The sequence below is a fragment of the Labrenzia sp. THAF187b genome (assembly GCF_009363375.1).
In the GTDB taxonomy this organism is placed as follows: domain Bacteria; phylum Pseudomonadota; class Alphaproteobacteria; order Rhizobiales; family Stappiaceae; genus Roseibium; species Roseibium algicola.
The window spans coordinates 684,570-799,319 of record NZ_CP045344.1; the positions used below are offsets into that span (position 1 = coordinate 684,570).

107 protein-coding genes, 1 tRNA gene and 1 other RNA gene (2 of these 109 running past the window's edge) are annotated in these 114,750 nt (G+C 60.1%); 44 read left to right on the forward strand and 65 right to left on the reverse strand.

Annotation, left to right across the window (positions count from 1 at the left end; translation table 11 throughout):
* From FIV03_RS03195 to FIV03_RS03210, 4 genes are all read right to left on the reverse strand, one after another.
* Positions 1-377, reverse strand: partial view of a glycosyltransferase family 2 protein gene (locus tag FIV03_RS03195; protein WP_152508652.1) — the 5' end (the start) only. The gene continues 412 nt to the left of window position 1, outside the view; only the first 377 of its 789 coding nucleotides appear in the window; it begins with the start codon at positions 375-377; the stop codon falls past the left edge of the window.
* 10 nt (positions 378-387) lie between these two features.
* On the reverse strand, positions 388-921 hold the full coding sequence (locus FIV03_RS03200) for a GtrA family protein (RefSeq protein WP_152508653.1): 534 nt from the start codon (positions 919-921) through the stop codon (positions 388-390).
* Positions 922-1,303: 382 nt separating this feature from the next.
* A tRNA-Ala gene (locus FIV03_RS03205) sits at positions 1,304-1,379 on the reverse strand.
* Positions 1,380-1,530: 151 nt separating this feature from the next.
* Positions 1,531-1,926: a TIGR02300 family protein gene (locus tag FIV03_RS03210; RefSeq protein ID WP_152508654.1), complete on the reverse strand. Its 396-nt coding sequence runs from the start codon at positions 1,924-1,926 to the stop codon at positions 1,531-1,533.
* A 324-nt stretch (positions 1,927-2,250) separates the two neighbouring features.
* On the opposite strand from FIV03_RS03210, the gene aroA reads away from it, so the two are divergent.
* From aroA to FIV03_RS03230, 4 genes are all read left to right on the forward strand, one after another.
* Positions 2,251-3,606, forward strand: coding sequence for a 3-phosphoshikimate 1-carboxyvinyltransferase (gene aroA, locus FIV03_RS03215; protein WP_173013757.1), 1,356 nt, complete (start codon positions 2,251-2,253; stop codon positions 3,604-3,606).
* Positions 3,603-4,229 carry a (d)CMP kinase gene (gene cmk, locus FIV03_RS03220; protein WP_152508655.1) on the forward strand — a complete coding sequence of 209 codons (627 nt, stop codon included), beginning with the start codon at positions 3,603-3,605 and terminating at the stop codon, positions 4,227-4,229. Before aroA ends, cmk begins: the two co-directional genes overlap by 4 nt.
* A 272-nt stretch (positions 4,230-4,501) precedes the next feature.
* Complete coding sequence (gene rpsA, locus FIV03_RS03225; protein WP_031268654.1) at positions 4,502-6,199, forward strand: 30S ribosomal protein S1; 1,698 nt, start codon at positions 4,502-4,504, stop codon at positions 6,197-6,199.
* 183 nt (positions 6,200-6,382) lie between these two features.
* Entirely contained in the window at positions 6,383-6,679 is a 297-nt protein-coding gene (locus tag FIV03_RS03230; RefSeq protein ID WP_152508656.1) for a hypothetical protein, read from the forward strand.
* Between the two features lie 66 nt (positions 6,680-6,745).
* Here FIV03_RS03230 and FIV03_RS03235 read toward each other — a convergent pair whose 3' ends face one another.
* Complete coding sequence (locus FIV03_RS03235) at positions 6,746-8,677, reverse strand: FAD-binding monooxygenase (RefSeq protein WP_152508657.1); 1,932 nt, start codon at positions 8,675-8,677, stop codon at positions 6,746-6,748.
* Positions 8,678-8,945: 268 nt separating this feature from the next.
* Between FIV03_RS03235 and FIV03_RS03240 the strand changes: the two genes are divergently transcribed.
* Positions 8,946-9,425: a MarR family transcriptional regulator gene (locus FIV03_RS03240; protein ID WP_152508658.1), complete on the forward strand. Its 480-nt coding sequence runs from the start codon at positions 8,946-8,948 to the stop codon at positions 9,423-9,425.
* Positions 9,426-9,468: 43 nt separating this feature from the next.
* Here the strand turns inward: FIV03_RS03240 and FIV03_RS03245 are convergent, their stop codons facing one another.
* Positions 9,469-9,963 carry a nucleoside deaminase gene (locus FIV03_RS03245; protein ID WP_022998954.1) on the reverse strand — a complete coding sequence of 165 codons (495 nt, stop codon included), beginning with the start codon at positions 9,961-9,963 and terminating at the stop codon, positions 9,469-9,471.
* 427 nt (positions 9,964-10,390) lie between these two features.
* Between FIV03_RS03245 and FIV03_RS03250 the strand changes: the two genes are divergently transcribed.
* The 6 genes from FIV03_RS03250 to FIV03_RS03275 all read left to right on the forward strand — a co-directional run bounded on the left by FIV03_RS03250 (position 10,391) and on the right by FIV03_RS03275 (position 16,164).
* Positions 10,391-11,353, forward strand: coding sequence for an ABC transporter substrate-binding protein (locus FIV03_RS03250; protein WP_228932819.1), 963 nt, complete (start codon positions 10,391-10,393; stop codon positions 11,351-11,353).
* 7 nt (positions 11,354-11,360) lie between these two features.
* Entirely contained in the window at positions 11,361-12,140 is a 780-nt protein-coding gene (locus FIV03_RS03255) for an ABC transporter ATP-binding protein (RefSeq protein ID WP_152508659.1), read from the forward strand.
* Between the two features lie 98 nt (positions 12,141-12,238).
* Positions 12,239-12,991: an ABC transporter permease gene (locus FIV03_RS03260; protein WP_209010000.1), complete on the forward strand. Its 753-nt coding sequence runs from the start codon at positions 12,239-12,241 to the stop codon at positions 12,989-12,991.
* Positions 12,988-14,391 (forward strand): amidohydrolase family protein, encoded by a 1,404-nt coding sequence (locus FIV03_RS03265; protein WP_152508661.1) that lies wholly within the window; start codon positions 12,988-12,990, stop codon positions 14,389-14,391. Before FIV03_RS03260 ends, FIV03_RS03265 begins: the two co-directional genes overlap by 4 nt.
* A 110-nt stretch (positions 14,392-14,501) precedes the next feature.
* Positions 14,502-15,500, forward strand: coding sequence for a 2-oxoglutarate and iron-dependent oxygenase domain-containing protein (locus FIV03_RS03270; protein ID WP_152508662.1), 999 nt, complete (start codon positions 14,502-14,504; stop codon positions 15,498-15,500).
* Between the two features lie 235 nt (positions 15,501-15,735).
* Entirely contained in the window at positions 15,736-16,164 is a 429-nt protein-coding gene (locus FIV03_RS03275) for a peptidylprolyl isomerase (RefSeq protein ID WP_022998960.1), read from the forward strand.
* 166 nt (positions 16,165-16,330) lie between these two features.
* On the opposite strand, the gene FIV03_RS03280 is transcribed toward FIV03_RS03275, so the two are convergent.
* Genes FIV03_RS03280 through FIV03_RS03290 form a run of 3 tightly spaced genes read right to left on the reverse strand, consistent with a single transcriptional unit; the run spans position 16,331 to position 19,202 of the window.
* Entirely contained in the window at positions 16,331-17,377 is a 1,047-nt protein-coding gene (locus FIV03_RS03280; RefSeq protein WP_152508663.1) for a DctP family TRAP transporter solute-binding subunit, read from the reverse strand.
* A 35-nt stretch (positions 17,378-17,412) separates the two neighbouring features.
* Positions 17,413-18,696 (reverse strand): TRAP transporter large permease, encoded by a 1,284-nt coding sequence (locus tag FIV03_RS03285; RefSeq protein ID WP_022998962.1) that lies wholly within the window; start codon positions 18,694-18,696, stop codon positions 17,413-17,415.
* Complete coding sequence (locus FIV03_RS03290) at positions 18,693-19,202, reverse strand: TRAP transporter small permease subunit (RefSeq protein ID WP_022998963.1); 510 nt, start codon at positions 19,200-19,202, stop codon at positions 18,693-18,695. Before FIV03_RS03290 ends, FIV03_RS03285 begins: the two co-directional genes overlap by 4 nt.
* Positions 19,203-19,371: 169 nt before the next feature.
* Between FIV03_RS03290 and FIV03_RS03295 the strand changes: the two genes are divergently transcribed.
* From FIV03_RS03295 to FIV03_RS03315, 5 genes are all read left to right on the forward strand, one after another.
* Entirely contained in the window at positions 19,372-20,295 is a 924-nt protein-coding gene (locus FIV03_RS03295; RefSeq protein ID WP_152508664.1) for a MurR/RpiR family transcriptional regulator, read from the forward strand.
* Positions 20,296-20,441: 146 nt separating this feature from the next.
* Positions 20,442-21,428 carry a signal peptide peptidase SppA gene (gene sppA / locus FIV03_RS03300; protein ID WP_152508665.1) on the forward strand — a complete coding sequence of 329 codons (987 nt, stop codon included), beginning with the start codon at positions 20,442-20,444 and terminating at the stop codon, positions 21,426-21,428.
* 15 nt (positions 21,429-21,443) lie between these two features.
* Complete coding sequence (gene ihfB, locus FIV03_RS03305; protein WP_006940254.1) at positions 21,444-21,743, forward strand: integration host factor subunit beta; 300 nt, start codon at positions 21,444-21,446, stop codon at positions 21,741-21,743.
* A gap of 64 nt (positions 21,744-21,807) precedes the next feature.
* Positions 21,808-22,173 carry a lipopolysaccharide assembly protein LapA domain-containing protein gene (locus tag FIV03_RS03310; RefSeq protein WP_022998966.1) on the forward strand — a complete coding sequence of 122 codons (366 nt, stop codon included), beginning with the start codon at positions 21,808-21,810 and terminating at the stop codon, positions 22,171-22,173.
* Positions 22,174-22,188: 15 nt separating this feature from the next.
* Positions 22,189-23,097 (forward strand): ornithine cyclodeaminase, encoded by a 909-nt coding sequence (locus tag FIV03_RS03315; protein ID WP_152508666.1) that lies wholly within the window; start codon positions 22,189-22,191, stop codon positions 23,095-23,097.
* Between the two features lie 419 nt (positions 23,098-23,516).
* Here the strand turns inward: FIV03_RS03315 and FIV03_RS03320 are convergent, their stop codons facing one another.
* The 15 genes from FIV03_RS03320 to FIV03_RS03390 all read right to left on the reverse strand — a co-directional run bounded on the left by FIV03_RS03320 (position 23,517) and on the right by FIV03_RS03390 (position 44,265).
* On the reverse strand, positions 23,517-24,137 hold the full coding sequence (locus FIV03_RS03320; protein WP_152511804.1) for a trimeric intracellular cation channel family protein: 621 nt from the start codon (positions 24,135-24,137) through the stop codon (positions 23,517-23,519).
* Between the two features lie 311 nt (positions 24,138-24,448).
* Positions 24,449-25,072, reverse strand: coding sequence for a nucleotide exchange factor GrpE (grpE, locus tag FIV03_RS03325; RefSeq protein WP_152508667.1), 624 nt, complete (start codon positions 25,070-25,072; stop codon positions 24,449-24,451).
* A 145-nt stretch (positions 25,073-25,217) separates the two neighbouring features.
* Positions 25,218-25,538, reverse strand: a complete 321-nt coding sequence (gene trxA, locus FIV03_RS03330; RefSeq protein WP_152508668.1) for a thioredoxin — start codon at positions 25,536-25,538, stop codon at positions 25,218-25,220.
* An 85-nt stretch (positions 25,539-25,623) separates the two neighbouring features.
* On the reverse strand, positions 25,624-29,130 hold the full coding sequence (gene addA / locus FIV03_RS03335; RefSeq protein ID WP_209009846.1) for a double-strand break repair helicase AddA: 3,507 nt from the start codon (positions 29,128-29,130) through the stop codon (positions 25,624-25,626).
* Positions 29,127-32,273, reverse strand: a complete 3,147-nt coding sequence (gene addB, locus FIV03_RS03340; RefSeq protein WP_152508669.1) for a double-strand break repair protein AddB — start codon at positions 32,271-32,273, stop codon at positions 29,127-29,129. Before addB ends, addA begins: the two co-directional genes overlap by 4 nt.
* Before the next feature lie 2 nt (positions 32,274-32,275).
* Positions 32,276-33,010: a nucleotidyltransferase family protein gene (locus FIV03_RS03345; RefSeq protein WP_152508670.1), complete on the reverse strand. Its 735-nt coding sequence runs from the start codon at positions 33,008-33,010 to the stop codon at positions 32,276-32,278.
* A gap of 39 nt (positions 33,011-33,049) precedes the next feature.
* Complete coding sequence (gene tsaE, locus FIV03_RS03350) at positions 33,050-34,576, reverse strand: tRNA (adenosine(37)-N6)-threonylcarbamoyltransferase complex ATPase subunit type 1 TsaE (protein ID WP_152508671.1); 1,527 nt, start codon at positions 34,574-34,576, stop codon at positions 33,050-33,052.
* Positions 34,577-34,584: 8 nt separating this feature from the next.
* On the reverse strand, positions 34,585-37,029 hold the full coding sequence (locus tag FIV03_RS03355; protein ID WP_022998976.1) for a PAS domain-containing sensor histidine kinase: 2,445 nt from the start codon (positions 37,027-37,029) through the stop codon (positions 34,585-34,587).
* A gap of 312 nt (positions 37,030-37,341) precedes the next feature.
* Positions 37,342-38,730: an adenosylhomocysteinase gene (gene ahcY, locus FIV03_RS03360; protein WP_152508672.1), complete on the reverse strand. Its 1,389-nt coding sequence runs from the start codon at positions 38,728-38,730 to the stop codon at positions 37,342-37,344.
* Positions 38,731-38,935: 205 nt separating this feature from the next.
* Positions 38,936-40,243, reverse strand: a complete 1,308-nt coding sequence (locus tag FIV03_RS03365; protein ID WP_152508673.1) for a cyclopropane-fatty-acyl-phospholipid synthase family protein — start codon at positions 40,241-40,243, stop codon at positions 38,936-38,938.
* A gap of 105 nt (positions 40,244-40,348) precedes the next feature.
* Positions 40,349-40,633, reverse strand: a complete 285-nt coding sequence (locus FIV03_RS03370) for an HPr family phosphocarrier protein (protein ID WP_022998979.1) — start codon at positions 40,631-40,633, stop codon at positions 40,349-40,351.
* Positions 40,634-40,640: 7 nt separating this feature from the next.
* Positions 40,641-41,045, reverse strand: a complete 405-nt coding sequence (locus tag FIV03_RS03375; RefSeq protein ID WP_022998980.1) for a PTS sugar transporter subunit IIA — start codon at positions 41,043-41,045, stop codon at positions 40,641-40,643.
* 136 nt (positions 41,046-41,181) lie between these two features.
* Positions 41,182-41,649 carry an aldolase gene (locus FIV03_RS03380; protein ID WP_152508674.1) on the reverse strand — a complete coding sequence of 156 codons (468 nt, stop codon included), beginning with the start codon at positions 41,647-41,649 and terminating at the stop codon, positions 41,182-41,184.
* Positions 41,646-43,463, reverse strand: coding sequence for a sensor histidine kinase (locus tag FIV03_RS03385; protein ID WP_152508675.1), 1,818 nt, complete (start codon positions 43,461-43,463; stop codon positions 41,646-41,648). Before FIV03_RS03385 ends, FIV03_RS03380 begins: the two co-directional genes overlap by 4 nt.
* A gap of 103 nt (positions 43,464-43,566) precedes the next feature.
* A complete protein-coding gene (locus FIV03_RS03390; RefSeq protein WP_031268674.1) occupies positions 43,567-44,265 on the reverse strand; it encodes a response regulator transcription factor in 699 nt (232 codons plus the stop codon).
* A 501-nt stretch (positions 44,266-44,766) separates the two neighbouring features.
* On the opposite strand from FIV03_RS03390, the gene FIV03_RS03395 reads away from it, so the two are divergent.
* The 7 genes from FIV03_RS03395 (at position 44,767) to FIV03_RS03425 (ending at position 54,182) form a co-directional block, all read left to right on the forward strand.
* Positions 44,767-46,377, forward strand: coding sequence for a phosphoenolpyruvate carboxykinase (locus FIV03_RS03395; protein WP_152508676.1), 1,611 nt, complete (start codon positions 44,767-44,769; stop codon positions 46,375-46,377).
* A gap of 244 nt (positions 46,378-46,621) precedes the next feature.
* A complete protein-coding gene (locus FIV03_RS03400) occupies positions 46,622-46,957 on the forward strand; it encodes an XdhC family protein (protein ID WP_022998985.1) in 336 nt (111 codons plus the stop codon).
* Between the two features lie 17 nt (positions 46,958-46,974).
* Positions 46,975-47,601, forward strand: coding sequence for a LysE family translocator (locus FIV03_RS03405; protein WP_062490784.1), 627 nt, complete (start codon positions 46,975-46,977; stop codon positions 47,599-47,601).
* 3 nt (positions 47,602-47,604) lie between these two features.
* Positions 47,605-48,300: an XdhC family protein gene (locus FIV03_RS03410; RefSeq protein ID WP_152508677.1), complete on the forward strand. Its 696-nt coding sequence runs from the start codon at positions 47,605-47,607 to the stop codon at positions 48,298-48,300.
* Positions 48,297-49,913: a molybdopterin-binding/glycosyltransferase family 2 protein gene (locus FIV03_RS03415; protein WP_152508678.1), complete on the forward strand. Its 1,617-nt coding sequence runs from the start codon at positions 48,297-48,299 to the stop codon at positions 49,911-49,913. Before FIV03_RS03410 ends, FIV03_RS03415 begins: the two co-directional genes overlap by 4 nt.
* Positions 49,914-50,204: 291 nt before the next feature.
* A complete protein-coding gene (locus tag FIV03_RS03420; RefSeq protein ID WP_022998990.1) occupies positions 50,205-50,411 on the forward strand; it encodes a hypothetical protein in 207 nt (68 codons plus the stop codon).
* 396 nt (positions 50,412-50,807) lie between these two features.
* A complete protein-coding gene (locus FIV03_RS03425) occupies positions 50,808-54,182 on the forward strand; it encodes a PAS-domain containing protein (RefSeq protein WP_152508679.1) in 3,375 nt (1,124 codons plus the stop codon).
* 157 nt (positions 54,183-54,339) lie between these two features.
* On the opposite strand, the gene FIV03_RS03430 is transcribed toward FIV03_RS03425, so the two are convergent.
* The 6 genes from FIV03_RS03430 to FIV03_RS03455 all read right to left on the reverse strand — a co-directional run bounded on the left by FIV03_RS03430 (position 54,340) and on the right by FIV03_RS03455 (position 61,964).
* A complete protein-coding gene (locus FIV03_RS03430) occupies positions 54,340-54,750 on the reverse strand; it encodes a F0F1 ATP synthase subunit epsilon (RefSeq protein WP_022998993.1) in 411 nt (136 codons plus the stop codon).
* A 93-nt stretch (positions 54,751-54,843) separates the two neighbouring features.
* Entirely contained in the window at positions 54,844-56,277 is a 1,434-nt protein-coding gene (gene atpD, locus FIV03_RS03435; protein ID WP_173013971.1) for a F0F1 ATP synthase subunit beta, read from the reverse strand.
* Between the two features lie 16 nt (positions 56,278-56,293).
* Complete coding sequence (locus FIV03_RS03440; RefSeq protein WP_062490793.1) at positions 56,294-57,178, reverse strand: F0F1 ATP synthase subunit gamma; 885 nt, start codon at positions 57,176-57,178, stop codon at positions 56,294-56,296.
* 31 nt (positions 57,179-57,209) lie between these two features.
* Positions 57,210-58,739: a F0F1 ATP synthase subunit alpha gene (atpA, locus tag FIV03_RS03445; RefSeq protein ID WP_022998996.1), complete on the reverse strand. Its 1,530-nt coding sequence runs from the start codon at positions 58,737-58,739 to the stop codon at positions 57,210-57,212.
* A complete protein-coding gene (locus FIV03_RS03450) occupies positions 58,739-59,299 on the reverse strand; it encodes a F0F1 ATP synthase subunit delta (protein WP_022998997.1) in 561 nt (186 codons plus the stop codon). The genes atpA and FIV03_RS03450 overlap by 1 nt, the downstream gene beginning before the upstream one ends.
* A 469-nt stretch (positions 59,300-59,768) precedes the next feature.
* Complete coding sequence (locus FIV03_RS03455; protein WP_152508680.1) at positions 59,769-61,964, reverse strand: primosomal protein N'; 2,196 nt, start codon at positions 61,962-61,964, stop codon at positions 59,769-59,771.
* Positions 61,965-62,241: 277 nt separating this feature from the next.
* On the opposite strand from FIV03_RS03455, the gene fsa reads away from it, so the two are divergent.
* The gene (fsa, locus tag FIV03_RS03460; RefSeq protein ID WP_152508681.1) at positions 62,242-62,895 is read left to right on the forward strand and encodes a fructose-6-phosphate aldolase; all 654 of its coding nucleotides are present in this window, start codon (positions 62,242-62,244) and stop codon (positions 62,893-62,895) included.
* A gap of 260 nt (positions 62,896-63,155) precedes the next feature.
* A complete protein-coding gene (locus FIV03_RS03465; RefSeq protein ID WP_152511806.1) occupies positions 63,156-64,115 on the forward strand; it encodes a tyrosine recombinase XerC in 960 nt (319 codons plus the stop codon).
* On the opposite strand, the gene FIV03_RS03470 is transcribed toward FIV03_RS03465, so the two are convergent.
* Positions 64,112-64,621, reverse strand: coding sequence for a GNAT family N-acetyltransferase (locus FIV03_RS03470; RefSeq protein WP_152508682.1), 510 nt, complete (start codon positions 64,619-64,621; stop codon positions 64,112-64,114). The genes FIV03_RS03465 and FIV03_RS03470 overlap by 4 nt on opposite strands.
* Positions 64,622-64,745: 124 nt before the next feature.
* Between FIV03_RS03470 and FIV03_RS03475 the strand changes: the two genes are divergently transcribed.
* The 3 genes from FIV03_RS03475 (at position 64,746) to FIV03_RS03485 (ending at position 66,630) form a co-directional block, all read left to right on the forward strand.
* Positions 64,746-65,150 carry a serine/threonine protein kinase gene (locus tag FIV03_RS03475; RefSeq protein WP_152508683.1) on the forward strand — a complete coding sequence of 135 codons (405 nt, stop codon included), beginning with the start codon at positions 64,746-64,748 and terminating at the stop codon, positions 65,148-65,150.
* Between the two features lie 119 nt (positions 65,151-65,269).
* Complete coding sequence (locus tag FIV03_RS03480) at positions 65,270-65,503, forward strand: hypothetical protein (RefSeq protein WP_139314047.1); 234 nt, start codon at positions 65,270-65,272, stop codon at positions 65,501-65,503.
* Between the two features lie 173 nt (positions 65,504-65,676).
* A complete protein-coding gene (locus FIV03_RS03485; protein WP_152508684.1) occupies positions 65,677-66,630 on the forward strand; it encodes a metallophosphoesterase in 954 nt (317 codons plus the stop codon).
* Between the two features lie 22 nt (positions 66,631-66,652).
* Here FIV03_RS03485 and FIV03_RS03490 read toward each other — a convergent pair whose 3' ends face one another.
* The gene (locus FIV03_RS03490) at positions 66,653-67,291 is read right to left on the reverse strand and encodes a cation transporter (RefSeq protein WP_031268677.1); all 639 of its coding nucleotides are present in this window, start codon (positions 67,289-67,291) and stop codon (positions 66,653-66,655) included.
* An 84-nt stretch (positions 67,292-67,375) separates the two neighbouring features.
* Between FIV03_RS03490 and FIV03_RS03495 the strand changes: the two genes are divergently transcribed.
* The gene (locus FIV03_RS03495; protein ID WP_022999007.1) at positions 67,376-67,795 is read left to right on the forward strand and encodes a helix-turn-helix domain-containing protein; all 420 of its coding nucleotides are present in this window, start codon (positions 67,376-67,378) and stop codon (positions 67,793-67,795) included.
* A gap of 152 nt (positions 67,796-67,947) precedes the next feature.
* Here the strand turns inward: FIV03_RS03495 and FIV03_RS03500 are convergent, their stop codons facing one another.
* From FIV03_RS03500 to zapE, 11 genes are all read right to left on the reverse strand, one after another.
* Complete coding sequence (locus tag FIV03_RS03500) at positions 67,948-68,247, reverse strand: hypothetical protein (protein WP_152508685.1); 300 nt, start codon at positions 68,245-68,247, stop codon at positions 67,948-67,950.
* Between the two features lie 407 nt (positions 68,248-68,654).
* Positions 68,655-70,058, reverse strand: coding sequence for a dihydrolipoyl dehydrogenase (gene lpdA / locus FIV03_RS03505; protein WP_152508686.1), 1,404 nt, complete (start codon positions 70,056-70,058; stop codon positions 68,655-68,657).
* 42 nt (positions 70,059-70,100) lie between these two features.
* Positions 70,101-70,859, reverse strand: a complete 759-nt coding sequence (locus FIV03_RS03510) for an SDR family oxidoreductase (protein WP_022999010.1) — start codon at positions 70,857-70,859, stop codon at positions 70,101-70,103.
* Between the two features lie 22 nt (positions 70,860-70,881).
* Entirely contained in the window at positions 70,882-72,300 is a 1,419-nt protein-coding gene (locus tag FIV03_RS03515) for a caspase family protein (protein WP_152508687.1), read from the reverse strand.
* A 47-nt stretch (positions 72,301-72,347) separates the two neighbouring features.
* Positions 72,348-72,962 carry a LysE family translocator gene (locus FIV03_RS03520; protein ID WP_022999012.1) on the reverse strand — a complete coding sequence of 205 codons (615 nt, stop codon included), beginning with the start codon at positions 72,960-72,962 and terminating at the stop codon, positions 72,348-72,350.
* Between the two features lie 136 nt (positions 72,963-73,098).
* Positions 73,099-74,625: a 2-oxoglutarate dehydrogenase complex dihydrolipoyllysine-residue succinyltransferase gene (gene odhB, locus FIV03_RS03525; RefSeq protein ID WP_055657191.1), complete on the reverse strand. Its 1,527-nt coding sequence runs from the start codon at positions 74,623-74,625 to the stop codon at positions 73,099-73,101.
* Positions 74,626-74,689: 64 nt separating this feature from the next.
* A complete protein-coding gene (locus FIV03_RS03530) occupies positions 74,690-77,677 on the reverse strand; it encodes a 2-oxoglutarate dehydrogenase E1 component (RefSeq protein ID WP_152508688.1) in 2,988 nt (995 codons plus the stop codon).
* A gap of 206 nt (positions 77,678-77,883) precedes the next feature.
* Positions 77,884-78,792, reverse strand: a complete 909-nt coding sequence (sucD, locus tag FIV03_RS03535) for a succinate--CoA ligase subunit alpha (RefSeq protein ID WP_022999015.1) — start codon at positions 78,790-78,792, stop codon at positions 77,884-77,886.
* 333 nt (positions 78,793-79,125) lie between these two features.
* Entirely contained in the window at positions 79,126-80,319 is a 1,194-nt protein-coding gene (gene sucC, locus FIV03_RS03540) for an ADP-forming succinate--CoA ligase subunit beta (RefSeq protein WP_022999017.1), read from the reverse strand.
* 75 nt (positions 80,320-80,394) lie between these two features.
* A complete protein-coding gene (gene mdh / locus FIV03_RS03545; RefSeq protein WP_022999018.1) occupies positions 80,395-81,357 on the reverse strand; it encodes a malate dehydrogenase in 963 nt (320 codons plus the stop codon).
* Between the two features lie 173 nt (positions 81,358-81,530).
* Positions 81,531-82,688 carry a cell division protein ZapE gene (gene zapE, locus FIV03_RS03550; protein ID WP_031268680.1) on the reverse strand — a complete coding sequence of 386 codons (1,158 nt, stop codon included), beginning with the start codon at positions 82,686-82,688 and terminating at the stop codon, positions 81,531-81,533.
* Positions 82,689-82,860: 172 nt separating this feature from the next.
* Here zapE and FIV03_RS03555 point away from each other — a divergent pair, with 172 nt between their 5' ends.
* Positions 82,861-83,418, forward strand: coding sequence for a GrpB family protein (locus FIV03_RS03555; RefSeq protein WP_152508689.1), 558 nt, complete (start codon positions 82,861-82,863; stop codon positions 83,416-83,418).
* Between the two features lie 303 nt (positions 83,419-83,721).
* Here the strand turns inward: FIV03_RS03555 and FIV03_RS03560 are convergent, their stop codons facing one another.
* The 3 genes from FIV03_RS03560 to FIV03_RS03570 all read right to left on the reverse strand — a co-directional run bounded on the left by FIV03_RS03560 (position 83,722) and on the right by FIV03_RS03570 (position 85,656).
* A complete protein-coding gene (locus FIV03_RS03560) occupies positions 83,722-84,504 on the reverse strand; it encodes a hypothetical protein (RefSeq protein ID WP_022999021.1) in 783 nt (260 codons plus the stop codon).
* Positions 84,505-84,578: 74 nt separating this feature from the next.
* Positions 84,579-85,100 carry a protease inhibitor Inh/omp19 family protein gene (locus tag FIV03_RS03565; RefSeq protein WP_022999022.1) on the reverse strand — a complete coding sequence of 174 codons (522 nt, stop codon included), beginning with the start codon at positions 85,098-85,100 and terminating at the stop codon, positions 84,579-84,581.
* Between the two features lie 100 nt (positions 85,101-85,200).
* On the reverse strand, positions 85,201-85,656 hold the full coding sequence (locus FIV03_RS03570) for a hypothetical protein (RefSeq protein ID WP_208984382.1): 456 nt from the start codon (positions 85,654-85,656) through the stop codon (positions 85,201-85,203).
* A gap of 234 nt (positions 85,657-85,890) precedes the next feature.
* On the opposite strand from FIV03_RS03570, the gene FIV03_RS03575 reads away from it, so the two are divergent.
* From FIV03_RS03575 to recQ, 3 genes are all read left to right on the forward strand, one after another.
* Positions 85,891-86,268 carry an MAPEG family protein gene (locus FIV03_RS03575; protein ID WP_022999024.1) on the forward strand — a complete coding sequence of 126 codons (378 nt, stop codon included), beginning with the start codon at positions 85,891-85,893 and terminating at the stop codon, positions 86,266-86,268.
* A 117-nt stretch (positions 86,269-86,385) separates the two neighbouring features.
* Complete coding sequence (locus FIV03_RS03580; protein WP_022999025.1) at positions 86,386-87,279, forward strand: 1-acyl-sn-glycerol-3-phosphate acyltransferase; 894 nt, start codon at positions 86,386-86,388, stop codon at positions 87,277-87,279.
* A 155-nt stretch (positions 87,280-87,434) separates the two neighbouring features.
* Positions 87,435-89,324, forward strand: a complete 1,890-nt coding sequence (gene recQ / locus FIV03_RS03585; protein ID WP_022999026.1) for a DNA helicase RecQ — start codon at positions 87,435-87,437, stop codon at positions 89,322-89,324.
* Positions 89,325-89,353: 29 nt separating this feature from the next.
* Here recQ and FIV03_RS03590 read toward each other — a convergent pair whose 3' ends face one another.
* The 5 genes from FIV03_RS03590 to creD form a co-directional block, all read right to left on the reverse strand.
* On the reverse strand, positions 89,354-89,875 hold the full coding sequence (locus FIV03_RS03590) for a hypothetical protein (protein ID WP_022999027.1): 522 nt from the start codon (positions 89,873-89,875) through the stop codon (positions 89,354-89,356).
* A 137-nt stretch (positions 89,876-90,012) separates the two neighbouring features.
* A complete protein-coding gene (gene msrA / locus FIV03_RS03595) occupies positions 90,013-90,609 on the reverse strand; it encodes a peptide-methionine (S)-S-oxide reductase MsrA (protein ID WP_152511807.1) in 597 nt (198 codons plus the stop codon).
* Between the two features lie 353 nt (positions 90,610-90,962).
* Positions 90,963-91,340, reverse strand: coding sequence for a VOC family protein (locus FIV03_RS03600; protein ID WP_152508690.1), 378 nt, complete (start codon positions 91,338-91,340; stop codon positions 90,963-90,965).
* A gap of 34 nt (positions 91,341-91,374) precedes the next feature.
* Positions 91,375-91,758 carry a VOC family protein gene (locus FIV03_RS03605; RefSeq protein WP_173013972.1) on the reverse strand — a complete coding sequence of 128 codons (384 nt, stop codon included), beginning with the start codon at positions 91,756-91,758 and terminating at the stop codon, positions 91,375-91,377.
* A 178-nt stretch (positions 91,759-91,936) separates the two neighbouring features.
* Positions 91,937-93,403 carry a cell envelope integrity protein CreD gene (gene creD, locus FIV03_RS03610; RefSeq protein WP_152508692.1) on the reverse strand — a complete coding sequence of 489 codons (1,467 nt, stop codon included), beginning with the start codon at positions 93,401-93,403 and terminating at the stop codon, positions 91,937-91,939.
* A 249-nt stretch (positions 93,404-93,652) separates the two neighbouring features.
* Here creD and FIV03_RS03615 point away from each other — a divergent pair, with 249 nt between their 5' ends.
* The gene (locus FIV03_RS03615) at positions 93,653-94,843 is read left to right on the forward strand and encodes an S-adenosylhomocysteine hydrolase (protein ID WP_152508693.1); all 1,191 of its coding nucleotides are present in this window, start codon (positions 93,653-93,655) and stop codon (positions 94,841-94,843) included.
* Positions 94,804-95,628, forward strand: coding sequence for a methyltransferase domain-containing protein (locus tag FIV03_RS03620; protein ID WP_209009847.1), 825 nt, complete (start codon positions 94,804-94,806; stop codon positions 95,626-95,628). The genes FIV03_RS03615 and FIV03_RS03620 overlap by 40 nt, the downstream gene beginning before the upstream one ends.
* A gap of 335 nt (positions 95,629-95,963) precedes the next feature.
* Here FIV03_RS03620 and FIV03_RS03625 read toward each other — a convergent pair whose 3' ends face one another.
* The 7 genes from FIV03_RS03625 to FIV03_RS03655 all read right to left on the reverse strand — a co-directional run bounded on the left by FIV03_RS03625 (position 95,964) and on the right by FIV03_RS03655 (position 102,312).
* On the reverse strand, positions 95,964-96,746 hold the full coding sequence (locus FIV03_RS03625) for a succinate dehydrogenase iron-sulfur subunit (protein WP_031268685.1): 783 nt from the start codon (positions 96,744-96,746) through the stop codon (positions 95,964-95,966).
* Between the two features lie 59 nt (positions 96,747-96,805).
* Complete coding sequence (locus FIV03_RS03630; RefSeq protein WP_031268686.1) at positions 96,806-97,651, reverse strand: FkbM family methyltransferase; 846 nt, start codon at positions 97,649-97,651, stop codon at positions 96,806-96,808.
* A 12-nt stretch (positions 97,652-97,663) separates the two neighbouring features.
* Positions 97,664-99,490, reverse strand: a complete 1,827-nt coding sequence (sdhA, locus tag FIV03_RS03635; protein WP_152508694.1) for a succinate dehydrogenase flavoprotein subunit — start codon at positions 99,488-99,490, stop codon at positions 97,664-97,666.
* Positions 99,491-99,495: 5 nt separating this feature from the next.
* The gene (sdhD, locus tag FIV03_RS03640) at positions 99,496-99,879 is read right to left on the reverse strand and encodes a succinate dehydrogenase, hydrophobic membrane anchor protein (RefSeq protein WP_022999038.1); all 384 of its coding nucleotides are present in this window, start codon (positions 99,877-99,879) and stop codon (positions 99,496-99,498) included.
* Positions 99,880-99,889: 10 nt separating this feature from the next.
* Positions 99,890-100,288 carry a succinate dehydrogenase, cytochrome b556 subunit gene (sdhC, locus tag FIV03_RS03645; RefSeq protein WP_055657171.1) on the reverse strand — a complete coding sequence of 133 codons (399 nt, stop codon included), beginning with the start codon at positions 100,286-100,288 and terminating at the stop codon, positions 99,890-99,892.
* Positions 100,289-100,565: 277 nt separating this feature from the next.
* Entirely contained in the window at positions 100,566-101,501 is a 936-nt protein-coding gene (locus tag FIV03_RS03650; protein ID WP_152508695.1) for a glutaminase, read from the reverse strand.
* Positions 101,502-101,631: 130 nt separating this feature from the next.
* Complete coding sequence (locus FIV03_RS03655; protein ID WP_022999041.1) at positions 101,632-102,312, reverse strand: sulfate transporter family protein; 681 nt, start codon at positions 102,310-102,312, stop codon at positions 101,632-101,634.
* Positions 102,313-102,495: 183 nt separating this feature from the next.
* Here FIV03_RS03655 and FIV03_RS03660 point away from each other — a divergent pair, with 183 nt between their 5' ends.
* Positions 102,496-103,242, forward strand: coding sequence for a class I SAM-dependent methyltransferase (locus FIV03_RS03660; RefSeq protein ID WP_152508696.1), 747 nt, complete (start codon positions 102,496-102,498; stop codon positions 103,240-103,242).
* A 48-nt stretch (positions 103,243-103,290) separates the two neighbouring features.
* Here FIV03_RS03660 and recR read toward each other — a convergent pair whose 3' ends face one another.
* The 3 genes from recR to FIV03_RS03675 all read right to left on the reverse strand — a co-directional run bounded on the left by recR (position 103,291) and on the right by FIV03_RS03675 (position 106,320).
* The gene (gene recR / locus FIV03_RS03665) at positions 103,291-103,899 is read right to left on the reverse strand and encodes a recombination mediator RecR (RefSeq protein ID WP_152508697.1); all 609 of its coding nucleotides are present in this window, start codon (positions 103,897-103,899) and stop codon (positions 103,291-103,293) included.
* Between the two features lie 151 nt (positions 103,900-104,050).
* Complete coding sequence (locus tag FIV03_RS03670; RefSeq protein WP_006935456.1) at positions 104,051-104,371, reverse strand: YbaB/EbfC family nucleoid-associated protein; 321 nt, start codon at positions 104,369-104,371, stop codon at positions 104,051-104,053.
* Positions 104,372-104,460: 89 nt separating this feature from the next.
* On the reverse strand, positions 104,461-106,320 hold the full coding sequence (locus FIV03_RS03675; RefSeq protein ID WP_209010004.1) for a DNA polymerase III subunit gamma/tau: 1,860 nt from the start codon (positions 106,318-106,320) through the stop codon (positions 104,461-104,463).
* 215 nt (positions 106,321-106,535) lie between these two features.
* On the opposite strand from FIV03_RS03675, the gene FIV03_RS03680 reads away from it, so the two are divergent.
* On the forward strand, positions 106,536-106,856 hold the full coding sequence (locus tag FIV03_RS03680; protein ID WP_152508699.1) for a hypothetical protein: 321 nt from the start codon (positions 106,536-106,538) through the stop codon (positions 106,854-106,856).
* A gap of 13 nt (positions 106,857-106,869) precedes the next feature.
* Here the strand turns inward: FIV03_RS03680 and FIV03_RS03685 are convergent, their stop codons facing one another.
* From FIV03_RS03685 to ffs, 3 genes are all read right to left on the reverse strand, one after another.
* A complete protein-coding gene (locus FIV03_RS03685) occupies positions 106,870-107,268 on the reverse strand; it encodes a hypothetical protein (RefSeq protein WP_152508700.1) in 399 nt (132 codons plus the stop codon).
* Positions 107,255-107,515 carry a hypothetical protein gene (locus FIV03_RS03690; RefSeq protein ID WP_152508701.1) on the reverse strand — a complete coding sequence of 87 codons (261 nt, stop codon included), beginning with the start codon at positions 107,513-107,515 and terminating at the stop codon, positions 107,255-107,257. Before FIV03_RS03690 ends, FIV03_RS03685 begins: the two co-directional genes overlap by 14 nt.
* A 134-nt stretch (positions 107,516-107,649) precedes the next feature.
* An RNA gene (gene ffs / locus FIV03_RS03695) (signal recognition particle sRNA small type) lies at positions 107,650-107,747 on the reverse strand.
* A gap of 131 nt (positions 107,748-107,878) precedes the next feature.
* Here ffs and FIV03_RS03700 point away from each other — a divergent pair.
* The 7 genes from FIV03_RS03700 (at position 107,879) to FIV03_RS03730 (ending at position 114,242) form a co-directional block, all read left to right on the forward strand.
* A complete protein-coding gene (locus tag FIV03_RS03700) occupies positions 107,879-108,298 on the forward strand; it encodes an HIT family protein (protein ID WP_152508702.1) in 420 nt (139 codons plus the stop codon).
* A 162-nt stretch (positions 108,299-108,460) separates the two neighbouring features.
* A complete protein-coding gene (gene nudC / locus FIV03_RS03705; RefSeq protein ID WP_152508703.1) occupies positions 108,461-109,411 on the forward strand; it encodes an NAD(+) diphosphatase in 951 nt (316 codons plus the stop codon).
* Complete coding sequence (locus tag FIV03_RS03710; protein ID WP_152508704.1) at positions 109,411-109,989, forward strand: histidine phosphatase family protein; 579 nt, start codon at positions 109,411-109,413, stop codon at positions 109,987-109,989. The genes nudC and FIV03_RS03710 overlap by 1 nt, the downstream gene beginning before the upstream one ends.
* A 66-nt stretch (positions 109,990-110,055) precedes the next feature.
* The gene (locus FIV03_RS03715) at positions 110,056-111,270 is read left to right on the forward strand and encodes a lytic murein transglycosylase (RefSeq protein WP_152508705.1); all 1,215 of its coding nucleotides are present in this window, start codon (positions 110,056-110,058) and stop codon (positions 111,268-111,270) included.
* Positions 111,271-111,450: 180 nt separating this feature from the next.
* Complete coding sequence (locus FIV03_RS03720) at positions 111,451-112,716, forward strand: SulP family inorganic anion transporter (RefSeq protein ID WP_152508706.1); 1,266 nt, start codon at positions 111,451-111,453, stop codon at positions 112,714-112,716.
* A gap of 182 nt (positions 112,717-112,898) precedes the next feature.
* A complete protein-coding gene (locus FIV03_RS03725) occupies positions 112,899-113,513 on the forward strand; it encodes a hypothetical protein (RefSeq protein ID WP_152508707.1) in 615 nt (204 codons plus the stop codon).
* A gap of 90 nt (positions 113,514-113,603) precedes the next feature.
* Positions 113,604-114,242, forward strand: a complete 639-nt coding sequence (locus tag FIV03_RS03730; RefSeq protein ID WP_152508708.1) for a hypothetical protein — start codon at positions 113,604-113,606, stop codon at positions 114,240-114,242.
* 93 nt (positions 114,243-114,335) lie between these two features.
* Here FIV03_RS03730 and FIV03_RS03735 read toward each other — a convergent pair whose 3' ends face one another.
* Positions 114,336-114,750, reverse strand: partial view of an ABC transporter ATP-binding protein gene (locus FIV03_RS03735; RefSeq protein WP_152508709.1) — the 3' portion only. 1,217 nt of this gene lie beyond the right edge of the window; the window shows 415 of its 1,632 coding nt (coding positions 1,218-1,632); the start codon falls outside the window, past its right edge; the stop codon is at positions 114,336-114,338.

Consider the following 114,750-nt stretch of genomic DNA (forward strand, 5'->3'; position numbering starts at 1 on the left):
GCGCCCATCAGAAAGTCGAGATCCTTGTGACGGCCGGCCGCGATATGCGGCACCAGATCGGCAATCGCACCCTGATCGTCACCATGCAGCACCACTAGATAGTCGTAGCCGTTCACCATCGCGAAATTGATCGCGACCTTGTGCGAACCGCCGAGACCGTAATTGTCGTCGTTGTGCAGCAAGGCCGTTTCGGCATATCCGAGTTTCGCCAACCCCGCCTGTGCCGCCTCGCGCGTGCCGTCCGTCGACCGGTTGTCGACACACAGGACACCATCAACGACAGCCTGAACCTCCGGTGCCTCCAGTTGCTTCAGCACACGCGGGATCTGCGCTTCGCAATTGTAGCAGGGAATGAAAACGAGAACCCGGCCGGTCATGAAGGCCACCTCAATCTGACTTGCGGTGTTCGAGCAGAAACCGCATGAAAAAGAAATTCGCGACAAGGGTGAATGGTGTAACCAGCATCTTGGCCGTGACCCCGCACAAGGTCACTGGCTTCAGTCCCAAACCGGCAACGAAGGCAGTGCCGTCAACTGTGACCAGCAACGACATCAAGGCCCAGCTCAACCCGGCCGTCAGAGCCGAGGCGGCGGTCACCGCGACAACCTGCCAGATCCAGTAGAGTGCCAGGAGCACTGTCGTCGACCTGTTGCCGGCCTTCTCGAAGATGTGCTTGCCGGCAACGAAGAAAACGAAGGTCACGCCGCAGAAGGCACCGATGAAGTTTGCCCAGAACACGGGCAGCCCACTCTGCGTGAGCGTTGCCATGGTCAGGAAATCCAGGCACCAGCCTATGCCGGAGATCAGGGCAAATCCCGAGAAGCGCTTTGCAATCGCATTGTAACGGTTCAAGGAAGACGACCCTGACTTTTGTTTGCCGTCGCGTTCCACGACGATAGATGCGCTCCCGGCGTCCTTCATGAAGCCACCGTCAGCAACCGCTGGAAAGACGGTCGATCCATATGCTGAAATTGCGCTCGGCCGGCATCGGAAAAACCTGTTCACATCCTGAAAACAAAGAAGCCGTTTCCGTCGAACTGTCTGACCGAAACGACCTTATCTCATGCCGGGAAACACTAGCGGTGAATTGTTTCAATGCCGTTAATCGGCGAATCTGACAATGGGTCTGGATATGTGGAAGGTGTCCGTGCCAACAACCGCTGGGATGCGATGCAAGGGTTCGGGAACGGCTTCCCGGTGGCGGCAGAACGGTCAATCGGCGACAGCTCGCGGCAATGCCAACCCGCACACAGCCCACTGCCTGTTCGGCTCAAAATGCAAATTTTTCGAGGAAAGAAAGGAATGGTGGAGCCAAGGGGAATCGAACCCCTGACCTCTACAATGCCATTGTAGCGCTCTCCCAACTGAGCTATGGCCCCATGTTCCATATGAGAGCCGGTTTGGGTGCCGGCGTCGATGGAGGCGGGTTATAGTCACACCTCCACACAAGATCAAGCAGAAAATATCAGGATCTTTTCTGCCACTTGTGGAAAAGCCCGGACAGACTGAAAAGCCTGTCCGGACAATAGCTTAGCGATCCGGATCTTCGTCGATTTCGACGCGGATGCCCGGAACGGATTCTTCGTCTTCGTCTTCATCGTCGATAAAGACGTCGTCGTCGTCACTATTTTCGTCGTCGTCGAGATCGACGTCCGTATCTTCCAGATCCGGCACATCGTCGTCGCCGCCTTCCGCTTCCGCATCGGCCTCTTCCAAGGTCACGATTTCCGGAGCTGCGACATCGTCTTCTTCTTCATCGTCTTCCGGCGTCTCTTCGACCTTCGCAGCCTTCGCGGCACGGGAGGTCATGACCGCCTCGAACACCGTGCCGCATTTCGGGCAGGTGACCGGGTTCCGGTTGAGATCGTAGTATTTGGCGCCGCAGCTCGGGCAGAGCCGCTTTGTGCCAAGTTCAGGTTTTGCCACTGTGCTCACCCTTCTTCGTTATGCAATCGACTTGAATTCGTGGGCCGCCCCATAGCCTCAAGCCGTTCCGGTGTCAAAGGCAAATCAATCGAAAAACATTCTTCGGATTATTGTTCTGCACGTTGTGGCTCAAATTTCAAGCACCTGACCGCGTTACCCACACGCCCTGCAGACCGGCACACGTTTGAATCTGCTTGTCGTTCTGCCAATGCCGGGAAATCTTGCGAAGTTCGGATTCGGGCGGTCTGAACGGATGACGCAGGCGCATCCACATGATAGGACGTGTCACCTTTTGACAACCGATCCAATTTGCGGACATTGAAAATGTCACACGATTCTGCGCCCAAGCCTCTGACTTCCAGCCTGGGCAGCCCCTTGACCGGCACGATCCGCGTGCCCGGCGACAAGTCCATCTCACACAGATCCCTGATGTTCGGCGCGCTTGCCGTCGGCCGTACCACCGTGAAGGGTCTGCTTGAATCGGAAGACGTGCTGGCCACGGCTGACGCCATGCGTGCTGTCGGCGCAACCATCACCAAGCTCGAGGACGGCAGCTATACCGTCGACGGGATCGGCCTCGGCAGCCTGCTTGAGCCGGAGCATGTCATCGACTTCGGCAATGCCGGCACCGGCGTGCGCCTGACGATGGGCATCTTCGGAAGCCACAACATCGCCGCTACATTTGTCGGCGACGCTTCCCTGTCCAAACGGCCGATGGGCCGTGTGCTCAACCCGCTGCGCGACATGGGTACCAACGTGATTGCCCGCGACGGCGACCGTCTGCCGGCGTCCATCCGCGGCCCGGAGCAGGCACTGCCGATCACCTACCGGGTGCCCATGCCTTCGGCGCAGGTCAAATCGGCCGTTCTGCTGGCCGGCCTCAATGCCGCTGGCGAAACCACCGTCATCGAACCGATCCCGACACGCGACCACACGGAAAAGATGCTGAAGGGTTTCGGCGCCGACATTTCCGTAACCGTGAACGAGGCCGGCGAGCGCGTGATCAAGCTGCAGGGCCAGCCTGAACTGAAGCCACAGGACATTGACGTGCCTGGCGATCCTTCCTCGGCGGGTTTCCCCCTGGTGGCGGCATTGATCGTGCCGGGTTCGGACGTCGTCATCGAAAACGTTCTCCTGAACGAGCACCGCACCGGTCTCATCACCACCCTGATCGAAATGGGCGGCGACATATCGATCGTCAATCGCCGCGAAACGGGCGGCGAGGAAGTGGGCGATCTGCATGTGAAGGCCAGCAAGCTGAAGGGCATCACTGTTCCGGCCGACCGGGCGCCGTCTATGATCGACGAATATCCGGTGCTGGCCATTGCCGCCGCATTTGCCGAAGGCGACACGTTCATGCCGGGGCTCGAGGAGCTGCGCGTGAAGGAATCCGACCGCCTGGCCGCTGTTGCCCGCGGGCTGGAAGCCAACGGCATCCCTTGCGTTGAAACCGAGGACACGCTGACCGTGACCGGTGGTGCCGATGCGATCGGTGGCGGCACGGTGGTGACCCATCTCGACCACCGCATCGCCATGTCCTTCCTGGTGCTGGGCATGGCTGCCCACAAGCCGGTGACGGTGGACGACGGCGCTGTGATCGCAACCAGCTTTCCGACCTTCACCGGTCTCTTCGACGGCCTTGGCGCTAAGATTTCCGCAAACACCAGCGAGGCCGCATGATCATCGCAATCGACGGACCGGCGGCTTCCGGCAAGGGGACCCTCTCCCGCCGGCTGGCAGATCATTTCGGACTGCGGCACCTGGACACCGGGCTGACCTATCGCGCGGTTGCGGCCGCGCTTCTGGCCAATGGCCTGCCGCTTGGCGACGAAGGTGTTGCCATCGAGATTGCCCATAATCTCGATCTGGCCCAGATGGACAAGTCCGTCCTGTCGGCGCACGAGATCGGCGAAGCGGCGTCACGCATCGCGGTTCTCGGCGGCCTTCGCGACGAGTTGGTAAAGCTGCAGCGGCGTTTCGCCCAGACGCCTCCCGGCGCCGTTCTCGACGGGCGCGACATCGGCACAGTGGTGTGCCCCGATGCAACTGTGAAGCTGTTCGTGACCGCCTCTCCCGAGGCCCGCGCAAAGCGCCGGACCGACGAGATGGTCTCCAAGGGGCAGGACGCGCAATATGCCGCCGTTCTGGAGGATCTCAAGCGCCGGGACGAGCGCGATTCCAGGCGAACCGTGGCTCCAATGCGCCAGGCGGACGATGCGGTCTTGCTTGATACGACAGAAATGGATATAGAGACCGCGTTCCAGGCGGCTGTGGATATCATCTCCCGCGCCAGGGGTGCCTGATAAGGACAAGGGGTTCACCACCGGTGCGCCCCTGTTTGTGCATCCGGAACGCATGTGGCCTCAGGCCATCAGTTCTTTACGGAACGACCAGAGAATTTCGGCAGGGCGCCTTTTCCGGCGACCTGTGACGAGACCGGATTTTCCGCCTCTCGCCCCGCCGGCCCGCTTTCGATAGCGGCAGGATCAGCGGAAACCGCGATCCCGGGAGAAGGACAGATCCGGAGTGCAACACCAACCCGCCGGCGGCGCGCCTGAAGGCGCCAGGAGCATATATGTCTGATTACAATCCCTCCATGGAGGATTTCTCCGCTCTTCTCGAAGAGTCCTTCGTTCAGAACGACCTGTATGAAGGTGCCGTCGTAAAGGGCACCGTCGTCGCGATCGAAAAAGACCTGGCAGTCATCGACGTCGGTCTGAAGGTCGAAGGCCGCGTGCCGCTGAAGGAATTCGGCGCAAAAGGCCGTGACGGCGAAATGAAGGTCGGCGACGAAGTCGAGGTTTACCTGGAGCGCGTTGAAAACGCTCTTGGCGAAGCTGTTCTGTCGCGCGAAAAAGCTCGCCGCGAAGAAAGCTGGGTCCGCCTGGAAGTTGCTTTCGAAGCAAACGAAAAGGTCAACGGCCAGATCTTCAACCAGGTCAAGGGTGGTTTCACCGTCGATCTGGATGGCGCTGTCGCCTTCCTGCCGCGTTCGCAGGTCGATATCCGTCCGGTTCGCGACGTGACCCCGCTGATGCACACCCCGCAGCCGTTCCAGATCCTGAAGATGGACAAGCGCCGCGGCAACATCGTCGTGTCTCGCCGTGTCGTTCTGGAAGAAACCCGCGCCGAACAGCGTTCGGAACTGGTCCAGAGCCTGGAAGAAGGTCATACCGTGGAAGGTGTGGTCAAGAACATCACCGATTACGGTGCGTTCGTCGACCTCGGCGGTATCGATGGCCTGCTGCACGTCACCGACATCGCGTGGCGCCGCATCAACCACCCGTCGGAAGTTCTCACCATCGGCCAGACCGTCAAGGTGCAGATCATCCGCGTCAACCAGGACACGCATCGCATCAGCCTCGGCATGAAGCAGCTTGAAACCGATCCGTGGGATGGCATCGAAGCCAAGTACCCGATCGAAGCCAAGTTCACCGGCCGCGTGACCAACATCACCGACTACGGCGCATTCGTCGAACTGGAGCCGGGCATCGAAGGCCTGATCCACGTTTCCGAAATGTCCTGGACCAAGAAGAACGTCCATCCGGGCAAGATCGTTTCCACTTCTCAGGAAGTCGAAGTGATGATCCTGGAAGTCGACCCGGTCAAGCGCCGCATCTCCCTGGGCCTCAAGCAGACCCTGCAGAACCCGTGGGATGCATTTGCCGAGCAGTTCCCGATCGGCACCGAAGTCGAAGGCGAAGTCAAGAACAAGACCGAATTCGGCCTGTTCATCGGCCTCGACGGCGACGTGGACGGCATGGTTCACCTCTCCGACCTCGACTGGAACCGCCCGGGCGAGCAGGTTATCGAAGAGTTCAAGAAGGGCGACATGGTCAAGGCCGTCGTTCTGGATGTTGACGTCGACAAGGAACGTATCTCCCTCGGCATCAAGCAGCTTTCCGGCGATCCGATGGAATCGGGTGCAGCTGGCGAACTGCGCAAGAACTCCGTCGTGACCTGTGAAGTCATCGAAATCAAAGACGGCGGCCTGGACGTCAAGATCGCAGACAGCGACCTGACTGCCTTCATCCGTCGCGCCGACCTGTCCCGCGATCGCGAGGAACAGCGTCCGGAGCGTTACTCCGTTGGCGACAAGTTCGATGCCCGCATCACCCAGTTCGACAAGAAGACCCGTCGGGTCACCGTGTCGATCAAGGCTCTCGAGATCGCAGAAGAGAAGGAAGCTGTCGCTCAGTACGGCTCTTCCGACAGCGGTGCGTCCCTCGGCGACATCCTCGGTGCAGCTCTGAAGCAGCAGTCCGAAGACTAAGATTTTCGTCTCTCTCACGAGAGTTGAAAGCGAAAAGCCCGGCAGCAATGCCGGGCTTTTTGTTTCTGCGTTGCGAGGGGGTTAGAGCAAGAAACGCGCCCTCCAACTTACGCCCCAAATGGGGAATGCGGCCTGCTCCGCCGTGCACTAGCTTCCGGTCATGCCATCACCTGGAGCAAGAGCATGTTCGGCTGGTATGACCTGCGTAATTTCCTGGAAGACAATCTGATCGTCAGCATATTCGTCGGCATTGCCTTCGCAATTGTCATCGTCTGGACAGTGGTCGTTTTCGTCCAGGCCCGCGGCGGCGGGTTCAAGGCTGTTTCGGCCAGCCTCTTTGCGACAATCGTTTCCCTGTTCTATCTCGTGATGGCCTTCGCACTGGGCTCGTTTGCCGAACCTCTGGTCATCATGCCCTATTTCGCCGTTCTGGCTGCGCTCAAGTCCATGGCCGTCGCCTGGCGTATCGGCGCACGCTGATACCAGGTTTCAGACAGGTGACGTCAATCCGGCCTGCACGTGACGCCTACGCCGGGAAACGCAGATTTAGCGCCGATCTTTCAGAATGCCCTGGAAATAGCCCGACAATGCTTCATGGGCATCCAGCGGCAATACCTCGGCGACGTATTGATCCGGCCGGACGATGACCAAACAGCCTTTATCCCGGTCAATGCCGCGCATTTCGAAAATGTCGTTGCCGCTTCTGAGATCCGGGCAGAACATCTTTTCATAGTCCCTCAACCCGTAGCGGCCTTTTGCAGGCAGCAGCAGTGCCGGCATGCGCCCAAGGGCCAGATCGCGATGGTTTTGCTGGAAGACTGCGCGAAGATCGATAACCGCATCGATATCTTCACCCGCCGCCGTATGACGCAAAACAGGTGAGGCCAGATCGTCTTGCAGAAAGTTACAAAGACGATGGATAGCCGACGTTTCCGCTGCCGGGTCGTCTTTATCGGCAAAGGCAAAGATCCGCCAGCGACCGTCCGCCTTTACGACATGGCCCAGCTGTACCGGCTTGGCGTCGGCAAAACGAACGACAGGGGCGGAATGAAACCGCATGCCGATCTGGAACCCTTCCGCCAATTGCTGATGCGCGCCGTCGCCCGTCAACAGGGACGGGAGATAGCGCGAGGCTGTGCCGGCGGTATACCGGCCATGCTGCACAAAGTATTTCTGAACTTCAGCCGGTTCGACGCCATCGGGATTGCTTTCCGATTTCACCGGCGCGCTGACAAGCTTTGCCCATTCCCGGTCGAAATCGATCAGGTTCTGCGCAATCGCCTGGCGTTCGGCGGAATAGCTGGCAAGCAGCTCCGGTTCGCTCAGTCCTTTCAGCACATGGGCGAGTTTCCAGCCAAGATTGAACGTGTCCTGCATGGAGACGTTCATGCCCTGCCCGGCCTTCGGGCTGTGCGTGTGGCAGGCATCGCCCGCAATAAAAACGTGAGGCAAGCGGCCCGGAGCGCCTCCTGCCGGAACATCATCGAACTTGTCGCAAAGCCGCTGACCGATTTCGTAGACCGACCACCAGGCGACTTCCTTCACGTCGAGAGAATAGGGATGAAGGATGCGTCCGGCTGCGGCGATCAGATGATCGACCGTAATGTTCCGGTTCGCGACCCTTTCGTCCGGCCGCAGCTTGTCGAGCTCGACATAGATGCGGACCAGATATCCGCCTTCACGCGGAATGATCAGGATGCTGCCTTCGCTGGCCGACTGCACCAACGCCTTGAAGCGAATATCCGGAAAGTCCGTCACGGCAAGAACGTCCATCACCCCCCAGGCCTGATTCGCACTGTCGCCCTTCAACTCGCGGCCCAGCGCCCTGCGCACGGAACTGCGGGCGCCGTCGCAACCGACTACGTATCTTGCGCGTACGGTTTCCGTTTCACCTTCGTGTCCGTGGTCCATCCGTTCCAGCTGAACCGTAACCGGCCATTCCTGCCCTGCTTCGACCGCCATTTCCAGATCGACCAGCCGGCGGGAGTAGTTGGGCTCCAACCTGTTTGGCGAATTGCGCATGATCTCGAGATAAAAGTCGTGAACGCGCGCCTGGTTCAAAATGACATGCGGAAACTCGGACAGACCGTCCTCGACATCCTGAACCCTGCCGCTGCGGGCGATCGTGTCCGGAGACGCCGGGTCCGGTTTCCAGAAAGTGGTCTCGTTGACCCAGTAAGCTTCCTTTTCCAGTCGCTCGGCAAAGCCGAACGCCTCGAACATTTCCATTGTCCGGCAGGCAACACCATCCGCCTGGCCAAGCTGCAGGGGGCCTGCTTTCTGCTCCACGATCCGGGTTCGGATGTCCGGGAAAGCCGCAAGTTGAGCGGCAAGTGTCAGGCCGGCGGGACCGCAACCGACAATGAGGACATCGACTTCGTCCGGCAGGCTGTCTGTGTCGGCCAGGGCAGTGGTGTCGGAATTAGGTTCATGAATAACCGGATCACCGGTCTTGAAGCCATCGAGATGAAATTGCATGAGACCGTCTCCTCCGCCACTTTCCGGCTGTTTGGCAATCGACCCTCCTTCTTGGGAGAGGCCGGCGCCAGCATGATGGGGCCACGCGAAAGCTGCCGGTGTTCAAGCCCGGACTTCCTTGCCGCATTGCGGGTCTTTCGCGTTTGACAATTCCGCTGCGATGTCCAAACAAACATCGACAACGGATTAATTAGAAAGCATACTGATTATCAGCATGCTGTCAAATATAATCAGCATACTTCCTTTTTTTGACTCCCTGGAGGCGGCGATGCGAAACCTTGAACAGATGCCCGGACACCTGATCCGCCGTTTGCAGCAGATCGCGGTGGCGGTGTTTCATACGGAAGTGGATGCCGTCGGGTTCGACATGACGCCGGTGCAATTCGCGGCGCTGGTCCGGGTGGCGGAAAACCCGGGCATCGACCAGATAACGCTGGCAGGCCTGATTGCCTATGACCGGACCACGATTGCCGGCGTAGTCGACCGGCTGGTGCAGAAGGGCTTCCTGTCTCGCGCCGTGAGCGAAAAGGACAGGCGCGCGAAGGTGCTGCACATGACGGACGCCGGAACCGATGCGCTGTCGCGGCTTGGCCCTGCGGTGGAAAAGGCGCAACAGGTGATGCTAAGCGGGCTCGACCGCCAAGAGGCGGACGATTTCATGCGGCTCTTGCAAAAGGCAACAGAGGCTGTCAACGACCTCAGCCGCGCGCCACTGCGTTCCGGCTCCAGGGCTGCGGAAAAAGACTGACTGGCCTGCGAAGGTTCAGCATCCAGACCGCAACAAGCGGTGACTATTTCCCTGCCCAGAAATCCGCCTGCAGGCCGGCCGCTTCCTCTTCCAGAAGCGGGCCGACAACCTCGACCTTGCGTTGCCCCGCCGCAAACACTGTCCTGCAGGGCAGATCGAGTGTCGGATTTTCCTCGTGATCGCCCGTCTGTTCCTTCAGGGACTTTTCGGTCTGACCAAAGACGACCCGGCCAATGCCCGCCCAGTAGACAGCACCGGAGCACATGGCGCACGGCTCTGCCGATGTGTACATGGTGCAGCTTTCCAGAAAATCCGGGCGCCAGCGCTTGCTTGCCCGTGTCGCCAGCAGCCTTTCGGCGTGGGCGGTCATGTCCTGCCCTTCGGCGGAATAACCGTTACCCTGCTCCATCAGAACCTCACCGTCCGGACCTGCCAGCAGGCAGCCGAATGGATGATCGCCCGTTTCCCGCGCCTGCCGCGCGATTTCGAATGCCCGGCGCAACAGCGCAATATCTTTGTCGTCATGAGTATCGGTCACGCAAGGCTCCTTTGATTTCTTTACCCTGAAGGGAGCATGATACCGCTCACCCCGCAAGACTTTGCAAACAGTCAGTCACATTGAACAGAAACACATCAAAAGACTGGCAATTTAAAAGGCAACTGCTGAAATATTGATCTCATGATCACGATTCTCGCGGTTTCATCTTGAGGCTTTCTTGACAAAAATCGCACACCGGTTTCCCGTAGAGGTCGAGTAGAAGCGGTGGAGCCCAACGGTTCCGACATTGCTCATCTTTCAGTTGATCGACGATGCCAGGCACGAACGCGCCCGCATCCAAGACCAGGAGATGAGAATGCCGGCCGAAGACAACAAAACGCTCCCGCCACTCGAAAACCTTCCAGAGAAAGTACAGCGAAAGGGTGTGCCGATGCGCATGTTTGACGGTAAGTCGTTGGTTGTTGCCATGGCAGCAATGGTTGGGTCGTTTCCGGCGGCTGCGGCCGATCTCGTGACCTATCAGCTCGACTGGTTGCCCGGCGGTGACAAGGCGCCGATCTATGTCTGCATTCAGGAAGGCTTCTGCGAAGAAGCTGGTCTCGAAATCAAGATCGAACCGGGGCGCGGGTCTTCCGAGGCCATTACCAAGATCGCTACGGGCGCATCGGACATCGGTTCCGCGGGCATGGGTGCCTTGATGGCAGCCAAGGCAACCGAAGGTGTGCCGGTGACCGCGGTCATGACCATCTTCAACATGGGACCGCACGCCTTCTACACCACCAAGGACAGCGGCATTGCCTCGATCAAGGATGTCAAAGGCAAGAAGATCGCAACCTCGCCCTTCACCTCTTCCAACGTGTTCCTGCCGCTGGTTCTGGCCGACAACGGATTGTCGGAAGAAGATATCACCCTGACCAAATCCGACCCTGGCGCGTTGGGGCCGCTGCTGATGACCGGCCAGTCGGACGCGATCATCGCCTGGCTGACCGACGTCTCGCGCTATTCCGGCCAGGCGGCGGAGGCCGGCAAGGAACTGGTCGTGCTGCCCTGGGCTGATGCAGGTCTTGAGCTTTATTCCGCATCGCTAGTTGCGGGTGACAAGTTCCTTGAGGAGCGCCCGGACGTCGCCAAGCGCTTCGTTGCGGCCTTCAAGAAGTCCCTCGAATTTGCCTATGCAAACCCGGACAAGGCAGCTGCGGCAGTTTCCGCACAGGTGCCGGAGCTTTCGGCGGAAGACGTCAAGGGATCCTGGCTGGATGCGTCCAAGCTTGCCTTCAACGATGTCACTGAAAAATTCCCGCTCGGTACAATCGATGCCGACCGGCTGGCGGCGACATGGACCCGCGTTGCCGCGGCGCAGGATCTGGACCCGGCATCCCTGAAACCTGAAGACGCTGTCAACCGCTCGTTCCTGCCGGCAGCGGAGTAACCCTCAAGTGGCACTCACCAACAACGCGATCAGCTTTTCCTCGGTCGGTCAGACGTTTCTGACCGGCTCGGGATCCGTCACCGCCCTGGACGGGGTCACCGTGACCATTGCTCAGCACGAGTTTGTAGCGGTGCTCGGTCCATCCGGATGCGGAAAATCGACCTTGCTGAGGCTGACCGCCGGACTGATGAAACCTTCAAAGGGAACGGTGAGTGTCTTCGGCAAAGAGGTGACGATGCCGAGGGACGATGTCGGCATCGTCTTCCAGAAGCCGACATTGCTTCCCTGGGTCAATGTAGAGGACAACGTCGTCTTTCCGGTTCGCCACAAATACGGACGGGTGACGACGGAGGACCGCGAACAGGCCCGCACCATCATCGAGACCGTCGGCCTGAAAGGATTTGAAAAGCGGCTGCCGTCGGAACTTTCCGGCGGCATGCAGCAACGGGTCGGCATTGCCCGGGCTCTGTTTCTCAATCCGGACATTCTTCTGATGGACGAGCCGTTTTCAGCGCTTGATGCACTGACCCGCGATGCCATGGGCTTTGAACTTCTTCGGTTGTGGCAGGCAAGCCCGAAGACAGTCCTTTTCATCACCCACTCGATTCCGGAAGCCGCGCTGCTGGCCGACAGGATCCTTGTGCTCAGCGAGCGCCCCGGTCGCATCATCGCGGACCTGCAGGTGCCGACCGCTCGTCCCAGAGACGAAAGCGCGCTGAGAACGCCCGAGATGCAGGATTTCTCGGCCGAACTTCGCTCGCTGCTGATCAGAAAGGAGGCCGCCTGATGACTGTCAGCGAAACACAGGACACCGCCGCGGCGAAGACCACCCCAAAGCCCGAGCGTCTGGAGCGGCCTTTGCCAGTTTCCGAAAAGCTGCTTCGGATGCCTGTCGTACTTCCCCTGTTCACCTTTGTCCTGATCCTGATTGTCTGGGAGGCCGGGACACGGCTGTTTTCCGTCCCCTCTTTCGTGCTGCCCGCCCCTTCCCGCATTCTGGGCGGATTTGAGAGCGTTACAGCCGGACGCTGGATGGAGCATATCTGGGCAACGCTTCGGGTCGCCCTCATCGGCTATGCGGTTTCGTTTGTCATTTCACTGCCGATTGCCGTCGGCCTGGCAAAGTCGCGTCTGCTTTCGGGGGCGTTCTATCCCTTGCTCGTGGTCATCCAGTCCGTCCCGGTCGTCGCCGTTGCTCCGATCATCATCGTGGTGCTGGGCACCGGTGATGCACCACGCGTCGTCATCACCTTCATGATCTCCTTCTTTCCGTTGGTCGTTTCCATGACGACGGGTCTGGCCGCAACGCCGCCGGAGCTGATCGAATTGTCCAGGTCGCTGCGCGCGCCGTCCTTCCGGGAGATCACCCAGATCCGCCTGCCCTATGCGACGCCTTACATCTTCTCGGGCATGAAGATTTCGATCACGCTTTCGGTCATCGGCGCTGTCGTGTCCGAATTCGTCGCCGCCGAAAAAGGCATCGGCTACTTCATCCAGTTCTCCACGTCGATGTTCAAACTGCCCCAGGCCTGGGCCGGGCTTGTCATCCTCGTCGTGATGTCTCTTGTCCTGTTCCAGTTGGTCAGCCTCGCACAGCGGATCTTCTTTCCCTGGTCGCTGCCGAAGGGACAGAAATGACGAGCTTCCTGATCAACAACATTGACTACGGCCTCACCGGCAACCGGGAGGGAGACCGCCTCAGCGGTGCAATCCGCGTTCACGACGGCAGGATTGCGGAAATCGGCCACCTGCAGCCCCGGGAAGGCGAACGGATTGTCGATGCGAGCGGATGCGTGGTCACACCGGGTCTGGTGAACACCCATCACCATCTATTCCAGTCTGTCCTGAAGGCCGTGCCGGAAGGCATGAATGCGCCACTTGACGACTGGCTCATGAACGTTCCCTACAGCTACTGGCCGCTGATCGACGAGGAAACCCTTCGCGTATCGGCCAGGATCGGACTGGCAGAACTGCTTCTCACCGGAACGACAACGGTCTGCGATCATCACTACGTCTATTCCGACCATTATGACTACGACCCGGCAGACGTGCTTTTTGCGGAGGCGGAAGCGCTTGGCATCCGTTTCGTCCTGGCCCGGGGTGGTGGAACGAAAGGCCGGTCTTTTCCCGATCCGAGCCTGCCGCCGTCACCAAGCGAGCCACTGGACAAATTTCTGGCAAGCATCGAGCGGACTGCAAACCGCTGGCATGACCCCTCCCCAGGTTCCAGCATGCGGGTAGCCGTCGCACCGACCACGCCGACGTTCAACGTCGATGCGGGAGAGCTTGCCGACATCGCCCGCTTTGCCCGCGGCAAGGGCCTGCGCCTTCATTCGCATCTTTCGGAAAACCGGACCTACGTGGACTTCACCCTGGCGAAATACGGCAAGCGACCGGTTGATTGGCTTGCCGAGCAGCAGTGGCTCGGGCCGGATGTCTGGTTTGCCCATCTGGTGGAATGCGACCGGGACGAGGTGCGCATGCTCGCGGAAACCGGAACCGGAATGGCGCACTGTCCGCAAGCAAATGCAAGGCTTGGCTCAGGCATTGCTCCAGCTGACGCCCTGCATGATCTCGGCGGCCGAGTGTCGCTGGCGGTAGATGGCGCAGGGGCGAACGAGGCCGCCGACATGGGCGCTGCCCTCTACAGCGCCTTCGCGCTGCACCGAGCGACAAAGGGCGTGCAGGCGTTGCAAGCCGAAAGCCTGCTCAACTGGGCAACCGAAGGCGGCGCCAAGGTGCTCGGCTTTGAGGAGATCGGCGTACTGCGTCCCGGCATGATCGCCGACATTGCCGTTTTCGACATTTCGGCCCCTCGCAACATGGGTCTTCACGACCCGGCCCTTGCTCCCGTGCTGACGGGTGCCGCAAGCCTGCGCCACAGCTTTGTCGGCGGGCGGCAGATCGTCCGGGACGGTTCCATCCCCGGACTGGGCCTGGCCGGGCTCGGTTCGGACGCAAGCCGCGTTACCCGGCAACTGATTGAACGCAGAAAGGAAATGACGGCGCCTCACCGGGCCCGCGCCGCCCAGGCCTGATGGCAAATCGCCTGCGTCGGGCAGGCACATTCTTATGTGGAGTAGAAGCTGTCAGTGCCCATGAGCACGGGTCATTGCTCCCGGACCTCTTTCTCAAGGAGAACGGAAATATGAGCACCTCTGCATCTTATGGTCTCGTTGAACTGGAAAAGGAAAAAGGCTTCGGCGGCGTCGGTGAGACGGTCGACCGGTCAATTCCCCAGGTCGACATGTCGGACTTCTTTTCCCGCAAGGCAGAGATCACCGAGGATCTGTGGGCCGCGGCGACGGACATCGGCTTTTTCCAGCTGAGCAACCACGGCATCCCGCAGGAACTGATCGACGAGGCTTTTCGACTGTCGGCCGGCTTCTTCGACCTGCCGGCAGAGACGAAAGAACAATATCCGCTTCGGCCCGGAACCAATGCAGGCTGGGAATTCAAGGCGCAGGTCCGCCCTTCAACCGGTACAGCCGACCAGAAGGAAAGCTACCAGATCACCCTGCCGCGCATGACAGGTCTCTGGCCGACCGGCGAAGAACTGTCCGGCTTCAAGGCGACCATGCTGGCATTCGAGCGGCACAACTGGGCACTGGCGATGAAGGTTCTGTCCTGCTTCGCCGACAAGCTGAAGTTTCCGCCGGACTTCTTCACCGAAGGACACGATCCGCTGACACCGGAATACCAGTCGACCCTTCGGCTGATCCATTATCTGGGCATGGAAGATGCCAAGCCAGAGGACTTCAAGTTCTGGCGGGCCGGTGCCCACACCGACTTCGACTGCCTGACACTGCTGCACCAGAAGGCAGGCCAGGGCGGGCTGCAGCTTTGCCCGGGCAAGGACAGCCAGGGCCGGGCAATTGCCTGGACCGACGTGCCCCCGCTGGAAGGCGTTATCACCTGCAACATCGGCGACATGCTGATGCGCTGGTCGGACGACAAGCTTCTGTCAAACCTTCACCGGGTGCGCATGCCCAAGCCGGAGGAATATCTCGGTCCTCGCTACTCCATGGCCTATTTCGCCCAGGCCAACATGGATACGGTGCTTGCAGGACCGGAAGGCAAGTATGAGCCGATGACGGCACATGACTATATCCAGATGCGGCTAGGTGCGAATTTCGGCAAGAAATAGCGGCGCAATCGCCATCCGACAAAGTAGAACCACGACGCCGGGACCATCGTTTGAAACGATCGGCGTCGTGGCTGCACCATTACAGCCATGATTTGTCCGCGAAACTATCCAGAAGCTGACGATCCGGCAGACTTTACTTTTGCTGCCCGTCCTTTAGGCTTGGTTTCACGACGAGCACCCGCCAACGAAACGCGGCCTCAAAACTCACCCAACAGACAGAATTGCGAAACGCTCCATGACCGAAGCCAAAAGCGGCGACACGGTTCGTCTTCATTATAAGGGCACGCTGGACGACGGCTCCGTCTTCGACAGCTCCGAAGGACGCGACCCGCTGGAATTCACCGTTGGATCCGGCCAGATCATTCCGGGTCTCGACCAGGCCATTCCCGGCATGAAGGTTGGCGACGAGAAGACGGTCCGCATCGAACCCGACAGCGCCTACGGTCCCCACAATCCGGCCGCACGCCAGGCTGTTCCGCGGACCAACATTCCGGCCAACATCCCGCTGGAAGTCGGCATGCAGCTGCAGGCGCAGACAGAGAACGGCCAGATGATGACCGTGACCGTGATCGAGATTTCCGAAAACGAAGTCATTCTGGACGCCAACCACCCGTTGGCCGGCAAAGTGCTGACGTTCGAGATCCAGCTGACAGGGATCAACTGAGGCCCACCGGTTCCGGTTTAGCTGACAGTGGCAAAGTCAGAAGCCGATTTCGGCTCCCTGATGAGGTCTGAACACTGAAAAGACAAAAGCCCCGCGGTTCGCCGCGGGGCTTCTTTTTTCACGCACTGGCGCTGCAAGCCGGCGCGCGAAAATGTCAGACCATGCCTCAGTCCATATAGACGCTGTCGTTGGCTTTCTGGACCTCGGTCTTGAACAGGCCGAGCAGTTCGTTGGCTTTCGGGTCGAGGTTTTCAGCCACGTGCGTTTCGAAAGCCGGCTGGGCCGCCGCAGCCATGGACGCGCGCTGGTCGGCGGTGAGAGCGGTCACTTCCATCTTGTCCATCAGGCCCGCCAATCCCCTGTCGGAGGCTTCGATGATGCGCGACAGGCCACGGCTGGCGGTTACGCAGCTTTCCGCCGCATAGCGCAGGGTCTGCTGCTGCTCTTCGCTCAATCCTTCGAAGAAGTCCCGATTGACCATGAACGTGTAGGGCGAGAACAGGTGGTTGGTCAGCGTCATGTACTTCTGAACTTCGGAGAAGTTCGCGAAGGAAATGATCGGCACCGGGTTCATCTGACCGTCGATGACACCGGTCTGCAGGCCGGAATAGACCTCGCCCCAGGATAGCGGATAGGCCTGCGCGCCAAGCGCCTGGATGATGGTCTGGTGAGACGGCAGCGTCATGGTGCGGATGCGGATGCCGTCAAAATCGTCGAGCGACGCGATCGGGTGCTTGGAATTGGTAACAGCGAAGAACCCGCCCGTGTCCGGGAAACCGAGCACCACGACATCTCCAAGGGCTTCCTCGATGTCGGCAGCCAGAGCCTTGCCGAAATCACCGTCGAAAACCGCGTAGGTGGCCGCGTTGTCGGCAAAGGCGAACGGCAGGTTCAAGACGTCGATGCGTGGGTAGTAGCTAGCCAGCGCGCCGGTGGACGTCAGTGTCGCCTGGATGATGCCGTCGCGCACATGCTGCACATGCTCGGCAGCCGAACCGAGCTGGTTGGAACCGAAGACCTCCACTTCGACGGCACCGTTGGTGTCTGCATTGACGATGTTGGAGAACACCGCGGTGCAGGCATGAGCCGGGTTTTCGAACGGATCGGTCTTGTTGTCGTGTCCGAACTTCAACACCTTTCCATCTGCCAGCGCGCTGCCGGCCATAAGCGCAGCGGTCAGCCCGACCGCCAGTCCCTTTGCGAACTTCTTCATGATTTTCTCCATTCCTCTGTCAGGTTGTTTTTTTGTTATTGGGCAAACCCGAGAGCACGCGGCAGCATCATCGCCGCGCTTTCCCAGAAGGCGAACAGGAACAGCACCGCCACCTCTGCGACCAGGAACGGCCCCAGCTTGATGGCAATCCGTTCCAGTTTCTCACCGGTGACCGATGAGAGAACGAACAGGCACGCGCCGACAGGCGGCGTCATCAGCGAGATGTTGAGTGCCAGAACGAAGATGATCCCCGCGTGGATCGGCTCCAGACCCACCTGGGCGGTGAGCGGAACAAGAACCGGTGCCAGGATGATCAGGATGGCGGTGATATCCATGACCATGCCGACGATCAGCAGAAGTCCGATGATGATGGCGATGACCGCATAGCGGTTGTCGGCGAGACCCAGGATGGTCTCTGCCAGCATCTGGGGGATTTTTTCAAAGCTCATCCACCAGCCGAGGATGCCGGCAAAGGCGATGATGACGAAGATCACGCCGGTGATGCGCGCTGTGCGCACGAGCATCTGGTAAAGCGCGGGCAAGGTCAGCGTGCGGTAGACGAATGCACCGATGAAGAGCGCATAGGCGACTGCAATGGAAGCAGCTTCCGTCGGCGTGACGACACCGCCGAGGATGCCCCCCAGAATGATCACCGGCATCAGCAGTGCGGTAATTGAGGAAACGAAGACCTGCCAGATTTCCTTCAGGTTGGCCCGGCGCTCCGCCTTGGGCAGGCTGTTGCGGGCCGCACCAAGGGTAATGACGGCCATGCAGACACCGCAGATGACGAGACCCGGCAGAATGCCTGCGGCGAACAACCCGCCAATTGAAACGCCCATGAGCGAGCCGTAGACAACCATCAGACCGGACGGCGGGATGGTCGGTCCGATGATCGAACCGGCCGCCGTTACGGCGCACGCGTAATCGCGCTTGTAGCCTTCCTTGACCATGGCGGGCACCAATGTGCGCCCGAAGGCCGCCGCATCCGCCGTTGCCGAACCCGTTAACCCCGCAAAGAACACGGAGGCGAGCATATTTGTGTGGGCCAGTCCACCCCGGAAATGGCCGACCAGCACCTGGGCCAGCTTCACCAGCCGGTCGGTGATACCCGTCTGGTTCATGATTTCGCCGGCCAGAATGAAGAACGGCATCGCCAGAAAGGGGAAGATGTTCAACCCGTTGAAGATACGGCTCGGCCCGATGGCCAGGAACTGGTCACCGCCCATATGAATGAGGCCGATGACGCCGGCCGCGCCAATGGCAAAGCCGATAGGCATGCCGAGCAGGACAAATCCGATGAAGACAGCGGCTACGATCATGCTGCGGCCTCCGCAAACGGAGGATTGTCGAGATGGGTGCCGTTGTCCCGGATCATCGCCAGAACGGTCTGGATCGAGGCAAGGGCTGCGGCAGCCGGGATTGCCGCATAGAACGGCTGCAGACTGATACCGAAGATCATGGCCTGCCGCTTGGCGCCGCTTTGCGCGAAACCGAGCCCGTACCAAAGAACGTAGAGAAACAGTGCGAGAACGCAGAGATCAATCGCCATCAGCACAATGCGGCGCAACGACACCGGCACGCGCATGATGGCAGCCGTCAGTCCGATATGGTCCCGTCTGGCGATGCCGGATGAGACGGCCAGCATGGCTGCCCAGATCATCAGGTAGCGCGCAAGGATCTCCGGCCAGGGCAACTGCCAATGAAAGAAGTAGCGATCAACCACGCCGAGCCAGACATCAAGCACAAGCAGTGCCATCAGCAAGGCTATTACAGCCTCGACGCCCGTATTCAGCCTGGCACTGGTTCTGGCAGCCCACTCGCGCATAATCCCTCCACCGAAATGTACCTTAATTACATTTTCAGAGCAGAAATTGCGTTTCGTCAAGCGTATTTTGTTTTTAAATTACATTTCTCGCGTAAATGAGGCTATGATCAGGCGCTGATTGACGATTTTGTGTAATCAAATTACAAATCCCGCAACCAGGGAGACATGTGTGCAGGCAAAGATCCGAACTCCGACCGGCGACAATACAAACGGCCATGCCGCTATCGATCTCATTTCCGCACTCCGCGATCACGCCGGCCAGTTTCCGGCGCGGGAACAAAAGGTTGCGGACTACGTGCAGAACCATCTGTCCGCAATTTCGGACATGACGATCGCCGAACTGGCAAAAGCCTGCGGCGTCAGCACACCGACCGTCGTTCGCTTTTGCAGGACACTCGGCTGTGACGGTTTCCGGGAATTCAAGCTGCGTCTGGCGCAAAACCTGGCCGTCAGCCTGCAGTATATTTCCGCGCCATCGACCACCGAGCAGGTTGCCAGCGAAACGGCGATCGACCGCGTTCTGGGCGCGCTTTATGCGACCGCCAATGTCATGCGGCAGCAGGTCGATCCGACCGTTATCGAGCGGGCCGTCGAAAAGATCGCCAAATGCCGGCAGCTTCTCACCGCCGGGATCGGCGGTGGGTCGACGATGGTGGCCGGTGAAGCGGCGAGCCGCTTTTTCCGCCTTGGTATTCCGTCTGTCGCCCTGCACGACAGCTATCTCCTGCAGATGCGTGCGGCGACGCTCGGTCCCGACGACGTTCTGCTGTGTGTCTCCGCCAGTGGCGAAGCGGATGAACTGGTCAGCGCGGCCGAGATTGCCGGCGGCTATGGGGCCACCACGATCGCGATTGCACCGAAAGGCTCCCGCCTTGCAATGATTTCCAAGATCCCCATCCTGGTCGATCTTCCCGAGGACCCTGACATCTTCAAGCCCACCGCTTCGCGATACGCGCACCTGGTGATTGTCGACGCCATCGCCATGACGGTCGCGCAGGTCCGTGCCGCCGCCACAAGCGAAAACCTGCGCCGGATCCGCTCTTCCCTGACCGCCTTCCATGGCCGCACCGGACCTCAACCTCTGGGCGATTGAGCCTCATGAACACACGAAACTGCGCCGGCTTGCCAGAAACCGCCGCAATCTGATGTGAAACTGAGAGAAGCCGATTGCATTTCTTACAACGGTCACCCTATGTATGTTATTGGTTTTCATAAGCTCTTGTCGGGGACATCGTATTCATGTCGGTAGATGTTGACGCGCTGGTAGACAGACGGCGCCTCAGACGCAAAGTGACCTTCTGGCGGATCGCGACTTTTGTCGTCATCGCCGCGGCACTGATCGGGGGGCTTATCTACGTCTCCGGGGCTTCGGAATTGTCCAAGCGGACGGCCCACATCGCGCGCATCCCGATCGAAGGCGTCATCCTCGAAAGCCGCAAGACCCTGCAGATGATCGAGAAGATCGGCAAGTCCGATGCGGTCAAGGGCGTGGTGATCTCCATCAATTCTCCCGGTGGCAGCACAACCGGCGGCGAAGCGCTGTACGAAGCGCTGCGCAAGCTTTCCGAAAAGAAACCGGTGGTCGCCGAAATCCGCACAATCGGAACCTCCGCGGGCTACATGATCGCCCTTGCCTCCGATCACATCGTCGCGAGATACAATTCCATCACCGGCTCCATCGGCGTGCTGTTCCAGTTCGGCAATATCAGCAAACTGATGGAAACGGTCGGCGTGGAAATGGATGCGGTCAAGAGCGCTCCGCTGAAAGCCGAGCCCGACTTCTATTCCCAGACGAGCCCCGAGGCACGCGCCATGCTGCAAAAGCTCGTCGACAATTCCTACGACTGGTTCGTTTCACTGGTCGCCGAGCGGCGATCTCTCGACATGCCCAGGGCCAAGGAACTTGCAGACGGCCGCATTCTGACGGGCCACGATGCCCAGACGGAAAAGCTGGTCGATGCCATTGGCGGCGAAGATGTCGCAATCGACTGGCTAGTAAGCGAGAAGGGCGTTCCGAAAGATCTTCCAGTCGTCACCTGGAGCGCCAACGAAAATCTGGAAGAGCTGCCGTTTTCCTCCCGGGTCTCGCGAGAGTTCGGAAAAGGCATCGGATCGGCCCTTCTGGAGCCGGTTAGTGAAGCTAAGGGGCTGATTCCACGAGGGCTTACGCTTGACGGGCTCGTATCCGTTTGGCAGGCTTCTGACGCGGCAGACAATAATCCGTAAGCGAGGGGGCACTTCATGATCAAATCTGAGCTGGTTCAGCATATCGCCGAACAAAATCCGCATCTCTATCAGCGGGACGTTGAGAACATCGTCAACGCCATCTTGGATGAGGTTACCGAAGCGCTCATGCGCGGCGACCGGGTGGAGTTGCGCGGCTTCGGCGCGTTTTCCGTCAAGAACCGCCCCGCTCGCGTCGGCCGCAATCCGCGCACCGGTCAAAAGGTGGAAGTGGACGAAAAGTTCGTGCCCTTCTTCAAAACCGGCAAGGAAATGCGTATACGGTTGAACGATGGTGTGGACCACGGCGACGACTGATTGCGTTTGTCACGGCACGCCATTTAAAATCGACTTCTGATCTGGCCAAAACCGGGAGAACCCAGTGACCCGTTTCCTCAAGAACGTGATCTTGTTCGTTATCGCGGTTGTCCTGATCCCGTTGTCGGTGGCGAACCGGCACACGGTCTCCCTGTCGCTCAATCCCCTCGACCCGCAGGACCCGCGCCTGACGATCCCGGACATTCCGCTGTTCTGGATCATCTTCGCAAGTCTGGGTGTCGGCATCATCGTCGGTGGACTTGGCGCATGGGCCAAACAGGGCCGCTGGCGCAAGGAAGCACGCGTGAAGCGCCGGGAAGCCGCGAAATGGCACAAGGAAGCCGACCAGCTGCGGGAAATGAACACAGCAGGTCAGCCGGCATCCAATCTCAAGGGACTGGCAGGACCGGGCAACCGCAACGCCGCCTGACCGGCCGACATTACCATGCGTATTATCTCCAGCGACGAGATCGATGCCTGCCTGGAAGACAGGGCCGTTCTTGAAACGCTGCGCCGGGCCTATCGCTCCAGCACAGTCGCCCCCAAGGCATCCCCCTTGCCCATCGGTCGGCTGAACCAGCAGCAAGGCGCGCTCACCGTACAGCCGGCCTGGACCGACTTTACCCAACAGGGCGACGTCAAGCGCGGCTATATCGGCTGTTCCCTGGCGCTGGATCTACCCGAGCAAACGGGCCTGTCCTCGAGTCTCTACCTTTTGTTTTCCGGTTCCGGCGGACAACCGATAGCCCTTCTGGATGGCATGCGCCTTACAGTCTGGCGCACGGCCGGTCTGCACGCACTCGGGGCAAGTTACCTGTCCCGCGAAGACACGTCCCGCCTGCTGGTCATCGGTGACGACCCGAGGTTGCCCCGGCTTGTGTGCGGCTATGCGGCCGTGCGCAACCTGACGTCGATCCTTCTGGCCGGCGTGTCGCCGGAAATCCAGAAAAGGATCGCCGCCTTGCCCGCGCTCAAGGGGGTCAATGTGGGCATCACGAACGAGATCTATGCCGCTCAGGAAGGCGCGGACATGATCTGCATTGCCGGTCCGGAAAACGAAACAGGCACCCATCACGCCCTCACCTACCTGGATCCTCCTGCGGGCTGCCACATAGACGTGCTGGATCCGGAAGCACAATTGCCGACAGAACTGCTGCAGGAAGCACGGCTGTTCACCACCGACCTGAGCGAACCGCCGCGGCCGGACCTTGAATGGGCTGCCGACCTGAAGGACCTCACACAGGGCACAAAAGCCGGCCGGCGTTACTACGGCCAGCGCACGCTGTTTTTGCCTGCCCCGCGTACCGGGCTCGCAGACTACGCACTGGCTGCACACGTTTTTTTGAGGACGTGACGTCTGGAACTCGTGCCTGTGCACACCATATTTCGGAACAGCAGGGGGAATCCATGAAAGCGAGCGCCCGAAAAGGGTCGCCCGGATGACGGCTCGGCCGCCATGGGTTCGCTTTCTCATTGGTATTTTGAAGGAGCATATCATGCTGACGACGCTTGCCTATTCGGCAAGCCTTCCGGCAATCGCACTTGGGCTGATGTATTATGTGTCAGCCTGTTCGGGGCTTGTCTACTAGTGCCTTGATGGCACCCTGGCCGTTCGATCCTACGGGCGAGACCGGCTGCCTCCATGGGTTTGGCCCGTTCGGCCGATCGCGCCAAATCCGTTATACGATAATCGTGAAGCCGGTTCCCCGTGGGCCGGCTTTTGTCGTTTCTGGACTGGCCACTGAGGCCACGGGACGGAAAGCCAATCCCGGCTTAATTGGGATCTGAACCTGTTCCAAAACGGTGTCCGGGCAAAGTCCAGCCACGCAGGATCGCGCCGCCGCGCAGGATCAGCGCACAGCTTGCGGCAAGGATCGCAGCAAGGATTTGCGGCGCGCCCAGTTGCACCAGCACAACAAATCCGCCCGCACCGGCAAAGGCCGCACCGACATAGATTTCCGGCTTCACGATGGAGGAAGGTTCACGGGCGATGGTGTCCCGCAGGATGCCGCCGAAGGTTGCCGTCGAGACCCCCATCAGGATCGCCACCAGGATCGTGTCACCGACAGTCAGGGCCTTGGCAGCTCCCATGACCGAATAGGCCGCAATACCGATGGCATCGGCCCATCTCAAGGGTTTGCTGAGCTTTTCGATCCACTCGGCAAAATACCAGACCAGCGCGCTGACGACGAAGCACACCAGCAGATACCATTCGTTCTCCACCCAGAAAACCGGTACACCCAGCAAAAGGTCACGCAGGGTACCGCCACCGATCCCCGTCAGCGTGGCAAAGAACAGCAGGGCAACGATATCCAGCTGCTTGCGCGAAGCGACGATGCCGCCGGTAATGGCGAATACCGCCACCCCGAGATAGTCCAGCATTTGCAGCAGCATTCCGTCCCCCATGCCCACTTTCTTTCCGAAGGCAGTACCTGACGTCCGGGTCTTTGTCATCCCGTAGCATGCCACGCCGGCGCTCGGCCTCACGTCTCAAGGCCTGCGTATCTCGCTCAAGGGATTCAGGCGATCCGGCCAGACCGCCTTCTGGAAAAACACCGATCGTTCCCGGCTGTCGTCCTCGCGCGTCGCGTCGACGGCAGGACCTGGCTCCGGTTAGCTGTGTTGACGAAAGGGTTGCCCCAAAGAAAAGGGGCCACTCCGCTGGATGCGGAGCAGCCCCTTCAAAGCTCTGGGGTCGGTTGAACTCAGGCGTTCTTGTCGACTGTCTGTCCGGCTTCAGCCGAAGCCGCAACATCCTTCGGTCCACCCTTGGAAACGCCGACCATGGCCGGACGCAGCACGCGGTCGCCAATGACGTAGCCAGCCTGCATGACCTGTACAACCGTGTTGTTCGGCACTGTGGTGTTCGGCACCTCGAACATGGCCTGGTGGAAGTTCGGGTCGAACTTCTGGCCTTCCGGGTCCAGTTTCTTGACGCCGTTCTTTTCAAGCTGGTTGAGCAGATCACGCTCGATCATCTCGACGCCTTCGATCAGCGAAGCAACACCCGCATCGGCGTTCTTGCGGTCATCTTCCGGCAACGCCTCAAGTGCGCGGCGCAGGTTGTCGGAAACCGTCAGCATGTCACGGGCAAAGCCGGACACGGCGTACTGGCGGGCGTCCTTGACTTCCTTTTCCGTGCGGCGGCGCAGGTTTTCCATTTCCGCCATGACGCGAAGCGCGCGATCCTTCAGATCCGCGTTTTCGGCTTTCAGAACTTCGATCGGATCGACACCGGCCGCTTCGACAGCTTCCGGCTGTTCCGCTGCTGCGGTTTCCGGCGTTGCTTCTGCCGGCTGCTCTTCCGGGGTTTTGTTTTCGTCGCTCATGAATGATCCGTTTGCTCAGACTGTTTGCGGGTGCTTATACGACCGGTTGGCGTTTTTTCAAAGAGCATCGGCGGATAGGCTTTCGCTTACCCGCCGGATGCGCTCATATGAACCGCAGCCGGTCAGCCGCAGATATATTTCGGAATTAAAGGGCGCTCTTGATCCAGTCGGAGAGTTTGCCCTTCGGCGCTGCACCGATCTGGGTTGCCATCGGCTCGCCATCCTTGAACAGGATCAGCATCGGAATGGACCGAACGCCGTATTTCATGGCCATGTCCTGGTTCTCGTCGATGTTGAGCTTGGTGATCTTCACCTGGCCGTTCATCTCTTCGGAGATTTCTTCAAGAGCCGGAGCGATCATCTTACACGGACCGCACCATTCGGCCCAGAAGTCGACCACGACCGGGCCGTCGGATTTCAGGACTTCGGATTCAAACGAAGAGTCGGTAACTTGTGTGGTAGCCATAACTAGATCTCGTAGGTCTCAGGATCGCGCCTACCCGATGTAAGCGCATCAGTTGGCAAGAACGTAGGAAGCCGAGGGCCTGCCGTCAAGCCGATGTGCCGTCAGGACGCAGTCCGGCGAAGGTTTCTTCCAGCACCTTTTCGGGGATTTCCATCAGGCTCGGCACCGCGGTCCACAGAAGCTGGGCGGAAATCTCCCTGTCCGGATAAATCTGCTTCAGCATTTCCCTGTAAACACAAAGCTGTGCGCGGTACTCGAGCGGGATTTCGGCAACTGATGCCGGCGGATGGAAGTTGGTCTTGTAATCCACAATCACCACCCGGTTATCCTCAACCACCAGCCGGTCGATCTGTCCGGAAATCTCGACTTCCGTGCCGTCGCTTGCCCGAATCGTCCCGACCAGCGGAACTTCGGCGCGGGCATGACCGCAAAACAGCGTCTCGAATTCCGGCATCTCGAGAATCGCAGCCACTTCGCGCAGAAGGTGAGGCATGCGCCCGGCAAATTCCGGCTTGAGGGCCTGCTTGAGGTAGGTTTCCGACGCTGCCATGCGGGCGTCTTCAGCCAGGTCCGGCAACAGCTCCAGAAGCCGGTGGATCAGGCGACCGCGCTCCAGGGGCCAGGATGCAAGATCCCTGCCCGCCTGCAGGCGAGACACCGCTGGCACCGGTTCGATGCCTTCCTTTTCCTCCATCGCCTCGAATGCCCGTGAGGGCTGAAGGCGTTTCTTCCTGGCAAGCGGACGGACGGAGCTGGAGAGCCAGTCCGGCAACGGCGGTTCTTCGCTGCGCGGCACTGCGGAGGTATGCGACGCCGCGCCTGCCTCGGGCTCGGCGATGACGCCATCCTTCTGCCAGCGCCAGGCGGAAACGGATCCATCGGTTGCGGTCAGTTCACGCGCCTCAGGCTTCAACGCCCGTGAGACCATCGAATACCAGCAGTTCTCGTGGGCACCGCGTTTCGGTTCCCAGCCGCAGACGATCAGCCGGTCTTCGGCGCGGGTCAGAGCCACATACAACAGGCGCCGGTACTCTTCCTCCTGCGCATCCCGCAGGGCTTCCACCGCCGCGTCGTGCCAGGGTGTCCGGTCCGCCTTGGGTGGCAGCCAGACCAGAGCCGGTGGCAGAAGATCGTTTTCCAGACGCTTGCGCGGCAGGAAGGCCGGATCGTGGATTGCGCTGACGGGGGCTGCCCCCGGATCGACCAGAACGACGATCCGCGCTTCCAGCCCCTTGGAACCATGCACGGTCATGATGCGGACCATGCCCTTGGTATTGGTCAACTCACGCTTGATCTCGGTCGGTGCCGCTGCCATCCAGGCAAGGAACCCTTCCAGGCCCGGCGTGCCGGATTGCTCATAGGCAATGGTGAGCGCCAGGAACTCGTCCAGAACGTCATCGACTTCCACGCCGAGGCGAGCGCGAAAAGCTTTCCGGCCGCCATCAGCCCCCAGCAGCCGGGCATAGAATTCGTAAGGCGGCACGAAGTCGGCGCGCGCGCGCCAGTCTTCCAGCCTTGCGCGCACGGCCTTCCATTTGTCCGAACTGTCCGACCGTTTCACCAGCATCTGCCACAGCGTTCCGGGCCGCACATTTTCCGGCGTTTCCCGGGCAACCTCCAGCAGGTCGTCGTCCGTCAGGTTGAACAGCGGGCTCTTCAGCACGCAGGCAAGCGACAGGTCGTCTTCCGGCAGCAACAGGAACCTGCCGAGAGCGGCGAGATCCTGAACAGCGATATGGTCCGTCAGAACAAGGCGGTCACTGCCGGCAGCCGGGATATCCAGCTCTTTCAGTTCCCGGTTGAGCGCTTCGACAAAAGGCCCGCGCTTGCGCACGAGGATCATCACATCGCCGGGATTTGCCGAGCCATCGCGCATCCACTGGGCAATTTCAGCAGCAATACGCCTGGCCACCTTCAGCATCGGGCTGCCCGAACCGACGTGGTCGATCGGCTGGCGCCAGTCGTCCGGTTCCTCGATCTCCGCCTCGGCCTCCAGTGGCCACAGATCGACGATCCCCGGGTCGCGGCGGATGGCTTCATGGACCGGCGCCTTCACGTCCTGCGACAGGCCCTTGTGGGCGCTTTCGTCGTGAAACACCTTGTCGACCGCTCCAAGAACATCCGGCGTGGAGCGGAAGGAGAGCTGCAGATTGACGGAATGAAACTCAAGCTCGGCCGCCTCGGCCTTGCCGGAAAAGGCCCGTCGCATGGCATCGAAATAGGCCGGCACAGCTCCCTGGAACGAATAGATCGACTGTTTTTCGTCGCCCACCGCAAACAGCGTGCGGACCCGGTCTCTTGCACCGGTCCCGGCGAAGAACTCGGAGGCAAGCGAAGTCACCACTTCCCATTGGCGCGGACTGGTGTCCTGAGCCTCATCAACAAGGATATGATCAAGCCCCTGGTCGAGCTTGTATTGCACCCAGAGCGCCGCATCGGACTTCTGCAGCAGCGTTGCCGTCTTGACCACCAGATCCTCGAAATCGAGATACCCGCGGGCGGTCTTGGCGCGCTCATAATGACCGATCACCGCGTCGGCGAGACGCAGCAGGGCTGTGGTTCCCTCATAGGTCGCCACCTTCCGGCGCTGGTCCAGCAGTTCCAACAGGCGTTGTTGTTCCGCCTCCAGCGCCTCCAGCATCTGGGGGAACGTTTCCGCGACCTTCTTGGTGGCGAGCGACTTTCGCGGCTCAAGCTTGGCTGTCAGGAAAATCGCCTGCCAGGCCTCGCGGAAAGCGGTTATGTCCGTGAGCCTCGCGGCGGCAACCAGATCGTCCGCACGCGCCTGATCGGTCTTGGTGCCGGTTCGCAGTGCCTCGGCATAGGCAAGACAGGTGTTCAGATCAAACGGGCATGCGGTCCGGAACTGCTCGTCGAAATCCGCAAGCCGCAGAGCCGGATCGGTTTCCAGAAGACCGGCAAGCTCGGCAAGCGCGGTTTCCAGATCGCCGGCATCAACCGTCCAGCGACGGAAGGCGTCGCGGCTCTGGATCAACTCGTCCAGCGCCTTCTGGGCGCCGCCGTCGCTCATCAGATCAATGACAGATGCCAGCGCCCTGCCAAAGGCGCTTTCCGGCTCGGTCTCGGCAACATGCAGCACGGTCGCGCGCGAGGCCGCCATGAGTTCCGCCGCCACCCGGTCGTCGAGTACGGCAAAATGGCCCGCGACGTTTGCTTCCAGCGGAAACTGGTGCAGCAGGGATTCGCAGAAACCGTGAATGGTCTGGATCTTCAACCCGCCCGGTGTTTCCAGTGCCCGGGCAAACAGGCGGCGTGCCATCGCCAGGCGCGCGGCATCTGGTTTGCGGCCTTCAATGTCCTGCAATTCGGCCGCGAGTGCGGCATCATCCCTGGTGACCCATTCGCCGAGAATCTTGAAAACGCGGGTCGCCATTTCGGCAGCGGCGGCCTTGGTGAAGGTCAGCGCAAGAATACGAGAGGGATCGGTGCCATCCAGCAGCAGCCGCACCACCCTGCGGGACAGAACGAAGGTCTTGCCCGATCCGGCATTGGCACTCACCCAGGCCGAGGCCCGTGGGCGGGAGGCAAGGTCCTGCCGTTGCCTGGTCACTTCAGGGATCTGAAAGCTCATGAAGGCTCCTCCGATCCAAGTGCCCATTCCTGCGTTCTGGCAAGATGATCATAGTCGCCACCCATCTGCCGCTCGCGCATGACGCGGGCACGGGACAGGTAACCAATGTCTTCCCTGACATAATGTGCGATCAACTGTTCCAGCCGCGTCCAGGCGTCTTCCACCAGATCTTCCAGCGGCGTGTCCTTCGGGTTTCGCGGTGCTTCGATCACCGGTTCGCTGCCGCCCTTCAGCTGCAGATACAATAGCTCGGATATCGGCGCGTCAGCCGGCACATCCTTGAACCCGAACCGCCGGACCATCGCGGCCTCCAGCGGCAATTGCGGCGACAGTAGCGCGTCGACCTGCTTTTGCGAGGGCACCTGCCCTGTCTTGTAATCGACCACGGACAGCCCGCCGCCACTCAGAAGGTCGATCCGGTCTGCCCGGCCGCGCAGGCGGAAATCGAAGCCGGGCAACTTCAGTTCCACACCGCCTCCGATTTCCAGGAACCGCTGGCTGACGTGTTGCGACCGCCTTGCTTCGTAGGCGACGAAGCCAGCCGCGATCTTCTGGAAACGCGGCCACCAGAGCGCCCGGATCGCCGGAAACGCATCAAGAGGCTCGAACAGCTCCTCGCCGATCTCTGTCAGGGCCTTTACGGCACTGTCGTCGAATGCGCCGGTCCAGGTCAGCAGGAAATCCGCCAGCGCATCGTGAATGAGGTTGCCCTTGTCGGCCGCACCGGGTTCGCCGCCGATCGGGTCGACCGGCTGCAGCTCGAGCACATGACGGGCAAAGATCGCGTAGGGATCGCGGATCAGGCGTTCGATTTCGGTGATGGAGAGCGATTTCGGACGCGCTGCCAAGGGCGGACGAGGATGAGGCCGGGACGCAGGCCGCACCGCGCCTTCCGGCCGGTCGAGCTGTGCTGCAAGGGCGGAATATACCGCCCCTTGCGCTTCCAGTTTCTTCGTCAGGTCGGGCCCGGCAAGCGTGGTCAGGCGCTGCAGCCAGCGCGATGCGACGGTGGGAGCGCCGTCGGAGCGTGCGGCACGCGAAAGAAGGACACGCCGTGCGCCCATGCCTTGCGCAAAGTCATGTGCGGCTGCACCGAGCCGGCGTTCCGGGGGTTCCAGCCCCATGTCGCGCTTCATCGGCCGGTTCAGCCACGGATCATTGCGCGTGCGTTGAGGCCAGACGCCCTCATTGAGGCCACCCAGGATCGCGAAATCAAAGGCCTGAAGCCGTGCTTCCATGGGACCGAGGATCTGCACCCGCTGGTCGCCCGGCAGCCTGCGCCGTACGGCCTGACCGGACATCAGCGCAGGCAGTACCGACGGCCATTCGCCGGCAGGAATTTCCAGTCCGCTGGAGCTTGCTTCCAGAAGACCGGTCAGAAACTGGGCCAGCGCCTCGCCCGCCTCGCCGGCATAAAGTTCTGCCACCGAACCTTCGTGATCGATCGAGATCGCCTCGATCACATCGACATGACGCCGTGCGAGGTCGGTCAGAAGGATCGTGCCGCCTTCTGCGGCAAGTTCTTCCAGCGGTTTCAGCGCGTTGGCAAGACGGTCGACAAGGTTCGCGATCACGTCCCAGTCTTCGTCGTGGATCTTTTTCCAGCGTGGCGTATGTGCCTTGCCCGCATCTTCCCGGCTTGCATCGACAGCCAGCTGCAAACCTGCCGTTCCCGGCCGGGCGCGCGGGCCGCGAACCACGCCACGCTCCAGCGCGCGGGCGGCAGACCGGATGTCCTTCACCGGCAAGCCCAGCCGTGTCAGCGGATGCTTCAGAAGCGCCAGAAGATCGATAGGCTCGCAGCCGCCAAGTGCGAGTTTTGCTGCCAGGATTGCCAGGATCGCCGGTGCGGTCTGATCGAGCGGACGGCCGGCACTGTCGTCCACCTGGATGTTCCAGCGGGCAAGCTCCGCCGCAACCCGACGCGTCAACATGCGGTCCGGCGAAATGAGGGCCGCACTTTCCTGCCGCTCGATCGCTTCGCGCAAGGCAATCGCCACGCTCAAGGCTTCATCCGCCTCGTTGCGGGCAGTCATGATCGAGACACCATCGAGGGCCTCTGCCCTGTCCGTTTGGGGACGAGCGTCCAGATAGGCTGTCCAACCATCGGAAGTGTCGGCGGGACGCAGAGCCTCGGAGACAAGCTCCTCGCGCAGCAGGAGCCCCCGATCCGGGTCCGGCCCGAGCGTTGCAACCTCTTCCCGCCCGGCACCCAGCCGATCAAGCAATTGCTTCAGCGAATACTGCGGATGTGAAGGCAGGGTTGCCGCGTCTTTCTGCATCAGACCCTTGCGGGCTGAGGCCTTGCCCGTCTTTTCTCCCAATACGGCCCAGGAGCGGCTGTCCAGATAGCGGTCCAGTCCAGGCAGCACGACGACACCGGTTTCAAGCCGGGAGACAACCTTCAGCAATTCGGCGGTGGCCGGAACCGAGCCGGTAACGCCCGCAACAATAACCGGGCCACGAGGAGGTGTCCGTTCCAGGCGCTCGGCCTCCCGCCGGATAAGGGCCGAGCGACGGGCCTTCGGGTCCATCATTTTCAGTTCGGCAAGATGCGCGGGCCAGGCCTCCCGCACGATCTGCAGGAAATCGAGCGTGATCTGCCAGTACCGGGCATGGTCTTCCGGCACCAGACCGGACAGTTCCGTCCAGTCGGCTTCTTCCGTCTCAACTTCGTCCATCAGCGTCAGCAGGTCTGCCGCCAGCCACGCTGCATCGGCCGTCGACGCCGGAAGGCCGAGAGGTTCGTCGGACCTGAGACTGAGTGCCTCCCTGCGCAACATGCCCTTCCAGGCCTTCACCAGCCTGGTCATCGCAAGGTGACGTTCCAGAAGGGGCATTGCCGGCGGCAGAGGTTCCAGATCCGCATTGGCGGTCAGGCTCTGTGCATCCTCGTCGGCATCGCCCACCGGGCGGATGGCAGGCAGGAGAACTGGCCGGCCACCAAACCGCTGCTGGAAAAGCTCCGGCAGCAGGCGCGCGGCGCGGCGCGTCGGCAGATACAGCGTGACCGACGGCAGCAGCAGTGGATCGTCCAGTGGGCGAAAGCCGGGGATCAGGGTGCCGTCGACCAGTGTGTCGACCAGCGTTTTCAGGAAAGGGACGGACGGCGGGACAGACCAGAGGCGCGCGCTACCGGCCATCCTCAGGCGGCACTCTCGCGAACGGCATATTCGGCGGCACGGATGGCCTCCGGCGTTCCGATATGCAGCCACAGGCCTTCCATCTGAACGCCGTAAAGACGTCCGGCTTCAATCGCCCTGTCGAAAAGCCTGTTCATGGAGAACGGCCCGTCCGGGGCATCTTCGAACAGGCGCGGGTGCAAAATGGTTGCGCCTGCATAGGCAAAGGGCGTCACGCCCTTTTCCTGCCGCCGGGTCAACGCGCCGTCCTTTGCCATGTCGAAATCACCACGGCCGGAATAGCCAACCGCTTTCACGGTTTCGGCAACCAGAAGCAGGGCGTCCATGCGGCTCTCGTCCCAGGCTTCGATCATGTGTTCCAGGTTGGGTTTGACGCCCTCGATCCAGTAGCAGGTATCGGCATTGAGCTGGAAGAACGGCTCTTCCCCCAATAGCGGCAGCGCCTTCTTGATACCGCCCCCGGTTTCCAGAAGCTGCTCACGCTCATCGGAGACGAGAATTTCCATGTCGGCACGCCGGCGAACGTGAACCTCCACCAGATCGGCAAGGTAGTGCACGTTGACCACACAGGTCTTCACGCCCGCTGCTGCGAGCCGGTCCATGCCATGGTCGATCAGGGCCTGACCGTTGACCTCGATCAGCGGCTTGGGTGTCGTTGCCGTCAGCGGGCGCATGCGCTTGCCGAGGCCTGCGGCCAGGATCATGGCTTTGGAAGGGCGAAACCGCTTGTCTGTCATCATCTGTCTCAAATGTGCGACCGGTTGAACGCGGCGCGTTCAGTGCCGATAGCGTGCGTACCAGTCTTTCAAATCCGACAGGAACGGCCTGTCAAGCACCCGGTCGAGATAGCCTAGCATGCGCGGCAAATGGCTCAAGTAAGCCGGCTTACCATCGCGTTCGGCCAGACGGACGAAGATGCCGAGGATCTTGGAGATCCGCTGCGCCGCCATGACCGCGTAGGCTTTCGAAAAACCAACTTCATCGAACTCTGCGGACTGCATTTTTCTTGCCGAGAGATAAGCATCGTAGAGCGCCGTTTCCAGAGCTTCGTCCATGTCCGTGCGGGCGTCCAGCAGCAGGGAAGCAACATCATAGGCAACCGGGCCATAGACCGTGTCCTGGAAATCGATCAAGCCGATCCTGTCGGTTCCTTCAGCACCCGCCTGCCAAAGGAGGTTCGGCGAATGAAAATCGCGCAGCACCCAACCTGTCTGGGCCTCGCTTATGTCTTCAAGTGCCTCGCGCCATAGCCGTTCGAATTCCGAGCGCGTGCTCTCGTCGGCCGGCTTTCCGGACACCTTCGGGACATACCAGTCCAGAAACAGCGCCGCTTCGGCAACAAGCGCGTCGGCTGAATAGTCGGGGACCTGATACAGCCCACCATCAGCGAGCGAGACCGTCTTTGGCCAGGCCTCACCATGCATCTTCGCCAGGACATCGACGGCGGCAACATATCTTTCGCGCACCGGTTTGCCGTCTACCACGATGGTATCCCGGCCAAGATCGGACGAGAGGATCAGCCCGTTTTCCAGGTCGCTCGCCATAAGATCGGGCGCGCGAAGACCATGGTTCCTGAGTTCCGTTCCCACCGCGACAATCGCCCGGCAGTCGCGCGCCAGATGCACCTTTTCCATGTAGGCGCGGACAGCTTCCGGCACCGCGTCCCCCTGGAAAGGCCAGCGCATCAGAACAGCTGTCGAAGACCCTGTTGCAACCGTCTCGAACGTTCGCAGGGAAGCATCGCCTGCCAGGAAACAACGCTCGGCATCCGGGAGACCAGCGGTCCCCAGAAAGAACCGCGTTGCCAGCGATTGCCCGATCCGGTTCTGCCAGTGCGGGGCGTCCGAATAGAGGCTGAACCGGCGATGGTCATCGTCGTCAGTCGGCTGGGTGATCTGGATCCAGAGGGCATTGCCGGGCAGCAGCTCGTTCGCCTTCTCCGGCCATTCGATCAGCGCGGCTCCCGTTTCCAGAAGGTCTTCCAGCCCGAGCTCTTCCAGTTCTTCGGGCTCTTCAAGCCGGTAAAGATCGAAGTGGGACAGGTCGAAACGCGGGAAATCGTAGGTCTGCACGAGCGTGAAGGTCGGGCTCGGCACTTCCAGCTCCGGCTCACCGGCGAAGGTGCGGATCAGCGCCCTGGTGAACGTGGACTTCCCGGCGCCCAGATCGCCCGACAGGCAAATGACATCACCGGGCTTCAGGACCATCGCGATGTCGTTGGCAAGTCGCCGCGTGCCCTGTTCGTCGGCAATTTCGATTGTCTGAAAGGCGCCCGACAGGGCTTGCAGCTGGTGGTCTGCCATCCGGCGTCCTACTCGGCCGCCGCCTGGTCCGCCAGTTCGGGCCGTGCGGGGAAGACGCAGGTCACCGTCGTGCCCTTGCCTTCGGCGGACTGAATGTCGACCGTGCCGCCATGCAGTTCGACAAAGCTCTTGACGATGGCAAGGCCGAGACCTGCGCCCTGACGGCGCGATCCTGTGTCATGCCCGACAAAGCGGTTGAACACCTGGGTGAGGATTTCAGCTGGAATGCCATAGCCATGATCCTGAACGACGAAGGTCACCTTGTCGTCTTCGCGGCTGCAGCTGACATCGACCACGCCGTCGGGCTCGGAATAGCGCACGGCATTGGAGATGAGGTTGAACAGGACCTGGCGCAGGCGTTTTTCGTCGGCAACCATCATGCCGACATCACCCGGCACATGGGTCCGCAGGTTGATACGTGCTTCGGCGATCCGGTCCTTCAGCCCTTCGACGGCTGCTGCCACGGTTGGCGCAACGTCGACTTCACCCAGGTCCAGTTCCATGATGCCGGCATCCAAGGTTGCCAGATCCAGAATGTCGTTGATGATGGCAAGCAACGCCGAGGAGGACGACTGGATGTAGTCCGCATATTCGCTCTGCTTGTCGGAGAGCTCTCCGAATTTCGGATCTGCCAGCAACTGGGCGAAGCCGATGATGTTGGTCAGCGGCGAGCGCAGTTCGTAGGAAACATGCTGGATGAAGGCGTTCTTGATCTGGTCGGCCTGTTCCAGTGCCTCGTTCTTTTCCAGAAGTGCCCGCTCGACATTGACGCTGTCCGTTACGTCGACAAAGGTCACCAGCGTGCCGCCATCGGGCAGCGGAACAGTGGCATAGTCGACGACATCACCGTTGTGGCGTTCCAGACGACTGACCTTCTGGGTGCGGTTGTCGAGAAGTCCCGTCACGTTGCCGGCAAGCTGTTCCCAGGCATCGCGCTCGGTTTCATTGAGCGTGCAGGCGGAGACGACTTCCTTGACGTGCGGCAGTTCGGAAAGCTGATCCTCTTCCAGACCCCAGATACGACCGAAAGCCGGGTTCCAAAGGCGCAGGCGCCCGTCGGACCCGAACACGGCAACGGCTTCCGACAGATTGTCGAGGGTTTCCCCCTGGACGCGGGTCAGCGCGTTGTAGCGGCTTTCCAGATCGAGCTGCTCGGTGACGTTTTCATAGATATAGGTGACGCCGCCTTGCGGGTGCGGATTGGCAATGACGCGCAGGGTGCGGCCATCGGGAAGATGCCACCAGCTTTCGCGAGCTTCCAGAGACTGGTAGCTCTCCATCATCTTGTTGCGCCAGACGCGATAGTCCGCCTGTTCCGGGATCTTGCGCGCCGCGCGCAATGCATCCAGAACCGCGCTGTCTTCCGGCCGGCTTTCCAGGAAGGCAGGATCGAGATCCCACAACTGGCGGAAGGCCGCGTTGTAGAATTGCAGCTTGCGATCGGCGCTGTAGATGGCAACCGCAGCTGCCAGCTGGTCCAGCGTGCGGCCGTGGAAGTCCTCGGCGCGGCCGAGTTCCTTCTGGGCCTGTTCCAGTTCGCTGATGTCCACGGCAATGCCGGCTCCGCCGACATTGGCATTGACATCGGTCACTTCGAACACCCGGCGTTCACCGGAGGCGACGATGGGAATACGTGCGTTGAAACAGCCGTCTTCGTTACGCTGGACGGCCATGGCGGTGCGTGCAGCAGCGTCGAGGAAGGTTGCCCCTTCCTTGATCGCAAGATCGGCGTCGGTCATGTCGACCGCTTCCGCATAGGCCTGGTTGGCCCAGATGAGATTTCCTTCCGCATCGCGCTGCCAGGCCGGTGCCGGCATGGCGTCCAGCAGCGCGTGCAGCATATGCAGTTCGCCGGAAATCTTGGCATTGCGGGCAGCAAGTTCCGCCTGCATCTGACGTTCGCCAGTCAGATCGCGCAGACGCAGGACCACAGCACCGCCGGTGGTGCGCCCCAGCGCTTCCACATAGGTTCCGGTGCGGGTCTTCAAGGTGGTGGTGAAGGCTTCGCCGGTTCGGAACAGCATGTCCAGATGACGTTCCAGATCGCCGGCGCATTTTGCCGTCAGCCAGCTGCCGAACGCAAGCAGTTGCGCCGGGGGGCGCGGCACGCCAGATTTTTCGGGAAGAATGCCCCAGATCTGCGGCATGGCGCCGTTGCCGGTCCAGACGATCACGCGTTGCTCGTCGGTATTGAGCATCGCCTCCAGGCGGTCGACCCGGAATTTGAGATCGCTCTTTTCCTTTTCCAGCGCGTCGGTCAGCAATCCGGATTGTTTGCGATGACGCACGAGAGCGACAGATGCGGTGACGGCAAAGGCGCACATTCCGCCTAACGCACCAAAAAGAATCATGTTATCGGGGGAAATGGCAGCAGTCGTGTCGGCGAGCATGTCGGCTGCCGCTGAACCGCAAGACAGGCTCCAGCCTGCCAGCGCCGTTCCGCCGAGCTTCACCGATTTCAGACTCCAATCTCGCCACGCCGCGCGTGGCCGCGCGTCGTTCCTGCCGCTTATCGGCATATTGTGATCCCCTTGTGCCGCCTTGCCCTGTTCTTGCGGGCTGCAGCTCCCGGTTTCTGGGAGCAAATCAAAGACATCCGCCTCGTGGCCTTTGATTCGCCTAAACCATAACCTTTTTGAGAATCACGCAGAAGAGTCCGTTATTGAAAAGTTAACAGGACCCTTAAAATTAAAGGGTCCTGCATTTTTTTGTTCACAGACCCGAATCGAGGCGATCACCACATCTAGTGGGCCGCCTCGCCGGAATCAGTATTTGTAGTGTTCCGACTTGAACGGACCAGCCTTATTAATCCCCAGATATTGAGATTGCTCGTCCGACAATTCGGTTAACGTGACGCCCAGCTTCTCCAGGTGAAGGCGGGCAACCTTCTCGTCCAGATGCTTCGGCAGCACGTAGACTTCGTTCTTGTACTGATCGCCCTTGGTGAAGAGTTCGATCTGCGCCAGAACCTGGTTGGTGAAGCTTGCGGACATGACAAAGCTCGGGTGGCCGGTCGCATTGCCGAGGTTCACCAGACGGCCCTGCGAAAGCAGGATCATGCGCTTGCCATCCGGGAACACATACATGTCGACCTGGTCCTTGACCGGGCGGCACTGGGTGTTCTTGAGGGCAGCAACCTGGATCTCGTTGTCGAAGTGGCCGATGTTACAGACGATCGCCATGTCCTTCATGCCACGCATGTGGTCGAAGGTGATGATGTCCTTGTTGCCGGTCGCGGTGACGTAGATATCGCCTTCCGGAAGAGCCTGTTCGATGGTCTTGACCTCGAAACCGTCCATGGAAGCCTGCAGGGCGCAGATCGGGTCGATTTCGGTGACGATCACGCGGGCACCAGCACCAGCCAGGGACTGAGCGGAGCCCTTGCCGACGTCGCCGTAACCGCAGACAACGGCAACCTTGCCGGACATCATCACGTCGGTGCCGCGGCGGATACCGTCAACCAGGGACTCACGGCAGCCATAACGGTTGTCGAACTTGGACTTGGTGACGCTGTCGTTGACGTTGATCGCCGGGAACGGCAGGTCGCCCTTCTTCTGCATTTCATAAAGACGCAGAACGCCGGTGGTGGTTTCTTCCGAAACGCCCTGGATCAGCTCTTTCTGCTTGGTGAACCAGCCCGGGTTGGCGGCCATGCGCTTCTTGATCTGCGCGAACAGGCACACTTCCTCGTCCGACTTCGGGTTATCGATCAGACCGGTTTCACCGGCTTCGACCCGTGCACCGAGCAGGATGTAGAGCGTGGCGTCGCCGCCATCGTCCAGGATCATGTTCGCACCTTCGGGGAAGTCGAAGATCTTGTCGGCATAATCCCAGTATTCTTCCAGGGTTTCGCCCTTGGTGGCGAAAACCGGAATGCCTGCGGCTGCAATTGCAGCAGCTGCCTGATCCTGCGTGGAATAGATGTTGCAGGACGCCCAACGGACTTCCGCACCCAGCGCAACCAGCGTTTCGATCAGAACGGCGGTCTGAATGGTCATGTGCAGGGAACCGGCAATGCGGGCGCCCTTGAGCGGCTTGGAGTCACCGAATTCGGCGCGGCAGGCCATCAGGCCCGGCATTTCGTGCTCGGCGATCTCGATTTCGGTGCGGCCCCAGTCTGCGAGCCCGATGTCTTTAACGATGTAGTCGGTCATGAATAAGTCCTGCTGTTTTGAGCCAGCTTCAGGCGCAAGGCCCCTTGAGTGTCGCCGCCATCTCGTGAACCAGTGCCAAAACAGCACCAGGGGCGGGCGACAGCCGAAATCCGGAAGGCTCCGGAAATCGTTGGAAGGGGTTATAGCGTCAGCAGGGTCATCACGCAATAAAGATATAAAGAATTCTTTATATCATATGTCTCAATCACGTCCGGTAGAGATCCGCACGTGACGGCGGCATGCCCGAGGGGCCCTTGGTGCGGCGCGTCGCGACCGTCTGGAAGATGCCGATGGTGCCGCGTTCGAAGCCGAGCGACACACCGATGAGATACGCTACCCACAGCCGATACTTGCGCTCTCCGACCTCCGCCACGGCCGCCTCTTTATGCGCCATGAGGTTCTCGGCCCAAAGGCGCGTGGTGCGGGCATAGTGTTCGCGCCAGGCTTCGACGTCATGAACCTCGAAGCCGTGAGCCTCAAGGTTGGTCAGCGTCCAGCCGATGTGGTCCACCTCGCCGCCCGGAAAGATGTAGCGCACGAGCGTCTGGTATTCCGCCTTCTTGCGGCGAAACTTTTTCAGATCCTTCTTGCCACGCCGCGTGATTGCGTGATGCAGGTAGATCCCGCGCGGTTTCAGCAGGCGGCGGACATGACGGTAATAGTCATCGTGATTGTCGATGCCCACATGCTCGAACATGCCGATGGAGGAGATCTTGTCGAAGTTTCCGCCAAGGTCCCGGTAGTCCTTCAGTTCGACGCTCACCCTGTCTTCCAGCCCCCGCTCGCGAATGCGGTCGCGGGCAAGCTTCAACTGCTCTTCGGCCAGGGTGACACCAACGGCGGTGACCCCGTAATGCTCGGCGGCGTGGCAGATCAGGGCGCCCCAGCCGCAGCCGATATCCAGAAGCCTGTCGCCCGGTTTCAGCCGCAGCTTGCGGCAGATCATGTCGAGCTTGTCCTTTTGCGCCGTCGCCAGATCGTTCGACCAGTCGGAGAAATAGGCGCAGGTATAGAGCATCTCCGGATCGAGAAAGAGCCGGTAGAAATCGTTGGACACATCGTAATGGAACGCGATGTCGTCCTTGCGGCTGCCGGAGCTTCGGTCCGCCGACTGGCCGGCATCAAGCCCGTTCGGGTTGGCTTCGGCCTTGCGGCCCGAGCCGCGCCAGAGCGAAAAAGCGGTTTTCAGCAGCAACGTCTTGTTGAGGCGCTTGCGCATTTCCCGGCTCTTGAGCGCCGGCCGCCTTTCGGCAAAATCGAAAATGCTGCCGCCACGCGGGTCGATGTCGCCATTGGCATAAAGATCGATCAGCGTCTTGATGCCGGGACGGCGAAGAAGACGCGTCAGGGCCGCTTCGGAAAGCGCAAGCCGCAGCCCGTCCGCCGGCGCATCGGCGGGCACCCGGGATCCGTCCCAGAGTTCGAACGCGAATTGAAGGTCCAACGCCTCATGGACATGGGCAAGTGCAGTGCGCGCAGCGGAAATCATTCGGTCCTGAGTGTGGCTCGCCATGTCGGCCCCCGGTTCGGTTTGGAAGCGTGTGGCCGATGCCCGGAATTCACTCGATCGACCGCAGCAGGAATGTGTGCCGCAGGGTGGCGGCACGAAATGTCAAAATCAATCTTCTTCGCCAAAGCCGCTTTCGACGAGTTCGGCAATCGCCGCCATGGCGTCTCCTGCATCAGAGCCGGTGACGCTGACAGTGATAAAGCAGCCCGGGCTGGCAGCGAGCATCATGAGACCCATGATCGACGTTCCGCCAACGGTCTGGCCGTCCTTGGAAACCTGGACGTCTGCGTCAAACGTCTCCACCAGCTTCACCAGCTTTGCGGAAGCCCTGGCATGCAGGCCACGGCGGTTGACGATTGTCAGGTCTTTTTCCAACACGGTCTGCGCTGTCATTATTGTTTTAGTTCTGTCCCGACAGCACCTGGCTGGCAACCGAGATGTATTTCTGGCCGGCCTGACGGGCTTCGTCGACAGCATCGGCCAGTTCGCGATCTGCGCGCACGCTGGCAAGCTTGATCAGCATCGGCAGATTGACACCGGCCACCACTTCAACGGATTTGCTGTCCATCACGGAAATCGCGAGGTTGGAAGGTGTGCCACCGAACATGTCCGTCAGAAGCACCACACCCTTGCCGGAATTGGCAGCTTCCACAGCGGCCAGAATGTCCTGGCGCCGCTGCTCCATGTCGTCATCCGGACCAATGGAGATGGTTTCAACCTGTTCCTGTGGACCGACAACATGTTCCAGCGCCGCTTTGAATTCCTCAGCAAGGCGCCCGTGCGTAACAAGTACAAGTCCGATCATGCGTCAGTTAGCCTGATTATCGAGTGCGTTAAGCTCAGGATCCCAAAAGAGATCCGGAAAGAGCCGGGCGTTTATCAGTCTGATGCACTCTCTTCAACCGCTTCGTCAGTTGCAAGCAAAAAACGCCCCTGCTGCCTCAAATATAATCTGGTCCATTGGGGAAAAGGTGCCGTAACGCCCAACGGATCAGGCGCAGGCTGTGCTCAGGGTCGTTTTGCGGGCACAGAACCACCGGTAAATGCACGCCTTCAAGGCAGGCCGTCGCAAGAGCCTGCTCCGGCATCCTCTCGATGGCGTCGGCCGCCTTAAGTTCGACCATCAGATGCACTTGCGCGTGCGGCAGAAAGCGCGTTTCGACAACACCGAAACCGCGTACTTCCATGCGGCCTTCGATCGTCCGCGGCGCATGCGCCTCAAGCCGTCCATCGGCTGCAGCAACATGCGTGTAGTCGTCAGCCACCAGAAGGCCGAGATTGCCTTTGGCCCGTGCCGCCTCGATGACAATATCCGAAAGGGTTGTCTTGCCGCTGCCGGCACCGCCCCGGATCAGAAGGCCGGCTGTGCCCACCACCACGCAATTGGCATGAACCGCCGGAGGCGTCACTTGCTCCGCCCTGCCGGCAGATAGATGGTGAAACGAGCACCTGCAATCTTCTGCTTGCCCTCCCGACCGGGTACCAGCCGGTTGGTGGCGACAATGGTCCCGCCATGGGCTTCGATGATCTGCCGGGAGATCGACAGGCCCAGACCGGAATTGTTGCCGAAGCCTTCGCCTTCCGGCCTGTCGGTATAGAAGCGTTCAAAAATGCGTTCGGTGTTTTCAGCACGGATGCCGGGACCGTCATCATCCACGATGATCTTGATCATCCGGCCGTCCCGGCTGAGATCCACCCGAACCGTTCCGCCGGCGGGCGAGAAGGACCTGGCGTTGTCCAGAAGGTTGCTGACGACCTGTCCGAGGCGAATATCATGGCCTTGCATCTGATAAGGCTTGCTGCCCTGAGCATCTGCAACAGCCAGCTTGACACTTGCCTCTTCCGCTCCGGACCGCTGGTTGGCGGCATCGGCCATGTTGCGCAGCAGTTCGGCCAGGTCGATCGGCTCGGCCTGGATCCGGGCCAGTTCCGCATCAAGGCGGGAAGCATCGGAGATGTCGCTGATCAGACGATCGAGGCGGCGCACGTCATGCTGGATCACTTCCATCAACCGGTCCTGCGAATTCTTGGACTTGGCCAGCGGCAGGGTTTCCACGGCGCTGCGCAGCGATGTCAGCGGGTTCTTCAATTCGTGCGCGACATCGGCGGCAAACTGCTCGATCGCATCGATCTTGTTGTAGAGCGCGTGCGTCATTTCCCGGAACGAACGCGCCAGGTGGCCGATCTCGTCCTGCCGATCCGAAAAGTCCGGTATCTCCTCGCGCGAGGTCGAGCCTCGCCGCACGCGGTCCGCGGCAGCCGCAAGGCGCCTGACCGGGCCGGCAATCGTCCCGGCCAGAAGGATCGACAGAAGGATGGTCACTGTGGCGGCAAACAGGAACACGCGAATGATGGCGATACGTTCGGCCCGCACGATGGCGTCGATGTCACCGCCCTGTGTCGACAGGAGCAAGGCCCCAAGGACCGCGCGGAACCGCTGGATCGGCACGGCAACGGAAACGATCAGCTCGCCCCGTTGCGAGATCCTCGTCACGCTGGCGGGGGATCCGGCAAGCGCCGCCTCCACTTCCGGATAGGCGCGGCCATCACCGCCGCCTACGTCCTGATAGATCGGCAGGTCACCCTGGCGCAGCCAGCGCTTGACCCATTGCCAGGTCGAATCCCAGAAGCCTTCCTCCTCCGCCGTCGGAGGCGGCAGATCGAAGCGCAGGATCTGGGCGCTGGTATAAAGGTGGCGGCTATCGAGGATAAGAATGCCTTCCGGATCATAGATCCGCGCCCGGGTCTTGGTCGGCGAAATCAGGCGGCGCAGCACGGGACCGACCCGTTCCGGGTTGATCGGAAAATCGAGACTGTCGAGGTCTTCCTGGGTCGGGGTAATGCTTTCGCCCGCCTGCAACTGCAACAAGCGTTCGGGGTCGACGGTGATCGTGCCCGTATCGACGGTGGCGGAAGCGGCAATGGCGCCGGCAATGATTTCGCCCTGGGTCAGAAGGCTCTGCACCCGTGCATCGATCAGACCCGCGCGAAACTGATTGAGGTACAGAATACCGATCACCAGTGCCAGCAGACCCACGAGGTTGATGGCGATGATCCGCCGCGTCAGCGACGAGAGAACATACGTTCCGAAGATACGGCCCAACTGGCTGAGCAGACGGCGACGGATGCGCTTGTTGCCAAGTCGGCGCAGACGGGAACGATCCGAACCGTTCTGAGGTTCAGAGGCACCAATCTCTTCCGCGCTCTCGCTTTCCACCGCCATTCGGGCTCACATTAGATCAAAGGCTGTTCAATCGAAACCGACTGAACAGCCAAAAGCAGATCGTTTCCAGGTTTTACCGGGACAGCCGCTCTACCGGTCCGTTTCAGACTTCCCGGAAACGATACCCGACGCCGTAGAGGGTTTCGATCATGTCGAAGTCGTCATCAACAACCTTGAACTTCTTGCGCAGCCGCTTGATGTGGCTATCGATGGTGCGGTCGTCCACATAGACCTGATCGTCATAGGCCGCGTCCATGAGCGCGTTACGGCTCTTGACGACACCGGGCCGCTGCGCGAGCGCGGACAAGATCAGGAATTCGGTTACGGTCAGCGTGACGGGTTTGCCGTTCCAGGTGCAGGTGTGACGCTCCTGGTCCATTACCAGCTGGCCACGTTCCAGCAGTTTGTCGGCATCGTCGCGCGGCGTGGACGCGTCACGCGGCTGCGCCCGGCGCAGCACCGCTCGCACACGCTCGACCAGAAGCCGCTGCGAAAAGGGTTTGCGGATGAAATCGTCGGCGCCCATCTTCAGGCCGAAGAGTTCGTCGATCTCGTCATCCTTGGAGGTCAGGAAGATTACCGGCAGATCGGAGTTCTGGCGCAGGCGGCGCAGCAGTTCCATGCCGTCCATACGTGGCATCTTGATATCGAAAATCGCGAGTTCCGGCGGGTCGCTCTGCAGGCCGTCGAGCGCCGATGTACCGTCGGTGTAGGTTTGAACGCGATAGCCTTCCGCTTCCAATGCGATAGAGACCGAAGTCAAAATGTTGCGGTCGTCATCGACCAGGGCAATTGTCGGCATGCTTTGTTTTTCCATTTCCGGCAACGCACCGATGGCGCGCATCGGCATTAATGTAACACACAGCCTTTGGCCTGCTAAATGCGCATAAATTAAGGCAATCCGCCTCCGGATATGCTTGCATGACACAAAGACCGCCCAGCCGGCTGCATTGGTGGGGATCACTGTAAAAGATTTCAAGAGACCAACTTAACGTCAAGTCTCGTACATTGGTGGCGAGGCTCAGTCGAGTCTCTATTACAAGTGCGAAATGAACGCACTTTCTTTCGATTCAATCAACATTTCGAACATTCCGAAAGTTTCGATTTTTAGTTCGACGTCCAAATTAATCATTGGCAATTTAATGGTGATTTTTAATCGATTAAACAATTACATAGCACCTTTGGTAGTCTTGCTGCCTTTTGGTCATTCCACTACGTTCGCAGCCCTCACAGCCAGATTTAGGTTTTCTTAACTTTCTCCGGCCGTGACAAAACTAGCCCCCATCACGAGGACTGCGGGAACATGCAAGAAGTAGGTGTCAGGAATCCCTCAATTGGTTGCGAAACTTTCGGCTTCAAAGGCCTGAAAGCGCTCTATTGGAACCAGAACGAGCCTGCTCTTTATGAATATTCCCTCTCCCGCGGCGAAGCGCAGCTAGCTGCCGGCGGCGCGATTGTTGCTGAAACCGGTGTTCACACCGGCCGCTCGCCGAAAGACAAGTTCGTGGTTCTGGACGACGAGACCCGCGACACAGTGTGGTGGGACAACAACGCCCAGATGTCGAAAGCCAATTTCGACCTGCTGCTGTCCGATTTCCTTGCCCACGCTGAGGGCATGGAGCTGTTCGCACAGGACCTTTACGGCGGCGCTGACAAGACCCATCGCCTGCCGGTGCGCGTCTACACGGAATATGCCTGGCATTCGCTGTTCATCCGCAACCTCCTTCTCCGGCCCGAGACTTCCGAGCTGGAAGGCTTTGCGCCGGACATGACAATCATCGATCTGCCGAGCTTCAAGGCGGATCCGGAACGCTACGGTTGCCGGACAGAAACCGTGATCGCCTGCGACCTGACCCGCAAGATCGTCCTGATCGGCGGAACCTCCTATGCAGGCGAAATGAAGAAGTCCGTCTTCACCATGCTGAACCACCTGCTGCCGGCAAAGGGCGTCATGTCCATGCACTGCTCGGCGAACTTGGGCGATGCAGGCGATACCGCAGTGTTCTTCGGCCTGTCCGGCACCGGCAAGACCACGCTCTCCGCCGACCCGTCCCGCACGCTGATCGGCGACGACGAGCACGGCTGGGGTGAAAGCGGCGTCTTCAACTTCGAAGGCGGCTGCTACGCCAAGACCATCAAGCTTTCCGCTGAAGCCGAGCCGGAAATCTACTCCACCACCCAGCGCTTCGGCACTGTTCTGGAAAACGTGGTTCTGGACGAGAACCGGGTGCCGGATTTCGACGACGGTTCGAAAACCGAGAACACCCGCGCCGCCTACCCGATCCACTTCATCTCCAATGCCAGCGACACCGGCTGCGCACCGATGCCGAAGACCATCATCATGCTGACAGCCGATGCCTTCGGCGTCATGCCTCCAATCGCGCGTCTGACACCGGCCCAGGCGATGTATCACTTCCTGTCCGGGTACACCGCCAAGGTGGCCGGCACGGAAAAGGGTGTTACCGAGCCGCAGGCGACCTTCTCGACCTGCTTCGGCGCGCCGTTCCTGCCGCGGCATCCGTCCGAATACGGCAACCTGCTGAAAGACCTCATTGCCAAGCACAATGTGGATTGCTGGCTGGTCAACACCGGCTGGACCGGCGGTGCATACGGCACCGGTCAGCGCATGCCGATCAAGGCCACCCGCACGCTGCTCACTTCCGCACTGAACGGCAGCCTGAAGGACGCCGAGTTCCGCACCGATGCGAACTTCGGCTTCGATGTTCCGGTTTCCGTCGAGGGTGTCGACGATACGATCCTGACCCCGCGCGAAACCTGGACAGACAAGGATGCCTATGACGTTCAGGCCGCCAAGCTGGTGCAAATGTTCGTCAAGAACTTCGCGACCTTTGAAGCCCATGTCGACGGTGCGGTGCTGAATGCCGCTCCCGCCGTGCGTATGGCTGCCGAATAAGCCCGACAATAATACCCCGCAAAACCTGAACGGCTCCTCCCCCTCGAGGAGCCGTTTTTTCGTGGGTAGACAACGCTCTTGTCCTTCCCGATCGCGACGTCCCGCCGGATAGATGATCGCTGAGAAAGTCCGGCGGCGGCGCGAGGAGCACAGGGTGATTCTGCGCTTGCTTTCCCTCGCCTGCTCTCTTTCATCAAATTCAGAAAGATCTATATTGGAGGTCCTACCTTGAAGGGGCGACCTCATGACGGCCACAGAGACGACTTCCATTCCCGACGTTTTGAAGACCGCCGAAAGCTGGCGCGGTGCGGGACGTTCCGTTGCACTGGCGACAGTGGTCGAGACCTGGGGTTCCGCGCCACGCCCGGTCGGGTCCCATCTTGTCATTGATGCCGAAGGCAACTTCGAAGGCTCCGTCTCCGGCGGCTGTGTCGAAGGGGCGGTGGTGTCCGAGGCAATCGACGTCATCGAGACCGGCAAGCCGACCACGCTGGAATTTGGCGTTGCCGATGAAACTGCCTGGCGTGTCGGCCTTTCCTGCGGCGGCCGCATTCGCGTCTACGTCGAACCCGTCACCTGATCCCGGATCTGATTTCGATGACCACGGAAACCCTGCTTGCCTTCGTCGCCGCTACGGCTCTTTTCGCCTATATGCCCGGCCCGGCCCTGCTTTATACCGCCGCACAGACGATCGCCCGCGGACAGCGGGCCGGTTTCATGGCTGCCGCGGGTATTCACCTGGGCTGTTATGTGCATGTCTTTGCCGCAGCCTTTGGCCTGTCGGCTATCTTCAGTGTCGTGCCGACACTCTATTTTGCGCTGAAGCTGGTTGGCGGGCTTTATCTGATCTTTCTCGGCATCCAGATGATCCGGACCCGCGTAGTGGCCGGACCGACACCCAATCTGCCCCAAAAATCCGAAAAGCGAGCCTTTGCTGACAGCGTGCTGGTGGAGGTTCTCAATCCCAAGGTCGCCATCTTCTTCATCGCCTTCCTGCCGCAGTTCGTCACCCCTGACGCAAGCCTGCCGATCTGGGCGCAGTTCCTGATCCTGGGAACGTTCGTCAACTTCGCTTTCACCTCGGCAGATATCGTCACCGTTCTTTTTGCAAGCCAAGTGAAAAAGCGGCTGACCAGGACATCGAGGTTCCAGAGCCTCACACGCTGGCTTGGAGGATCTCTTCTGGTAGGACTTGGACTGAAACTGGCAACGGACCGCGCATAGACCATGGACTTTTCCCTGCTCAGTGACCTCAACAAGGACCGTGCCGCGCGCCGTGCGGCGATCCTGGTGACCGACATGGTGGACGGGCGGCAACGCCTCGTCCGCAAATCCGACGATTTTTCCGGCGATCCCCTGTCTGAGGAACTTGCAAGGCGTTTCCGCTCCGGCAAATCCGGCATGATCACCGGAGAAAGTGGCGAAGTCTTCCTGAATGTATCACTACCTGCGCCGCGCCTGGTCATCATCGGCGCAGTGCACATCAGCCAGGCGCTTGTTCCGATGGCGGAGATTGCGGGGCTCGATGTGACCGTCATTGATCCGCGCACGGCCTTTGCCACCGATGACCGCTTTCCCGGAAGCACACTCAAGGCGGACTGGCCTGAAGAGGTCTTGAAGGATGCGCCCCTTGATGCCTTCACGGCCGTTGCCGCTGTCACACATGATCCGAAGATAGACGACTTCCCCTTGATGGAAGCGCTGAAGACCGGATGTTTCTATGTCGGGGCGCTCGGCAGCCGCAAGACACACGGCAAGCGTCTGGAACGCTTTACCGAAGCCGGTCTGGCACCTGAGCTGTTGGAACGGATCGATGCTCCGATCGGTCTCGATATCGGTGCGGCTTCACCGGAGGAAATTGCGGTTGCCGTGCTGGGCGCCATCATCAAGGCGTTGCGGACGGCTCCGGGAGCTGCCGCATGATATTCGGCCCCTGTCCGCCGGAAGATGCCGAAGGCTGTATTCTCGCGCACCGGACAGCCCTGCCGAAGCGTGTGCTGAAAAAAGGCCACCGCCTGACAGGGCAAGACTGCGCCGACATGGCCGCCGCCGGTATCGACAGCCTCATGGTTGCCAGGATAGAGCCCGGCGACACCGGAGAGGATGCCGCGGCCGAGCAGCTCGCCACCGCCGCTGCAGGTGCGGGCCTTGAGACCGACACCGCCTTTACGGGGCGCATGAACCTCTATGCCGCCATCAACGGCGTCCTGGTGGTCGATGCGGATGCGGTTACCGCGGCCAACCGGATTGATCCGGCCATCACCTTCGCGACTCTGCCAAACTACAGCAAGGTTCTGGCCGGCCGAATGGTTGCAACCGCGAAGATCATTTCCTTTGCCGTTCCAGAAGAACAACTGGGAGCCGCCGAAAGCGCCCTCAAAGGTGCCGTCCGCATTGCCGGTTTCAGTCCGCGCAAGGTTGGCCTTGTCGCAACGCAACTGCCGCATCTCAAGCCCTCGACCATGGACAAGACCCGCCGCGTGCTGGAAGACAGGCTGCTGCCGAGCGGATCAATCGTCCTGAGTGAGCACAGGGTCGCCCACAGCAGCGAGGCCGTTGCCGAATCCTTGCGGTCTCTGAAGGAAGAAGGCGCTGATTTTCTGATCCTGTTCGGGGCCTCTGCCGTTGTTGACAGGCAGGACGTGCTGCCTGCGGGTCTGGATATTGCCGGGGGGACGGTGCACCACCTGGGTATGCCGGTGGATCCCGGCAACCTGCTGATGCTCGGAAGTCTCGACGACATTCCCGTGCTGGGCGCACCGGGCTGCGCCCGAAGCCCGAAGGAGAACGGTTTCGACTGGGTTCTGGACCGCCTGCTTGCCGGACTGGAAGTACACCCCGACGACATTACCGCAATGGGTGTTGGAGGCCTTTTGATGGAAATCGGGACACGGCCGCAGCCCCGCGAAGGCAAACGCAAGGGCGAAGCTGCCAGGATCGCGGCGCTGATCCTTGGCGCTGGCAAGTCATCCCGCATGGGCGGTCCGAACAAGCTGCTTGCGACGCTGGACGGCAAGACCCTGATCCGGCATGCCGCGGAAGCTGCCGCCGGCGCCGGTCTGTCACAGACCGTTCTGGTAACCGGGCATCTGGCTGAAGAGGTCGGCGCGCAGGTGGAAGATCTGGACGTGACGCTGGTGCACAACCCGGATTTTGCAGACGGCATGGCCGGTTCCATCCGCACCGGCATGAATGCTCTTTCCGCAGATACCGATGCGGTGATCGTACTTCTGGGCGACATGCCACGCATCGGCAGCGATGTTCTGAAGAGGCTGATCGGCACTTACCGCGAAAACGACAACAGTCTGATCGTCACCGCAACAGCGGATGGGAAACGGGGCAATCCGGTTTTGTGGGACCGGCGCTTCTTCGAAGCCCTGAAATCCTTGAGCGGCGACGTTGGAGCGCGCCACATCATTGGCGAAAACCCCGGGTTCGTGGCCGAGGTCGAGATCGGATCCGCCGCAAGACTGGATCTTGATACACCCGATGCGCTTCGGCAGGCTGGAGGCAAGTTGCCTGAGCCAAAAGGCTAAACCTTTGGCCTGGCAAAGTAAGCCGAAGCAATAAAGCCAAACGATAACATTACATTAACCCGGTATGCACTGAATGCAGGCCGGAATTGCCAGCTATTCTATTGCAATTTTGTGACATGCCGCTTATGTAATGCCTGCGCTTGCTGAAGGGCACCCAATTGGGTTGGACAACGGATGACGTCCCGGGCGCCGCTTACATCCGATTCCTGTCGAAAGCTGTTCGGATCCTCCCTCCCGAGGATGCTCGAGCGCTTTTGTCGCTTGGTTAAAAGAAGAACGAAGGAAAACGTCATGGCTGACTTGTCTCTCCCGCGCCCGGGCTGCTGCAAATGGGCAGAAGGTGATTCTGGTAACTACATCTTCCCGTGCAGCACGCGCGTCGAAGCAGGTGTCTCCTATTGCACCGAACATAGCGCCATCGTCTACATCCCGCCGGAAGAGCGCCGCCGCAACCGTTCCGGTGGTGGCATGAGCCTGTCCTTCCGCCGCGCGGCATAAGAATACAAGCTGCTTGAACTAAAAAAGCAGACATACCGTGGAACACCACGTACCTCGAAACCCGGCCCCCAGGCCGGGTTTTTTATTGCCCGGATTTTCCCGTGCTGGATTTCAAGCCTGCAAGGCTGGACAAAGGGCATGTCAACATCGAGCAACCTCTGGATGAACAGAAGACTTAATGCGATTTTTTCGATCTAAGCAAATATTCTTACCGAATATTACCTAGGGGCGATTCTTCGTTAAAATACAATCACTCTTCTCGCACAAAACAACCCTGCCTTTATGGACAATTTAATTCAATCTCGCAAAGTTAATACTTTGTTTTAGTTCTGTACCTAAGAGTAAATAAACTAAAACCGAGATAGTGACGCGTTCGGCAGAGAGGCACAGTGCATCATGACCCCTGTGCAGGGAGACAGCGAACAGGATCGTCTGGACGCACTTGCGACCCTTCAGATTCTCAATTCTGAACGCCTCCCGGAATACGACGATCTCGTGGAGACCCTTGCCACGATCTTCGATGCCCCGATGGCCTTCATTTCCATCGTCGGAAAGGATGACCTCTGGTTCAAGGCCAAGATCGGCATAGACGTCGACGGCACGCCAAGAAAAGGCACTTTTTGCGATCAGGCGATCCTCTCGCGCGAGTTGATGGTCGTTCCCGACGCCCTCGAAGACCCCCGCTTCCGCGATACGAGCCTCGTTGCCGGTCCACCCTACACACGCTTTTATGCAGGTTTGCCGTTGTGCCTGGATGGCACGCATATCCTTGGGACACTGTGCGTTGTCGATACCAGACCACGGCAGCCAAGCGAAACACAGCTCCGCCAATTGCAGCGTATGGGATCGATCGTCCTAGGTCTGATGAAGTCTCATCGCGCCCAAAGTGAAACGCAATCTGCCCTTCGGGCGACCGAAGAACAGCAACGGCTTGCAATGCGCAAGAGCGACCTGCTGGAAGAGATCACGGCCGTTTCCGGTGTTGGCGGCTGGGAAGTGGATATTGATACCGACACGGTAACCTGGACGGAAAAGACCTGCGAAATCCATGAAGTGGATGACGACTTCGTTCCAACTGTCGATATGGCGCTTTCGTTCTACGCACCGGATTGCCGTCGCCAGATCTCGGATGCAGTCATCAAGAGTATCAAGGAAGGTGTCGCCTGGGATCTTGAACTCCCGTTCGTGACCGCCAAGGGGCGCGAGATCTGGGTTCGCACCGCGGGCAGGCCCATCATCGAAGATGGGCGAGCAACCCGTTTGATCGGTGCCTTCCAGGACATTACCGAACGCAAGCAATCCGAACAGGCCGTGCTTCATTCCGAAGCGGTCCATCGCACCACCCTGGAATCCCTGAGCGAAGGGATCCTCCTCGTCAACAGAGCCGGACAGATCCAGTCCTTCAATCCTGCAGCAGCAGCATTGCTCGGTTACACTGTCGGGGAAATGAAAGGTCAAAAGCTTCAGGATCTCGACCTCGATATCGAATGTGAAGAAGACGGCCACGTTTCCCGCTGCAATCCCCTGCAACAGGCGGCGGTCAATCCGGACAAGGTTTGTAACGTCGTTGCGAACGTGACCCGTCGCGGGACCGACCAGTCCGTCTGGCTGCGGCTGAATGCGAAATCGATTGGCGACGACAATGCGTATGGCCTCGACGGCGTTGTCCTTTCCCTGACTGACGTCACCGCGACCAAGCGGCAGCTCATCGCTCTGCAAGCCATTTTCGACAACCTGCCGGGTGGCCTTGTCTATTATGATCCCGACAGACGGCTTGCGGTCTGCAACAAGGATTTTCAGCGCCTGCTGCAACTGCCGCAGGAATTTATTGATCGCAAGGCGCCATTGCTGGAAGTGGCGACATATCTGGCAAAGCGGGGAGACTACGGTCCGGGAGACCCGGACAAGCTTCTGGAAGAACGGTTCAGGTATTTCGATGATCCCAAACCGCATATCTACGAGCGCGTCAGCCCCGATGGGACACATCTGGAAGTCCGTGGGATCCCTCTGCCGAGCGGCGGCCTTATTACCAGTTTCTTTGATATTTCGGAGCGCAAGCGGGCAGAGAACGTCTTGCGTTATTCCGAGGCCGTCCAAAGGACAACGCTCGAGTCTCTCAGCGAGGGTATTCTTCTGCTGACACATACCGGCGAAATCCAGTCAGCCAACCCTGCTGCGATCGACCTCTTGGGCGTGACCGGGAGGGAGCTGGTTGGGTTGAACGTAACCGACATTGATTTTGGCCTTCGCTGTGATCTTGAAGGCAAGGGCCCGTGCGATGCACCGCTGGAGCTTGCTGCCCGTGACCCGGGATCCCTGAGGGACGTCATCGCCCGTCTCTCCCCCACCAACGGGCGTCCGAGGAAGTGGCTTCGCCTGAGCGCCATGCCAATCGACGACGATCAGGAGTTCGATCTTGACGGTGTCGTCGTCTCCCTGACGGACATTACCGAGACCAAGCAGCAGGCCGACACGCTGCAAAGCATCTTCGACAACTTTCCGGGTGGGATCGTTCACTACGATGAAACGCTCCGGCTCGCTTCGAGCAATCAGCAGTTCCGCGACCTTCTCGAATATTCTGATGAGTTGATTGAAGGACGGCCTTATCTTTACGACTTCTTTCTCTTCAACGCTCGAAGAGGTGACTATGGCCCTGGCGACCCAGAGGCTCTCGCTCTTGAGCGGTATCGGAAGTACGACCTGAAAAAATCGCAGGTGTTCGAACGGCGTGCCGCGAATGGCACCTACATCGAAACCCGGAGCACGCCACTGCCGTCAGGTGGTCTGATCCATAATTTTTACGACATCACCGACCGCAAGAACCTGGAAGAACAACTTGCCGCGAACGAACGGCTGGCACGGCATCGCTCGCAGGAACTGGAAGCCATTCTCGCCAATATGCGCCAGGGTGTCAGCGTCTTCGACGCGCGTGGACGGCTGTCATTGTGGAACCGGCAGTACATCGAGATCTTCAACAAGCCTGAGGGCGATGTTTACGAGGGTGTGAGCCTCATCGAGTTGATCCAGGCCGAGAAGGAACGCGGCGAATTCGAAGGCGACGTTCAGGAACACGTCATGGATCTGATGATCCGTCTTTCAGCCGGCGAAGTGGTCCGTTCCAAGTTCAAACATCCCAGCGGCAGGATTGTCAGCGCGGTCCATGCGCCCTTGCCGGCGGGCGGCTGGATCGGTACGCATGAAGATGTCACGTCCCGTGAACTGGCGGCTGAAAAGATCCAGTTTGCCGCTCACCATGACACCCTGACCGGGCTCGCCAACCGAACGCTATTCAATGCAAAGCTGGACGAAGCCCTGAATGCGGCATCGGCCAATGGCATTGCAGGCGACCTGATGCTGCTTGATCTCGACAAGTTCAAACCGGTGAATGACAGCTTCGGTCATGATGTCGGTGACGAACTTCTTAAAACAGTCGCGCAGCGACTGCGCGAGTGTGTCCGGTCCTCAGATCTTGTCGCTCGTCTCGGCGGCGACGAATTCGGGATTATCCTGACAGGAACAGGTTCCGGCAACGCCAGTACGGCCGAGATCGCCGATCGTATCGTCCGCAAGATCGGGGCACCGTTTGCTGTCCAGGATCACATTATTTCGGTTGGCGTCAGCGTCGGAATTTCTCCGATAACGGGCACGGAACTGGATCCTCGTCCAGTGATAAAACGCGCAGATATGGCGCTTTACGAGGTCAAGCATAACGGGCGTAACGGGTTCAAGTTCTTCGAAGAAGAAGACGTCGCGCGGTTTGCTCGCGCCTGACGTTCGGCTTTCTGATCGAGAGCCGACTGTTTGAGAGGTAGACTGGCAGATACGTCGGAACCGCGCCTCTTGCTTACTTGACCGATCGCTTCCCCCAAAAACAAAAACGCGGTCCGTTGCCGGACCGCGTCATTGAATGAAGCTTGAGGGGGTCGTATCAGGCCTTGGTGAGGGCTTCTGCGACGTCCTTGAGCTGAGCCAGTGTCATTTCGGCTTTCTGCCGCGAGGCATCGTCCTTGGCGTCGGAAACATCTTCCTGCGCATCCTGGATCGCCTGGTCGAGCTGCTCACGGCTGATTTCGCCAACCGGAACGGCCTGTTCGGCCAGAACGGTGAGACCGCCTGCTGCAACATCGGCAAAACCGCCGCGGACGAAATATTCGTCCCAACCACCGTTTTCGCTGCTGCGCACCTTCAGGATGCCCGGCAGGATGGTGGAGATGAACGGGGCATGGTTCTTCAGAACGCCAAACTCGCCTTCGGCGCCCGGTACAACGACCTCTGCGACCTGTTCGGAGAGGAGCTGGCGCTCCGGCGAGACCAACTCAAACTGGAAAAGTTCAGCCATTTGGCGTCTTCCTTGTCAGTCTAATTCTGATGGCAAGCCATCAAGCATGAAGAAGACGGACGCCCGATAACGGGCGTCCGGTCAATTCGCCGATCAAGCGGCTTCAGCAGCCAGGCGCTGTGCTTTCTCGATGGCTTCGTCGATGGAGCCAACCATGTAGAAAGCAGCTTCCGGCAGGTGGTCGTATTCGCCTTCGACCAGACCCTTGAAGCCCTTGATGGTGTCTTCGAGGGCAACCAGCTTGCCCGGAGAACCGGTGAACACTTCGGCCACGAAGAACGGCTGGGACAGGAAGCGCTCGATCTTACGTGCGCGGGCAACGGTGAGTTTGTCTTCTTCAGACAGTTCGTCCATGCCCAGGATGGCGATGATGTCCTGCAGTGCCTTGTAGCGCTGCAGAGTAACCTGAACCGCACGAGCCGTTTCGTAGTGCTCTTCACCGATGATGCGGGCATCAAGCATACGGGAAGTGGAGTCCAGCGGATCCACAGCCGGGTAGATGCCTTTTTCAGCGATCGAGCGGTTAAGAACCGTCGTTGCGTCCAAGTGAGCAAAGGTCGAAGCCGGTGCCGGGTCGGTCAAGTCATCGGCCGGAACGTACACGGCCTGCACGGACGTGATCGAGCCCTTGTTCGTGGTGGTGATGCGCTCCTGCATGCCGCCCATGTCGGTGGCCAGCGTCGGCTGGTAGCCCACAGCGGACGGGATACGGCCGAGAAGTGCGGACACTTCGGAACCTGCCTGGGTGAAGCGGAAGATGTTGTCCACGAAGAACAGCACGTCCTGGCCCTGGTCACGGAAGTGTTCTGCAACGGTCAGACCGGTCAGAGCAACACGTGCACGGGCTCCCGGGGGCTCGTTCATCTGGCCGTAAACCAGAGCAGCCTTGGAGCCTTCTCCGCCGCCTTCCTTGTTCACGCCGGATTCGATCATTTCCCAGTAAAGGTCGTTACCTTCACGAGTACGCTCGCCAACACCTGCGAACACGGAGTAACCGCCGTGCGCCTTGGCGACGTTGTTGATCAGTTCCATGATGAGAACGGTCTTGCCCACGCCGGCGCCGCCGAACAGGCCGATCTTACCGCCCTTTGCGTACGGAGCCAGAAGGTCAACGACCTTGATGCCCGTCACAAGGATTTCAGCTTCGGTGGACTGTTCGATGAACTCCGGAGCGTCCTGGTGGATCGCACGCTTGCTTTCGTGCGGGATCTCACCGGCTTCATCGACCGGCTCACCGATCACGTTCATGATACGGCCCAGGGTGCCGTCGCCAACCGGCACCACGATCGGTGCATCGGTGTCGACCACTTCCTGACCGCGCACCAGCCCCTCGGTGGAGTCCATCGCGATGGTACGTACCGTGTTTTCGCCAAGGTGCTGAGCAACTTCAAGCACAAGACGCGTGCCCTGGTTGTCAACTTCAAGAGCGTTCAGGATCAGCGGCAGGTGGTCATCGAACTTGACGTCGACAACGGCGCCGATGACCTGGGTGATCCGTCCGACCTTTTTGTCAGCCATATCCCTAATCCTCGTCTCGATCCCGTTAGAGCGCTTCCGCGCCCGAGATAATTTCAATCAGTTCCGTCGTAATCTGAGCCTGGCGCTGGCGGTTGTAGTTGATCGTCAGTTTGTCGATCATCTCGCCGGCGTTGCGGGTCGCGTTGTCCATTGCGGACATACGTGCACCCTGTTCAGACGCAGCATTTTCCAGAAGTGCCCGGAAAATCTGAACGGAGATGTTGCGCGGCAGCAGATCCGCAAGGATCTCTGTCTCTTCCGGTTCATATTCGTAAACCGCGTTGGCACCTGCGCCTGCATCAGTGCTGCCAGCCTCGAAATGGGCCGGGATCAGCTGAGTTGCAGTCGGTTCCTGCGCGATCACGGATTTGAAAGTCGAATAGAACAGCGTGCAAACGTCGAACTCGCCATTGTCGTACATGGAGAGCACTTCGCGGCCGATGTCGTCCGCGTTGCTGAAGCCAACGTTCTTAACACTGCGCAGGTCGATGGTCTTGATGATGTGCTGGCCGAGCTCACGCTTCAGGGAGTCGTAGCCCTTCTTGCCGACACAGATGATCTTGACCGTCTTGCCCTGCTTCAGCAGGCTACGCGCTTTTTCACGCGCAAGCTTGGCAATGTTGGTGTTGAAGCCCCCACACAGTCCACGTTCGGCCGTGGCAACGAGCAGGAGATGAACCTGGTCATTGCCGGTGCCGGACATGAGCTTCGGAGCGTCGTCGCGCCCCTCGAAGGCCACCGCGAGGTTGGCCAGCACCGCACCCATGCGTTCCGCATAGGGGCGCGCGGCCTCCGCAGCTTCCTGAGCACGACGCAGCTTCGCCGCGGCCACCATTTGCATGGCCTTGGTGATTTTCTGCGTCGCCTTAACGGAAGCGATGCGGTTTCGTAAGTCCTTCAGGCTCGGCATGGCCGCCCCTGCTCCTTATCCCGGCGTGGTCTTAAGCGAAGTTCTTGGCGAACGCGTCGATGGCAGCTTTCAGCTTGCCAGTCAGCTCGTCGTCGAGTGCCTTCTTCTCCCAGATGGCGTCGAGCAGTGCTTTGTGCTCGCCACGAAGGAACAGAAGCAGGCCTTCTTCGAAGTCCTTCACGCGGTTGACCGGGATTGCATCCAGGTAGCCGTTCACGCCGGCATAGATGACTGCAACCTGTTCTTCGGTCTTCAGCGGCGAGAACTGCGGCTGCTTCAGAAGTTCGGTCAGACGTGCACCACGGTTCAGGAGGCGCTGGGTCGTGGCGTCGAGGTCGGAGCCGAACTGTGCAAAGGCCGCCATTTCGCGGTACTGAGCCAGTTCACCCTTAATCGGGCCGGCAACCTGTTTCATCGCCTTGATCTGAGCGGAGGAACCCACGCGGGACACCGACAGACCGACGTTCACGGCCGGGCGGATACCCTGGTAGAACAGATCCGTTTCCAGGAAGATCTGACCGTCGGTGATCGAGATCACGTTGGTCGGAATAAACGCGGACACGTCGTTGCCCTGGGTTTCAATAACCGGCAGTGCGGTCAGAGAGCCCTTGCCATGGTCTTCGTTCAGCTTCGCAGCACGTTCCAGCAGACGGGAGTGCAGGTAGAAAACGTCACCCGGGAAAGCTTCACGTCCCGGCGGACGACGGAGCAGCAGGGACATCTGACGGTAGGCCACGGCCTGCTTAGTCAGATCGTCGTAGCCGATCACGGCGTGCATGGAGTTGTCACGGAAGAACTCGCCCATCGCGCAGCCGGCAAACGGTGCCAGGAACTGCAGCGGAGCAGCGTCGGAAGCGGTAGCGGCGACAACGATGGAGTATTCCAGCGCGCCGGCGTCTTCCAGGGTCTTCACGAACTGAGCGACGGTGGAGCGCTTCTGGCCGACAGCAACGTAGATGCAGTACAGCTTTGCGTCTTCGTCGTCAGAAGCATGCAGCGGCTTCTGGTTCAGGAAGGTGTCGAGAATGATCGCGGTCTTGCCGGTCTGACGGTCACCGATGACCAGCTCGCGCTGACCACGGCCAACCGGGATCAGGGCGTCGATGGCTTTCAGGCCGGTAGACATCGGCTCGTGCACGGACTTGCGCGGCAGAATGCCCGGCGCCTTGACGTCCACGCGGCGCTTTTCGGTTGCCTCGATCGGGCCTTTGCCGTCGATCGGGTTGCCGAGCGGATCAACAACGCGGCCCAGGAGGCCCTTGCCGACCGGCACTTCCACGATGGCGCCGGTCCGCTTGACGGTGTCGCCTTCTTTAATGTCACGGTCGGAGCCGAAGATAACGACACCAACGTTGTCGGTTTCCAGGTTCAGGGCCATGCCCTTGATACCACCCGGGAATTCGACCATTTCACCAGCCTGGACTTTGTCCAGACCATAAACACGGGCGATACCGTCACCGACGGAGAGCACCTGACCGACTTCAGAAACTTCGGCTTCCTGGCCAAAGCTCTTGATCTGGTCCTTGAGGATTGCGGAGATTTCCGCGGCCCGAATATCCATCAGCCGACCTCTTTCATCGCGAACTTGAGTGAATTGAGCTTGGTACGCAGCGATGTGTCGATCATGCGGGAGCCGACCTTGACCACGAGGCCACCGATCAGGGCAGGATCAACCTTTGCCACGATGTTTACAGATTTGCCCGTGGAAGCCGAGAGAGCTTCTTTCAGGGCAGCGACATGATCGTCGGAAAGAGCAGCTGCGGAGGTTACCTCAGCCGTTTCCTCACCACGCTTTTGCGCAAGCAGGGTGCGGAATGCCTTGATCATGCCGGGAAGAACGAAGAGGCGCCGGTTACGGGCTGCCAGCTTCACGAAATTAGCAGCCAGGCCTTTGATGCCTGCCTTGTCGAGAAGTGCGGTAAGCGCTGCAAGCTGCTCCTCCACACTGAATACCGGGCTTTTCACGAGACGGACGAGATCTTCGCTTTCGGCAAGCATGCCTTCGAAAGCTGTCAGATCCCGCTCCACGTCAGCCGTTACACCTTCGCCTTCGGCGAGGTCGAGAAGGGCGGACGCATAACGCTGTGCCACGCCGGATACGAGAGATACGTTGTCAGTCACCAGGTCCGTGCTCTCTGACGTTTTTCATGCCCGCGAAACGGCCAGCGCTCGCAAAGCATTGAAAAAATGAATGATTTCAAGGTCAGAAGGTATGACGGTTAAACCGCTGCCCCCAAAGCCGCGCCTCAATTAGCACAGGGTTTCTCAGTGTGCAACTTCGCCTAAAGACTGTTATTGCCGATTCCTCGGTGTTTTTTGTCAAAGGTTGATAAAAAACGTTTCAGATCAACGCCTCCGCACCGTCATAAACCTTTAGACGGTTTTCTGCAGAGCAGGCGAAAAGGCCTTTGCGCAGGGCTGAAAGGGGCAAGTGACGAGGGCGTTTTTGCCGCAGCTGTGCGGACGGCGGGATTATTGCCGTCAGCAGCGTTGCCACAATCGCAAACAATGACCCTGCGGTTCCACCCGATTCTCCCACGCCGAACTCGTATGAACGGCAGGCGCTTTTCCCGATGAACGCAAAAACCACCTAGAGAAAATGCTGCGGGTCGATGTCTACTTGCAGGCGCAGCCCCTTCGTGGGCTTCGGGCCGATGCTCAGCCAATGCCGCAGATAGGCCTGCAGATCGTACTGGCGGGGGGCCATTGCCAGCAGGCGGAAACGATAGCGTCCGCGCACCATGGCAAGGGCGGCTTCCGCCGGCCCAAGGAGCGTGACGGCCTGATCCGGCGGTGCGGCACGGGCAAGGGCCCTTGAGAAGCCTTCCGCAAATCCTCTGTCTGGTCCGGAGACGATGACGGCGGCAAGACGCCCGAACGGCGGCAGACCTGCTGCCCGCCTTGCCTCGATCTCGGCCTGGTAGAACGCCTTCTTGTCGCTTGAAAGCAACGCCTTGATGACGGGATGATCCGCATTGTAGGTCTGCAGGAAACCCTTGCCGCCGCCGGTCACGCGGCCCGCACGGCCCGTCACCTGTGCAAGCAGCTGGAAGGTTTTTTCCGCAGCTCTCGGATCACCATGGGCAAGGCCAAGGTCCGCATCCACCACGCCGACCAGTTTCATCAGTGGGAAGTTATGCCCCTTGGCAACCAGCTGCGTGCCGATGACGATGTCGGCCCCGCCTTCCTCGACAATCTTCATTTCGCGCTTCAGCCGATCCGGCCCGCCGGCAATATCCGACGAAAGCACGAGCACACGCGCCTGCGGAAAGAGCTCGGTCACTTCCTCGGCGATTCTTTCCACGCCAGGACCGCAGGCAACCAGACTGTCTACCGACTGGCAGGACGGACAGGCCTTGGGAACCGGTTCCTGATGGCCGCAGTGGTGGCAGACGAGTTTTTTCTGGAATCGGTGCTCCACCAGCCAGGCGCTGCAATGAGCGCATTGGAACCTGTGGCCGCAGGTCCGGCAAAGGGTCAGCGGTGCATAACCGCGCCGATTGAGAAACAGTAGCGACTGCCCCCCATCGGCGAAGGTACCGGCGATGCCGTGGACCAGGCCAGGCGCCAGCCAGCGTCCCCGTTCCGGCCCGTCCTGGCGCATATCGATGGCCATGAGGTCCGGCAGGGCAGCTCCGGATGCCCGCTCGGGCAGCTCGAACAGCTTGTAGCGGCCCACCTCTGCGTTGACGATGCTTTCCACGGATGGCGTGGCCGACGCCAGAACAACGGGGAAGCCGGAGAGATGACCGCGGACGACAGCCATGTCGCGGGCGCTATAGGGCACCCGGTCGTCCTGCTTGAAGGCCGCATCGTGTTCTTCATCGACGATGATCAGGCCCAGTTCCTTGAAAGGCAGAAACAGCGAAGAGCGCGCGCCAATCACGACCCGGACGTCTCCGGAGGCCACCCCGCGCCAGACCCGCGATCGGTTCTTGACCGTGATCTGCGAATGCCATTCGGCCGGATAGACCCCGAAGCGTTGTTCGAAGCGCCGCAGGAACTGTTCGGTGAGTGCGATTTCAGGCAGCAGCACCAGCGCCTGCTTTCCCCGGCGCAAGGCTTCGGCAATCACCTCGAAATAGACTTCCGTCTTGCCCGAGCCGGTGACACCGTCGATCAGGGCAACGGCCCCACCCTTGCCGAAACAGGCCGTCAGGCCGTCTGCCGCGGCCTGCTGCGCCGGGGTCAGCGGTTTTTGCGCGTAGTCCAGTTGCGGTTTCGGCGGCGGGGGAGCCGCCGGCATCAGGACGGTTTCCAGGACATCTTGCTGAAGCAGGCCGTCGATAACAGAAGCGGACACGCCGGCAGCATGGGCAAGGCCGCTTTTCGTCCAGGCAAAGCCGTCTTCCATGGTCGCCAGAACACGCCCGCGTGCCGGCGTCAGACGATCCGGCGCGGCACCTTCGATGCGGCGGACACCGGGAACGGGCGCCTCCGGCTCCAGCGCTTCTTCGGACCGCAACACCATGCGCAGCACCATCCCCGGGGCGCCAAGTGTCCAGTTCGCTACCCAGTCGACGAACCGGCGCAGATCATCATCGAGCGGCGGCGTCTTGTCGTAGACATGGGAAATGGTCTTCAGTTTCTTTGGATTGATGGCCGCGTCCGGCTCGATATCCCAGACAGCCCCGATCACCTCGCGCGGGCCGAGCGGCACCTTGACGATGGTGCCCGGAACCACGGACTGGCCGGGGGGAACCTTGTAGGTATAGGCCCCTGCAACCGCGACCGGCACCAGCACGCTGGCAATGGTTTCCTGGAAGTCTGGATCGTCGAACAGCACTGTGTGTCAGGTCCTCATCGCTCCGGGAACGGCCGCGAAACCATGCGCCAGGCACGGCCCGAACCCTGGCGAGACATTGCCCGTCCGGTCGCCGGGATCAAGCCTCGCCATTCTTGAGGTACGTACCGCAAAAATTTCGTCCACCAGAGAATCAGGGGTTCTTCTTGTCATCATCCTAGGGTAAAGAGAGCCCAGCTGACCACGCAATCGTTTTGTCCCGCTAGCCGGGACCAGGTTTCCGGCGACGCTCCGGTAGCCCTACAGGGAGTAAAGACAGATGAAATTCTTCGTCGATACGGCCGACACGGCTGAAATCAAGGAACTGGAAGCAACCGGCCTCCTTGACGGTGTCACCACCAACCCCTCGCTGATCGCAAAGTCCGGTCGGGACTTCAAGGAAGTCATCGCAGAAATCTGCGCCATCACCGAAGGCGATGTATCCGCCGAAGTGGCCGCAACCGATTTCGACACGATCATGAAGGAAGCGCACGTACTTAGCGCGATCGCAAACAACGTGGTCGTCAAGCTGCCGCTGACGTTCGATGGCCTGAAGGCGTGCAAGCAGCTGACCGAAGAAGGCACCAAGACCAACGTCACCCTGTGCTTCTCGGCCAACCAGGCCCTGCTCGCAGCCAAGGCCGGTGCAACCTACATCTCGCCGTTCATCGGCCGGCTGGATGATATTCATGCCGACGGGCTTGAGCTGATCCGCGAAATCCGCGTGATCTACGACAACTACGGCTTCGACACGGAAATTCTGGCTGCTTCGATCCGCACGCCGAACCACGTGAAGGATTGCGCCATCATCGGCGCCGACGTCGCGACCGTACCGCCGGCAACGCTGAAGGCACTGGTCAAGCATCCGCTGACCGACAAGGGCCTTGAAGCCTTCCTGGCCGACTGGGCCAAGACCGGCCAGAGCATTCTCTGATCGCCGACCTTTCAGACGAACGAACGGCCCGGATTTCCGGGCCGTTTTTGTTTGCCGTTACAAGCGCCTGCCAAGGGTAACAGGACGTTCCAATACCTTTTGCCTGGTGTTGGGGGACAAGTCGATCAGGCTGGGAAATCTAAACGGTCCTGTTCACCTCCTGGTGGGGAAGGACCTTTGTCAGCCGGTTTGACGAAAAATAGCCGCCATGTGGCGCGATGTTAACGGAACCGTTGGGGATCCGGCATCACATTGGCACCATGTGTGCCGCATCCTTCAAATCCGAATCGCTGCTCGTCACCGCCCGGCCGGAACTCAACCGCCGCATCGACCAGTGGCTTGACCACCTGTCCGATGAGCGACGCCTTTCCGACAAGACCCTGCTTGCCTACGAACGCGACCTGCGCCAGTTCCTGCGGTTCCTGACCAACCATCTGGGCGGGGCACCCGACCTCAAGGAAATTGCGGCGCTCCGCCCGGCCGACTTTCGAGGCTTCCTGGCAAGCCGCCGCCGTGATGGTGCCCAGAGCCGATCGCTCGCCCGCGGCCTTGCCGGGATCCGGTCCTTCCTCAGGTACCTGGAGCGGCGGGGCGAAGTGAACGCTGCGGCGTCTTCCGCCGTGCGGCCACCACGGCAGGCCCGGTCCCTGCCGAAACCCGTCTCCTCCAAGGACGCCATCGACGTGACCAGCGGTGACCTAGCGATGGAACGCGAGCCGTGGCTGGAAGCTCGCAACGCCGCTGTCCTGACCCTGCTCTACGGCTGCGGCCTGCGGATTTCGGAAGCGTTGTCGCTGACCGGTGCCATGGCCCCCAAAACCGGGACGAAGACACTTCGTGTCGTCGGCAAAGGCGGCAAGGAGCGGATTGTCCCGATCCTGCCGGCGGTCTGCCAGGCGGTGGAGCACTATCTGAAACTTTGCCCTTACGCGATTTCGCCCGATGGCCCCCTGTTTCTCGGTGCCCGCGGCGGTCCGCTGAACCCGCGCATGATCCAGCTGGCCATGGCACGCCTGCGCGGTGCATTGGGCCTGCCGGACAGCGCGACCCCGCATGCCCTGCGCCATTCCTTTGCCACACATCTGCTGGCTGGCGGCGGTGATCTCAGGACTATCCAGGAACTGCTTGGCCACGCCAGCCTTGCCTCAACACAGATCTATACGGAAATCGACAGCGCCCATCTCCTGTCCGCCTACGACAAGGCTCATCCGCGCCGTTAGGATCCCTCAGGTTTCGGAAATCCGTAGACTGTCCGTTCCTTGCCATCAGGAAACATCTCACGCGCAATCGGCTCGCCGCCAAGTTTGCGCACCAGTCCCCTTGCTGCCTCGTTGTCATCCTTCATATGCGTTTCGACCAGAGGCCAGCCATAGACTTCGTAAGCATGGCGGATTGCCGCCTGCGAGACTTCCACGGCGGCACCGGTGCCGCGTGCCTGCGGCATCAACCACCAGGTCAGCTCCCGTCTTGGCCAGCCTTCGGGCCAAACGAAGCCGCAACCGCCGATGATATCTGTGCCCGTTTTCGGTTCGATAACCCACATGCCATAGCCGCGCAGTTGCCAGTGGCCGAGGTGGCTTGCCAGCACGCGCCAGGCGGAATCCTCGCGCAACGGTCCACCATAGAAGTGCGAGGCCTCGCCGTTCTCGTAGAACGCCTTGTAGACTGGGAAGTCCGGTTCTTCCGGCAAGCGTAGACGAAACCGCGGCGTTTCGAGTGATTGCATGATAAGTCTCTGTTGTTTGCGGGGAATTTCGTTCGATTCCCATGAAAGTTTCAACTCCGTTGTAGCCGCTTCCGCCACAAACGGTTAGGTTGCTGAAACAGCCTGTTTCGCCGGGAGATAACGAATGCGTCTGATACTACTCGCAGCCGGTCTTCTTCTACTGTCGGCAGCGCCCTCGCTGGCGCAGCGCGTCTACTGTCCACTTCCCGAAGACGGCGTCTGGGTCAATCCGAATGCCGAGCCGAAGGAGATCTCGCGCGTCGAGGTGGAAAGTCGCTGCGAGAATGAAGCGGTGCATGTGCGCGTACGCGCGTTCACCTCCTGCATCCCGCGTGACTGCAAGTGGGGCTGGACCAAAGGGGAAATGCGCTCGGATGGTGCCATCCAGGTGCTGCTGATCGGGTTCTTGAGCAGCAAGCAACTGACATTGCGGGCCTTTGGCGAGCTTCTGGATGTTCACGTGATCAACGTCGTCAACGATCTGTCCGAACCGCGAACCGAGACCACCTACAATCTCCAGCGCGAGTAACCGGCCAGGGGCAGTGCGACGACAATCGCCTTTCGCTTTTTCCTTGTCAGATCTCCATTTTCCCTTACCCTACGTAAGACTGCGCAAGTGTAGCGCAGGCCAACGGACGGAGATGTAACATGCGCCTATTGAGCACCGGCATTGCGGCCCTTGCCGTAACCGCGTTTGCAATTGCACCGGCCGCTGCATGCAGCTGGAACAAGACAGCCCAGTCCAAACAGATGACAGTGGCGGAAACGCCCGTCCTCCCGGACACCGACTCGGATGTGGCCATCGCCACCAACGATCTCAGCGATGCAATCGTAAGCGAGACCGTTATTCAGCCGACCACCGGCGAAGCCGTGTCGGAGTGACCCTCACCGCTAAACAAGCTCCAGACCAAGCCCCGCTGCTCTGCAGCGGGCTTTTTTTCGGCTGAGTACCTTCTGCACGAAATCTGCTGAAACCTGCCTTTATCGGGCCGTATCGACGCCTCAATAGCCCGGTTCACTCGAGACTGTCCTGAAGAACCGGTTGATACAGTCTCATGATTTCCAGACGCCGTTTCCTGCAAACCTGTGGCATCGCAATGCTGGGTGCCGTTTCCGCTCCTGCCTACGCGATTGGCGTTGAGCCTTTTCGGCTCAGCCTGAAGCATTATCACCTGACGCCTCCACGATGGCCCAGAGGGCTGAAACTGAAAGCCGCGCTGATAGCCGACCCGCATGTCTGCGATCCCTGGATGGGCCTGGAGCGGGTTCGCTCCATCGTCCGGCAGACCAACGCGCTGAAGCCCGACATCATCCTGATGCTGGGCGACTATGTTGCCAGCCACAAATGGCAATACGACCCGATCCCGCCACAGGCGTGGGCTGATCTCTTCGGTGATCTGTCGGCCCCGCTCGGGACCCACGCCATTCTCGGCAATCACGACTGGTGGGACGACGCGGACGCGCAGCTGACCGGTGGTGGACCGACCAGATATGGTCAGGCGTTGCTGAACGCCGGCATTCCCCTTTACCAGAACCGGGCTCAACGGTTCGAAAAGGACGGCCAGGCTTTCTGGCTTGCCGGCGTCGACGACCAGCTGGCGCTGAGACCGCACCGCAAGATCAAACGGCACCGCTGGAAAGGTTTGGATGACCTGACCGGTACGCTTGCCCAGGTGACGGACGATGCGCCCGTGCTGCTGATGGCACATGAACCCGACATCATCCGTGAAGTGCCGGGCCGCGTCAGCCTGACCCTCAGCGGCCACACCCATGGCGGGCAGGTCAACTGTTTCGGTTACAAACCGGCCTTTCCCAAACGCAGCGTGAAAAGCTACGCCTATGGCCACATCGTTGAAACGGAAGGAACGAAGCTGGCAAGGCACCTGGGCCTTGAAACGGACCCCCGCCACCTCATCGTTTCCGGAGGTCTTGGCTGCTCGATCCTGCCGGTCCGATTCGGAGTTCCTCCGGAAATAACGGTGGTGCATCTGGGAAGCACCACCGTTTGAGGCACGTTCCGGAAAGGGCGAATTATTCAGCCGCCACTTCGTGCTCCGTCTTGTGCCGGTATTCCTTTATGGCCTGGCTCAGGATCTGGACCGAGGAACTGACGAAGAGAGCTGCCATGAGACCGGCGACAATCAGGTCCGGCCAGGCGCTCGCAGTTCCCCAGACACCGGCGGCCGCCAGCATCACGGCAACGTTGCCTATGGCATCATTGCGCGAACACAGCCAGACGGAACGCACATTGGCGTCACCATCCTTGTATCGGACCAGCAGCAGGACACTGGCAAGGTTCACGGCCAGCGCCAGAAAGCCGATGGAACCCATCACTGCGGCCTGCGGTACGCCAAGCACGAACACCTGATAGAGCGTGGTGGCAGCCACCCAGACGCCCATCAGAAACAGGCTTGTGCCCTTCGCAAGCGCAGCCAGGGCCCGGGTCTTCAGCGATGCGCCAATGACAGCCAATGATATACCGTAGGTGACCGCGTCACCGAAGAAATCGAGAGCGTCAGCCTGCAGCGCCTTTGAGCCGGCTGCCTGGCCGGCAATCATCTCGACGATGAACATGCCACCGTTCAACGCGATCACCAGCCAGAGTCGGCGGCGATAGTCCTTCGACATTCCGTCAAATGTTCCGTGGGAATGTCCGCAACAGGCACCCATGATGCACTCCTTGTTCGAGTCGCTTGATTTTCGGTTCCTGTCCCTTGTAATTGCTATAGCGACTAGAGCTTCAAGAGGCTTTTTATGGATTTTTCAATTGGCGACCTTTCAAGACGGACCGGCGTGAAGGTTCCGACGATTCGTTACTACGAAAAGGAAGGCCTGCTGGAAGCGCCGATCCGCAGCGAGGGCAACCAGAGGCGCTACCGGTCCAGCGACCTGGAAAGGCTTGGCTTCATCAAGCATTGCCGCGACCTCGGCCTGCCAATGCCGGCCATCCGCGACCTGATAGACCTCAGCCAGCATCCGGACAAACCGTGCGAAACCGCAAACCGGATTGCCGAAGATCAGTTGAAGGCGGTGCGCCAGAGGATTGCCCACCTGCGCAAACTGGAGGCGGAGTTGAAGCGCATCGCAACAAGCTGCGAAGGCGACCACACGGTGACCGAATGCAACGTTCTGAAGGCTTTCGGCGACCATGGCCTCTGCCTGAAGGAGCACTGACAAGCCTTTTTGCCCGGCTTCAGGCGAGCCTTGTCCAGTCCCGTGCCTCCCCAACGGCACGCACGTTCGTGGCGATGGCAGCCGCCAGGGAGCGTGCTGCTAGCTTTCGTCTATCGGTCTTGGTCCGGTGCCTGAGCCGAGTTCCGTTGCCATCACCGTTCCCCTAACCTTTCCAGACGCATCATTTTCCAGCTTTTGGCAGGCAGATTACAGGAATGACGGCCCAGAATGCAGGAGAACTGGAGGACGTGGGGATAGGCGTTCTCCGGCCAAACCCTTTCAGCAACGTCATGCCTGCCCTTCAGGTAGTCGGGCAGGGAAAGTGCGGTCAGTGGAGCAATTCCCAGAAACGCGGTACCCGCAACGCTGGCAACAGTTTCCGGACCGGTCTGCAGCGTGTCACCCGTGCCAGCCCTGACTGCAACCGGCAGGACCAGCAGCAGACCGAGCATTCAGATGAATGAACCCGTCAGTTCCAGCCGGAAGCCGGAAACGACATACATGGGTGCAAAGATCAACGGTGTGAAAAGCGCAGCGGTGCGAAGGTTCAATCTGAGGCAGAACACCACGAAGACCAGGCTGACAGCCAACAGCGGGTGAGATTCAGATTTTGATTGTTGCCCCGTTGCCTTTCAAGCAAAGCATCTCCTGCCTTTTGTTGAAATGCACCACCCCTGACAGGACAACACTCTAGCGCATTGGTTGCAGATGCGCGGCATTTTTTACGTATACTTGCAGAACTTCAAACTTGAATGGCGTCAGCCGGTCCGCAGGACGGCCGATCCAACAAAAATGGTACGGGGCACCCGGTGACCGGATGCCCCGAACCGATATCGAAAAGACACCGTTCAAGCGTTGATTACGCGTGGATCGACTTCGCAAATGCGCCGAGGGCTGCCTCCTTGACCGCTTCCGACATGGTCGGGTGGGCGTGGCAGGTGCGCGCAAGGTCTTCGGAAGATCCACCGAACTCCATCAGGACCGCAGCTTCGTGGATCATCTCACCGGCACCGAAGCCGACGATGTGAACACCCAGCACGCGGTCGGTCTTTGCGTCCGCTAGAACCTTGGCAAAACCGTCGGTCTTGTTCATGGCGCGCGCGCGGCCGTTTGCGGAGAAGACGAATTTGCCGGTCTTGTACTCGACGCCCGCCGCCTTCAGTTCTTCCTCGGTCTTGCCGACGGAAGCGACTTCCGGCTGGGTGTAGACAACACCCGGGATGACATCATAGTTCACGTGACCAGCCTGGCCTGCCAGCATTTCGGCAACGGCAACGCCTTCGTCCTCGGCCTTGTGGGCCAGCATCGGACCGACAACCACATCGCCGATGGCGTAGATGCCGTCGACATTGGTCTTGTAGTGGGTGTCGATCTTGACGCGGCCGCGCTCGTCCAGGGCAACACCTGCCCCATCAAGGCCCAGGCCTTCCGTGTATGGACGGCGACCGATGGCAACCAGAACGATGTCGGCTTCGATAACCTGCGCATCGCCGCCCTTTGCCGGCTCTACAGTCACGGCAAGGCCCTTGCCTTTTTTCTCGACACCCGTGACCTTGGAGGACAGCTTGAATTCCATGCCCTGCTTTTTCAGCATGCGCTGGAAGTTCTTGGAAACGTCACCGTCCATCGGGCCGAGGATCTTGTCCATGAACTCGACCACGGTCACTTCCGAACCGAGACGGTTCCAGACGGAGCCGAGCTCAAGGCCGATGACACCACCACCGACGACGAGCAGCTTGCCCGGCACCTTGTCCAGTTCCAGAGCGCCGGTGGAAGAGACCACCTGCTTCTCGTCGATCTCGACACCCGGCAGCGGCATGACGTCGGAACCGGTGGCAATCACGATGTTCTTCGTTTCCAGTACGCTTGCCTTGCCGTCGGCATCGGTAACCTCGACCTTGCCTTTGTCCAGGATCTTGCCGGTACCGGTGTGAACGTCGATCTTGTTCTTCTTCATCAGGAAGGCAACGCCGTTCACATTGGCGTCGACCACACCGGTCTTGTGTTCCATCATCGCCGTCAGATCGAGCTTGGGCTTCGCTACCTTGATGCCGAGTTTTTCGAAACCGTGGCCGGCTTCCTCGAACATTTCCGAGGCATGCAGCAGCGCCTTGGACGGAATGCAGCCGATGTTGAGGCAGGTGCCGCCAAGCGTTGCGCGTTTTTCGACGACAGCCGTTTTCAGGCCGAGCTGCGCAGCCTTGATCGCGCAGACGTAGCCGCCAGGACCGGTTCCGATGACGACGAGATCATATTGGGACATTTTGGTCGCCTTTGCCTCTTTCATTTCTGGTTTGAATGGGGGTTAGGGAAGGATTGCCCTGCCGCCGGAGACATCGAGGATGGCACCGGTCGTATAGCTGGACTGGTCGGAGAGAAGCCACAGAATCGCTTCGGCCACCTCGTCGGCGGTTCCGGCACGTTTCATGGGCAGTTTGGACCTGAGCTGGGCCACCCGGTCAGGATGGCCGCCCGAGGCGTGGATATCGGTGTCGATAATGCCGGGGCGAATACCGTTGACGCGAACACCTTCGTCGGCAACTTCCAGCGCCAACCCGACTGTCATGGTATCGATCGCTCCCTTGGAGGCCGCGTAGTCGACATATTGGGAAGGTGACCCCAGCTTGGAGGCTGCAGACCCGAGATTGACGATCACGCCGCCGGTGCCGCCATGCTTGGTCGACATGCGCCTGACCGCTTCGCGGGCACACAGGAAGGCCCCGATCACGTTGATGGAGAACATTCGTGTCAGACGTTCCAGGGTCATTTCATCGACGCGCTGGGAATAGTCGACAACACCGGCATTGTTGACCAGCCCCTTGAGAGTGCCGAGCTTGTCGGCTTCGGCGAAAAGATGCAGCACGTCGGCTTCATTCTGGACGTCACCCTGAACTGCCACGGCTTCGCCGCCAGCCGCCTTGATTTCCTCGACAAGAGCATCGGCGGCAGCCTGGTTGTGCGTGTAGTTGACGATCACCTTGTGACCGAGCGCCGCAACCTTGCGGCTGACGGCAGCGCCGATCCCCCGGCTCCCGCCCGTCACCAATACAACCGTGTCAGTCATGAATTCCCACCGGCTCCCGTTCCTATTGCCCTTGAATGCGCGTCAGTTCTTCAGCGCCTCGGCCCGCAGCCCAGAGGCCTTTCAAATGTCCGTCCGACATGACCGCGTAAACCACCGGCGTCTTGTCGCCCCAGTCCACTGTCAGCACGTTGCCGTCCAGTTCACCCGCGCCGCGATAGCTGTCGGTGCCGACTGTCCAGATCAGCGTGAATGTCCGGCCCTGCTGCGTCAACACGACCGTACCGTCATATGTCGTGCCGTCCGGGTTTCGGCCGGCAACCGAATAATTGCCAGTCAGTCCTTCCGCCTCGACCGGCGCAGTGCGCGAATAGAGCGTCAGCTTTTCGCTGGCCGAGCCGTCCGCCCATTCACCGTCCAGCGTTTCCGCGCCAGTGAAGGAATAGACGACAGGGTGCTTGTCTCCCCAGTTGACCACCAGCATGCGGCCGGCGAACTCGCCGACACCGGTGAAGACGTCGGTCCCGATCCACCAGGTGAGCCGCACATTCCGGTCTTCCGGCGTGATTGCCAGCATGCCGTCGTAGGTCGTTCCGTTCGGGTTAGTCCCCTCGACCCGGTAGACACCCGAGATCTGGCGGGCCGGACCGGTGCGCGCAGTGCTCTCCTTGAGCGCGGTTCCAATCGCCGCAAGAGCGGCCATCTTGGGCACAGATCCTGCCGGATTATCCGTGCCGCCGTCAACGAAGGTGAAATCTCCGAAGAAGGACGAGGAAATCCAGGGCGTTTGCTGGCCGTTCGTTTCCTGGAAGACACCCTTCAGCGTGCGCTTGAAGGTTTCTTCCAGATTGAGCGCCGGGGTCGCGATGGCGCTGGCCAGATGCTTGGTGAAGGGGCTGTTGCTGCCCTGCCCGTCCAGAGCCACGGAGCCAGGTGACGTCGAATACGAGACGAACAGGCGCGCGTTGCTGTCGATCCGCGACAGGCCGGACGACGACCCACCGAGGGGATTGTTGCGGCAAGCGTCCAGCACGACGATGTTGAGCCCGTCATGGGACGACGTCATTACTTCCACGGCCTCGCTGACCGCGACCGACTGCTGCTGCAGGACCTCGTCCGCCGGCGCATCCCCTGCCACAGGCAGCAGGTAGTTTTCGCCCTTAATCTGGATACCGTGGCCAGCGTAATAGAACAGGCCGACACCACCCTCCTTTTTCAGCCGATCACCGAAGGCCCGGATCGCCTGTTCCATGGCATCGCGGTTGGCGTCGGTCTGAAGGATGACCTCGAAGCCGGCCTTGTCGAGGGCGCGGGCGATGGCCAGAGCGTCATTGACCGGATTGGCGAGCGGGCCATAGCCATATTGCGCGTTTCCGATCACTAGCGCAGTGCGTTGTTCGCCTGCGTGCGAAGCGACTATCAATCCGAGGACGGTCCAGACGACAAGAACAACCCAAAGGGCATAACGCTTTATGGCGTTCATATTCCTGTTCCTCCTGACCGTCTCACACCGTGTCGGCGATGATCCGATTATTGCTCCGCCAGAGCCAGCCGCAAACCGAACCCGGCAAAGGTCGCAGCCACGGTCCGGCGCATCCAGACCATCACACGATCGCTCTTCAACACCTTCTCGCCGACCAGTGAAGCAAACGCGCCGTAGATGACAAAGACAACGAAGGTCATTGCCATGAAGACGCCGCCCATCAGCAGCATGTCGAGCGTTGGATTGACGGCATCATGGCTGACGAATTGCGGCAGGAAGGCGAGGAAGAATACTGTCAGCTTGGGATTGAGGATGTTGATCAGGAAGCCGGTGCGCGCCGTTGCAAGGAAGCTCTTGCGCGATCCCCTGTCGGCTTTCAGTTCCATCGGTCCGCTGTCTTTCAGCGTCTGCCAGGCAAGGTAGAGAAGATAGGCGACACCGGCGTATTTCACGCCCTGGAACACCAGGGCACTGGTGTGCATCAGAGCTGCCAGGCCCACGACGGACGCCAGAATTGCGGGAATGATACCGAGGGTGCAGCCGAAGGCCGCGGCAACGGATGCCTGACGGCCTCTGCCAAGCCCGACGGCAACCGTATAAACAACACCGGTGCCCGGAACGAGCACCACGACAAGAGCAGTAATCAGAAATTCCAGGCTCACAATGCGGCTCCTCCTGGGCCAGACCGACGGGCATTCAACCGCGAGAGCTGGAACGCCGCTGGCCAGGCAACCTTAAAATGTCCGGGTACCCTGCCGGGGAGTTCCCGGCAAGGCACACGCAAGGCACTGAACCGGATCAGAGATCCAGAACCAGACGCTGCGGATCTTCCAGGCTTTCCTTGACGCGAACCAGGAAGGTCACGGCTTCCTTGCCGTCGACAATCCGGTGGTCATAGGAGAGCGCCAGATACATCATCGGGCGGATCACCACCTGGCCGTTCACAGCCATCGGACGTTCCTGGATCTTGTGCATGCCCAGGATACCGGACTGCGGCGCGTTCAGGATCGGCGAAGACATCAGCGAACCATACACCCCGCCATTGGAGATGGTGAAGGTGCCGCCGGACATATCAGCCATGCCCAGCTTGCCGTCGCGCGCCTTGCGGCCGAGATTGCCGATTTCCTGCTCGATCTCGGCGATGGACATCTGGTCCGCGTCGCGCACAACCGGAACCACAAGGCCCTTGTCCGTGCCAACGGCGACGCCGATGTGGCAGAAGTTCTTGTAGATGATGTCGGTGCCGTCGATCTCGGCATTAACTGCCGGGATCTCTTTCAGCGCATGGGTCACCGCCTTGGTGAAGAAGCCCATGAAGCCGAGCTTGACGCCGTGTTTCTTCTCAAACAGGTCCTTGTACTGCTTGCGCAGTTCCATGACCGGGCCCATGTCCACTTCGTTGTAGGTGGTAAGCATGGCCGCGGAGTTCTGTGCGTCCTTCAGGCGGCGCGCAATGGTCTGGCGCAGCTTGGTCATGCGAACGCGTTCTTCGCGAATTTCGTCCTGGGCGGCAACCGGGCCACGGGCAACGGGAGCAGCCGACGGCGCTGACGACGAAGAGGTTGCACCGGAGGCGATCGCGTTGATGACGTCTTCCTTCAGCACCTGACCGCGCTTGCCGGACCCGGCAACCTGGTCGGCGGAAAGGTTGTTTTCAGCCATCATCTTCTGAGCAGACGGAGCCGGCGGCATGGAAGACCCGCCGCTTGCAGCCGGAGCGGACGCAGCCGGTGCCGGTGCAGCGGCTGCCGGAGCAGCAGCAGCACCTTCGCCTGACGGATCGATCTGGCAGAGTAGAACGCCGGGTTCCACGGTCGTACCGGTTTCAACTGCGATCTTGACGATGGTGCCGGCGACCGGGGCCGGAACTTCCTGGGCCGCCTTGTCGGTTTCCAGTTCCACCAGTGTGTCGTCGGCCTTGACGACGTCGCCGACCTTCACGCTCCATTCGCCGACTTCCGCCTCGGTGACGGATTCGCCAGCGCTCGGCGTGACGACATCAACCAGCTGAGCCTTTTCGGATTTGGTTTCGGCCTTGGCGTCAGCCTTTGCCGGAGCCGCTTCAGCCTTCGCGGCCGGAGCACCCGCGCCTTCTGCGATCTGACCGAGCAGGGCGCCAACTTCAACGGTGTCGCCTTCCTTGACCACGATGCTTTCCAGCGTGCCCGCGGCCGGTGCCGGAACTTCGACGGTTACCTTGTCGGTTTCCAGTTCCACAAGGGGCTCGTCCTGGCTGACGGCGTCGCCCGGTTTCTTGAACCACTGCGCAATAGTCGCTTCGGAAACGGATTCACCCAGCGTGGGGACGCGAATTTCGGTTGCCATGGTCGCCTTCTCTTAAAATTACCTGGCCAAATTTTTGAAAGAGGGCCCGAAGGCCCTCTTGTGACTAACTTCCCAGAGCCTCTTCGAGGAACGCCTGCAACTGCGCCAGATGCGAGGACATCAGGCCGGTTGCGGTCGATGCCATCGCATTGCGGCCAGCATAGCGCGGGCGCTTGTGCTTGGCGTCGATCTGCTCCAGGACCCATTCGATGTAGGGCTCGACGAAGAACCAGCTGCCCATGTTCTTGGGCTCTTCCTGACACCAGACCATTTCGGCCTGCGGGAAGCGCGCCAGTTCCAGCATCAGCGCCTTTTTCGGGAACGGATAGAGCTGTTCCACGCGGAGCAGGTAGACGTCGTTGACGCCGCGCTTTTCACGCTCTTCGAACAGATCGTAGTAGACCTTGCCCGAGCACATCACGACGCGCCGGATCTTGTCGTCTGAAACCAGCTTGCCTTCCGAATTCAGGTTGGGGCCCCAGTCGTCCCACAACAGACGGTGGAAGGAGGACTCCGGACCGAGTTCCTGCAGTGTGGATACCGCCTTCTTGTGACGCAGCAAGGATTTCGGCGTCATGAGGATAAGCGGCTTGCGGATATCGCGGCGCAGCTGACGACGCAGAATGTGGAAGTAGTTCGACGGCGTCGAACAGTTCGCAACCTGCATGTTGTCTTCGGCGCAAAGCTGGAGGTAACGCTCCAGACGGGCGGAAGAGTGCTCAGGTCCCTGACCTTCGTAGCCATGCGGCAGCAGGCAGACGAGGCCGGACATGCGCAGCCACTTGCGCTCACCCGAAGAGATGAACTGGTCGAACACCACCTGGGCGCCGTTGGCGAAGTCGCCGAACTGGGCTTCCCAGAGTGTCAGAGCACGCGGCTCTGCCAGCGAGTAGCCATATTCGAAGCCAAGCACGGCTTCTTCCGAGAGCATCGAGTTGATGACCTCGTAGCGCTGCTGATCGGGAGAGACGTTGTTGAGCGGAATATACCGGCTCTCGTCTTCCTGATCGTACAGGACCGAATGGCGCTGCGAGAACGTGCCGCGTTCGCAATCCTGACCGGACAGGCGCACCGGGTGGCCTTCCTTCAGCAGCGAACCGAAGGCTAGCGCTTCAGCGGTTGCCCAGTCGATGCCTTCGCCGGTCTCGATCATGCGCTCGCGCTGGTTCATGAAGCGCGCGATCGTGCGGTGGATGTTGAAACCGTCCGGCACGTGGGTCAGAGCCCGGCCGATCGACTTCAGTTCATCCATCGGCAGACCGGTTTCACCGCGCCGCGGATCGTCCTCGTCGTCGGCCCGTTTCATGCCTGCCCACTTGCCGTCCAGCCAGTCGGCCTTGTTCGGCTTGAAGGCCTGGCCGGCATCGAACTCGTCGTCCAGATGCTTGCGCCAGTCGGCTTTCATGTGCTCGACTTCGTCCTGTGTCAGAACACCTTCCTTGATCAGGCGTTCCGAGTAGAGCTGCAGCGTCGTCGCATGCTTGCGGATCTTGCGGTACATGATCGGCTGCGTGAACGCCGGCTCGTCGCCCTCGTTGTGGCCGAAGCGGCGATAGCAGATCATGTCGATGACCACCGGACGATGGAACGTCTGGCGATATTCAATCGCGATCTTGGCCGCAAAGACGACGGCTTCCGGATCATCCGCGTTGACGTGGAAGATCGGCGCCTCGATCACCTTCGCCATATCCGACGGATAGGGCGAAGACCGCGAGAAGCGCGGGTTGGTGGTGAAGCCGATCTGGTTGTTGATGATCACATGGACCGAACCGCCGGTGCGGTGGCCACGCAGCGCGGACAGGCCAAAGCATTCCGCAACAACACCCTGGCCGGCGAATGCGGCGTCGCCGTGCAGCAGCAGCGGCAGAACCGTGCCGCGGTCGATTTCGGTCGTGTCGACGAAGTTGCCGTTCTCGTCGGCAGCCAGCTGATCCTGCTTGGCGCGCGCCTTGCCCAGAACCACCGGGTTGACGATTTCCAGGTGCGAGGGGTTTGCCGTCAGCGACAGGTGCACGTCGTTGCCGTCGAACGTCCGGTCGGAAGACGCGCCGAGGTGATACTTCACATCGCCGGAGCCTTCCACATCGTCCGGCGCGTAGGAGCCGCCCTTGAACTCGTGGAAGATTGCCCGGTGCGGCTTGGCCATCACCTGGGAAAGCACGTTCAGGCGGCCACGGTGGGCCATGCCGAACACGATTTCCTTAAGGCCCATCGAGCCGCCGCGTTTGATGATCTGTTCCAGCGCCGGGATCAGCGCTTCACCGCCATCCAGGCCGAAGCGCTTGGTGCCGGTGTATTTTACGTCCAGAAACTTTTCGAAACCTTCGGCTTCGACCAGCTTGTTCAGGATCGCCTTCTTGCCTTCCGTGGTGAAGGCGACCTGCTTGTCCGGACCTTCAATGCGCTCCTGGATCCAGGCCTTGGCCGCCGGATCGGAGATATGCATGAACTCGACACCCAGCGTCGAGCAATAGGTCCGCTTCAGGATGTCCATCATCTCGCGGATGGTGGCGTATTCCAGACCCAGCACGTGGTCGATGAAGATCTTGTGGTCCCAGTCGGCTTCGGTGAAGCCGTAGGAGGAGGGATGCAGCTCCTCGTGATCGCCCTTGCCGGCCAGGCCGAGGGGGTCGAGATCTGCATGAAGATGGCCACGCATGCGATAGGCGCGGATCATCATCAGGGCGCGAACGGAATCGCGGGTCGCCTGATGAACTTCCTGATCCGAAACCGGCTCGCCCTTGGCTTCAGCCTTCTTCTTCAGTTTGTCGCCGAGCTTCTGCTCAATCGGGCCCCAGTTGCCGTCGAATGCATTGACGAGGTCGCCATTGGCCTCGATCGGCCAGTCCTTGCGTTTCCAGGTCGCCCCGCGAGCCTCTTTCAGCACTGCTTCCTTCTCGTCCTGGAAGGCCGCAAAGAAGTCCTGCCACTCGGCGTCGACCGAGCTCGGATCTGTCTTGTACTGTGCGTAGAGGTCTTCGATATAGGCTGCGTTGGCGCCGTAAAGCAACGACGTCAGTGCGAATACGTTGTTCGCTTCCTGCCGTGCCATGTCCTTTAGCGGAGGTATCCTCCGCCCTTTTGTTTAGGCGGGCCCGAAAAATTGACCCGCGGCCGGTTTCCCTACAATGGCCGATGGTTCCCACCGACCCCTCGAAAAATGGTTACGGCACGTAAACCGCGCCGGAACCCATCCTTTCATCATGCGACAGGAAACGTAAACAGTTTCCGTCCCCATCGCTAAAGATTCTTGCAGAATCAGCCCTTCAAGACTTCGAGAAGGGTCTCGCCGAGCTTCGCAGGAGACGGTGACACCTTGATGCCAGCAGCTTCCATCGCAGCGATCTTGTCTTCTGCACCGCCCTTGCCGCCTGAAATAACGGCACCGGCGTGGCCCATGGTACGACCCGGAGGCGCTGTCCGTCCGGCGATGAAACCAGCCATCGGCTTGGACCGGCCGCGCTTGGCTTCGTCCTTCAGGAACTGCGCCGCGTCTTCTTCCGCGGAGCCACCGATTTCGCCGATCATGATGATCGACTGGGTTTCGTCGTCGGCCAGGAACATTTCCAGGACGTCGATGAACTCGGTGCCCTTGACCGGGTCGCCACCGATGCCGACAGCCGTCGTCTGGCCGAGGCCGGCATTGGTGGTCTGGAAGACAGCTTCATAAGTAAGGGTGCCGGAGCGGGAAACAACACCGACGGAGCCTTTCTTGAAGATGGAGCCCGGCATGATGCCGATCTTGCATTCTTCCGGGGTCAGGATACCGGGGCAGTTCGGGCCGAGGAGGCGCGACTTGGATTTCTCCAGCTTGGCCTTGACCTTGACCATGTCGGCAACCGGGATGCCTTCGGTGATGCAGACGATGAACGGAACTTCCGCTTCGATGGCCTCGATGATCGCGGCGCCCGCGCCTGCCGGCGGAACGTAGATCACGGAGGCGTCGGCACCGGTTGCTTCCCTGGCTTCGCCAACGCTCGCAAAGATCGGCAGAGAAGCCGCGCTGTCGACACCGGAAGACCAGGTCTCGCCACCCTTTTTCGGGTGCACACCGGCGACCATCTTGGTGCCGTAATATTCAAGCGCCTGTTCGGTGTGGAACGTGCCGGTCTTGCCGGTCAGGCCCTGAACGATGATTTTCGTGTCTTTATTGACGAGGATAGACATCTATCATGTTTCCTTCGTATTGGCGGCACGCTGTCTAGACCGAGGTCCTGCAATGTAAATAACCAGAGATACAATGCAGGCAGCAGTCAGATTATATGCAACGGTAATGTAGGCTGCTCGAGCAATATCAAAGTCCTCCAGAAAATAGCTCATCCATACGACAAGGCACAAAACTGTTGAAACGGCGATAATCACTTTAGAAACCAAGACTTCCTTTCGAACCGTCCATTTTCTACGTCCAACAATGGCAACCCATAAAGTCATCAATGCCGGGCTATAGAGGAGCAGTAGGACCAAAAGCCCAAATACCATCTATATTGCGCGCCTCCGGGCTTAACCTTTAACCGCTTTCACGATTTTCTGGGCGGCGTCGTCGAGATCGTCAGCGGCGATCACGTTCAGACCGCTTTCGTTGATGATCTTCTTGCCGAGTTCCACGTTGGTGCCTTCCAGGCGAACAACGAGCGGAACCTGCAGGCCGACTTCCTTGACGGCTGCAACCACGCCTTCCGCGATCACGTCGCAGCGCATGATGCCGCCGAAGATGTTGACCAGGATGCCCTTCACGTTCGGATCGGACGTGATGATCTTGAACGCGGCCGTCACCTTCTCCTTGGAAGCGCCACCGCCAACATCGAGGAAGTTGGCCGGCTCGGCGCCGTAGAGCTTGATGATGTCCATGGTCGCCATGGCAAGGCCGGCACCGTTGACCATGCAGCCGATGTCACCGTCGAGAGCGACATAGGCGAGGTCGTACTTGGAGGCCTCGATTTCCTTGTCGTCTTCCTCGGTGACGTCGCGCAGCTCCATGATGTCCGGATGACGGAACAGGGCGTTGCCGTCGAAGGAAACCTTGGCATCCAGTACGCGCAGGCGGCCGTCCTTCATGACGATCAGCGGGTTGACTTCCAGAAGGCTCATGTCCTTCTCGACGAAAGCCGTGTGCAGGATCGGGAACAGCTTCATGCCGTCTTCGCGTGCCGCACCGGTCAGTTCCAGCGCGTCGCACAGTTTGGCGGCATCGGCTTCGGTCACACCGGTTTCCGGATCGATCGGCAGGGTGACGATCTTTTCGGGGGTTTCTTCGGCCACCGCTTCAATGTCCATGCCACCTTCGGTGGAGACAACGAAAGCCGGGCGGCCAACGGTCCGGTCGACCAGAATGGAGAGGTAAAGCTCACGCTCGATGTCGGCGCCGTCTTCGATGTAGAGACGGTTGACCACCTTGCCGGCGGCACCGGTCTGTTTGGTGACCAGCGTGTTGCCGAGCATTTCCTTGGCGTTGGACGTGACTTCGTCCAGCGAGAAAGCCAGACGGACACCGCCCTTGGCATCAGCGGACAGTTCCTTGAACTTGCCCTTGCCGCGGCCACCAGCGTGGATCTGCGACTTCACGACCCAGAGCGGGCCCGGAAGGCTCTTGGCGGCTGCTTCGGCTTCGTCGGCGGAGAAGATGGCAACGCCTTCGGCCACCGGTGCACCGTATTCCTTCAGAACGGCCTTGGCCTGGTATTCATGAATGTTCATGTGTTTCCCCCGTTGTCGGAGGACCGTTCTTCCCGGCAGGAAGAACGGCCGCAAATTCCCTTAGGCGGGCCCGGTTCAGGCGAGCGCCGGCTGAATTTTCTTGCAGGCCTCGACCAGACCGTCGACGGAAGCGACAGACTTGTCGAAGTTGGCCTTTTCGTCGCCCTGCAGGTCGATCTCGATGATGCGCTCGACGCCATCGGCGCCGATCACGACCGGAACGCCCACATAGGTGTCCTTCAGACCGTACTGACCGTCGAGAGCAGCAGCACACGGCAGAACGCGCTTCTTGTCCTTCAGGTAGCTTTCGGCCATTGCGATGGCGGAAGCCGCCGGAGCGTAGAAAGCGGAGCCGGTCTTCAGAAGGCCGACGATCTCCGCGCCGCCGTCACGGGTACGCTGGACGATTTCTTCCAGACGCTCGGCAGTGCACCAGCCCATCTTGACCAGATCGGTGAGCGGGATACCGGCAACGGTGGAGTAGCGGGTCAGCGGCACCATGGTGTCGCCGTGGCCGCCGAGAACGAATGCGGTCACATCTTCGATGGAGACGTTGAACTCGTCTGCCAGGAAGTAACGGAAACGGGCGCTATCCAGTACGCCTGCCATGCCGACGACCTTGTTCTTCGGCAGACCGGAGAACTTCTGCAGGGCCCAGACCATCGCGTCGAGCGGGTTGGTGATGCAGATGACGAATGCGTTCGGGGCATACTTTGCGATGCCGGCGCCAACCTGCTCCATAACCTTCAGGTTGATTTCCAGAAGGTCGTCGCGGCTCATGCCGGGTTTACGCGGAACACCGGCGGTAACGATGACAACGTCCGAGCCTTCGATGGCTTCGTAGCTGTTGGCACCCGCCATTTTGGCATCGAAGCCATCGACCGGGGAGGACTCGGCCAGGTCGAGTGCCTTACCCTGCGGAACACCTTCCGCGATGTCGAAGAGCACGATGTCTCCCAGTTCCTTCAAACCTGCCAGATGTGCGAGCGTGCCGCCGATCTGACCAGAGCCGATCAAGGCAATCTTGTTCCGCGCCATTTCGAAAGTTTCCCTTTACGTAAGATGGAACTCCATGCCATCCTCTGATGACTGAGGATGGCACTACTCCCTTTGATCCGCCCGCGCAACCTCGCCAAAAGAATATTGCGCGATGCCGGACAAATTTTCTCAGATCTTCCCGTCTGCATAATTCACCTATAGGGAATGCAGACCTATGCGTGTACTTGTCGTCTTTCTCCCGCAAGGTACGCCTCGGACCGCATCTCGATCAACCGGGAGGCTGTCCGGTCGAATTCAAAGGCTTCCGTGCCGTCCTCGCCGACGTAAAGATCCTGCGGCTCGGCCTCAGCCGATACCACCAGCTTGATGCCGTTATCGTAAAGCGTATCGATCAGATTGATGAAGCGCTTGGCTTCGTTGCGCCGCGCCTTGGACAGCACGGGCACGTTGTCCAGAAACACCGTGCCGAAGGCATGAGCGATGCGCAGATAATCACTTGCCCCCAACGGCTGCATGCACAGGTCGTCGAAGGTGAACCTGGCCGCTCCCGCCGCAACACAGGGAACGGCAATCTTGCGGCCCTTGTTCTCCAGCTCTTCGGAATGCGGTGTCATGCCGTGCGTCAGCTTGGCAAAGAGCTCATCCATCTGGGCGTTTGCACTCTCGCCAAGAGGCGTGACATAGACCGGCGCACCAGCAAGCTTCTCCAGCCGGTAATCCGTCGGACTGTCCAGATGCAGCACTTCCACCTTGGAGGTCAGCATCTTGATGAAGGGCAGGAACAGCTGGCGGTTGAGCCCGTCCTTGTAGAGGAGAGACGGCTCGACGTTGGACGTGGCGACAACGATGACGCCGCGCTCGAAAAGCTGGGTGAACAGGCGGCCGAGGATCATGGCATCGGCGATGTCGGTCACCGAGAACTCATCAAACAGCAGCAGCCGCGTTTCTTCGGCAATCTGGCTCGCCACAGGCGGGATCGGATCGTCACCCTTGACCTCGCCGCGCTTGTGCGCCTGGCGGTGGGCATGAATGCGCTCGTGCACATCGGTCATGAACTCGTGGAAATGCACACGCCTTTTGCGGCGGATGACCGTGACCTCGTAAAAGAGGTCCATCAGCATCGTCTTGCCGCGCCCGACACCGCCCCACATGTACAGCCCCTGTACGGAGGCCCAGAGCTGGTTCTTCTTGTTGGCGAACAGCCAGCCAAGTGAACTTTTCTTGGAGGCCAGGCGGGTTTCGGCAAGACGGGTGTTCAGGAGATCGAGCTGTCGCACCGCCTCCCGTTGCACGGGGTCTTCCTTGATCTCACCCGACGCGATGAGCGCGTCGTAGCGGGCGCTCAGGGCGCGGTTGACCGGCAGTTCCATCTTCAAGGGTGCTGCTCCCTCCATGAGAATTCATGGGGTCTTGGACGTATCTATTTGCACGGCGGAATAAGGTCAAAACGTCGCAGATGCAAGTCATGATATGGTTGCATACGATCACACATTCTTACGGATTTGTTTTTCAACCGTTTGAAATTTAAGGATTTCAGACCTCATGTCCATTCCGTTGCTCCCACATAATCCGGACTGGTTTCGCCAGGCTGACCTGCTGATCGACGACCTCGGACATCTCCTGGGAGCAAGGGCCCTGCGCCTGGACCATGTCGGGTCCACGGCCGTCCCTGGGCTGATTGCCAAACCCAAACTTCATATCGATGTAACGCTGGCTCCCGGATTTTCACCGGCTGCACTCAGCAACGACCTCCTGCTGTATGGCTACCATGATCTCGGCGCCCGCTTTCGGGAAGACGGAGTGCAAATGACCCGGCCAGCCGGGCCAGGCCCCCGGTCGAACGAGAGGGAAAATCAAGAGCTGATTATCGCGCATCGGCTGTGTCTGTGTGCATCCGATTGCCCCTCACCTGAGCAGAGGCGCAAGTTTCGAGACGCCTTGCGCGGCGATGCCAGCCTTGCCGGGCGCTACGCCGCCCTGAAACGGAACCTTGCCCTCAAGGCCGGTTCGCCCTCCGACTGGGAAACATACAATTCCGGCAAGACATCCTTCATCGAAGGCGTGCTCTCAGGGGAAGGTATGCGACTGATCCAGCGATGACGCTCCTTCCGGCCCCGCCATCACTGCCCCCATTGACGGAACACTGCACCCAGCAGCCCGGTTCGCAATTCACTGATAATGGGCAGAAAAACACAGACCGAAGCTTGAGGAACTCGAAACAGGAAGGCAATACGCCCTCTGAACAAACAGCGCCCGCAACCGGTGGGAGGGTTACGGGCGCAGGGCACAGGGAGGGGTCCTGTGCGGGAGGAACGCAATCATGAACGCCCAAACGGCTCGGCCTGACTGGACCCGGCCATCATGCCTGTGCCCGGCTGAGCGCAAAAAGCACTCAGACAACGCTTAGCGCAGGTAAAGGGCCGTCTTGCGACCGTTCTGGACTTCCTGAAGATAGAGCAGCTGGGCAACCAGATAACACTCGGACTGGTCGTCCAGATTGGCCTTGCGGCCACGACCGTCGGTCAGCAGCCAGGCATTGCCGGACTTGACGACATCGCATTCGATTGGTGCGGCAGCATCGAAACCGGCCTTCTTGAACAGCTCCGTACCGACACGGCTGCCGGTATCGTCGTCCAGACCCTTCATCGCCATGCGCAGGCTGCGATAGGCCTTGTGAACCGACAAGGTTGCGACGATGGCAGTGACGACTTCGTCTCCTTCCATGGCCGCGAAGCGCACAACGCCGCCTTCCTGCGGAATGATGGAATTGGAACAGGGCGTGCGCTGGACATCGCCAAGCGTGGTCCATTCGGAGCGCAACGTCACGGTTGCAGGCTGACGAAGGGCCGCCATTTCCTTGGTGAGCCGCTTTTCTGCAGTTTTTTGCGGATTCTTGGCGGTCCGATCCATACGGGCGGACACCCCGGCCACGGTTCCGCCGATGCGCAACCGGCGGAAGACGATGACATCGCGCATAAGATCGGTTCGCTCTACCCGCCAGCCGGCATCAAGCCAGGCGTTCTGGTGAACGAGACTGCCGCCGGAATTTGCCCACCATGTCCGGTGTTCCCGGGCGCTCTTGGGCAGCGACGAGCCTATGATATCTTCGACTTCGTTCAGCTTGGCCGCCCAGACAACATCTTCCAGTCGTGCCAAGTGTTCCCGCAGTGGTTCATATTTTGACATTTGCACAGCCTTTCCGGTAGCTATGCAAATATACACCTATAGCGCGAGCTGTCCAGCATAAATACGGAGGGGCCTTAACGGTACAGCGAGATCGGCGATCCGGTAGACGTCTGACCGTTGAACTGGCCGGAAGCGCTGGAGTAAAGCTGTGCAACGATCAGGCCGGTGCCGTCCTTCAGAACCACCTGATTGCCACTCAGGTCCCATGCAGAGATCCCGGACAGTACAGGCGAAGCACAACCTCTGGTATTTGCACGGTAGCCGCCGGACCATGTTGTCAGCGTCATGAAGGCCATGCAGTTGTCGCCAGCGGAGGTGATTTTCCAGCCACCCAGAAGGTCTGTCCGGCCAACTTCCTTGGCATCGGCAGGCGCTGCAACCGGGTTGCTGGCCAGGTCGGTCGGCTGAGCCGACGGATCGTTGAGACCGCCGGCCGGCGCGTTGGGATCAAGCGGTGCAAGCTGTCCCGAGCCTACGGGTGTAGTCGGGGTCGCCGGCAGCGGTTCGGCATAATTCCGGCCTCCGGACAATCTCTGGCAACCAGCTGCCAGGACCACCAGGCCGACGATCAAAACAAACTTTCCCGCGCGCATCATGACGAATCAATCCCTCACCTTCGTCCCAATATGGGAGCAACTCTTAGCCCACAATTTGTCGAAAATCCAAAATCCTGAGAATCGACCGTTTTCTGATCGCTCAGGCAACCCGGTTCGAGACGGCCTTGCCTGCTGTTTTTGGCGGCTCCACAAGCCTGTCGATCGCCTCGGCAATCTTCTCGAAATAAGTGGCGCAGGCACCAAAACCATCCGGAAAAGGCGGTTTTGCGGCAATGTTCCACCAATGGCTCGATGTCGTGGTCTTCCATTGCGGCGGCAAGGCTACCGGCACCTGGTCAGCGAGATAGACGACCCTGTCGGGAATTTCAGCATGCGGCATCAGGAAAATGTCGATCGGCTTGGGCGCAAGCCCTTTGGCATCAATTCCCCGTGCTGACAGTATCCGGCGCACATGCCGGCTCAGTTCCTGGGAAGGAGCCACACCTGCGGAGAACGCCCGCATCAGACCACCTGCCCGAAAATTCAGATAGGCTTCGGCCAGGGGCGACAGCAGGCTGTTGTCCGGACAGACGAACAGAACGGTTGTTTTCGACAAGGGGCATTCCTTCGCGGCTGCGGCCCATGCCAATCACGTCATGGGCGGCCTCCCCCTAGCGCCGGGACGGGAAGACTTTATGACAAACCCGGGGCAACATCGAAAATCATGAGGATATCTTCCACGAGCCTGATAGATATGCGCACAAACGCTCGCGTGCAGCCCGGTACCCCGCTGCAGCCTCATTCCGGGTATTCGCGCGCAAGACCTGCAACACGTTCCTGAGGAGCCCACATGCCCGTCGCCTTCTGGTGTGTCCTTGCCGCCGCCATCCTGCCGCTGCTTTCCGTCTTTCCGGCAAAACTGGACAAGTCCTTCGACAACGCCCGCCCACGTGACCCGGACTATTGGCGAGACGGTTTCCGCGCCCGCGCACAGGGGGCACAGGCGAATGGCTTCGAGGCATTTCCCCTGTTTGCGGTTGCCGTTTTCGTTGGCCTCAACCAGGGCGGCGACCCGCACTGGATCGACAGGCTCGCCGTGCTTTTCGTGTTACTGAGGATCATTTATATCGGCTGCTACTGGGCGGACCGCGCCTCGCCGCGCTCGCTTGCCTGGGCAGCCTCCTTCTTGACATCGCTGGCAATTTTCACCAGTTCCCTATGGAGCTGAGCCGCCGATGGGCGGATTCCGATCCTGAAATTCGTACAACGATCATTTGCACCAAGAGGCTGATTTCGTTAACGATGCATCGGAGTGAGGCAGTAATCTCGTGGGCAGAGGTGCATTGTGCGGACGACCGACCAGACGACAGACACCTTGCCGACGCGCCGTCAGGCCGCGGCACAGAGGCAGATTTCTGAGCAGCATATCGTCGACCTTCTGATTGCCGAACGGGGCAAGCTGGTGATGGCCAGCCCGTGGTGGCCCTTCATCAGACCCTTCGCTCACAAGATCCTTCGCTACAAGTCCGCCGTCGAAATGGCCGACACCATTGCGCAGATGGAAGCGCTGGAGGTTTTTGCCCATTTGAGCGGATTGCTGTCGCTTGACGTCACCACGCTTGGCCTTGAACGGGTTCCGCAGGAAGGCCCCGTCGTTCTGGTGTCCAACCACCCAACCGGCATTGCCGACGGCATCGTCCTTTATGATGCGATCAAGTCCCGCCGGAACGATCTAGCGATCTTTGCTAACCGCGATGCCATCCGCATCAACCCGCGCCTTGCCGACATGATCATTCCGGTCGAATGGCGTGCTGACTTCAAGACCCGCGAAAAATCCAAGGAAACGATCAAGCTCGCCTCCTCCGCCTTTGCCAAGGAGCGGGTGGTGGTGCTGTTTCCCTCCGGGCGCCTGGCCTATTGGCACGACGGCAAGCTGACAGAACGGCCCTGGATGACGTCAGCCCTGGCGCTGGCACGCAAGAACAAGGCCCCGATCATTCCCATGCACATGGGCGGGCGCAATTCCGGCCTGTTCTATTTTCTTGCGAGAGTGTCGACCGAATTGCGCGACATGACGGTCTTCAACGAATTGCTCAACAAGGAACATGCCAAGTTCAACGTGCATTTCGGCAAGCCGATCCGGCCGGAAAAACTTGAAGGCGACCTTGGCGATCTGACCGAACAGATGCGCATTCACTGCGCCGAAACGCTGGCGACGGATCCGGACGCCGAGTTCTAGGTGCCAACGCACCGCCTCCACGCGTCTCCTAAGCATCTGATTTTTTGATGCTCTGACCAGGGCCTGCACGTCATCCACAGGCGCGGTTCCGCCTTCATTGCCCTTCTTCCGCGAATAAGACATTGTGCGGGAGAATCAAAGGACCCGTCTCACCCATGCCCGTTTCGCCCGCTGTTGCCGCGGAGGAAGTCATTCCAGTGCAGCATGCCGTTGCTCCGACCGTGCGTCCGGAGCCGAAGCCGCTTGCGGTTCTGCAGAAGGTTTTCGGCTACAGCAGCTTCAGGGGCAAGCAGCAGGCGGTGATCGAAACGCTTGTGGACGGCAACGACGCTGTCGTTCTGTTTCCAACCGGCGCAGGCAAGTCGCTCTGTTACCAGATCCCGGCGCTGTGCCGGCGTGGGGTCGGCATCGTCGTCTCGCCGCTGATCGCGCTTATGAAAGACCAGGTCGGTGCGCTTCGCGCCGCTGGCGTTCAGGCCGCGGCCCTCAATTCCACGCTGTCACCTGAAGAACAGGACGGCATTCGCAGTGCCCTGCGCCGCGGTGAAATCGACCTGCTCTACGTGACACCGGAGCGGCTGGGCACCGAGAGCTTCCGCAAGTTCCTGGACACGCTGCAGATTGCCCTTTTTGCCATCGATGAAGCGCATTGCGTCAGCCAGTGGGGACATGACTTCCGTCCGGAGTACATGTCACTGTCCTGTCTGCGCGACCGCTATCCGGGCGTGCCGCGTGTGGCGTTGACCGCGACTGCCGACCCGCACACCCAAAAAGACATTCTGGCCCGCCTGCAGCTGGAAGACGCCGCCGTCTTTTCCACCAGCTTCGACCGGCCCAACATCCGCTACGAGATTGTCGAGCGCACCAACCAGCGCCAGCAGCTGCTGGATTTCCTGAAGAAGCACTCCGGCGAGAGCGGCATCGTCTATTGCCTGTCGCGGGCAAAGGTCGAGGACATCGCCGAATGGCTGACCTCTAAGGGCATCAGGGCCCTGCCCTATCATGCCGGCCTGCCCGCGGAACAGCGCTCAGCCAACCAGGATGCGTTTCTGCTGGAAGAAGGGCTGTGCCTGGTGGCGACGGTTGCCTTCGGCATGGGTATCGACAAGCCGGATGTGCGCTATGTCGCGCATCTGGATCTGCCGTCTTCGGTCGAGGCCTATTACCAGGAAACCGGCCGCGCAGGCCGCGACGGCGCTCCTTCCGAAGCCTTCATGGCTTACGGCATGGCAGATCTGGTGCAGCGCCGGCGCATGATTGCCGAGGGCGATGCACCCGAGGAGGTCAAGCGCGCGGAAAATGCCAAGCTGAATGCGCTTCTCGGCATCTGTGAAACGGCCGGTTGCCGTCGTCAGGCCTTGCTGGCCCATTTCGGCGAGACCTACCCCAAACCCTGTGGCAACTGCGACACCTGCCTGTCCCCGGTGGAGACCTGGGACGGCACGGAAGCTGCCCAAAAGCTGATGTCGGCGATCTATCGTACTGGTCAACGTTTCGGCACGGCGCATGTCATAGATGTGCTTCTGGGCAAGACCAACGAGAAAAGCACCCGCTTCGGCCATGACACGCTGTCGGTTTTCGGAATTGGTCAGGACGTGCCGCAGAAGACCTGGCAGTCGATTGCCCGTCAGCTTGTCGCCGCAGGCTACGTCGATGTCGACCATGCCCAGTTCGGTGCTCTGGTTCTGACGGAAAAGGCGCGGAGCGTCCTGCGCGGTGACGAGAAGCTCGCCTTGCGCAAGGACCGGAGCGCGGCTGGCCTGAAACGGACGAGTTCTTCACGTACGGCCTCCATCGCCGATGAACTGGACCATGAAGACAGGCTGCTGTTCGAACGCTTGCGCAGGCTGCGCACCCAGATTGCCCGCGATCAGGGCGTACCGCCCTATGTGGTGTTCACAGACGCGACGCTGGCTGGGATATCCGCTGCGCGCCCGGTGACCGAAGATGCGCTGCTGGCCGTTTCCGGTGTCGGGCAGTCCAAACTTGAAAAATACGGCGAGGCGTTCCTCGAGCTGGTCGAGGCATTTGAAGCCGGCGTATGACCGCCACGATGGTTGCCGATGAAATCCGGTCAACCGTCCTGCTGCAGGCAGAGCTGATAAACCCCGGCAAGATCCGACAAGGTTTCTTCATCAGGATGCGACAGGAAACTGTCGATGATGTCCCTGAGCGCCAGATGCATGTTCCGGTGCTGGCGCAGACGCCTGTAGGACGAGCCGAGCTTGTAGATCTGTTCGATTTCCTCATGCGAGAAGAGGTCCAGACCCGCAATACCCAGCACGACACCAAGATCAGCATTGGTGCGGCGCGTCAGGTTATGGGCAATCAGGAACCCGAACAGGCCGGTGACAAATCGGTTTTCGAAGCACAGTTCGTCAAAGTCCCGCTCGACCACTTTCAGCACGAGCTTCATGATCGACACGGTGGCAGCTGCCGCAAATTCGGTCGGTGTGTTGGTGTCACAGATCTCCAACCCTGCTGCTTCCAGCATGGCGGCGGTGGATCTTCGAAGGCGGTCTTCCGTCTCGACGGCTCTCAATTCAGAAATAAATTCCGGCTCTGCTGTAACGCGACTTCCAAACAAGCTCAGCATGTTAGCGTCCTTTCAGACGTAAGCCCACTGAAAGTATGTAGTGTACACCTTACCCTACGGCAAATTGATGCCTGAAAATTCGACGAAAATGCTGTTCTTTTGGGCCGTTCCCCGCGGAAACGGCCCATTTTCGAATGTTATGACCCTGCCTTGGGCAACCCCTTGAAGGCTTCGCTGCCCCACACGGCCTTGACCTGTGCATCCCTGCCGCACCCTTTCCTGTAGCCTTTGTAGGCGTCGGCGCGGGTGACGTAGCCGAAGCGGGTGAGCGTACGAACCTGGCTCTTGTAATAGGCCTGATGGTAGTTCTCGGCGGGCCAGAAAACGGCCGGAGCCTCTACCGGCGTTACGATCTTTCCGCCGAGTGCCTTTTCCGCCTTCGCGATTTCCGCCCTGGCCTGTTTCGCCTGGGTTTCGTCCAGAGGATAGATGGCGGTGGAATAGGCATGTCCCCGGTCGCAGAATTGACCGCCGGCGTCCGTCACATCGACGGTGCGCAGGAAGATTCCGACGAGTTCGGCGTAACTGATCTTGTTCTCGTCGAAATCGACCCTGACGACCTCCCGGTGACCGCCACGATCATAATCCTTGTAGGTAGGGTTCTGGGTCTCCCCGCCGGCATAGCCGGAAACGACATCGCGCACGCCGGGAAGTTTTTCGAGATCGGATTCAACGCACCAGAAGCATCCTCCGGCAAGCACCGCGGTTTCGGCCTGTGCGGTACCCGGTGGCATCGACGCCACGAGCGCGGCAAAGAAAGTGAGCGGGAGCAGGCGTTTCATGTCAGGTCCTCCGGGCAGCTGGTTGTGGTCGACCTTTCCTAAGGGGCGCCAATCTGGTGAAGATGGCGAAACCCCGAACGGAAAGACGACCAGCGCGCTTGGGTTTCGAGCTGTGGTCTTCGACTTTGAAATGCGCTTCATGGGTTGGAAGACCCGTGAAGGCACTTCGAATTCTACCCGAAAGAGGTAACGCGCCCGGCGGCTGAGACAAACTCAACTCCGCTCGCCAAACCAGCACATGCCCGTGAGCCTGGCGTGAGGCCCCTCATTTCGGGCAGCCAAAACCATGTCCGATCAGGCCGTTCTCAGTCCTCCCAGGCCTTGGCCGCCTCCTCAAAACCGGCGAGTTGCGGTTTGACGACGCAGAACCGGTGACCGCTGGTTGCCTGCATCACTGTCCAGCCGTCCAGTTTCTGGACGATGGTCGCGCCCAGACCTTCGAGCCGGGCAACTTCCTTTTCCGGATCGTCGGTTTCGATATCCAGATGCACGCGGGAGGGATGCTCGACAGACTGGAGCAGGATGCCGATTTCATCTTCCGTGCCGATCAGACGGCGATAGCGTGGGTTTTTCGGCTCAGCTTCAACGGTGCGCCCGAGCGCACCGGCCCAGAATTCCGCATGGCGGTCGATATCGCCACCTTCACAGTCGATCACCAGATCTCCCAGCCGGCTCTTGTGCATTTTTTTCTCCAAATTGAAATCAGGAAACAAGGACTTATTCAGGCAGGTGACAGACCGCCTCGATATTCAGACCATCCGGGTCGAGTACGAAAGCACCGTAGTAATTTTCGTGGTACTGCGGCCGCAGGCCCGGTGCGCCGTTATCCTTGCCACCGGCTGCGATCGCAGCCTCGTAGAAGGCATCGACGAGCGCCCGGTTCGAAGCTGCAAAGGCAACATGCGCCGGTGTTCCGGGGGCTTTGCCTTCACCAATCCAGAAGTCCGGCTTGTCCTCGCCGAAACCGCAATAGGCGGGTCCACCCGTCATTTCAGCGGTGACGTCCATCAACACCTTGATGCCAAGTGGCGCCAGGGCCTTTTCGTAGAACGCACGAGACGCCGGAAAATCACTGACCGCAAAACCGATATGATCAAGAATGGACATCACGTCCTCCCACTCACCTCAATAGAACAAAATAAGAACATTTAAGGAGGAATTGCAAGCCTCGTTTTAGAGCTACGATGCGCTCAACCGGCAAATGCCAAGCAAAATCGGCGGCGCAGCGAAGCCACACCGCCGACCGGATTGGCGACATACCGGAATGACAGAATGACCGTCAGACCGCTCCGGCTTGCGGCCCCGTGCCAACCTGTTGTTGCCCGGACCAGTCGATCCGCTGGGTGGCAAACATGGTAACGGCAAGTGACAGGAACCCGATCATCGAACCGATCAGGAGCGCGTAGTCCTGCTCCTGCATGAGCGCATAAAGCACGCCGAATATCGCAGCCAGGACCGCAAGCATCACGCTTCCGGCGAGACGGCTCTTGAGCGAAGTCCCGATATAGAGCGCATTCAGCAGCGTCGCGGCGGCAGCGGCGACAAGATAGGCCAGGCCGTAGCCAACATGCTCTGCAAAGGCGAGCAGCATGACGTAGAAGACGATCAGGGACAATCCGACCAGACCATACTGGATCCAATGGACCCGCCATCCGGAGCGCATTTCCAGAACGAAGACCGCCAGGAAGGTCAGACTGATGAAGCAGACTGCGTATTTCAACGACCTGGAAATGGTCTGATAGAAATTGACGGGTTCAACGAATTGCACTCCCAGAACCTTGTTTTGCAACGGCATTTGGGGTCCGAGCACCAGTTTTGGAATGCCGCGAGCAAGATAGGGGATGGTCCAGGATGCGTTGAAACCGGCATCGCCGATTTCTCGGGCTTCCGGCAGGAATGCCCCGGTAAAGCCGGGATGCGGCCAGTCAGATTGAAGGGATACGCTGGTCGTTTGACCGGCCGGGGCAACGTAGAAAGCGGTGGAGCCGTTCAGCTGCATGGGGATGTCGAAAGAAAACCCGTTTCGCCACAAACCCGCAGCGACAGGTGCGTTGATACCGGACGCGTTGATCGTGGCAACAGTCCGCCGTATCGGCTCCATGGTCAGTGGCCCGAGCCCAGGCTCGAACGGCACGGAACCACTGTCGTTCAGGACCAGTGCGACCTCGCTTTTCAGCGCTGCAATGTCGCCGATGCCGACCACAAGAACCGCCTTGTCTCCAGCAATGTCGATTTGCCCACCGAACTGCGGCTGAAAGTTTTCGGACGACGTTGCGGCGAACCGGCCTTTCAATGTCACGCTGCCATGATAGACGGGCAGCGAATAGATCGATTTCCTGCGCTCCTGAACGGAGATGTCGCCACTCACATCCAGCTTTTCCGGAAACAGGATGGCAGTGTGCCAGCGAATTTCGGTCTTGGCGTTTTCTCCGGTGGAAACAGTGAAGGTCTCGCTGAACGGAACAACCAGGTAGGGTCCGTTGATCTCCTGGATGCCACCCCAGGACCGGGCGATGTCCTGAGCGACATCCCGGGCTCTTTCGGCCCGTTCTTCCACCAGCACCCAGACGAACAGGCTCGGCACCAGCAACATCACGGTCAACACTCCGATGATCACGAACTTGACTGCCGGAGACCCAAGAAAAGACGTTCGGCGGACCGGCTGTTCACGGGGTGAGCGGGGCTGCGAAAATTGAGATCGCTCCTGCGGTTGTTCAATGGTGTCGTTTTCAGTATCGCTTGTCATGCAAATCAACCCTCTGCCAGAAGGATGTCCCGTCAGGCGGGCACCCGGTCAACAGGGCGATCATTGAAGACAGAACAGGACACAAAAGGGCGTGGCCGAGCGGCTTTTCAGTATTGTTTGTGCAGTTCCTGTGCAGTGGCTCAAAAGTTGTTGGATTGCTGCCTCATTTTTCCTGTCTATTTCACAACTCGCACTTGTGCGTACCGGCGGCGCAGTGCCAGAATGGCAGAACCCTCGGAATAACCAACAATGCATCCATTAAGCGACATATCTACCGCGGCCGCGCCCGCCTATGCCCGACGTGCGGACTATCTGCCGGCGCTGGTCAAGCGGCTCGATCTCTTCAAGAGTGAAGCGCACCGGTATCTGCTGGTGGCGCATCTGTTTGACGACACAAGGCGCATGATCGATGCGCTGGAAGGGGTCATGGATTTCGATGCAATCATCGGCATCCCGTATTCCTCCGGCAGTGATGTGACACGGCTGAAATGGCAGGCCGTATACGGCGACAAGGTCCAGTGCCCGAAGACCGAGCCAGAATTCAAAGAGGACCTGGCCAAGGCCTTGCAGAAGAGCCTGGATGCCTGCCGGGCCTCCGACCAGAAGCTCGTCATTCAGGAAGTCGGTGGTTATGCCGTCGAATTGCTGCACGAGCGGTTTCAAGATCAGCTGCACCTTGTCGAAGGCGTGGTGGAGATCACCAAGCAAGGCGTGTGGCGGGCCGGGCAGACGCGGTTGCGGGTGCCTGTGCTCCACTGTGCCGACAGCGAGCTGAAGCGCCTGGAAGCTGTACGCTGCGGCGAGACCATTGCCCGGTGCCTGGATGGGCTCATGCGCGATCTCGGCAACTCCTTGGCCGGCCGGCGCGCTGCTGTCTTCGGAGCAGGCTGGATCGGCTTCGGCGTGGCCAAGGCCCTGCGCCGGCTGGATGTCATCGTCTCGCTGATCGATGTCGACCCGCTTAAAATCGCAGAAGCAAGGTTGTCAGGTTATCCGGCGACCCTTCATCCCATGGATCTCGAGCAATGCGACCTGGTTGTCGGGGCAGCAGGGCGCTTGTCGATAACCCGGGACGTGCTGCAGCAGCTTCGCAACGGCTGCCTGGTGGCGAGCGCCAGTTCCCGGCGTATCGAAATCGACGTCGATTTTCTGGAACAGTCGCCAGCCTGCGACATTCATCCGTCGATCAAGGCTTTCCAGCTTCCCGGCCAACAGGGGGCGGACAAGCAGATCTGCCTCGTCAACGACGGCTACCCGGCCAATTTCATTCCCGGCTCCGGCAGCGTTGCCGATGAAGTGGTCGAGCTGATCCTCGGCGAACTGATCGTGCTGATGGCCGACCTGACCACCTACACCTACGAACCCGGCATTCACCGCTTGGCGACAGAAGGAGAGGCAGTGTGCACCAAACTCTGGATCGAACAGAGAGACCAGACCTAGCGGATGATGAGCAATCCGAAGTTACGGTCCATTCGCAGTATCTGGTCAAGAAGCTCGCGAACGCCCAGAGGAACCTGTACGGAACGGTGAAGTTCGACATTGTCGCCCGCACCATCCGGGACTGGGCACAAGACCTTGGTCGGCCGCCGCGCATTCTCGATGTCGGTTGCTCGACCTCGATTTCGAAAGAATATCTCGCCGACACCGGCCTGGATTTCGACTATTGCGGTGCCGATTATGAAGCGGCGTTCGAACCGGACATCGTGCTGGATGCCACCCGTCTTTCCGAACATCGCGACGACCTTCCCTGGCAACCGGATGTGATCGCCCTTCTGGACGTGCTGGAGCATCTGCCAGGCCGTGGCCCGGCGATCGAATCCGTGATGCGTCAATGTGGTGAGGTCATTGCGCCGGGTGGACTGATCCTAGCCGTGGTCCCGCAGCTTTATCGCCTCGACCGGCTGAAGCTGGGCCACCTGCACTACGCCGAGCACCAGGTCCGCATGACCTTGAACGAATGGTCGGAGATCATCGGCGGCGCGGTCACGATCGAGTCGGTGCACGGCATCGGCTATCTCTCGTGCCTGCCCTATCTGCCGATGCTCAGCCCCTGGTACGAGGAAACCAACCGCCACGGGAAACTGTTTCACCACCTGCGCGGCAAGACCTTCGAATGGGGCCCGCTGAAACCCGCTGAAATCGCCCTTACCCGCACGCTTGGTCGTGTTCCCGGGTTCAGAGGCTGGTGCAACAGCTCGCTTCTGGTGTGTCGGGCTAAGGGGTGATGCCGGTGGAGCTTTTCTTGAGAACGCGGTAATCCCGGCTCAGCTTCGGTCCTACCAGAACAGGGCACCGTGAAACGCAAAAGCGTTTTCCCGCGTCATTCCGGACAAGGAAGGCGCGCAGCCGACCGCAGATCCGGAATCCAGAAATATGCTGCGCGAATAGCGCTGCCTTATCTTTCCAGAGTGTTCGCTCCGCTCACGCTGATATCTGGATTCCGGATCGGTGCGCAGCTTCACTGCACTTGTCCGGAATGACGGTGGCAAGGTCGTTCGGAACCAATACAAAAAAGGCCGCCCCCGTGGGACGGCCTTTCAATTTTCTGGTGCCGCGCAATTTAAACCCTGCGTTCGACCATCATCTTCTTGATCTCGGCGATTGCCTTGGCCGGGTTCAGACCCTTCGGGCACGCTTGCGAGCAGTTCATGATGGTGTGGCAGCGGTAAAGCCGGAACGGATCTTCCAGATTGTCCAGACGCTCGCCGGTGGCCTCGTCGCGGCTGTCGATCAACCAGCGATAGGCCTGCAGAAGGACGGCCGGGCCGAGATAGCGGTCGCCGTTCCACCAGTAACTCGGGCAGGAGGTGGAGCAGCAGGCACACAGAATGCACTCATACAGGCCATCAAGCTTCACCCGGTCTTCATGCGACTGGCGCCATTCCTTTTCCGGGGCTGGCGATACTGTCTTCAACCAAGGCTCGATCGAGCGGTGCTGGGCATAGAAATTGGTCAGATCCGGCACAAGGTCCTTGACCACCGGCATGTGCGGCAGCGGGTAGATCTTGACGACGTCGCCGGCAATCTCGTCCATGCCCTTGGTGCAGGCCAGAGTATTGGTGCCGTCGATGTTCATCGCGCAGGACCCGCAGATACCTTCGCGGCAGGACCGGCGGAAGGTCAGTGTCGGATCGATCTTGTTCTTGATGTAGATGAGACCGTCGAGCACCATCGGCCCGCAATCGTCCGCATTGATGAAATAGGTATCGACGCGCGGGTTGCGGCCATCGTCCGGGTTCCAGCGATAGATGCGGTATTCACGCAGGTTGGTGGCGCCTTCCGGCTTGTCCCACACCTTGCCTTCCGTCACCTGGGAGTTCCGGGGAAGCGTCAGCTGAACCATCTCGTTACTGCTCCGCGTTGGGCCCTTGGTTTCGCGTCCAGGGCCAAATCGTCTTTCGCTCAGGCAGAGAGCTCAAAGACCATGTTGTCATTCGTCTGGCCGGTAACCCCGTAGCCGCGGTTTGCCAGTTCACTCAGGCAATCCTCGGTCCAGTAGGGCCGGCAATTGGTTTCAAGCAGGATCACGCGGGGCCAGAGGCTCCGGTCCGCGTGCCTCAGGAAAGGCAGGACCACACGGTCCTCGAAGCCTTCCACATCAACTTTCAAAACATCGATCCGGGTGAGGCCCTGATCGTCGGCTATGGCCGTCAGCGGACGAACCTTGACGAAGGTCGGTGTCCAGTCGCCAGCCCATTCGCCGGTGGTCAGGTCCTTCACGAATGTGGCAAAGCCGCAGTTGCTCGGTTCCTGCCACAGCGGCAGCGTATCGTCGCGCGGGCCAACGGCCGAATTGACCACCGTAACGGTGTCCAGGTCGTTTGCACGTACGTTGAAGCCGAGCTTCGTTGCCGTCTGCGGGTTGGCTTCGATCGCAACAACCTCCGCGCCGAGACCGGCGGCAAAGATCGAATAGGAACCGATGTTGGCGCCGATATCGACAAACACCTTGCCCTTGCCCAGATGCGGTTCGATCAGCTTGTGCTCTTCGCGCTCCGGCAGGCGGCCCTTGGCCAGGATCTTGCGGTCGTCATAGTTTTCACCCGGATAGATCCGGAACTTCAGACCGTCGGCTTCCAGGTCGTAAGGGCCCTTGAAGAACCGCGCCACCAGGGAGCGGATACGCTTGCGCAGGCCCTTGGAAAGGTCGTGCCGGTCGGCAAGACGCCAGGCAGCCCGGACCATCCGCTCGGCGGGATATGTGCCGAACGGACTTCTCGTGTCCAAAAGGGTTGCCACCTGGCTCACCGTGCCGTCTCCTTAGTAGACGCGCGCTTTCGGCGCGATCTTCTTCGGATCGATGCCACCCTGTTCAAGGGTGGTCAGCGGATCGAGCACCACCGGACGGTAGTCCAGCTTGACGTTGCCGGCTTCGTCGACCCACGAGAGCGTGTGCTTGCGCCAGTTCTCGTCGTCGCGGCCGGCGAACGGACCGTCCTTGTAGTCCTCGCGGGCATGGGCGCCGCGGCTTTCCTTGCGGGCTTCCGCGCCGTAGACCGTGGTGATGGCGTTGGCCATCAGGTTCTCCAGCTCCAGCGTTTCCACCAGATCGGAGTTCCAGATCAGCGAACGGTCGGAGACCTTGAGGTCCTTCATTTCGCCCCAGATCTCGGTCAGACGCTTGCAGCCCTGCTCCAGGCTTTCCTGGGTCCGGAAGACGGCAGCGTCTTCCTGCATGGCGCGCTGCATCTTGTCGCGAAGATCGGCGGTCGGGATGGAACCGGAAGCGTTCCGCAGCTTGTCGAAGCGGTCCATGATCTTTTCACAGGAGGCTTCGTTCGGCGCCGGCACGGCCGATTTCGGATCGACGACCTCACCTGCCTTGATCGCCGCCGCGCGGCCGAAGACCACAAGGTCGATCAACGAGTTGGAGCCGAGACGGTTGGCACCGTGAACCGATGCACAGCCGGCTTCACCGACGGCCATCAGGCCTTCCTGGATGCGGTTCGGATTGTTGCCGTCCGCGTTCAGCACTTCGCCCCAGTAGTTGGTCGGAATGCCGCCCATGTTGTAGTGAACGGTCGGCAGGACCGGGATCGGATCCTTGGTCACATCCACGCCGGCGAAGATGCGGGCGCTTTCGGAAATGCCCGGCAGACGTTCGGCTAGCAGAGCCGGATCGAGGTGATCCAGGTGCAGGAAGATGTGGTCCTTGTCCTTGCCGACGCCGCGGCCTTCGCGGATTTCCATGGTCATGCAGCGCGAGACCACGTCACGGGAGGCAAGGTCCTTGGCCGACGGTGCGTAGCGCTCCATGAAGCGTTCGCCCTCGGAGTTGACCAGATAACCGCCTTCGCCGCGTGCCCCTTCGGTGATCAGGCAGCCGGAGCCGTAGATACCGGTCGGGTGGAACTGGACGAATTCCATGTCCTGAAGCGGCAGGCCTGCACGGGCCACCATGCCGCCACCATCACCGGTGCAGGTGTGGGCGGAGGTTGCCGAGAAGAAGGCGCGACCGTAACCACCGGTCGCCAGAACCACCATCTTGGCGGCAAAGCGGTGCATGGTGCCGTCATCGAGGTTCCACGCGATCACGCCCTGGCACACGCCGTCTTCGGACATGATCAGGTCGAGTGCGAAATACTCGATGTAGAATTCGGCATTGTTGCGCAGGGACTGGCCGTACAGCGTGTGCAGGATGGCGTGTCCGGTCCGGTCGGCTGCAGCGCAAGTGCGCTGCACGGGAGGACCTTCGCCGTAGTTCTGCATGTGACCGCCGAACGGGCGCTGATAGATGCGGCCGTCTTCGGTCCGGGAGAACGGCACACCGTAGTGTTCCAGTTCGTAGACCGCCTTCGGCGCTTCACGGGCCAGGTATTCCATGGCGTCGGTATCGCCGAGCCAGTCGGACCCCTTCACCGTGTCGTACATGTGCCATTCCCAGCAGTCCGGCGTCATGTTCTTGAGCGACGCGGCGATGCCGCCCTGGGCAGCAACGGTGTGGGAGCGGGTCGGGAACACCTTGGTGATGCAGGCCGTTCTCAGGCCCTGCTCGGCCATGCCGAGCGTGGCACGAAGGCCTGCGCCGCCGGCGCCGACGACCACCACATCATAGGTGTGGTCGACAAATTCATAGGTCTTGGCCATTCGGGTCAGCCTCCAAAGCCAATCTTGAGCACTGCGAAGACGCAGCCGAAACCGATAAAGGCGCAGAAGAAGGTGTTCGCCATCAACGTGAGGAACTTGATGCCTTCGCCATGCACATAGTCTTCGATGATCACCTGCATGCCGAGCTTCATGTGATAGACGCCGGAGAGGATAACCAGGAGCAGGATGATCGAAACGAGCGGGTTCTTGAGGGTCTCGACCACGTCGCCGTGGGAGGAACCCTGCATCGCGATCACCAGGATCACGAAGAACGAGATCAGGAACACGTTGGCGACAGCGGTCAGACGCTGCTTCCAGAAGTGATCGGTGCCTTCTTTGGCAGATCCCAGGCCGCGTACCTTGTTCAGGGGTGTGCGCATATCTGTCATGACACTCTCCTTAGCGAACCGCGTAGCCGATGATCCAGAGGATCAGCGTGACGGCAACGGACCCGATGATGGTCGCCTTGGCGAGCCACTCGCGCGCTTCCTTGCCGAAGCCCGCGCCCATGTCCCAGATGAAATGGCGCAGGCCGCCGAGCATGTGATGCACAAGCGCCCAGGTGAAGCCGAACAGGATCAGACGGCCGATGATCGAGCCGTAGATGCCGTTGACGAAATCGAAGTAGCTGGGGCCCGCCGCAGCGGCGATCAGCCACCAGGCCAGCAGGACGGTGCCGAAGTAAAGCGCCGCGCCAGTGATGCGGTGCAGAATCGACATGACCATCGTCAGAATGGGCTTGTAAATCTGAAGATGGGGCGACAGCGGGCGGTTGCCCCGCAGATCGGCGTTCGACATGGAATTCCTCTCCCGTACGACGCTAGAGCGAAATGCGCTTAAGATGACCCGTTTGAACCTGGTTCCGACCCCGGACGAACCGGCGCGGCCTCCTGGCCAAACGACCCAACCTCAACTCACCTCACCCCAGTTTACGTTTACGCAAACGTAAGCAAATCAAAGCGTTGTCTAGGTGCGTAATAGCGCCAACGCTTCCAAAGGTCAAAATATCCTATAGGCCTAATTGCAAGGAAACTACTTCTATATCGTTTAAATTCATCCGGTGAGATAAAGTGACCTAAACGTGAGCCCCTTCGCCCCCGTGGGGAACTCCGAACACCGACCAGCCGGTTTTGTGAGCAAAATGCTCCATTGCTTCCGTGCCCAGCTTGGAATTGCCGTACTTGTTCAGACCCGGCGACCAGACGGCGATAGACGCCCGACTTGGTGAAATCACGAGAATGCCGCCGCCGACACCACTTTTGCCCGGCATGCCGACACGAAAGGCGAAATCGCCCGAACCGTCGTAATGGCCACAAGTCATCATGAGGGCATTGATCCGCCTCCGGCGCTCGATCGAAACAAGGCCCGGCATCCGGGGCGCATCCACCAGAAAGCGGCCGGCGAGCGCAAGCTGCCGGCAGGACATTTCAATGGCGCATTGATGGCAGTAGGTGCCAAGCACCTTGTCGACGGAAGCCCGCAGGTTACCGTAGGACGCCAGATAATGGGCAAGCGAGAAATTGCGGTGTCCGGTGGCGAGTTCCGACTTCGCGACCTTCTCGTTCATGTGGATGCTGTCGTCGTCGCAGGCAGCGCGAATAAAGCGCAGCAATTCGCCCAGAGCTTCCCGTGGGGTTGACCCGGCCAGATAGGTATCCGTGGTCACCAGCGCGCCGGCATTGATGAACGGATTGCGGGGAATGCCATCTTCCCGCTCCAGAAGCAGGATCGAATCGAAGGAAAGCCCGGAGGGTTCGCGTCCAACCCTGTACCAGAGCTGATCTCCCACCCGGCCGAGCGCCAGAGCAAGGGCAAAAATCTTGGAGACGGACTGGATGGAGAACGGCACATCGGCATTGCCGGCTGTAAACACCCTGCCATCGGCTAGAGCGACGGCTATGCCGAACTGGTTGGGATTGATGCCTGCCAGCTCGGGAATATAGGTCGCGACATTGCCTTTGTCGGGATTGGCCGCAGCGGCTTCCGCGATTTCCGTCAGCAATTCCTGCATGTGCTCCTCCGGTTCGGAGGGGCACTTGGTCAGATTGCCATGGGATATGCAAGTGTCGGGTGACGTGACGCCATCCTGGCAGCCTCAATTGCCGGGCGTGGTCTCCCGCCCCGCAAGAGCAAGACAGTCTTCAGGCGCGCGCCACATTCTGCCGCTGCGCTGCCAGCAACTTGAAAAGATGCAGCATGAAGATGGTCGCAAAGATCGGCGTCACCAGGTTGAGAATCGGCACGGCAAGCAAGCCGGCGATGATCAGGCCACCGAGAAAAACGGTTCCGCCCCGCGCCTTGCGGAATGCCTTCGCCTCGGCCGCCGGAAGGAAACGCATGGCGGCAAATTCGAAGAATTCCCGGCCGAGCAGGTAACCGTTGACGATGAAGAAGGCGACCAGATTGACACCGGGCACAAGCAGCAGCACCAGGGCAAACAGGTTGCCCAAAATCACGACGCCGGTGAACTTGATGGTCTGCACGATCGACTGCGACAGCGGCAGTGCGCGGCCTGGCTGGTCGTGCGGATAGTCCTTCTTGTCGACGATATCGGCGATCTCGTCCTGAAAGAGGCCGGCAAAGAGCGCTGAAATCGGCGCAATCAGGAAGCCGAGTACGAAAATTGCACCAATGCCCGTCAGAACGGATATTGCCGTGTCCATCCAGGCATAGGGCAGCGCGACGAAGGCGGCGATCACGCCCTGAAGGGCGATCCAGATGACAACCAGAACGCCAAGTGTAAAGCCAAGCATCTTCCAGAAAATTGCCCGGAACGGCGGTTCAAACACCTCGGACATGGCGCGGGAAGCAGCTTGGAACATGACACCTTCAAATATCTCGTGAACGACCGCCTCGACATAAGTGCAGCGCCGTTCATGTGCAAGCCCGCGGACAGTAACCGGATCAAAACTAAACTTATTGTTGTGAAATTACGCTTCTGAAACTAGCATTTGCTGGGCGGCAGTTCATTGCCGGCACTTTCTACCCCAGGCTCGGACCGCACGATGCTGCATCTTCATTTCGCCCCCGACACCGACATCACCAAGGGGCTGGCACCCGAAGCCCTGAAAATGTTCCAGTTCGAGTGGAACATCTACCACAAGCTGGTGCGTGCCAATGAAATGCACCACCGGGAAATCGGCCAGCTCCTGCGCGACGAGATCGGCAGACGCTTTGACAAGCCTTTCGCTTTTCTGGATCTGGCCTGCGGCGACGCCAGTCTTGCGCATACGGTGCTTCAGAACAGCAAGGTTGCGACCTACGAGGGCCTCGACCTGTCACGCCCGGCGCTGGAATGTGCTGCCCGGGTGATGAAGGACGTGCCGTATGATGTGGAACTTGCCGAAGAGGACATGGTGGAGGGCATCGTGAGCCGTCCGGCCAGCGCCAACTTCATCTGGTGCGGTTATTCCATCCATCATCTTCAGCGCGCGCAAAAACAGGAAATGCTGTCAGCGATCCGCAACGCGCTCAAGCCGGGCGGTGTCTTCGTCTGCGCGGAGCCTGTGTGCCTGCCCGGCGAAACACGAGCCGATTATACACGCCGCTGGCAGAAAGAACTGCGCCACAGGTTTCGTTCACTTACCGACGCCGAATATGACCACCTCTGGCAACACATCAGCACGCACGACTTTCCCGAAACCCCGGAAGACTGGTTGGCGATGGGCAAGACAGCTGGTTTTACATCAAACCGGGAGATCTTCCGGTTTCCCGGCGATCTGTTTTGCGCCGCGTTTTTGTATGAGAAGTGAGGCTGTCGGCTTCGGCAGTGTGCCAGGTGCCTGGTTTCCAGCGCGTTTCTAGAACCGCGTCCGGGCGCGCAGCGCCTGCGCCAGCGTGCCTTCGTCCAGATAGTCCAGTTCGCCGCCGACGGGCACCCCATGGGCGAGCCGGGTGACATTGACCTGAAGATGAGACAGCTGGTCCATGATGTAGTGGGCCGTTGTCTGCCCCTCGACGGTGGCGTTGATCGCCAGAATGACTTCCGAAAAGCCTTCCGACCCACAACGGTCGATCAGCGAGCCGAGATTGAGATCCTCCGGGCCGATGCCGTCGAGAGGTGACAGGGTTCCGCCCAGGACGTGATAACGGGCATTGACCGCGCCGGCACGTTCCAGCGCCCACAGATCGGCAACATCCTCGACCACCACCAGAACACTCTGGTCGCGTTTCGGATCTGAACAGATGGTGCAGGGATCGGACGTATCGACAGTGCCACAAGTCGAGCAGATGCCGATTTCCCGAACCGCGATGCCCATGGCGTCCGCCAGCGGCACCAGCAGCTGATCCTTTTTCTTGATCAGATGCAGCGCGGCACGGCGTGCCGAACGCGGGCCAAGACCCGGCAGTTTCGCCAAGAGCTGGATCAGCCGTTCGATTTCCGGTCCTGCCACACTTTTCTGTGCCATGGTTTTCTCTTCAGCGCGCGTTGACGACCACCTGAAAGACCTGCCGCGTCAATCCGGCCGGACCGCTCCCCTGATTTCCAGGAAGCGACCAAGAGGCCGGCTTACGAGGCATGGCCGAGGCCCTTATGGCCGCCACGCACTTCAGTTGGAATCAGAACGGCAGTTTCATGCCGGCGGGCAGGCCCAGACCACCCATCAGTTCCTGGGTCTTTTCCTGAATTGCCTGCTCGACCTTGGCACGGGCTTCAGTGTGGGCAGCAATCAGCAGATCCTCGAGGATCTCCTTTTCCTCTTCCTTCAGAAGAGACGGATCGATCGACAGCGACTTCAGATCGCTCTTGCCGTTGAGACGCACGGTGACCAGGCCGCCACCGGCCGAGCCTTCGGCCTCGATCTCAACGATCTGCTCCTGCAGCGAGCCCATCTGCTCCTGCATTTGCTTGGCCTGTTTCATCATCTTGAGGAAATCCATGGAACGACTCCTTCCAAACCTTCACATGGCGCGGATTTCCGCGACCTTACCTATCTGGGAACTGCATTTAGAAGAACAAGAAGCGCGGATCAATCGTCTTCGTCATCCCCGAGCGCTTCGCTCAGGAGCGGATCGCTGACCATCGGGTCGGCCAGAGCAGCGTCGTCTTCTTCGGTGACCTGAACCTTCACGTCGACAACACGGGCACCCGGGAACTGCGCCAGCAGGGCGGCAACGGTGGGGTGCGACTTCGCGTCGGACAGGAGTTGCTGCTGGTTGGCCTCCTGCTCCTCGTGGATGGTCGGGCGTCCCTGATTGCGGGAAACCACGACAAACCAGCGCTGTCCGGTCCATTCGGTCAGCTTGCGGCCGAACTCGCCGGCGATATCGGCCGGGGCGTCGTCCGTCGGCTGGATCTCGATCTTGCCGGGCTCGAATTTCACCAGTCGCATGAGGCGCTGGATCTTGACCTTGAACGGAATGTCGCCCTTCTCGGAAGCAAGGGCGGCGCAATCGTAGAGGCTCTTGAGATTGTACGCCGGCTGAGCCTGCGGTTCGGGTGCGGCTTGCGGCACTCCTTGAGGCGCAGGCCTGCCGCCCTGGATGGCCGAGAGCTGAGGACGGGCGCTTGCCTGCATGGTCGGGCCACTGCCTGAACTGCCGGGCGCGTAGTTCATGCCGACAGCCATGGCGGATGTACCACCGCCACCACCGGCAGGTGCTCCGCCACCACCAGATGGTGCCGCACTGCCAAACGGGTTCTGGCCATTCTTGATCTGCGCCATCAGGTCGCCCGGATCCGGCAGGTCCGCGGCATAGGCAAGGCGCACCAACACCATGTCCGCAGCGGCCAGTGGCTTGGACGCGGACTGAACTTCCTGGACACCCTTCAAGAGGATCTGCCAGGCGCGGGACAGAAGCCGAACGGAAATCTGCTCTGCAAACTCCCGGCCGCGCGCCCGTTCAGCTTCGGTCACGGACGCTTCGTCAGCCGACTTCGGCGCAACCTTCATGCGCGTGACAAGGTGCGTGAAGTCCGCCAGATCCGTCAGCACAATGGCCGGATCCGCACCGACCTCATATTGCGCCTGCAGTTCGCCCAGGGCGTCCTCGATCCGGCCAGCCATGATGTGACCGAAGAGATCAATCACCCGGGCACGGTCTGCAAGACCCAGCATCTGACGCAGGTCTTCCGCCTCGATGGCGCCAGCGCCATGGGCCATGGCCTGATCGAGCAGGGACAGGGAATCGCGTGCCGACCCCTCCCCCGCACGGGCAATCAGCATCAGGGCTTCGTCGGAAATCTGGATGCCCTCGGCATCGGAGATCCGGCGCAGCAGACCGATCAGCTTGGATTGTTCGATCCGGCGCAGGTCGAAACGCTGGCAGCGCGACAGGACAGTGATCGGCACCTTGCGGATTTCCGTCGTCGCGAAGATGAACTTCACGTGCTCCGGCGGCTCTTCCAGGGTCTTCAGCAGACCGTTGAAGGCGGCGTTCGAAAGCATGTGCACTTCGTCGATGATGTACACCTTGTAGCGCGCCGTTGCCGGGCGGTAGCGGGCCGCATCGATGATTTCGCGAATGTCGTTGATGCCTGTATGGGAGGCGGCGTCCATCTCGATGACGTCGACATGGCGGCCTTCCATGATGGCCTTGCAGTGCGTGCCTTCCTGGGTGAGCTTCACCGTCGGCTTGTCGGCAACGCCCGGCACTTCGTAATTGAGGCCCCGCGCGAGGATGCGGGCGGTGGTGGTCTTGCCGACACCGCGCACCCCGGTCAGCATCCAGGCCTGCGCAATCCGCCCGGTTTCAAACGCATTTTCCAGCGTCTGCACCATCGGCTCCTGGCCGACCAGATCCTCAAACGTCTTCGGCCGGTACTTGCGCGCAAGAACGCGGTAAGCGCCATCGTCGGTCGCCGGTTTCACCGCGCCCTGATCCGCCATCAACCCCGGCGTCTGCCCGCCGTCACTTTCGGAAAAGCCTGTCTCGTCCATGAGCCGCACCATAACCATTTTTTCGAAAAGTGGGACGGGCTTTTGAAAGTTTTTGTGCGTCGGACTGCCCCGAGCCGCAATACCTTCAGGGAACCCTTTGCCCAAGCCACGCATTGAGTAACTGCCGACCGTTATTTTCAGCCGGTTTTCATCAGGGAGACGATATGTCTGGAAAACTCTCGCACGACCTGTTCAGCCTCTGGTTCCAGGCGCCTGTCGTCATCGCCCTGCGTTGCCAGAACTGGACCGCGAACCTTGCGGCTGGCACGGCCAGGACCAATCCGGAGCTTCATCGGATGATCAGCGAAAAGGCTGCAGCTGCCATGGAAAGCGCGTTTGCCGTGAACATGGCGTTCCTAAGTGATAGGATGACATCGTTTCAGCGATACTGGCTGGGCGGGCAATCAATCGCGGCAAAGGGCACACGGCCCTATGCGAAGCGTGTCCGCGCAAACGCCAAGCGCCTGAGCAGGAAACCGCGGTAGCTACCCGGTTTCCTCAGCCCTGATATCTGTCCGGCAACAAAAACCGTTGCCTTGCGCCTGGCGACCCGAGCCGCGCGTCCGAATACCACGTTGCCATCAACGCCCTTGAGCTGAGATCCGGGTTCTTGGCAAGAAATTCGCCGAAGGTTTCATGCGGCGTCTCGGCCATCCGCTCCGACAGGATGCCCAGGAAGGCCAGGGTGATGGTGGTGTTGTACTTCTCCGGCACGCCTGCTCTGGAGGCAAGGCCACGCAAGGCGTTGCCATATCGGCAAGCCGCTTCCAGAAACTCGTACTTCTGCAGCATCTCGCAGGCAACGCCGATATGGTCCACATGGCTGAAGCCTTTTGCATCCAGCTGGCCAGCTTCGAAGCGATCGGAAAGCTGCGCGTAATCCCTAAGCTCCGGCATTTGTTTCATCCTTCAGTTTGTGGCTGTCGGCCGCGCTCAGATCGAGGTCGTAAACGTTCTTGAGTTGCCGGATCTTGTCCAGCGTCTCCTTCGAAAACGGCGGCTTGTTCTCAAAAGCATGCAGCGCCATGCCCTCGATCAGGTCGCCAAGACTGATGTCCAGATGTTCGGCGAGCCCTTTCAGGACCTTCAGCAACCGTTTTTCCAGGCGCACACCGGTTTGAACGCGCTCAACTGATTTTTCCATTCCGTTATCATGGTACCAATGTACCAAGCAAGTCAACTTGTCGATTTGAGATGCAGCGCGCCCGAGCCCGAAAAACAAAAAAGCACCGCGGAGAACCGACGGTGCTTTTTGGTAAAGCTGATGCTTTGGATAGGGTGGGAGGCTGGCACGGCGACCCGTGCCGAGGCTCGTTAGGGCTGCTTCCTTCCGGACCTGACCCGGTTGGCGAGTGGCTCGTCCACCACCAACCTCCCGAGGGCCTTATATCAGAAGAAGGATGGGGTTTGGCAAGAGGGCAACACGGTTTTTTGTTCGCCGGGAAATCACACTCCCAAACCCGCCACGAAGCGTGTAGCCTTCGGGAAATTCTGCCCGGAGTGTTTCATGTCATCCTTTGCCCTCAATGCCCGTCTCGAAGGCGACAGCTACTTCGTCAGCGATCTGACGCTGTGCACCGTCCGTCTGCTGAAAGATGCCAACTATCCCTGGCTGCTGCTAATTCCGCGCCAGTCGGACCTCGTCGAGATCATCGATCTGGAGGAGGCCGACCAGATGCAGTTGATGCGCGAAATCGCCCTGGCCAGCCGGGTGCTGCGCGAAGTGACCGACTGCGAGAAGCTGAATGTCGGCGCTCTCGGCAATCAGGTGTCCCAACTGCATGTCCACGTGATCGCCCGTTACAGGGACGATCCGGCCTGGCCCGGGCCGGTCTGGGGTGCGGTTCCGGCGCAGGAGTATTCCCACGACAGGGTGGAAACCCTGATCGAGAAGTTGCGGGATGCCCTTGCCGGTGACGACGACTGATTGCCGGAGCGGTCCAACATCCTGCCTCGTAGCTGTTTCAATCTGCATTCAGATGTGATCGGCGGCACCGGCAGGAAGCGGTTTCTCCGAACTGGAAAATGCACTACGTGAAGAACCAGCATCGATTGACCTCCCGCCCTTTTCTCTTCCAAGGACTTTGACATGAACGCCAACCCCGCCGGTTCCCTGGCCATGGAAATGAGTTTCCTCGGCAACACGCTTGACCGGCAATCGACACGGCGTGGCGATACCGCCTATCTGGCAAGTCTTCTGGAAAAGCCCGATACACGCATCGTGCTGTCGACGGACCGGACATTGGTCTTTGCCGCGGGCGAAAACCTTACCGCCGGGCATCGGCTGGAGGTGGCCCTTTCGCTCGGGGCCGTGCGGGAGGAGATGATTTTCCTGGGACTGCGCCCGGAAAACGGCGAGGCCCTGTTCGCAACGGCCTTGCCCGCGACAGACGAAGACCTTGCGGATCGCACGGACCTTCAGCTTATCGACTTGCGCACCCTTGCCCTGCAGAACGCATTTGCACCGCAGGACATGGGCGCACTTGCCCAGGCCCGCGCCCTGATCCACTGGCATCGCACCCATCAGTTCTGCTCGCGCTGCGGCGAGAAAAGCCATCTGTCCGAAGCCGGCTATCGGCGCGACTGCCCGTCCTGCGGCGGTCAGCATTTTCCGCGCACAGACCCCTGTGTGATCATGCTGATTACCGACGAAAGCGGAGACAAGGCCCTGCTGGGCCGCCCGGCCCGACTTCCGGAGGGCATTTACACCACCCTTGCCGGTTTCATGGAACCGGGAGAAACAATCGAACAGGCCGTGCGGCGCGAAACGTTGGAGGAAAGCGGGATCGTCGTTGGCGACGTCCGACTGATCGCCAACCAGCCCTGGCCGTTTCCGGCGAACCTGATGCTCGGCTGTATCGGCAAGGCGACCTCCTTCGACATCGCCATCGAGGACGACGAGCTTGAAGCCTGCAAATGGTGCGACCGGGACGAAGTGCGGCAAATGCTGGCCGATACGCATCCCGAGGGCCACAAGATACCGCCTTCGATTTCCATCGCCTTTGAACTGATCAAGGGCTGGCTCGACGGAACGCTCTGATGACCTGGTGCGCTTACCTGACCCATCCGGAAGTCCTTGTCGATCCGGACGTTCCCGTTCCCGAGTGGGGCCTGTCGGATACGGGCCGGGAGCGCGCGGCGAAAGCCACCGTCCTGCCGTTTGCCAAGGACATCCGACAGGTAATCTCCAGTGCCGAAAAGAAGGCGCTTGATACCGCGCAGGTCTTCTCCGCCCGCCTCCGCGTCTTTCAGCGGTCGCTTCCGTTCCTGCACGAGAATGACCGGAGTGCGACCGGCTTTCTGCCACCAGAAGAGTTCGAGCGGACCGCAGATCTTTTCTTTGCCGATCCGTATAATTCCGTTCGCGGCTGGGAACGTGCGATCGACGCCCAGGACCGGATCGTCAATGGTGTCAAAAGCGCCCTGCGCCACATTCCCGAGGAAGACCCGGTCCTGTTCGTCGGTCATGGCGCCGTCGGCACCTTGCTGATGTGCCATCTGATGGCCGCACCGATTTCCCGTCATCATGACCAGAGACGCGGCGGCAGCTGGTACCGCTTCGAGAAATCCTGGCTGATGAGCCAGGCCGGTCGCAATTTGGCTTGGACAGAACTTTAAGCACAGTCGGACGAAGACCCGGAACATGTTAGGCTGCCCCGACCTGTCGTGATCCGGGAGCCCGATGTGATCTGCCGTTTGCCGAAGCTTGTTCTTGCCACCCTGAGCTGCCTCGCCGTTACTTTTCTGCCCGCCGACGCGGGCCAATATGATGCCCAGTTCCGGCAGTTCCTGTCTTCGGAAGTTGCTCCGGCGGCACGCCAGCAAGGCATCTCCCAGGCAACTCTCGACCGGGAACTGAAAGGTCTGACACCCGACACCTCCTTGCCGGGGCTGGTCGGGCCGGGCGGCAAGGGCGCGCCGCCCAAGATCAACTTTCAGGCCGAGTTCGGTTCCCCAAGCCGCTACTTCCGGGACAGCCAATTCAACGCCCTTGTGCCACGCGGGCGGTCGCTGATGCAGAAACACGCGGCCGTGCTGTCGCGGATCGAGGCGAAATACGGTGTGCCCAGCCGGATCATCCTGGCCATCTGGGCAAGGGAATCGGGCTATGGCGGGGCCAAGATCCCCTATGACGCCATCCGCGTTCTGGCGACCCAGGCCTTCATGGGCCAGAGGCCGGACTTCTTCAAAGGCGAATTGATCGCCGGATTGAAGATCCTGCAAAATGGCGATGTATCCAGGCAGGGCATGAAAAGTTCCTGGGGTGGAGCCATGGGTCAACCGCAATTCCTGCCGTCTTCCTTCTGGAAGTACGCGGTCGATTTCGACGGTGACGGCAAGCGTAACATCTGGACCTCCGACATCGACACGATGGCCTCCATTGCCCATTATCTCTCGGCACATGGCTGGGTAGCTGACCGCGACTGGGGATATGAAGTCCATCTTCCCGACAACGTCTCATGTACGCGGGAAGGTCCGGACAACCGCCAGAAGATTTCCGACTTCGTGCGTGAAGGCGTCAAGCGCGTCAGCGGCAAGCCTTTTCCGGCCAACGAGGTCAACCGGCCGGGCAACATCCTGCTGCCTGCCGGCCGCTACGGCCCAGCCTTCATTGCCACGGAAAACTTCTACGTCATCAAGGACTACAACGAGAGTGACACCTATGCGCTCTTCGTCGGTCACCTGGCGGACAGGTATGGCAACAACAGCGGTTTTGTCGGCGACTGGAAACCGATGAAGGAAACAACCAGAGGCGCGGTACGGAACCTTCAGCAGAGGCTTGAGGGACTGGGGCACGACGTGGGTGGCGCCGACGGCCTGATCGGCTTCAAGACCCGCCGGTCCATCGGCAAGGATCAGGAGAAGAACGGCTTCTTCGCGACTTGCTGGGTCGGCTAGAACACACCCTGGCCGCCCTCCTGGGTTGTGTTTCAAGGTGCCCGCAAAACTGCTGTTTCCAGGTAGGGGTATCCCGTGACCAAGCGCCGCGGGATACTCGTTTCAACAAACAGTTGATTTTGGGCGTGCAGTGCGGAAGACTGTATCCACATCCTTCCTTACTGCTTCTCCGGTGCCTTCATGCGGCTCCCCAAGATCGTTACCACATTGCAGGATTATTCCCTGCCGCTCTTCCGTGCCGACCTCGTCGCCGGGATCACCGTTGCCATGGTTGCCCTTCCGCTCAGCCTGGCGATCGCCATTGCTTCGGGGGCCGATCCTGCGAAAGGGCTGGTGACGGCGATTGTCGGCGGGTTCTTCATCTCCCTTCTTGGCGGCAGCCGGGTGCAGATTGGCGGGCCGACCGGCGCTTTCATCGTGGTGGTTTACGGCGTCATTGCCGATCACGGATACGACGGGCTGGTGCTGGCAACCTTCATGGCGGGCATACTGCTTTTGATCGGCGGGTATTTCCGGATCGGCAGACTGATCCGCTATGTGCCGGAAGCCGTGGTCAACGGGTTCACCATCGGCATCGCGATCATCATCGCCTCCAGCCAGATCAAGGATTTCTTCGGCCTTCAGATCACCGAGGTACCGGCGGACTTTCTGGAAAAACTTCCCGTTCTCTGGGAGGCACGTGACACCGCTTCGCTGGCCGCCAGCGGACTTGCCCTGGTCACGCTGGTAATGATCGTCGTCCTGCGCCGGATGGCTCCGGCCTTTCCGGGGCTGATCGTTGCCGTGTCGCTAGCCTCGCTGGCTGTCGTTCTGGCCACCCTGCCGGTAGAGACCATAGCCTCGCGCTTCGGTGCCCTGCCCAACACGCTGCCAGTTCCGGCACTGCCGAGCGTCACTGTCGAGCGGGTCGTGGAACTGTTTCCCTCCGCCATCGTGATCGCGTTCCTTGCCGGAGTGGAATCGCTTCTGTCCGCGATGGTGGCCGACAGGATGATTGAAGGAAGTCACCGCCCAAACGCCGAGATGCTGGCACAGGGAACCGCGAATATCGCGTCCGCCCTTTTTGGCGGCCTTCCGGCCACCGGTGCTATTGCCCGCACGGCCACAAACGTCCGTGCCGGTGGCAAGACGCCTGTATCCGGGCTGGTGCATGCGCTTGCCATCTTGCTGATCATGCTGGTTGCGGCCCCCCTGGCCGGATACCTTGCCTTGCCCGCCATGGCGGCCTTGCTGGTTCTCACAGCCTGGAGCATGAGCGAACCGCACAAGTGGAAATCCTATCTGAGCGCCCCGATGGCCGACCGCATGTTGCTGTTGACCACGCTGATTCTGACGGTCCTGATCGATCTGACCGTTGCCATCGGCGTGGGCGTTTCAATCGGTCTTGCCCTCAGGCTGCGCGAACGCAAGAAGCAGCCGGACGACTGGTCGATGCCGGAACGCTGACACGGCCGGTCACCGACTGCAGGACATTCAAAACACAAGGTTTTCAGCTGGAATTCCCAATTTCCCCTTTGGCTACGACCGGCCAAAGGCCTGATGCCGTGTGCGAGGAATATATTTTCTGCTTTCATTTATTATTGCTTTACGATAATTAATCGCTGCAACTTAAATTGGAGCCACTCCACATGTCTGTTTTGTCGTCTTGCGGCGCAGACCTTCGGGTACGCGCGAGAACCCTTCTTATTGCTCTTTTTCTGATGGCCATTGGCACCGCATCGTCCTTTGCGGACCCACTCGACGGGTTCAATCCCGCCACAACCGACCCTGACCTCTTCCGGCTCGCGGTCCGTCACCCCGACAGAATGAAGGTTCCGGATGGAGCCGCAAAGGTTCATGTTGTCCTGTCCGACAAGGAAACCGGGCGCGTTGTCCAGGAAAAGCGGATCGAGCTGCAAAGGACCACAACCGGCGAACAGGCAGCTGAAGTGCGTGCAGAGGCACCGGAAAACGTGGTGACTGTGTACCGGATCCCGGCAAAACAGGTGGCTGAACTGCGGGCACTGCAGGCCAAGTATCTGGCCATGCCCCAGTCTCGTCAGCAAACGATTGGCGGATCCCTGTCGATCGACGTCACCGGCTGCAAACTCGATGCTGCCGATACCGGCGAGATGCTGATTTCGACTTATCTCAAGACATCGGAACTGGAGACCTTCGTGGCTCTGGCGGAGAATTTCGACCTGCGGAACACGCAGGCTTCAAGCCGCAAGGACCTCGATAACACGATCCCGCCCTGTTCATGACCGGTGAACCGGGCAAGGTCACCTCAGACCTTGCCCGCCCCTGCGATGGACAATCACCCTTCCCTGTCTTCGGATCGAAACGCACTTCCCATGTCGACCCCTTTTTCAAGCCGCTCGCTGCTTGCGGTTATGCTTTGCCTGCCCCTGTTTCTGCTGACTGCCTGCAGTCATGTTCCAGTTGCCACCATGGTCAAACTGGCAAACTTCGATATTCTGAAAACCAACCCGGCAGGCTTGCGGGTTGCCGTCAGATATCCGGCCAGCATCCGCATCCCGAAAGGCGGAGCACGCATGATGCTGACGGTGAAGGACAAGAAGACCGGCAAACTGGTTATGGAGGAGAAACTTGCTTTCGTCCGCGTATCGTCCAAGGCCGAGCGGGCGGAGCTGAGCGCCGAACTGCAGGAAGGCCGGCGGATTGCGATCTACCGGCTACCGGACGACAGGATCCCCGCCTTCAAGGCCTTTCAGACGTACCTTCTGACAATGGACAAGGCTGAACGGGACAAGATCGAAGGCAATATGGAAGTCGGCGTCGACGGCTGCCTGGCTTTCGAGCACCGGCCAGCGCGTATCCTGGTCAGCACCTATCTGAAAGCGGATGAGCTGGGCGGCTACATACCACTGCTGCGCGATGTCGATCTTGAGGAACAGATGGCTGACGGCAAGAACGGCGTCGATGGTGGCCTGCCGCGCTGTACGGACGCCCGCGCCGCTACTGAAGGATAACGGCTCAAGCGAGTGCACTTTCCGTCCTTTAAGACCGGCAGACGGCACACCTTTGGACAAGGCAGCGCATGTGCGCTGACCGGTCCGTCAGGATTAGGCGCTCACCACACCTTCCGGTGCTGCTTCCAGGCGGAAGGCGGCAGCCATCAGGGCCTTGGTGTAATCGGTCCGGGGCGCATCGAAGATCTGTTCGGAAGCGCCCTGTTCCACCACCTTGCCCTGCCGCATGACGATAACCTCGTTGGCCAGGGCACGGACGACCTTCAGGTCGTGGGAAATGAACAGATAGGCGAGACCGTGCGCCTTCTGCAGATCTCGCAACAGATCGACCACCTGGGCTTGGACACTCATGTCGAGGGCTGAAGTCGGCTCGTCCAGCATGACAAACTTCGGCTCAAGAACCATGGCCCGTGCGATGGAGATGCGCTGACGCTGGCCGCCTGAGAATTCATGCGGATAGCGATGCCGGGTGGACGCATCGAGCCCGACTTCCTCCAGGGCCTTGGCG

What these genes read in the sequence shown, in the direction of transcription:
- recR (WP_152508697.1), bottom strand. Translation starts at nt 103,899, where the DNA reads ATGGCACAGAAAAGTGTGGCAGGACCGGAAATCGAACGGCTGATCCAG.
- FIV03_RS03725 (WP_152508707.1), top strand. Translation starts at nt 112,899, where the DNA reads ATGTCTGTTTTGTCGTCTTGCGGCGCAGACCTTCGGGTACGCGCGAGA.
- FIV03_RS03425 (WP_152508679.1), top strand. Translation starts at nt 50,808, where the DNA reads ATGACCCCTGTGCAGGGAGACAGCGAACAGGATCGTCTGGACGCACTT.
- zapE (WP_031268680.1), bottom strand. Translation starts at nt 82,688, where the DNA reads ATGGAACTGCCGGTCAACCGCGCCCTGAGCGCCCGCTACGACGCGCTC.
- FIV03_RS03405 (WP_062490784.1), top strand. Translation starts at nt 46,975, where the DNA reads ATGACCACGGAAACCCTGCTTGCCTTCGTCGCCGCTACGGCTCTTTTC.
- mdh (WP_022999018.1), bottom strand. Translation starts at nt 81,357, where the DNA reads ATGGCGCGGAACAAGATTGCCTTGATCGGCTCTGGTCAGATCGGCGGC.
- sppA (WP_152508665.1), top strand. Translation starts at nt 20,442, where the DNA reads ATGTCGGTAGATGTTGACGCGCTGGTAGACAGACGGCGCCTCAGACGC.
- msrA (WP_152511807.1), bottom strand. Translation starts at nt 90,609, where the DNA reads ATGCCACCGGGTACCGCACAGGCCGAAACCGCGGTGCTTGCCGGAGGA.
- FIV03_RS03230 (WP_152508656.1), top strand. Translation starts at nt 6,383, where the DNA reads ATGTTCGGCTGGTATGACCTGCGTAATTTCCTGGAAGACAATCTGATC.
- FIV03_RS03700 (WP_152508702.1), top strand. Translation starts at nt 107,879, where the DNA reads ATGTCATCCTTTGCCCTCAATGCCCGTCTCGAAGGCGACAGCTACTTC.
- nudC (WP_152508703.1), top strand. Translation starts at nt 108,461, where the DNA reads ATGAACGCCAACCCCGCCGGTTCCCTGGCCATGGAAATGAGTTTCCTC.
- FIV03_RS03575 (WP_022999024.1), top strand. Translation starts at nt 85,891, where the DNA reads ATGCCCGTCGCCTTCTGGTGTGTCCTTGCCGCCGCCATCCTGCCGCTG.
- FIV03_RS03260 (WP_209010000.1), top strand. Translation starts at nt 12,239, where the DNA reads ATGCCTGTCGTACTTCCCCTGTTCACCTTTGTCCTGATCCTGATTGTC.
- FIV03_RS03200 (WP_152508653.1), bottom strand. Translation starts at nt 921, where the DNA reads ATGAAGGACGCCGGGAGCGCATCTATCGTCGTGGAACGCGACGGCAAA.
- sdhA (WP_152508694.1), bottom strand. Translation starts at nt 99,490, where the DNA reads ATGGCCAAGACCTATGAATTTGTCGACCACACCTATGATGTGGTGGTC.
- FIV03_RS03675 (WP_209010004.1), bottom strand. Translation starts at nt 106,320, where the DNA reads ATGGCGGATCAGGGCGCGGTGAAACCGGCGACCGACGATGGCGCTTAC.
- FIV03_RS03590 (WP_022999027.1), bottom strand. Translation starts at nt 89,875, where the DNA reads ATGCTGAGCTTGTTTGGAAGTCGCGTTACAGCAGAGCCGGAATTTATT.
- FIV03_RS03470 (WP_152508682.1), bottom strand. Translation starts at nt 64,621, where the DNA reads ATGCAATCACTCGAAACGCCGCGGTTTCGTCTACGCTTGCCGGAAGAA.
- FIV03_RS03395 (WP_152508676.1), top strand. Translation starts at nt 44,767, where the DNA reads ATGCAAGAAGTAGGTGTCAGGAATCCCTCAATTGGTTGCGAAACTTTC.
- FIV03_RS03655 (WP_022999041.1), bottom strand. Translation starts at nt 102,312, where the DNA reads ATGTTCCAAGCTGCTTCCCGCGCCATGTCCGAGGTGTTTGAACCGCCG.
- rpsA (WP_031268654.1), top strand. Translation starts at nt 4,502, where the DNA reads ATGTCTGATTACAATCCCTCCATGGAGGATTTCTCCGCTCTTCTCGAA.
- FIV03_RS03375 (WP_022998980.1), bottom strand. Translation starts at nt 41,045, where the DNA reads ATGATCGGACTTGTACTTGTTACGCACGGGCGCCTTGCTGAGGAATTC.
- FIV03_RS03690 (WP_152508701.1), bottom strand. Translation starts at nt 107,515, where the DNA reads ATGGAAAAATCAGTTGAGCGCGTTCAAACCGGTGTGCGCCTGGAAAAA.
- FIV03_RS03660 (WP_152508696.1), top strand. Translation starts at nt 102,496, where the DNA reads ATGCTGCATCTTCATTTCGCCCCCGACACCGACATCACCAAGGGGCTG.
- FIV03_RS03285 (WP_022998962.1), bottom strand. Translation starts at nt 18,696, where the DNA reads ATGATCGTAGCCGCTGTCTTCATCGGATTTGTCCTGCTCGGCATGCCT.
- FIV03_RS03560 (WP_022999021.1), bottom strand. Translation starts at nt 84,504, where the DNA reads ATGTCAAAATATGAACCACTGCGGGAACACTTGGCACGACTGGAAGAT.
- FIV03_RS03345 (WP_152508670.1), bottom strand. Translation starts at nt 33,010, where the DNA reads ATGACAGACAAGCGGTTTCGCCCTTCCAAAGCCATGATCCTGGCCGCA.
- FIV03_RS03625 (WP_031268685.1), bottom strand. Translation starts at nt 96,746, where the DNA reads ATGGTTCAGCTGACGCTTCCCCGGAACTCCCAGGTGACGGAAGGCAAG.
- addB (WP_152508669.1), bottom strand. Translation starts at nt 32,273, where the DNA reads ATGGCCGGTAGCGCGCGCCTCTGGTCTGTCCCGCCGTCCGTCCCTTTC.
- FIV03_RS03465 (WP_152511806.1), top strand. Translation starts at nt 63,156, where the DNA reads ATGTGTGCCGCATCCTTCAAATCCGAATCGCTGCTCGTCACCGCCCGG.
- FIV03_RS03390 (WP_031268674.1), bottom strand. Translation starts at nt 44,265, where the DNA reads ATGCCGACAATTGCCCTGGTCGATGACGACCGCAACATTTTGACTTCG.
- FIV03_RS03510 (WP_022999010.1), bottom strand. Translation starts at nt 70,859, where the DNA reads ATGACTGACACGGTTGTATTGGTGACGGGCGGGAGCCGGGGGATCGGC.
- FIV03_RS03565 (WP_022999022.1), bottom strand. Translation starts at nt 85,100, where the DNA reads ATGATGCGCGCGGGAAAGTTTGTTTTGATCGTCGGCCTGGTGGTCCTG.
- FIV03_RS03600 (WP_152508690.1), bottom strand. Translation starts at nt 91,340, where the DNA reads ATGCACAAGAGCCGGCTGGGAGATCTGGTGATCGACTGTGAAGGTGGC.
- FIV03_RS03440 (WP_062490793.1), bottom strand. Translation starts at nt 57,178, where the DNA reads ATGCCGAGCCTGAAGGACTTACGAAACCGCATCGCTTCCGTTAAGGCG.
- FIV03_RS03680 (WP_152508699.1), top strand. Translation starts at nt 106,536, where the DNA reads ATGTCTGGAAAACTCTCGCACGACCTGTTCAGCCTCTGGTTCCAGGCG.
- FIV03_RS03485 (WP_152508684.1), top strand. Translation starts at nt 65,677, where the DNA reads ATGATTTCCAGACGCCGTTTCCTGCAAACCTGTGGCATCGCAATGCTG.
- FIV03_RS03615 (WP_152508693.1), top strand. Translation starts at nt 93,653, where the DNA reads ATGCATCCATTAAGCGACATATCTACCGCGGCCGCGCCCGCCTATGCC.
- FIV03_RS03275 (WP_022998960.1), top strand. Translation starts at nt 15,736, where the DNA reads ATGACCGAAGCCAAAAGCGGCGACACGGTTCGTCTTCATTATAAGGGC.
- FIV03_RS03315 (WP_152508666.1), top strand. Translation starts at nt 22,189, where the DNA reads ATGCGTATTATCTCCAGCGACGAGATCGATGCCTGCCTGGAAGACAGG.
- FIV03_RS03400 (WP_022998985.1), top strand. Translation starts at nt 46,622, where the DNA reads ATGACGGCCACAGAGACGACTTCCATTCCCGACGTTTTGAAGACCGCC.
- FIV03_RS03410 (WP_152508677.1), top strand. Translation starts at nt 47,605, where the DNA reads ATGGACTTTTCCCTGCTCAGTGACCTCAACAAGGACCGTGCCGCGCGC.
- grpE (WP_152508667.1), bottom strand. Translation starts at nt 25,072, where the DNA reads ATGAGCGACGAAAACAAAACCCCGGAAGAGCAGCCGGCAGAAGCAACG.
- sucC (WP_022999017.1), bottom strand. Translation starts at nt 80,319, where the DNA reads ATGAACATTCATGAATACCAGGCCAAGGCCGTTCTGAAGGAATACGGT.
- FIV03_RS03370 (WP_022998979.1), bottom strand. Translation starts at nt 40,633, where the DNA reads ATGACAGCGCAGACCGTGTTGGAAAAAGACCTGACAATCGTCAACCGC.
- trxA (WP_152508668.1), bottom strand. Translation starts at nt 25,538, where the DNA reads ATGGCTACCACACAAGTTACCGACTCTTCGTTTGAATCCGAAGTCCTG.
- addA (WP_209009846.1), bottom strand. Translation starts at nt 29,130, where the DNA reads ATGAGCTTTCAGATCCCTGAAGTGACCAGGCAACGGCAGGACCTTGCC.
- lpdA (WP_152508686.1), bottom strand. Translation starts at nt 70,058, where the DNA reads ATGTCCCAATATGATCTCGTCGTCATCGGAACCGGTCCTGGCGGCTAC.
- FIV03_RS03495 (WP_022999007.1), top strand. Translation starts at nt 67,376, where the DNA reads ATGGATTTTTCAATTGGCGACCTTTCAAGACGGACCGGCGTGAAGGTT.
- ahcY (WP_152508672.1), bottom strand. Translation starts at nt 38,730, where the DNA reads ATGACCGACTACATCGTTAAAGACATCGGGCTCGCAGACTGGGGCCGC.
- FIV03_RS03270 (WP_152508662.1), top strand. Translation starts at nt 14,502, where the DNA reads ATGAGCACCTCTGCATCTTATGGTCTCGTTGAACTGGAAAAGGAAAAA.
- FIV03_RS03385 (WP_152508675.1), bottom strand. Translation starts at nt 43,463, where the DNA reads ATGGCGGTGGAAAGCGAGAGCGCGGAAGAGATTGGTGCCTCTGAACCT.
- FIV03_RS03515 (WP_152508687.1), bottom strand. Translation starts at nt 72,300, where the DNA reads ATGAACGCCATAAAGCGTTATGCCCTTTGGGTTGTTCTTGTCGTCTGG.
- FIV03_RS03730 (WP_152508708.1), top strand. Translation starts at nt 113,604, where the DNA reads ATGTCGACCCCTTTTTCAAGCCGCTCGCTGCTTGCGGTTATGCTTTGC.
- FIV03_RS03500 (WP_152508685.1), bottom strand. Translation starts at nt 68,247, where the DNA reads ATGCTCGGTCTGCTGCTGGTCCTGCCGGTTGCAGTCAGGGCTGGCACG.
- FIV03_RS03480 (WP_139314047.1), top strand. Translation starts at nt 65,270, where the DNA reads ATGCGCCTATTGAGCACCGGCATTGCGGCCCTTGCCGTAACCGCGTTT.
- FIV03_RS03320 (WP_152511804.1), bottom strand. Translation starts at nt 24,137, where the DNA reads ATGCTGCTGCAAATGCTGGACTATCTCGGGGTGGCGGTATTCGCCATT.
- aroA (WP_173013757.1), top strand. Translation starts at nt 2,251, where the DNA reads ATGTCACACGATTCTGCGCCCAAGCCTCTGACTTCCAGCCTGGGCAGC.
- cmk (WP_152508655.1), top strand. Translation starts at nt 3,603, where the DNA reads ATGATCATCGCAATCGACGGACCGGCGGCTTCCGGCAAGGGGACCCTC.
- FIV03_RS03290 (WP_022998963.1), bottom strand. Translation starts at nt 19,202, where the DNA reads ATGCGCGAGTGGGCTGCCAGAACCAGTGCCAGGCTGAATACGGGCGTC.
- FIV03_RS03235 (WP_152508657.1), bottom strand. Translation starts at nt 8,677, where the DNA reads ATGCAATTTCATCTCGATGGCTTCAAGACCGGTGATCCGGTTATTCAT.
- FIV03_RS03365 (WP_152508673.1), bottom strand. Translation starts at nt 40,243, where the DNA reads ATGGCGAGCCACACTCAGGACCGAATGATTTCCGCTGCGCGCACTGCA.
- sucD (WP_022999015.1), bottom strand. Translation starts at nt 78,792, where the DNA reads ATGTCTATCCTCGTCAATAAAGACACGAAAATCATCGTTCAGGGCCTG.
- odhB (WP_055657191.1), bottom strand. Translation starts at nt 74,625, where the DNA reads ATGGCAACCGAAATTCGCGTCCCCACGCTGGGTGAATCCGTTTCCGAA.
- FIV03_RS03685 (WP_152508700.1), bottom strand. Translation starts at nt 107,268, where the DNA reads ATGCCGGAGCTTAGGGATTACGCGCAGCTTTCCGATCGCTTCGAAGCT.
- creD (WP_152508692.1), bottom strand. Translation starts at nt 93,403, where the DNA reads ATGACAAGCGATACTGAAAACGACACCATTGAACAACCGCAGGAGCGA.
- FIV03_RS03490 (WP_031268677.1), bottom strand. Translation starts at nt 67,291, where the DNA reads ATGGGTGCCTGTTGCGGACATTCCCACGGAACATTTGACGGAATGTCG.
- FIV03_RS03280 (WP_152508663.1), bottom strand. Translation starts at nt 17,377, where the DNA reads ATGAAGAAGTTCGCAAAGGGACTGGCGGTCGGGCTGACCGCTGCGCTT.
- FIV03_RS03475 (WP_152508683.1), top strand. Translation starts at nt 64,746, where the DNA reads ATGCGTCTGATACTACTCGCAGCCGGTCTTCTTCTACTGTCGGCAGCG.
- FIV03_RS03530 (WP_152508688.1), bottom strand. Translation starts at nt 77,677, where the DNA reads ATGGCACGGCAGGAAGCGAACAACGTATTCGCACTGACGTCGTTGCTT.
- FIV03_RS03720 (WP_152508706.1), top strand. Translation starts at nt 111,451, where the DNA reads ATGCGGCTCCCCAAGATCGTTACCACATTGCAGGATTATTCCCTGCCG.
- FIV03_RS03710 (WP_152508704.1), top strand. Translation starts at nt 109,411, where the DNA reads ATGACCTGGTGCGCTTACCTGACCCATCCGGAAGTCCTTGTCGATCCG.
- FIV03_RS03555 (WP_152508689.1), top strand. Translation starts at nt 82,861, where the DNA reads ATGTCCATTCCGTTGCTCCCACATAATCCGGACTGGTTTCGCCAGGCT.
- FIV03_RS03670 (WP_006935456.1), bottom strand. Translation starts at nt 104,371, where the DNA reads ATGGATTTCCTCAAGATGATGAAACAGGCCAAGCAAATGCAGGAGCAG.
- FIV03_RS03415 (WP_152508678.1), top strand. Translation starts at nt 48,297, where the DNA reads ATGATATTCGGCCCCTGTCCGCCGGAAGATGCCGAAGGCTGTATTCTC.
- FIV03_RS03250 (WP_228932819.1), top strand. Translation starts at nt 10,391, where the DNA reads ATGGCAGCAATGGTTGGGTCGTTTCCGGCGGCTGCGGCCGATCTCGTG.
- FIV03_RS03650 (WP_152508695.1), bottom strand. Translation starts at nt 101,501, where the DNA reads ATGCAGGAATTGCTGACGGAAATCGCGGAAGCCGCTGCGGCCAATCCC.
- sdhC (WP_055657171.1), bottom strand. Translation starts at nt 100,288, where the DNA reads ATGTCGAACGCCGATCTGCGGGGCAACCGCCCGCTGTCGCCCCATCTT.
- FIV03_RS03430 (WP_022998993.1), bottom strand. Translation starts at nt 54,750, where the DNA reads ATGGCTGAACTTTTCCAGTTTGAGTTGGTCTCGCCGGAGCGCCAGCTC.
- ihfB (WP_006940254.1), top strand. Translation starts at nt 21,444, where the DNA reads ATGATCAAATCTGAGCTGGTTCAGCATATCGCCGAACAAAATCCGCAT.
- FIV03_RS03240 (WP_152508658.1), top strand. Translation starts at nt 8,946, where the DNA reads ATGCGAAACCTTGAACAGATGCCCGGACACCTGATCCGCCGTTTGCAG.
- tsaE (WP_152508671.1), bottom strand. Translation starts at nt 34,576, where the DNA reads ATGGCAGACCACCAGCTGCAAGCCCTGTCGGGCGCCTTTCAGACAATC.
- fsa (WP_152508681.1), top strand. Translation starts at nt 62,242, where the DNA reads ATGAAATTCTTCGTCGATACGGCCGACACGGCTGAAATCAAGGAACTG.
- sdhD (WP_022999038.1), bottom strand. Translation starts at nt 99,879, where the DNA reads ATGACAGATATGCGCACACCCCTGAACAAGGTACGCGGCCTGGGATCT.
- FIV03_RS03420 (WP_022998990.1), top strand. Translation starts at nt 50,205, where the DNA reads ATGGCTGACTTGTCTCTCCCGCGCCCGGGCTGCTGCAAATGGGCAGAA.
- FIV03_RS03265 (WP_152508661.1), top strand. Translation starts at nt 12,988, where the DNA reads ATGACGAGCTTCCTGATCAACAACATTGACTACGGCCTCACCGGCAAC.
- atpA (WP_022998996.1), bottom strand. Translation starts at nt 58,739, where the DNA reads ATGGATATTCGGGCCGCGGAAATCTCCGCAATCCTCAAGGACCAGATC.
- recQ (WP_022999026.1), top strand. Translation starts at nt 87,435, where the DNA reads ATGCCCGTTTCGCCCGCTGTTGCCGCGGAGGAAGTCATTCCAGTGCAG.